The organism is Glycomyces sp. MUSA5-2 (genome assembly GCF_037034145.1).
In the GTDB taxonomy this organism is placed as follows: Bacteria; Actinomycetota; Actinomycetes; order Mycobacteriales; family Micromonosporaceae; genus Glycomyces; species Glycomyces artemisiae.
In genome coordinates this window covers 225,800-339,870 of the sequence record NZ_JBAGKG010000001.1, presented here as the reverse complement: position 1 = coordinate 339,870, position 114,071 = coordinate 225,800, and the positions used below count along the sequence as shown (strand labels likewise).

The following is a 114,071-nucleotide window of genomic DNA, read 5'->3' as shown; positions in this document are numbered from 1 at the left end:
TCGACGTACATCGCGGGCACCTGGATCTCGGAGGTCTCCTGGTCCTCTTCGAGCTCCACGCCCGTCTCGTCGTAGTACGAGAGGGTCTTCTCCAGGGTCACCATCCCGTCGTCGGTGATCGACAGGCGGTCGGCCACCAGGACCCCGCCGTCTTCGAGCACCGCGACCGCCCGGTCCAGCTCCTCGCCTTCGAGCCCGGTGTAGGTCGCCACGATGTGCGGGTCCGTCGAGCCCACCACGCTGTCGAGGCTGCCCCACAGGTCGTTCGGCGTCTCGTCGCAGTTCGGGTCCTCCCGCGCGGCCTCCACGGCCGCCCGGTCCAGCTCCTGGGTGGAGGTGTCCGCGGTCCAGTACGAGCAGACGTTCTCCTCGGGCCTGACCATGTTCCAGTGGCACTCGGTGGACCGCTCGTCGTCAGGGTCGACGGGCAGGCCGCAGTTCATAGGCGTCGAGTACGTGTCCACCGGCACCAGGTCCACGGGCCCGAGCTCCCCTTCCAGGATCGGCTCGGCCTCCGCTTCCGCGGCCTCCCAGTCGACCCTGCTCGCGTCCTGCTCCTCGCTGAAGTCGTACAGCGTCAGGGTCATGGAGTCCTGCGGGAGCAGGTTCTCCTGCGTCTCCAACTGCCGCACCGAGTCCGCGGTCACGATCATCGAGAACGCCATGCCCGCCGCGACCACGCCGAGCACCGCCGCGATGGCCGGGGCCGCGGAGCCGCGGTTGCGCCCCGCCTCCCGCAGCGCCATCCGCGGCGCCAGCGGCAGCCACTTCCCGAGCTTCGACGCCCATGACAGCAGCGCCGGAGTGCACGCGACGAGGCCCAGCTGCGCCAGCACGATCGCGCCCGCCATCAGCGGCATGATCCAGAGGTAGACGCCGGCGATGCCCGCCGCGATGCCCGCGGCCAAGACCGCGAGCCCGCCGAACAGCCACTTCTTCGAGCCCTTGCGGCGGCCCGCCCGCCCCGTCAGCGCCTCCACGACGTTGACGCGGGACGCGCTGATCGCCGCGGCGAGCGCCGACAGCAGCCCCGTGGCGAGCGCGACGCCCACCAGCGCGGCCTGGATCGCCGGGAGCACCCGCAGCCCCGCGCTGCGGTGCCCGACGAACTGCTCCAGCAGCGGCATCCCGGCCCACACCGCGGCCACGCCGAGCGCGATGGCCGCGACCGCCGCGAGCACCCCGAAGAGCACGCCCCCGGCGAGCACGACGGTGCGGATCTGCGCCGGGGTCGCCCCGTTCGCGCTCATGAGCGCGAACTCGCGGGCGCGCCGCCGTGCGCTGATCGCGAACGCGGGCCCGGCCAGGAGCACGACCTCCATGACGACGATGACCACGATGAGCCCGTAGATCGCCAGCTCCGACTCCTCCATCGCGACCTCCATGGTCGCGTAGTCGCCGGTGGCCGGGGTGTCCAGGAGCGACTGGGACCAGACCGTCATCCCCAGCTCGTTCAGCGCGAGCGCGTCGTCCATCGTGAGCGGTTCGGGGGTGTCGACCAGCCAGCCGCTGGCCTGGGGCGCGAACATCCCGCCGATCGCGAAGCGCCCGTTGAGGTCCGACGGGAACTCGACGATGCCGCTCACCTCGTGGTCGCCCGTGCCGGCGCCCTCCTCGACCGTCAGGTCGTCCCCGACCCCCAGGCCGAGGTACTCGGCGGCGGCGGTGCTGAGGACGACCTCGCCGCGGCCCGGCGCCGAGCCCTCGCGGTACACGAGCCCGGCGTCCTCGTAGGTCCCGTCGCCGAGGTTGTAGCCGAAGGTGTAGATCTGCCCGAACCCGTCGGGGGTCGCCACGGTCGCGGACTCGCCCGAGCCGGCGGACACCGAGTACGGCGCGATCCAGGAGCCGACCGGCAGCGACGCCAGGATCTCCTGGTCGGTGACCGCGCGGCCCGGGTCCTCCCAGTCCATCTCGAACGCGGGCCAGGTGTTGTTCCAGCTCTGCTGCTCCAGCGGCACCCCGGGCGTGGCGAACTCGATGTACGCCTCGTTCTCGCCGAGGACCTGCGCGGCGGTCTCCGCGTCGTCGAGGTCCGCGGTGTCGTACGCGCTGGCGGCGAGGGCGGCGCCGAGCAGGGGCAGGCCCAGGAGGGCGATCGACAGGGCCGACCGTCCCTTGTAGCGCCACGCCTCGCGGCGGGCGATGCGGAAGGCGAGTCGCTGGCTCGCGAACATCACTGGGCCCCTTCGAGGAGGGTCTCGGCGTCCGCGAGCGGCGCGGAAGAGTCGACGACGCGGCCGTCGCGCAGGAACACGACGCGGTCGGCCCACCCGGCGTGCCGGGCGTCGTGGGTGACCAGGAGCCCGGCGGCGCCCTCGTCGCAGCGGCGGCGCAGGAGCTTGAGGACCTCCTCGCCGGTGACGGAGTCGAGCGCGCCGGTGGGCTCGTCGGCGAGGACGAGGCGCCGGTCGCCGATGAGGGCGCGGGCGATGGCGACGCGCTGCGCCTGGCCGCCGGAGAGCTCGTCGGGGAACCGGTCGCCCTGCTTGGCGTCGAGGCCGACCTCTTCGAGCGCGGCGTGCGCGAGCGTGCGGGCCCTGCCCGCGGACATGCCGTCGAGTTCGAGCGGCAGGGCCGCGTTCTCGGCGGCGGTGAGGCTCGGCACCAGGTTGTAGTCCTGGAACACGTAGCCGACGCTGCGGCGGCGCAGCGCGGCGAGCTTCTTCTTGTTCAGGGTCGCGAGGACGGTGCCCTCGACGAGGACCGCGCCGGAGGTGGGCGCGTCCAGGCCCCCGGCGAGGTTGAGGAGGGTGGACTTGCCCGAGCCGGAGGGGCCCATGATGGCGACGAGCTCGCCGGCCTCGATGCTGAGGTCGGTGTCGACGAGGGCGTTGACGGCGTTCTCGCTGTCGCCGTGGACGCGGGTGACCCGCTGGAGTTGCAGAACGGACATGGGGTGGGTCACCGCTTCTCTTGGAGGGCTTGGGTCTCGGTCTCGTCGGCGTGCTGGGGGAAGGGGCGGGGCTCGGGCCGGCCGGTGCGGGCCACGACGGCCTCGGTGTGGTCGAGCCACCTGATCTCGGCCTCGGCGCGGAAGATCATCGACTCCAGGACCAGGCGCCACGCCAGCTCGGGCTGCTCCTCGGCGGCCTTGAGCCGGGTGTACTCCTGAAGGAGGCGGAGGGTGGCCGTCCGCTGCCGCTGGATGACGTCGGCGACGTCGACGCCGGGCGTGGTGACGGCCAGGGCGAGCTTGATCGTCAGCTCGTCGCGGGGCCGGTCGGCGGCCTGCACGGGGGAGGCGAACCACCCCGCGAGGTGGCGGCGCCCGGAGTCGGTGATCCGGTAGGGGCGCTGGCCGGAGTCGTTCTCGGGCAGGGCCTCGACGAGCTGGTCGCGTTCGAGCCGGTTGAGGGTGGTGTAGACCTGGCCGATGTTGAGCGGCCAGGTGTTGCCGGTGGCGCTTTCGAACGCGGAGCGGAGCTGGTAGCCGTAGGCCGGTCCGCGTTCGAGCAGCGCCAGGAGGCTGTGCTTGACACTCATGTGCAACCTCGCATCGCTGGGGACACTCTTCACCGTGAAGAGATACTCAGTAGGGTATAGCGGGTATGCAAATAATGGATACGCGGTATGGCTTCTGAGTGTCGCCCCAGGTCAGCGAGTTACTCGGGCCGTCCGGGCCACGGGTCGGCGACGGGCTGGCCCACGGCGAGGCGCCACCGCGCGAGTGCGACGGCCGCGGCCGAGTACATGTCGAGGCACAACTGCCGCTCGCCCGGGTCGGTCGCGGCGAGGCCGGCCCGCCAGGTGGCGGCGACGCTCTCCTCCACGGTGGTCAGCAGGTCCTGCGCGGTTGCCGCGTCGCCGATGACGCCGACGTCGTAGGCCGACTCGGGCGGGGGCGCGTCGGCGCCCGCGGCCGCGTAGTGGTCCAGCAGCACGTCGCGCCGGGACCGGTGCTCCGATTCGAGGGCCTCGGCCTGCGAGCGCGGGTCGCCGTCGAGGTGCACGGCGGCGGCCCCGTAGGCGTAGATCGCGGCGTACTCGGCGGCGAGGCCGGTGTCGATCGCGGTCACGCGATCACCGCCGCGTGGGCCGCGCGGGAGGCGGCGATCTCGCCGAAGAGCACGGCGTAGTCGGACTCGGTCGTCATGCACGCCTCGGCGGCCTCGGCGCTCCCGGCGGTCTCGGCGTCGGCGAGCGCGGCCGCGTCGGCGGGCGCCGCGGTCTCGTCCTCGGCGATCGCGTTCGGGCGCAGCAGCCGCTCCAGCGTCGCCGCGTGGGTGCGGTGGTCCTCGGCGATCTCGTTGTATCCCAGGGCTTCTGCTCCTTGCGCGAGGGCGCGCGCGGTGCGGAGCGCGGCGGTGAGGTCGGCGTCTGCGGTGGTGATCTGGCCGGTCTGACCGGTGCAGCCCGCGGCCGTGAGGACGGCCGCGCCTATCAGGAGTCCGCGTCGGGTCGTGAACACACACCCAGTTTCCCAGGCTGCCTTTCCATTCTGACTCCGGGCGGTTAATCTCGGCGAAATAGGCGATAGGAGAGGAGTGCGCATGGGATCCGAGCAGCGTGCCGAAGTGGAGTCGATCCTGTCCCCGGCGGTGTCCGCCGCGGGCTACGACCTGGAGGGGCTGACGGTGACGAAGGTCGGGCGGCGCCTGCTCGTCAGGGTCCTTGTGGACAAGGACGGCGGAATCAGTCTGGACGATGTGGCCGTTGTCTCGAAAGCGTGCTCGAAGGCCCTGGACGAGGCCGACTCCACGGGAGGACCCTTCGCGGACACCGCATATACCCTGGAAGTGTCGTCGCCGGGGGTCGACCGTCCGCTGACCGAGCCCCGGCACTGGCGGCGTAATATTGGGCGCTTGGTAGCCGTGAACATCGGGGAGGAGCCCGTGAAAGGGCGGATCGCGGATGCCAGCGAGCGGGGGATTGAACTAGAGGCCGACGGCGTGCGCCGCTCGGCCACCTATGCCGAGCTGGGGCCCGGCAAGGTGCAGATCGAGCTGCGATGAGCGTCCGAAGGCGACGCCACCGGCTCGCACGCCTTGAACGGCCGCGGTGAGGACAACTCAAGACTTAAGGAGAACGGGTGCATATCGACCTGGCCGCGCTGCGGTCGCTGGAACGCGAGCGCGACATCCCTTTCGAGACAATCCTCGGCGCTATCGAATCGGCGCTGCTGACCGCCTACAAGCACACCCCCGGGGCCGATGAGCGCGCACGAGTCGTGGTCAACCGCGACAGCGGAATCGCGAATGTCTTGGTGCCAGTGTTGAACGAGGAGGACGAGCTCGTCTCCGAGCGCGACGACACTCCTGAGGGCTTCGGCCGCATCGCCGCCCAGACGGCGAAGCAGGTCATCCTCCAGCGGCTGCGCGAGGCGGCCGACGAGGTCAACTACGGGGAGTACTCCGGCAAGGAGGGCGACATCGTCACCGGTGTCGTCCAGGCCCACGGGGAGCGCAACGAGCGCGGCATCGTCACCGTGGACCTCGGCAAGATCGAGGCGACGCTCCCGTTGAACGAGCAGGTGCCCGGCGAGTCCTACGAGCACGGGAAGCGCATCCGCGCCATCGTGATCCAGGTGAACCGGACGGCCCGCGGACCCCAGATCACCCTCTCCCGCACGCACCCGGCCCTGGTCAAGAAGCTGTTCGCGTTCGAGGTCCCCGAGATCGACGAGGGCGCGGTGGAGATCCCGGCGATCGCACGTGAGGCCGGTCACCGCTCCAAGATCGCGGTGCGCGCCACAACGAAGGACGTCAACGCGAAGGGCGCGTGCATCGGCCCCATGGGCTCGCGGGTGCGCGCGGTCATGAGCGAACTGGGCGGCGAGAAGATCGACATCGTCGACTGGAGCGCCGACCCGGCGCAGTTCGTCGCGAACGCGCTCTCCCCGGCGAAGACCCTGTCGGTGCGGGTCGTGGACGAGTCCACGCGGTCCACTGAGGTGATCGTGCCCGACTATCAGCTTTCGCTGGCGATCGGCCGCGAAGGGCAGAACGCGCGCCTTGCGGCCAGGCTCACCGGTTGGCGGATCGACATCAAGTCGGACGCGCACGTGTCCGGCGGCACGAAGGAGGAGACCGGCCCGGCCGGTGGCGGCCGCCGCTCCGGGAGGTAGACTTATTAACGGATCGCAACGTGACGCAGCGGTAGTCCGCACCTGTGTGGGATGCCGCAAACGTGCTTCCGCTTCCGAGCTGCTGCGCGTCGTCGTCCGACGCTCTGAGGGTTCCCAGAACCGCCTGGTTCCGGACCCGCAGCGCCGCCTCAGCGGCCGCGGAGCCCATGTGCACCACTCTTCGAACTGCCTTGACCAGGCAGTTCGTAAGCGTGCGTTCGCCAGGGCCCTCAGGATAGAAGGAACGGTGGACGTCGCCGCGGTGCGAGCCCTTGTCGAGTCGGAGTCGGCCGAGAGGCCGGCTCCCGCACACGAAAAGCAGGTAGAGACCGAATGAAGACCACGCGATGAAGTTCTCCCGATGAACTGGTTGTCAGTGGAAGGCTGAGGTCGGCGGGCGCTGCCCGTACGGCCTCGAATGTGAGGAGTGCAGTGGCAGCAAAGCCCCGCGTACATGAACTTGCCAAGGAACTGGGCACGACGAGCAAGGAACTGCTCTCGCGCCTGGGCGACATGGGCGAGTTCGTGAAGTCAGCGTCGAGCACGGTCGAAGCGCCGGTGGCGCGTCGGCTGCGGCAGGAGTACGACGCCGCACAGGGCGCCCCGGCAGCGTCGGCCGGGAAGAGTGAATCCCCGACGCCCGAGCCCGCGAAGTCGGCGGCGGCCTCCAAGCCGCGCCCGGCCGCGCCGAGCCCGTCCAAGATCATGCAGGCCAAGGTCGACGCGAAGGTCGAGTCCGTGGCCAAGAAGGCCGCGAAGAAGGCCGCCCCGAAGCCGGGCGCGCCCGCCGCGGCGGCGCCGAAGCCGGGCCCGAAGGCCCCGGCCGCTCCGGCCCAGCCCGAGATCAAGCCCGCGTCCGCCCGCGACATCGAGGTGGCCGCGGAGCAGAAGCGCGCCGAGGAGCTGCTCAAGCGCCAGCAGGAGCAGGCCGAGGCCGCCAAGCGCGCCGCGGCGGCGCCGAAGCCGGGCCCCAAGCCCGCTCCGGCCCCGGCGGCCCGTCCGGGCGCGCCGAAGCCCGGCCCCAAGAACCCGTTCGGCGTCGGCGGCGGCACGCCCGCCGCGAAGCCGCGTCCCGCGGACGGCGGCGGCGAGCGCCCGGGCGGTCCCCGTCCGAGCCCGCGCATGATGCCTCCGCGCCCGAACCCGGGCATGATGCCCGGCCGCCCTGCCGGCGGCGGTCGTGACGGCGGTCCCCGCGGGGGCCGCGGCGGCGGCGGTCGCGGCGCGGGCGCCGGTGCCGGTCGCCCCGGTGGCGGCGGCGGTCGTCCCGGCGGGGGCGGCGGCAACTACCGCGGCAACTTCGGCGGTTCCGGCGGCGGCGGTGCCGCGGGCGGTGCGGGCGGTTCCGGTCCTTCGACCGGCGCGCCGGCTCCGTACCGGGGCGGCGGCGGTCGCGCGGGCGGCGGCGGCAAGGCGCGCGGCGGCGGTGCCGCGGGCGCGTTCGGCCGCGGCGGACCCCGCGGCAAGTCCCGCAAGTCGCGTCGCCAGCGGCGCCAGGAGTTCGACAACCTCGCAGCGCCGAGGATGCAGTCGGGCGCGCCCCGAGGGAACGGCGAGACCATTCGCCTCGCCCGCGGCGCGTCGCTCTCCGACTTCGCCGACAAGATCGGCACCCTGCCGGGCACCCTCGTCCAGGAGCTGTTCTCCTTGGGCGAGATGGTGACCGCGACGCAGTCCGTGTCGGAGGAGACCTTCGAGCTCCTCGGCGCCCACCTCGACTGGGACATCAAGATCGTGTCCCCCGAGGAGGAGGACCGCGAGCTGCTGTCGCAGTTCGGCATCGACCTCGACGCCGAGGACAAGGACGACTTCGTCCCGCGTCCCCCGGTCGTCACGGTCATGGGCCACGTCGACCACGGTAAGACGAAGCTCCTCGACGCGATCCGCCACACGAACGTCGTGGCGGGCGAGGCGGGCGGCATCACCCAGCACATCGGCGCGTACCAGGTGCACGTCGAGCACGAGGGCGAAGACCGCGCGATCACCTTCATCGACACCCCGGGCCACGAGGCGTTCACCGCCATGCGCGCCCGAGGCGCGAACGTCACGGACATCGTGGTGCTCGTGGTCGCGGCCGACGACGGCGTCATGCCGCAGACGATCGAGGCCCTGAACCACGCCAGCGCCGCCGGCGCCCCGGTCGTGGTCGCGGTCAACAAGGTCGACCTGCCCGACGCGAACCCGGCCAAGGTCCGCCAGCAGCTGACCGAGTACGGCCTGGTCGCCGAGGAGTACGGCGGGCAGACCATGTTCGTCGACGTGGCCGCCAAGCCGCGCATCGGCATCTCGGACCTGCTCGAAGCGGTGCTCCTGACCGCCGACGCGTCCCTGGAGCTGGAGGCTTCGGAGACCGGCAACGCGCAGGGCATCGCGATCGAGGCGCACCTCGACAAGGGCCGCGGCCCGGTCGCGACGGTCCTGGTCCAGAAGGGCACGCTGCGGGTCGGCGACTCGATCGTGGCGGGCGGGGCCCACGGCCGCGTCCGTGCGATGCACGACGCCGACGGCACCAAGGTCACCGAGGCGACCCCGTCGTTCCCGGTGCAGGTGCAGGGCCTCGCGTCCGTCCCGATGGCGGGGGACGTGTTCCTCGCCGCCGACGACGACCGCACGGTCCGCCAGATCGCCGAGCAGCGCCAGGCGCGCCGCCGCGCGGCCCAGCAGGCGTCCCGCGTCTCGCGCACCACGCTTGAGAACCTCATGGACAAGATCGCCGAAGGCGAGCGGACCACGCTCTCGCTCATCATCAAGGGCGACGGCGCCGGTTCGGTCGAGGCCCTCGAAGAGGCCCTGGTCGCCCTGGAGATCCCGGAGGAAGTGCACCTCCAGGTCATCCACCGCGGCGTCGGCCCGATCACGGAGTCGGACGTCAACCTCGCCGCGGCGGGCGACGGCGAGTCCGCGACGATCATCGCGTTCAACGTTCGCGCCGAGGGTCGCGTCCGCGACATGGCCGAGCGCGAAGGCGTGGACGTCCGGTACTACACCGTCATCTACCAGGCGATCGAGGAGATCGAGACCGCGCTCAAGGGCATGCTCAAGCCCGAGTACGAGGAAGCGGCGCTCGGTTCGGCCGAGATCCGCGAGGTGTTCCGCTCGTCGAAGCTCGGCAACATCGCCGGTGCGCTCGTCACGAGCGGCTCGATCAAGCGCAACGCGAAGGTCCGCCTCCTGCGCGACGGCGCGGTCGTCACCGAGACGACCATCTCGTCGCTGCGCCGGTTCAAGGACGACGCCAACGAGGTCCGCGAGGGCTTCGAGTGCGGCTTCACCTTGAAGAACTACAACAACATCGAAGAAGGCGACATCATCGAGGCCTTCGAGATGCGCGAGAAGCCGCGCGCGTAAGTGCGGCTGCTCCAGACCGATGCCGCGGCGCGGCTCGGCGAGGCCCTTCGGGGCTTCCGCCGGGCCGCGCTGTCGGCGCACTACGGGCCCGACGCCCTGGCCGCCGCGGACCGCGGCGACTACCGGTCGCTGCTCGCGCAGTGCGGGGACGACCCGCTCGGCGTCCACGCCCGCCTGTGGGTCGCCGGGGTCCCGGTCCCCGCGGAGGCGGCGGCGGACGCCTTGGCGCCCTTCACCCTTGACGAAGCGCTCGCCTGCGGGCTCCTGGTCGGGGACGAAGCGGTGTCCGCGGGCTGGGGCGCCCAGTTCGAGGGCGACCGGCTCCTGTTCTCCGACCAGCTCCCGAACACCACGGGCGGCCGCACCCCCGAGCACGTGCTCGGCATCGGCGGCGCCTCGAAGCTCCTCCTCGACCTGACGCTCCGCGACCCCGTCGCGAGCGCCCTCGACCTCGGCACCGGCTGCGGCGTTCAAGCACTCTCACTGACCGACCACGCCGATGCCGTGGCCGCCACCGACCTGAGCGATCGCGCCCTGGCGTTCGCCGAATTGAACGCCGCCGTCAACGGCGCGGCAGTGGAACTGCTGCAAGGCGACCTGCTCGCGCCCGTCGCGGGCCGCACGTTCGATCTCGTGGTCGCGAACCCGCCGTTCGTGATCGCCACGCCCGGCTCCGGTTGGACCTACCGCGACGGCGGCCGCGAGGCCGACGGCGTCGCCGCCGAACTCGCCGCGGCCTCAGTCGACCTCCTGAACCCCGGCGGGACCATGCAGTTCCTCGCGAACTGGCTGCACCGCAAGGGCGAGGACTGGGCCGAGCGCGTCGCAGGCTGGTTCCCCGACGAGGGCGCGCTCGTGTGGGCGGTCGAGCGCGAGGTGCTCGACCCGCTGGACTACGTGCGGACCTGGCAGCGCGACTCCGGCGAGTCCCACGACGCCGAGCAGGCCGCGGCCTGGCTCGACTGGTTCGAGGCCAACGAGGTCGAGGCCGTCGGCTTCGGCTTCATCGCCGTGCGGAAGGCCTACGGCCCCAGCCGGATCGTCTGCGAGGAGGCCCGCCACGCGGTCCAGGCCCCGTGGAGCGGCCGGATCGCCGACCGGTTCGCGGTCCTGGAGAGCGCGATCGAGCCCGAGGCGCTGTGGGAGTCGCGGCTGCGCGTCGCCGACGGCGTCGTCCTCCAGCAGACCGCCGCGGTCGGCGAGGAGGGCTGGGACGTCGACCGGCAGTGGCTCCAGCAGGCCGAGGGCATGCGGTACGCCGAAGAGGTCGACCCGCTCGTGGTCGCATTTCTAGGCGCGTGCAACGGCGAAGCCGAAGTGCGCCTTCAGGTCCAGCTCCTCGCCGAGACGTACGGGGCGGAGCCGGCGCTGCTGTACGCCCAGCTCTACCCCGTGATCCGCCGGCTCGTCGAGCGCGGTTTCCTCCAGCTCTAAGAACGCAGGTACGCCAGGACCGCCTTCACCCTGCGGTGGTGGTCGCCGTCCTCGCTGCTGAGCGCCAGCTTCGTGAAGATGTTCCTGATGTGCTTCTCGACCGCGCCGTCGGAGATGAAGAGCTTCTTGCCGATCGCCTTGTTCGAGTGGCCCTCGGCCATGAGGCCCAGGACCTCCTTCTCGCGCGGCGTCAGCGTCGCGACCGGGTCGTTCTTGCGGCGCCTGACCATGAGCTGCGAGACCACCTCCGGGTCGAACACGGTGCCGCCCGCGGCGACCCGCTTCAGGGAGTCCATGAAGTCCTCGATGTCGATGACCCGCTCCTTGAGCAGGTACCCGACCGCGCCGCGCGCGTCCGCCAGGAGGTCGTCCGCATAGGACACCTCGACGTACTGGCTGAGGATGAGCACGGGCGCGCCCGGGACGATCTCCCGGGCGCGCGTGGCGGCTCTGAGGCCCTCGTCGGTGAACGACGGGGGCATGCGGACGTCCACGACCGACACGTCCGGCTTGTGCTCGGCGACGGCCTCCACGAGCGCGTCGCCGTCGCCCACTTCGGCGACGACCTCGCACCCGAACTCCTCCAGGAGCTTCACCAGCCCGGAACGGATGAGCACGGCGTCATCGGCGACCACTACACGCACGGAACCTCCACGACGATCACGGTGGGACCGCCGTCGGGGGAGTCGATGGTCCACTGCCCCTCGACGGCCTTGACCCGGTCGGTGAGGCCCGAGAGCCCGTGCCCCTTCGAGACGTGCGCGCCCCCGACGCCGTTGTCGCCGACCGAGAGCACCAGCCTATCGCCCCAGTCCTCGACCGACACGGTCGCTTTGGTCGCGCGGGAGTGCTTGGCCACGTTCGTGAGGCACTCGGCGGTCACGAAGTACACGGTGCTCTCCACCGCCGCCTTGTACCGGCCGTTGAGGTCCGTCTCCAGCTCCACCGGCACGAGCGAGCGCGCCGCGAGGGCCGCGAGGGCCGCCTCCAGGCCCCGGTCGGTGAGGATCGGCGGGGCGATGCCGCGCGAGAGCGACCGCAGCTCGTCGATGGTCTCCCTGGTCTGGGCGATCGCGGCCTCCAGGGTCTCCTGGGCCGCTTCGGGGTTCGTGGCGAGCTGGCGCTTGACGCGGGCGAGCTCCATGCCCAGGCCCACCAGGCGCTGCTGCGGGCCGTCGTGGATGTCCCGCTCGATGCGCCGCAGCGCGTCCGCCTCCGCGGACGTCGCGGCGGCCCGGGACTCCTCCAGCTGGTCGATCCGCTCGTGCAGGCCGCTGATCGAGGTGAGCATGCCGCGGCCGATCGAGGCCTGGGCGAAGGCCAGGCCGCGGATGACCGGGACGATCGTCAGGAGCATCACCGCGGCGGCGATCCAGCACACGGCCGTCATCGCCAGGTACGAGTCGCCCCAGCCGAGCCACTCGGTGGCGTATTCGAGGCCCTGCTCCGACTCCCCGGTGGCCGCGATGATGATCCAGCCCCACGCGGGCCACGTCAGGGTCGCGAGCGTCACCGCCCACCAGACGATCGCGATCGCGAACCCGGCGATGGCGACGGGCAGGACCGTCACGGCCCACAGGATGTTCAGCCACGACTGGCCGTCGGTGAGCGCGGTCAGGAACCGCCGCAGCGCCGACGCGTCCTCGGGCGCGCGCTTGTAGCGCGGCTTCGGGAGTTCCCGGCGCAGCACCGCGGGGAGCATCGAGCGGCCCGCGGCGGCCATGCCGCGCATCGCGAACATCGTGGCAGCGGCGATGGGCACGCCGATCCAGATGACCGCGGTGCCGACCCCGAGGAGGGTGCCGACCACGCCGATGATGAACGAGGGCAGGGCGATGAAGAACATCGACAGGAGGTATCCGGTGTCGGTGCCGAGCTGCCGGAGGGTTGTACGCATGCGTCAACAGTAGAAAAGCGGGCCGCCCGGTACGACCCGGCGGTCCCGCTTGTTCAAGGTAGGGCCTGCCCTACCCTCACAGCATGCCGTCGCCCTGCGTGCGGCCCGCGCGGGTCGCGATCGCCGCGACCGAGTTGAGCAGGCTCATGATGCACAGGCCGATGACCAGGTTGATGGCCGCCGTCGCGATCTGCGACTCCAGCTCCGCCGAGGCGGTGAACGGGATGAGCACGCCCACCGCGATCACCAGCAGCATGATCCAGTTGAAGAACGCCATCGGCCGCGGCATCAGGAGCAGCAGCAGGTGCACGGCCGCGGTCGCCAGGATCGCGACCCCGAACGCCCCGAACGCGTACGTCGTGGTCGTCGCGTCGCCGTACGTCCCCGCGTCGTCGGGCGACAGGATGTGGATGCCCAGCACCCCGCGCACCAGCAGGATCCCCACGAGCGCGACGAGCGCGGCCACGACCGCCGTCCCGAAGCCGCCCGCCCACAGCTTCCCGGCGTCCACGCTCGGCCGGTCCCCCTGCTGCGGCTGGACCGGCGGGTACGGCCGCGTGGGCTGATCCTGGTAGTTCCGGTCCCAGCCGCTCTGCGGTGACGCCATGGCTCCTCCTCGGTCCGCTTCCGGCCTCATCGTGGCAGGTACCCGTGACGGACGTCGCGAAACCGGTGATTTCCGGCAGCTGAAAAGATCTTGGGGATGTCAGAGGCGACGCGTAATCTAGAGCGGTGTTCACCGGATGCGTTGAATTCGACCTCCTCCTGCCCCAGGACTCCCGCTCGCTGAAGGCCAAGCGCTCCTACGTGCGCCCGATCGTCGCCTCCCTGCGGAAGTACGAGGTCGCGGTGGCGGAGGTCGGCGACCAGGAGGTCCACGGCCGCACTACGATCGGCGTCGCCGCCGTCGCGGGGGACCACCGCCACGTCGCGGAGCTCCTCGACGCCTGCGAGCACCACGTCGCGGGCCGCCCCGAAGTGGAGCTCCTCAGCGCCAGGCGGCGCGTCTTCGGTCCCGAGGACGAATGAGCGGCACAGGCGAGTGAGTATCCGCGCCCCGACGACGGGGCGCGGTCGACGAAGGCGCATCCGAACCGAGGTGCGCGCAGCAGTGGAAGGCAGGAAGAGCGATGGCAGACGCAGCGAAGCGGGCCCAGGTGTCCAAGCGGGTCATGGAGCTGACCGCGCAGGCGGTCCGCAAACTCAAGGACCCCCGGGTCGGCATGGTCACCATCACCGACGCGCGCATCACCTCCGACCTGCGCGAGGCCACGGTCTTCTACACCGTCCTCGGCGACGAGGACCAGGTCAAGGCCTCCGCGGCGGGCCTGGAGCGCGCCACCGGGCACCTGCGCACCACCGTCGGCCGGGCCCTGGGGATGCGCCACACGCCGTCCCTCCAGTTCATCGCCGACACCGTTCCCGACCAGGCCAACCGCATCGAGGAGCTCCTCGCGAAGGCCGCCGCGGCCGACGCGGAAGTCCACAAGATCGCCGAAGGCGCCGCCTACGCGGGCGACGCCAACCCCTATATCGAGAAGGACGAGCCGGAGGACGAGGCCGAAGAGCCCGGCCGGTGACCGCCCCCACCCCCGCCGACCCGGCCGCGGCCCCGCCGCGGCCGGCCTCCTACCGGACGATCGCCTCCCTCGCGATCCCGGCCCTCGTCGTCCTCGCCGCCGAACCCATCTACCTCCTCATCGACACCGCCGTGGTCGGCCACCTCGGCGCCGTCCCGCTCGCCGGGCTCGCGCTCGGCGGCGTCATCATGGGCCTCGCGCCGCTCATCGGCGCCGTCCTCGCCTACGGCACCACCGCCCGCGCGGCCCGCCGCTACGGCGCGGGCGACCGCCCCGGCGCCGTCGCCGAAGGCGTCCAGGGAACCTGGATCGCGCTGGCCGCGGGCCTGCTCATGATCGCCGCGATCGAGGTCTTCGCGGGCCCGCTCGCGCGCCTCATGGGCGACGACCCGGCCGTGGAGGCCGCCGCGGCCGAATGGCTGCGCGTGGCGATCCTCGGCGCCCCGTTCCTCCTCGTCGCCGGGGCCGGGCAGGGCTGGATGCGCGCCGTCCAGGACACCCGCCGCCCCATGTGGTTCGTGACGGTCTCGTTCCTCCTCTCGGCCGCGCTCGCCCCGGTCCTCGTCTACCCGGTCGGGCTCGGCCTCGTCGGCTCGGCGTGGGCGAACGCCGTCGCGCAGGCCATCTCCGGCACGCTGTTCCTCCTCGCGCTGCGCCGCGAAGGGGTGAGCCTGCGCGTCGACTGGCCGCTGATGACCAAGCAGCTCACCGCGAACGGCGACCTCATCATCCGCGGCGCCGCGTTCCAGGTGAGCTCCTTCTCGGCCGCGGCCGTGGCCGCCCGCGTCGGCACCGCCGCGCTCGGCGCCCACCAGATCGGCATGCAGCTGTGGTTCTTCGCGGCGCTCGCCCTCGACGCGGTCGCCATCGCCGCCCAGGCCCTCATCGGCGCCGACCTCGGCGCGGGCCGCCCCGAGACCGCGCGGGCCTCCGCGAAGCGCATCACGATCGTCGGCGTCGGCTACGGCACGCTGTTCCTCGTGGTGATCCTCGTGCTCATACCGGTCCTGCCGGGCCTGTTCACTTCCGATGCGGCCGTTCGGGATCAGCTCGGGAGCGTGTGGCCGTGGCTGGTGCTCCTGCTGCCCGTGGCGGGCGTCGTGTTCGCGCTCGACGGGGTCCTCATCGGCGCGGGGGACCTGCGGTTCCTGCGGAACATGACGGTGGCCTCGATCGCGAGCGGCCTGCCGTTCATGTGGCTCACGCCGGTGTTCGACTGGGGCCTCGCGGGCATCTGGGGCGGCATCGCCGTCTACATGCTGGTGCGGCTCGGACTCATCCTGTGGCGCTTGCGATCCGGTGACTGGGCCGTCACCGGCGCCGAGCGGGCCTGACAAAACCTGTCTCACAATGTGAATTCGGCGTAGTGAGGCGCCTGAACCTCCGTTAAGGTTTCCAGGATGAAGACTGATTCATCACCTCGCCGCAGGCGCCGCGTCCGTCCCAATAATTGGGATGAAGAGAAGGCGGAGGCGCTGCGCGCCCTCCAGGAATCGCTCGACCGCCACCAGTAGCGCACCCCGCGCGGGCGGGCGGTTAGCCTCTACGACCGTGACCGCAGCGCAGAACGGCCCGCAGCCGGGCCTCATCGTCGTCGACAAGCCCCAGGGCATCACCTCCCACGGGGTCGTGGCCCGTATGCGCCGCATCTGCGGCACGCGGAAGGTGGGCCACGGCGGCACGCTGGACCCGATGGCCACGGGCGTGCTGATCGTCGCCGTCGGCAAGGCCACGAAGCTGCTGACCTACGTGTCCGGCCTCGACAAGTCCTATGCCGCGACGATCCGCCTCGGCCGGTCCACGGTGACCGACGACGCCGAAGGCGAGGTCACCGCGACCGCCGACGCCTCTGCCGTCGCCGATGAGGCGATCCGCGCCGGGCTCGCGGCGATGACCGGCGAGATCGACCAGGTCCCGAGCGCGGTGAGCGCCGTGAAGATCGACGGGCAGCGCGCGTACAAGCGGGTCCGCGACGGCGAGGCCGTCGAGCTGAAGCCCCGCCGCGTGACGATCGCCGCGATCGAGGTCCTGGCGATCCGCCGCGAAGGCAGTTTTGTGGACGTCGACGTCGACGTCTCCTGCTCCTCGGGCACCTACATCCGCGCCATCGCGCGCGACCTCGGCGCGGCACTCGACGTCGGCGGCCACCTGACCGCCTTGCGCCGCACCAGGATCGGCGGCTTCGGCCTCGACGCCGCCGCCACCTTGGAGACCCTCGCCGAACGATCCGACGCGGGCGACCCGCTCGGCACCCTCACAATGGGCGACGCCGCCGCCCGCCTCATGCCCACCCGCACCGCGACCGATGCGGAGGCGAAGGCCCTCTCCTACGGCAAACCCCTCGCGGCGGCCGGCATCGAGGGCCGCTACGCCGTCCTCGACGCTGGCGGCGACCTCCTCGCCGTCATGACCGAACACGGCGACACGGCAAAACCCGAAACCGTCTTCGCCGCGGCCTCGTAGCCGGCTATCGCGGTGCGAGGATCTCGCTTCTGAAGGCGATCGGAGTGGTGCCGGTGCGCTGGGCGAAGAACTTGTTGAAGTTCGTGGCCGAGGAGAAGCCGAGGCGTTCGCCGATCCTCGCCGCCGGGACCGTGGAGCACGCGAGCATCCGCTTGGCCTCCAACACGACCCGGCGGTCGATGAACTCCTTCGCGGGCATGCCCACCGCGGCGATCGTCGCGCGCGACAGCGTCCTGGGGGAGCACGCCAGGGCCTCGGCGTAGTCGCTCAGGGTCCGGGTGTTCGCGAAGTCGCGTTCGACCGCGTCGCGGAACGACAGGTACACCTCGCCCTGCTCGGTCCCGGGCGAGGCGCTCGGGAGGCTCGCCACGCGCAGCACCAGGACCGCGAGCAGGTGCCGGAGCACCTGCCGCCGCGTGTCCGGGGCGAGGCGGTCGGCCGAGTGCTCCCATTGGAGCTGCGTGGTCGCCGCGCGCAGGAGCGCGTGGTCGTCCGCGGCCGGGACACGAAGCACCGGCGCGTGCGGGTCGTCGGCGCAGACGCCGATAGCGGTGTCGGGGTCGAGGAACCCGGTCGCGAAGCGGATGACCGTGCCTTCGGCGCGGTCGAGCGCGCCCCAGCGCTGCACCTGGCCGGGCCGGGCCCAGAGCCACTGTCCGGGCGCGATCGCGTGCTCCCGGAAGTCCACCGAATGGCGAAGGGCCCCGGAGGAGAGCGTGACGAGGCAGTGCCGGTCGGGCCGGAACGGCCGCGTGGGCGCCCCGCCCGCGCGCAGGCGCGCGAGGGTGAGGATCTCGAACGACGGGGCCGGAGCGGTGCCGAACGGTTCGGCGACGAGCGCGGCGGGGCGCTCGTCGGCGCCCTCCCAGAACCGGCCCGTTATGTCATCTTGTCGCGTATTCACCAGCATCAGCGGCAAGTTTATCCTTTTAATCCGGATTGCGCGGTGGGTTCCGATCATGCGACCGAGCCCTTGAGAACCGGGCCGCCTGGGAACTAGTTCAAATTGAAAGTACTCTAGTCGCATGACACAACCCAAGACCGTCGACTTCTGGTTCGATCCCGCGTGCCCCTGGGCCTGGATGACCTCCCGGTGGATCATCGAGGCGTCGAAGCTGCGCGACCTGGACGTGCGCTGGAACGTCATGAGCCTGTACGTGCTCAACGAGCCCAAGCTCGACGAGCTCCCCGAGCAGTACCGCGCGTTCATGCCCGGGACCCTCCCGGCCGTGCGCGTCGCCACCGCCGTCGCCGAGCAGTACGACAACGAGACCCTCGGCCGCCTCTACACCGCCCTCGGGAACCGCATCCACCTCCGCAAGGACAAGGACCCCGAGAGCTACATCCCGTCCGCGCTCGACGCCGTCGGCCTCCCCGCCGACCTCGCCGGCGCCGCGAAGACCGACGAGTGGGACGAGGCCCTGCGCGCCTCGCACCAGCGCGGCATCGGCCTGGTGGGCACCGACGTCGGCACCCCCGTGGTCGCCGTCGAGAACGACGAGGGCGTCAAGGTCGGCCTGTTCGGCCCGGTCGTGACCCCGGCCCCGCAGGGCGAGGCCGCCGCGAAGCTGTGGGACGGCGTCTACGCCGTGACCACCACGCCGGGCTTCTACGAGCTCAAGCGCTCGCGCACCGACGGCCCGAACTTCGACAACCTCGTCGACGACCTCTAGCGCCTACGAGCGCATACGGGAAGGCCCGCAACGCGATCGCGTTGCGGGCCTTCCTCTCTCGTCTTAACTGACCTGGGAGAGCCAGGACTGCTCGGCGCCGCCGACGGCCTGCCGGTACGGCGCGAGCTCCCGCTCCCACTCCAGGCCCAGGAGCTGGTCCAGCCCGGAGCGCAGCGCTTCGGCGCTGGTGGTGGTCGCCAGGAGCGCGCGGATGCGGTCCTCGGCGATCATGATGTCGCCACTGGCGCTCATCGCGGCGCGGTAGGCGCCGCGGCCGGGGACGTGCATGATGCGCTCGCCGTCGACGCCCGCGCTCGGGTCTTCGGTGACCTCGAAGCGGAGCATCGGCCACTGCACCAGGGCCTTCGCGAACTCGGCGCCCATGCCGGCGTGGCCGGTCCAGGCGCGCTCGGCGCGCATGGTGCCCCGCTCGGCGTCCTGCGGGGACCACCCCAGCTTGACCGTTCCCTGCCGCGAGGAGCTTCCGGAGCTCTCCAGGACACGCCCGATCGCCCACTCGACGTGCGGGCACACGGCCGGCGGGCTGGAGTGGATGTAGATCACGCCGCGTGTCTGCATCGCGCACCTCCTTGGGAATCGGCGTATCTGAGTACTGGCTCACTCCTTGTGGTCATTTGGCTACGACTTGAAGCCGCACAACGGGTATCGACCGGGTCGAAGAAGGGATGGACTCGGACCCGGCACGCTATTCCGCTCTGTTACATACTGACAGCTTCGAAAGCATCGCGCTAGGCTTAAACGGCTCCGGGCACTCACTTTTTCGATCATTCGATGTGTCACACCCGGTGCATGTGCTAGTCGTCGCAGGACACACCTGAGCTACACTTGCGCATGACCGGCATACTGTCGGTTTTCTTTTGTGGTCCAACCCAGGTTCGTGCCAGTCTTCGGGGCTGCTCTTCCTGCGCGAGACCGAAGATCCGTCTACACGACATGGTGAGGAGACCGGCGTGGCAGCCAACACTTCCAAGACAGCACGCGCTTCCGTCAAGGCCGGCCAGGGCAAGGGCGCCGCGGGCCTCAGCGTCCTCGGCGAGTTCAAGTACCTGATCCCGCTCAACGGCGGCAAGCACGTGTACCTGCGCAACCTGACCGACGGCAAGACCCTGCACCTCGCCACCGGCTCCGAGGCGTTCACCGAGGCCGTCAAGGCGCTCGCCGCCGCCGGCCACGGCGAGAAGATCAAGGCCGAGATCGAGGGCCTCGCGTCCTCGCTCCCCGCAGAGCAGGGCTGGGACACCACCCTGAAGTCGCTCGAAGAGGCCGGCGTCTTCTCCGCTGAGGCCGTCGCCGCGTAAGGGTCCGCCCCCGCGACTACCGCGCTCCATGCCCTCCGGGCGTGGGGCGCTTTTTTCATGCGCGCACCAACGCATGCCGAAAATGGTCGATCAAATGTTCGACGGCGCTATTCACGGTCCAATTTCTGCAACTGCGGAATGCGCGCGCGGATTGGCGCGGTTCACCCGATCGGCGGACCCTTATCGGGTATTCGGTCAATCGCCGAGATCGGCGGTGCACGCCGGTTCGGACTTCGGCACCTCGTCGACCGCCCACAGTGCGCTCACCAGGAAGCAGTAGTCCTGGTCCGGGCTGAAGCCGCCGCTGGTGTACGTGGTCTCCAGCGTCCCGTCCTTGTTCAGCGCCTCCGCCTGGTCGTCCCCGACGCGCTGCGCGAACACGATGTACCGCAGGCTGTCCGTGGCGCCCTCCGGGGCGTTCCACACGAGGGTCACCTCGCCCTCGTTCCACGACTCGATCGCCAGGCCCGTCGGGGCCCCGCCGCCGTCCGTGTCCGCCTGGTCGAGGTCGTCGCCGTCCTTGTTCGGGACGATCAGCCACAGCCACAGGGTCATGACCAGGCCCAGGACGACGCTGATGGAGAGCCCGAGGATCACGTAGCCCTTGAGGCTGCGGTTGTCCTTCTCCTTGCGCTGCACCGGTTTCGGCGCCTTGTACGCCTGGGTCTTGCGCTGCTTCGCGCCGTCGCGGCCGATCACCGGCGGCGCGAACACCTGCTGCTCCGGCGGTGCTGCGTGCTGTTGCACCGGAGAAGCAGAGTGCTGAGGAGCGGCCTGCTGCGCCGTCCACGGGGACGGCGGCGGCTGCATGCTCACCGGCGCCTGCGGCGGCGCCGAGTACGGGGCGATCTGCGGCGCAGGGGAAGCGGGGACCCCCGAGAACGGCTGCGCCGACGCGGGCGCGCCGGAGAACGGCTGGGCCGAGACCGGCGGCGCCGCCGGGGCGCCGTTGAGCTGCGCGTACCGCGGGTCGACCGCGTGCCCCAGCTGGGACCCGAACCCGCCGTTCGTGCCGCCGCCGGTCATCCCCCCGGCGGTCGAGCCGAGCGTGCTCCCGTACTCCGAGTGCGGCATCGGCGGCTGCTGCACGGGCGCGAACGGGTCGAGCGGCACCCGCGTGCCCCGCGACGCCACCTCGGGCCGGTACACCGTCTCCTCGTTCGAGACGTCGCCGATCACCGACGGCGCCGCGGCCTTGCCGACCCCGCCGCCGTACATGCCGCGCTGGAGCTCCTCGGCGAACGCCTCGCACGACGCGGGCCGCCGCGCCGGGTCCCGCGAGAGGCTCCGCACGAGCAGCGTCTCCAGCCATTCGGGGACGTCCTCGCGGGGGAGCTTCGGCGGCGGCGCGTCGGAGGTGACCCGCTGGCGGTGCGTGTCCGGGTCGGTGCCGCCCTCGGGGTTCGCGAACGGCGCGAACCCGGCGAGGAGGTGCCACATGCTGGAGGCGAGGCTGAACAGGTCGCTCGCGGGCGTCTGGGCCTGCCGCAGCAGGGCCTCGGGGGACGCGTGGAGCGGCGTGAGCTTGTCGATCGCGGCCGTCGCCGCCAGCGCCGCGGTGCTCCGGGCGATCCCGAAGTCGGCGAGCGCGGGGCCGTACTGGCCGCGGAGGATGTTCTGCGGCTTCACGTCCCGGTGGAGGATGTCCGCGTGGTGGGCGGCCTGGAGGGCCTGGCCGATCTTGACGCCGACGTCGATGACGTCGGTGACCGGGAGGGGCCCGTTCGCTTTGAGGATCGCCGAGTACGAGCCGCCTTCGCAGTACTCCATGACGATGAACGGCTGCCCGGCCTCGGTGTGCCCGGTGTCGATGATCGAGACGATGTGGGGGTGGTTGGAGACCGCCACCGTCGCTTCGAGCTCCTTCTCGACGGAGTCGGCGGTGGTCATGTCGTCGTCGACGAGGAGGACCTTGACGGCCACGGTCCGGTCGAGCCGCTCCTGGACGGCGCGGTAGACGAACGCGGTCGACCCGTGCGCGACCATCTCGAAGTCGCGGAATCCGGGGATGGCCGGAATGGGGAGGCTCAAGGCGGGGGCTCTCTGCCGGGGAACGTGGTCCCGTCCAGATTAGCCCCCGCCCTGAGACTGTCTCAGATGTGTCCGGCGGTGCCGTTCAGGAGGTTCGCGACCCGGATGAGCCCCAGGTGCGAGTACGCCTGCGGGTGGTTGCCCAGGCCGCGCTCGGCGATGGGGTCCCACTGCTCGGGCAGCAGGCCCGTGGGGCCCGCGCACGCGAGGATCTGCTCGAACAGCTCCTCGGCGTCGGTGCGGCGGCCCACCTGGAGGTACGCCTCGGCGAGCCACGCGGCGCAGATGATGAACCCGCCCTCGGTGCCCGGGAGGCCGTCGTCGCGGTGGTAGCGGTACACGGACGGGCCCGAGCGCAGCCCGGCCTCGATCTTGAGGACGGTCTTGAGGTAGCGCGGGTCGTCCGGCGGGAGCAGGCCCGACAGGCCGATCCACAGGGACGCGGCGTCGAGGTCGTCGTGGCCGTACGCGGCCGTGTAGGCCCCGGCCTCGTCGTTCCAGCCCAGTTCGAGGACGTTCTTGGCGATCTGGTCGCGCAGCTCGGGCCAGTCGGGCTTGTACTCCATGCCGAACTGCTCGGCGACCTTGAGCGCCCGGTCCACGGTCACCCAGCACATGACCTTGGAGTAGACGTGGTGCCGCGGGGCCTGGCGGGCCTCCCAGATGCCGTGGTCGGGCTCGTGCCAGCGCTTGGCGACGGCCTCGACCATGTTCGCCATGACGCGCTCCTCGAACTCCGAGAGGTGCCCGCGGCGCTGGGCGACGGCCTCGATGAGCATCGCGACGGGGCCGAACACGTCCAGCTGGACCTGGTTCGACGCGGCGTTGTTGATGCGCACCGGCCGCGCCCCGGCGTACCCGGGGAGCGTGTCGATGATGGCCTCGGGGCTCGGGGCCTGGCCCTCGATGTCGTAGAGGGGCGCGAGCCGCTCGGGGTGCCCGGCGGTGCGCTCCAGGATCCCGGCGACCCACGTGAAGTACGACTCGGCCTCCTGGAGCGAGCCGAGGTCGACGAGCGCGTTCGCGGTCATCGCGGCGTCGCGGATCCAGCAGAACCGGTAGTCCCAGTTGCGGACGCCGCCGAGCTCCTCGGGGAGCGAGGTGGTGCCCGCGGCGAGGATCGCGCCGGTCGGCTGGTAGCAGAGGGCCTTGAGCGTGAGCGCGGAGCGCCCGACGGTCTCGGGTTCGACGCGCGGGAGCTTCAGGGAGTCCGACCAGTTGCGCCATCCGGCCTCGGTGGTGCGGCGGCGCACGTGGACGGGCGGGCGCCATTCGGCGAGGTCGTCGATGCCCGCGCGCATCTCCAGGACGAGGGAGCCGCCGGCCTGCGCGAGGTCGACGGTGGCGACGGCCAGGGAGTGCTGCCCGTCGTACTCGATGTGCCAGTCGACGCCGGGGGAGCGCAGGCTGATGGGCTCGCGGCCGCCGAGGACCTTGAGGCCCTCGTCGCCGACGGGCTGGAGCTGCACGGGGATCTGCCCGAACTCCGGCCGGGGCGCGAACGTGATCTTGACGGGGATCTCGCCGGTGATCTCGCGGACGAGGACGGTGGCGTTGAGGTCCCCGCGGCGCCGCGGGGTCGAGTCGAGCCAGTCGGTGACCGACAGGCCGGACCAGCGGGTCTCGACGGACATGGTCCCGGCGACGTACCGCTGGCCGAGGGGGATGCCGGCGCTGACGGGCTGGACGGTGAAGTGCCCGGCGTGGTCGCCGCCGAGGAGGTCGGCGAAGACCGACCCGGAGTCGGGCTTGGGGTGGCACATCCAGGTGACGCGGCCCTCGGGGGTGAGCAGCGCGTGGTTGGCGCCGTCGGCGATCATCGCGTGCCGCTCGATGAGCTGCGCGGACTCGCCCTGGAGCCAGGCCCGGCGGGTGTCGACCAGGCGGGCGAGGAGGACCGCGACGGCCTCGGGGTCGGCGATCCGGTAGGCGGCGCGGGTCGGACCCGGGCCCACGCGCACGCCCACGTCGGGGCCGTGGAGGTGCGCGAACGCGTTCTCGTCGGTGACGTCGTCGCCCAGGAACAGCACGGCGGAGGCGCCGAGCTGGTGGCGGAGCTTGTCCAATGCGTCGCCCTTGTGGGTGGCGACCACCGACAGGTCGATGACGGCCTTGCCTTCGGTGGTCTGCACGCCGTCCCACGTCGAGGGGCCCTCGCGGACGTCGTCGACCGCGCGGCCCGCGTCGGCCTCGCCGGCCTCGCGCACGTGCAGGGCCGCGCCCGCGGGCTTGGGCTCGACCCGGGCGCCCTCGTAGCGTTCGGCGATCGCGGTGAGCTCGGCGACGAGCTTGTCGCGCAACCGCTGGTCCTCGCTGGAGAGCGCCCGGGTGAAGCCGATGTCGAACTCGGACCCGTGGGATCCGACCAGGTGCACTTCGGAAGGCAGGCGGGACAGGGCCGCCAGGTCGCGCAGGGCGCGACCCGAGATGACCGCGACCTTGGTCTGCGGCAGGTTCGCGAGCGTCCGCAGGGCCGACACCGATTCGGGGATCGGTTTGGCCTGCGAGGGGTCGGTCACAATGGGGGCGAGCGTGCCGTCGTAGTCGCACGCGATCAGCAGCTGCGGAACGCGGGCGAGCAAGGTGAGGGCCGAGCGGAGCTCTTCGGAGGAGCCGGGGCTCTCCGGAGCACGGCCCTCTGGGCTTGGTGCGGTCATCGTGGCGTATCTCTCCAACACCGTCGTTGCGGAATATGTGTGCCTACCGGCCCCTGCCTGCCGTTTTCAGTCGGCGGAGGGCAGGCTGCCCGGATTGTACGCCGCGCTGCGCTCCGGAACACCCAGCGCCGTGAGGAAGCTGCGGGCCCAACGGGAGACGTCGTGCTTGCGCAGGTACCTCCTCATGGCGCGCATTCTCTTCATCCTATCGTCGGCCGACGCGGTCGCCGCTGTCACGAATCCGTCTTTCAGGTCTGTCAGATCGTGCGGATTCACGAGGAACGCCTGCCGCAGATCCCCTGCGGCACCGGCGAACTCGCTGAGGACGAGCGCGCCGCGGTTGTCGGCCTGGCTCGCCACGTACTCCTTCGCGACGAGGTTCATCCCGTCGCGCAGCGGGGTCACCGCCATGATGTCGGCGGCCTGGTAGAGGGCCGCCAGCTCGTACCGGTCGAAGGACTGGTGCAGGTAGTGGACGGCGGGGAGCCCGACCTGCCCGTACTCGCCGTTGATGCGCCCGACCTCGCGCTCGACGCGCTCGCGCAGGGCCCGGTACTGGTCGACGCGCTCGCGGCTGGGGGTCGCGACCTGGATCATGACGGCCTTGGGGACTTCCAGGCGGCCGTCTTCGAGGAGCTCGCGGAACGCCTTGAGGCGCTGCTCGATGCCCTTGGTGTAGTCGAGCCGGTCAACGCCCAGGATGATCGTCTCGGGTTCGCCGAGCTCGGCCCGGATCTCCTTGGCGCGCTGGCGGACCCGTTCGGTGCCGGCGACCTCTTCGTTGGCGGCGGTGTCGATGGAGATGGGGAAGGCGTCGGCCCTGACGAGGCGGTCGTCGACGGTGACGTAGTGCCCCCTCGGCCGGTAGCCGAGCAGGTGCCGGGTGAGCGCGAGGAAGTTCTGCGCCGCCAGGGGCCGCTGGAAGCCGACGAGGTCGGCGCCGAGGAGGCCCTTGAGGATCTCCATGCGGTGGGGGAGCTGCATGAACAGCTCGACGGGCGGGAACGGGATGTGCAGGAAGAACCCGATCCGCAGGTCCGGGCGGCGCTCGCGGAGCATGCCGGGGACGAGCTGGAGCTGGTAGTCCTGGATCCACACGACCGCGCCGGGCGCGGCCTCGCGGGCGCACACCTCGGCGAACCGCTCGTTGACTTCGTAGTAGGACTTCCACCAGGAGCGGCGGAAGACGCGGGGCTCGACCGCGTCGTGGTAGAGCGGCCACAGCGAGGCGTTCGAGAACCCCTCGTAGTAGCGGAAGATCTCGTTCTCGCTGAGTTCGACCGGCAGCAGCGTGACGCCGTCGGACTCGAAGGGCTCGGGGGCGGCGCCGGCGGTGCCGGCCCAGCCGATCCACGTGCCCTGGTTGGCCTGGAGAACGGGTTCGAGGGCGGTGACGAGGCCGCCAGGGGATCGGCGCCAGGTTCGGTTTCCCTCTGCATCGACGACTGCGTCGACGGGGAGGCGGTTGGCCACGACGATGAACTGTGCGTTGCTCAATTCGTTTTCCTCCTTTCTCCAAGCCTAGCCGGGAAGGGCCGTCTTTTCCGCGGTGCGGACCAGGGCGGTGGTGACGTACGCGCACCCGCGCCAGGGCCCGTTGGCGGACCGGCCCCGGGGCTTGACATCATTGGTTCCGGTCAGTTCCGTACAGCTCGTCGCAAAGCGAAGGATCAGCGTGGCGCAGTTCATCTACACCCTGGAAAAGGCGCGCAAGGCGCACGGTGACAAGGTCGTCCTCGACGACGTCACCCTGTACTTCAACCCGGGTGCGAAGATCGGCGTGGTCGGCCCCAACGGCGCCGGCAAGTCCAGCCTGCTGCGCATCATGGCGGGCGAGGACCAGGTCTCCAACGGCGAGGCGAAGCTCGCCGTCGGCGCGACCGTGGGCATGCTCGCGCAGGAGCCGCCGCTGAACGAGTCGAAGACCGTCATGGGCAACGTGATGGAGGCCGTGGCCGACATCCAGGGCAAGCTCGACCGGTTCAACGAGGTCGCCATGGAGATGGCGACCGACTACACCGACGAGCTGATGGCGGAGATGGGCCGCCTCCAGGAGGAGCTCGACGCCGCCAACGCCTGGGAGCTCGACTCGAAGATCGAGCAGGCCATGGACGCGCTGCGCTGCCCGCCCGGCGACTGGCCCGTCACCAACCTCTCCGGGGGCGAGCGCCGCCGCGTGGCGCTGTGCAAGCTGCTGCTCGAAGCGCCCGACCTGCTGCTCCTCGACGAGCCCACCAACCACCTCGACGCCGAGTCCGTGCTCTGGCTGGAGCGCCACCTCGCGTCCTACGCGGGCGCCGTCATCGCGATCACCCACGACCGGTACTTCCTCGACAACGTCGCGGAGTGGATCCTGGAGCTCGACCGCGGCCGCACCTACCCCTACGAGGGCAACTACTCCACGTACCTGGAGAAGAAGGCCGAGCGCATGAAGGTGGAGGGCCGCAAGGACTCCAAGCTCCAGAAGCGCCTCAAGGACGAGCTCGAATGGGTCCGCTCCAACGCCAAGGGCCGCCAGACCAAGTCCAAGGCCCGCCTCGGCCGCTACGAGGAGATGGCCGCCGAAGCCGAGAAGACCCGCAAGCTCGACTTCGAGGAGATCCAGATCCCGCCGGGCCCGCGCCTGGGCTCCACGGTGATCGAAGTGAAGGACCTGCACAAGGGCTTCGACGGCGTCACCCTCATCAACGGCCTCGACTTCAGCCTGCCGCGCAACGGCATCATCGGCATCATCGGCCCCAACGGCGTCGGCAAGACGACCCTGTTCAAGACCATCGTCGGGATCGAGAAGCCCGACTCGGGCACCGTGAACGTCGGCGGCACCGTGCAGCTGTCCTACGTCGACCAGAACCGCGCGGGCCTCTCCGGCGACAAGTCGGTGTGGGAGACCGTCTCCGACGGCCTCGACTACCTCATGGTCGGCAAGGTCGAGATGCCCTCGCGCGCTTACATCGCCGCGTTCGGCTTCAAGGGCCCGGACCAGCAGAAGCCCACGAAGGTCCTCTCCGGCGGCGAGCGCAACCGGCTCAACCTGGCGCTCACCCTGAAGCAGGGCGGCAACGTGCTGCTCCTCGACGAGCCCACCAACGACCTCGACGTCGAGACGCTCTCCAGCCTGGAGAACGCCCTCCTGGAGTTCCCCGGCTGCGCCGTCGTGATCTCCCACGACCGGGCCTTCCTCGACAAGGTCGCCACCCACATCCTCGCCTGGGAGGGCGAGGACGCGGACGGCATGCCGAAGTGGTTCTGGTTCGAGGGCAACTTCGAGTCGTACGAGAAGAACAAGATCGAGCGCCTCGGCCCCGACGCCGCCAACCCGCACCGCGTCACGCACCGCAAGCTCACCCGGGACTAGCCGTGGCCCGCTTCAAGGTCGACGTGGCGCTGCGCTGGTCGGACATGGACGTGTTCGGCCACGTGAACAACAACAAGTTCATGGTGCTGCTCGAAGAGGCCCGCGTGGCGATGATGTTCGACGAGGCCGAGGACGCCGGGCTCTCCGGCTTCCGCGAGGGCGTCGTCGTCGCCCGCCACGAGGTCGACTTCCTGCTGCCCGTGGTCGTGCCCGCCGAGACGCGCGTGGAGCTCTGGGTCGAGCGGATCGGGAACTCCTCGTTCACGTTCGCCTACGAGCTCTTCGCGAACGGCAAGCTCGCGCTCAAGGCCAAGACCGTGATGGTCCCGTTCAACACCGAGAGCCAGCGGCCCCGGCGCGTCACCGACGACGAGCGGGCCTTCCTGGAGCGGTGGACCGAATGACGACCGGCGACGGCCCCGCCTTCGCCGCCCGCGTCGCCCGGCTCGACCCCGAAGCGCCCGTCCTCGCCCGCGACGGGCGCCTGTGGGCGACCCTGCCGATCGGCGTCCTCGCCGTGCGCGCCGCCGAGGGCCTCCCCGACGGCGTCTACCGCGCCGCCGACCTCGCCGCAGGGAGCGCCTCCGCGAAGCCCGAGGCGTCCTGGCGCGGGCGCCTGCCGCAGCGGCCCTGGGCCGTCGTCGAGACCGTGCCCGCCGCCGACGTCGCGGACATCGACCGCAAGGCCGGGGAGGCCCTGCGCGAGCGCCGCGGCAGCGGCGTCGGCGACCGGCGCCTGCGGGACGCGATGCTCGACCACGTCGCCCTCACCGTCGAGCACGGCGGCGCGCGCTACCCGGTCCAGGTGCGACTCGTGGCCGCCTTGTGCCGCATGGGGTTCCTCGGCGACGAGCCGGTGAAGGTGCTCCGCTCCGGCCGCCGTCTCGGCCTGTCCGGCACCTTCGGCGCCGTCTGGGAACGCGACCGCGGTCTGCCCCTCCTCTAGCCCCGAACGGCCGTCACACCGTTCAGTGACCGATTCCCGACGTCCGGAGGATGGGACGCCGCTTCCGTCTCTGATACATATGAAACCCATGACAGTACCCACCGCGGGCCTGCGAACAAACGCTCGACGGTTCATACTTTCAGTCAGGATTGACTGACGGTTGTGCCAAGTCGCACCGAGTCCCTAGTCTGCTCACTGCAACGCGACGTAACTTGGCTGTGCCCGGCGAAGCACAACCAACCACAACCAATGCTTCAGTCCCGGACGAATGCCAACGAATTACCCAAGAACTGCCAGTGATTCGCATTTTGGGTGGGAAGGCGGACAACACCATGGCATGGTGGCGCAGCAGAAAACGCGACGCAGAAGACAACCCGGTGACCGAGGCGGTCGCCGAGGCCGACAGCGAGATCGGCGGCTCGGCCGAGCGCGCCCAGGCCCGCGGCAGCCAGCCGAGCGCGGTGCCGAACCCGCGCGCCGAGCGCGAGCGCGAGGCGGCGGAGTCCCTCGAAATGGAGCTCGCCGGCCGCGAGCTGCGCCATGAGCTGACGGCGGAGCAGCTCCTCCTCGGCCCCGAGGAAGAGCAGATCTCCGAGGTCGAGCGCTGGCACCTCATCAAGCAGGACCTCGCCGAGATCGACCCCGAGTTCATCTCCGACCTGGAGCAGATCGCGGCCGACGCCCGCGACGAGGCCGCCCCGCTCGACGCCGACCGCATCATCGCGGCCCTGAAGAACCTCGACATCCGCTACCTCGTGGACGAGAACGGCGGCATCGTCGCCCTCTGGGAGCGGCACATCGTGCAGGTCCGCGCGGAAGGCCCCGACGCCGACATCCTGGTCCTGCGCGCCCGCGCCTACCAGACCGTCCCCCGCGAGTGGGCCGAGCGCGGCTACGCGGCCATGAACGAGTGGAACCGCACCCGCCGCTTCCTCAAGGCGTACCTCGGCGAACCCACCGAGTCCGGCGCGCTCCCCGTGTTCGGCGAGATCCAGGTCCCCGTCCGCCCCGGCATCACCACCGCGCTCCTCGAAGAGCTCATCGACTGCGGGACGGCCATCTCCGGCACGTTCGTCGAGTGGCTCGAAGGCGAGCTCCTGTAACTCCCGGCGAGACCCGGACGCGGGCCGGAGCGCATCGGCGCTCCGGCCCGCGTTTCGCTCCCCGATTCCCTTTTGCGCAGTCGCTTTTGGTCGGAAATGCCGGATGAGGCAGGGTTGAGCTGGGAAAACTCATCTACCCCACGAGTATCGGGACTGCGCTTTCCAAGCGCCTTCGGTAATCTATAGGTTCCCTTTGCATTCAAATGAATACAGGAGCACCCATGACCCTCCCGATCCCCGCCGCCGAGCCCCCGGCGAACGAGCCCGCAGCGGAGGCCCCGGCGCCGCCGCCGGAGACGCCCTCCCCGGCTCCCGCACCCGAAGCCCCGACCCAGGACGCCGCCGCCCCGGCCCCCGCAGAGCAGCCTGCGGCCGCGCCGTCCCAGCTGCCGCCCGCCATGACCCCGCCCCCGGCCGCCGTACCCGCGCAGTACGCGCCGCCGATGCCCACCGGCCCGATCCCGGTCCAGTCCGTCCCGACCGGCCCGATGCTCGTCCCCCCGCCGCCGCTGCCGCGCAAGCCCTCCAAGGCCGGGACCGTGGTCCTGGTGATCGCGCTCGTCGTGGTCGCCCTCGTCGCCGGGGCCTTCGCGTACGTGTACACGCAGGCCTCCGAGGAGTCCGACGCCCGCGCCGCCGAGATCGAGGAGCTCACCGCCGCCCAGGACGAGCTGGAGGCCGAGAACGGCGAGCTCGTGAACGACCTCGCCGGGCTCCAGCTCACCGCCGACGACTTCGAGGCCTGCCAGACCGCGTTCGACGCGTACAACAGCTTCGAGTTCGAGGGCGAGATCGACCCCAACGCCGAGAACTTCGAGGACCTGTTCACCGACGAGTACATCGAGTACCAGAACCAGGCCGCCGAGCTCTACCAGGACGTCATCGTCAAGTGCTCCCCGTGAGCCGCCCTTGAACGGCGAAGGGCCCGGACGCGATGCGTCCGGGCCCTTCCCCTGTCGTGTCTATGCGTTGCGCATGAAGTCTGCTGCCCGCTCCATGTACTCCCACATCACGCGGTCGTACTCCGGCGACAGGGCCACCTCGTCCATCGCGGTGCGCATGCACTTGAGCCACGCGTCCCGCTCGACCTCGCCGATCGTGAACGGCGCGTGGCGCATCCGCAGGCGCGGGTGGCCCCGCTCCTCCGAGTACGTGTGGGGCCCGCCCCAGTACTGCTCCAGGAACATCTTCAGGCGGCGCGCGGCCGGGCGGAGGTCCTCCTCCGGGTACATCGGGCGCATGACCGGGTCCTCGGCGACCTGCGCGTAGAACGCGGTCACCAGGCGGTCGAACGTGTCCTCGCCGCCCACCGCCTCGTAGAACGACTGCGTGGGCGCGGGCTGTCCTGTCGGCGTGAGGGGCACAACGGCTCGCGGGCTGTCACTAGGCATCTCCCAATCGTGCCAACCGCGGGGCCGACTGGAAAGCCGATCCGGCGCGCGTCACACCGAATGGGCGGCATATCACCTTGTCGGCACTATGCGGGCGCGTTCGGGAGGGTCCGCGGCACGTAGATCCGGCCCGAGCCGGCCGGGTCGATGATCCCCGCCTCGCGCAGCGCCTCGGTCACGCGCCGCCGCAGCTCGCGCCCGGCCGCCCACTGCTGGTCGGAGGTGGTGCGCACGCCCAGGCGCACCTTGATCTCGTCGATCGTCATCTCGATCGGGCCCAGGTACTCCGGCTCCTTGAGGATGTGGTCGCTCCACTCCTCGTCCTCGACGAACCCGGCCGCGACCTCGGCGATGATCTCCCCGGCCCGGTCGATGTCCGCCGTCGGCGGCAGCGGCGTGTCCACCACCACGTACGCCCACGACTGGCTGGAGTTGCCGACCCGCAGGATCTGGCCGTTGCGCACGTACCACAGTGTCCCGTCGAGCGACCGCAGCGTGGTGACGCGCAGGCCCATGTCGACCACGGTGCCCGTGGCGTCGCCGACGTCGACGTTGTCGCCGACGCCGTACTGGTCTTCGAGGAGGATGAAGATGCCCGCCAGGTAGTCCTGCACGAGGTTCTGCGCGCCGAAGCCGATCGCGATGCCCGCGATGCCCGCGCTGGCGAGGATCGGCGCGAGGTTCACGTTGAAGGCGCTGAGGACCAGCATGAACGCGATCGTGTAGATGACGATGCCCGCGACGTGCTGGAGCACGCCGGTCAAGGTGTCGGCCCGTTTCGCGGACCGGTCGCCGAGCAGCTCCTCCCGCCGGGAGTTCGAGGAGCCGAGCTTGTCGGCGAGCTCGGCGATCGACTGCGGGCCCTTGATCGTGGTGACCTGCTTGATGATCCGCGCGATCGCGCGGTTCACCAGCCACCGCAGCGCGAAGGCGGCGATGAGGATCAGCAGGACCTGGCCGATCTTGTCGAGGACCACGCCCGCGTCGACCGAGAACTCCTCGTTCTCGGTGAGCTTGAACAGCAGCGTGCAGGCGTTGAAGCCCGCCTCGCAGGGGGAGGCCGTCTCGGCCGCCGCAACCGTAACCACAGTCATCCTTCTCCGCTTCCGCCCCGGCCGCACGGGCACCGGGACCGCACCGTCCGGCGCCACCGGGGGTTCGATCAGACGATATTCGTTCGTCATTCAAGATCCCACGGAACCAGGGTGCAATTTTCTGAGATATAGGTCAAACTTGACGGGACCGATGGCTTGGAGGTACGTCACCGTGATAGGTCCTCGACATAGGAGCACGCTTGACAGCGATGACCCTTCCCCAGGGGTGCATCCGAATCTCTTCACGCACGGCGTCGGCCTCGGGTCGGCGCTCGTGCTCAACCAGAGTTACGAGCCGCTGTGCGTGATACCAGTGAAGCGAGCGGCGGTGCTGCTGCTCACCCGCAAGGCCGAGACCGTCACTCCTGGTGACGGTTTTCTGCGCTCTGAGACCATGCACATCCCCGTCCCCTCGGTGGTGCGCCTGAACCGCTACGTCGCGATCCCCCGGCAGGTGGGCGCGAGCCCGTCGCGGCGCGGCGTCTTCACGCGCGACGACTGGCGCTGCGTGTACTGCGGCTCCTCGGCCGAGACCATCGACCACGTGGTGCCGCGCTCGCGCGGCGGCACGCACACGTGGGACAACGTGGTGGCGGCGTGCGCCCCGTGCAACCACCGCAAGAGCGACAAGACCCTCGCGGAGCTGGGCTGGCGCCTGCCGCGCGTCCCCCGCCCCCCGTCGGGCTGGCAGCTCCGCGGCTTCCGCGGCCAGCGCCGCCCCGACCCGGCCTGGGAGGCGTGGCTGCCGCGCCACGGGAAGGAGCGCGCCCGCCTCTCATAGCGCTCCCCATCGGACGGGCGGGGCCCGCCGGCCAGGTCTTCGGACCGCCGGCGGGCCCTTCCCGTACCCGATGCCTTTCGCCCCTTCGCGATCGGCCGCGCATGCGACCCGCGGCACCGACTTCCCACCTGCGGCGATGTGAGGGGCGCAATTGGATTAGGCTGACCGGGAGGTCACCCTGTCTCTGCAACTAGGGGAGCAACACAATGACATTCCAGGACTGGCTGATTCTGTTCGGCGCCCCGATCCTGGTCGTGGTCGCGGTCTTCGCCGTGGTCTTCCTGCGCCACCCGCGCCCGCAGTCCCGCTACCGTGCGGGCCAGCCCTACGACTTCAAGCCGGTTTGGTTCGTCGCCCGCAACGGAGCGGTGCCCGGCGACTCCGGTTCGCATGCGGCCGAGCTCGATGCGGCCGCCCACGGCGAGGCCCTCGCCGGCGGCCCCAAGGGAGGCTCCCATGGCAAGTGGTAACCAGGTCGCGGTCGCCGCGAGCGTCGTCGAAGGCGTGGACCGCAGCCCCGAGCTGATGCGCCAGCCGATGCTGGAGGGCCCCTTCGACGTGAAGGAGCTGCTCCACATCGACGAGGCGCTGTCGGTGGCCGAGCGCGACGGCGGCGGCCTGCACTACAGCGTGTACGTCGGCCCGCTGCACGACCCGGTCCGCGGCGCGGCCGAGGAGCTGCACGACCGTCTCGCCGACCCGGACCGCTCCGTGCTGGTCGCCGTCTCGCCCGAGCAGCGGCAGCTGGAGATCGTCACCGGCCGCCTCGCGCAGGAGAAGATCCCGGACCGCTCCGCGGCGCTCGTGGTCTTCTCGATGGAGGCCGCGTTCGGCGCGGGCCAGCTCGCCGGGGGCATCGTCACCGGCCTGCGGATGCTCGCCGAGACCGCCCAAGGACGTTAAGGCGTATAGCGAACGGCGGCCCGGATGCGATGCATCCGGGCCGCCGTTCTTCGCGTCTACTCCTTGGCGTCCTGCGCGTCGGGCTGCTGGCGCTTGAGGAGCTCGTCGGCGTCGGTGAGTTCGAGCTTGGAGACGAACTCGACCCACGAGAGGGTGTCGGCGACGGTCTCGCGGATCGACAGGATGGTCGTGCCGGGGATGCGCATCGTCAGGGTCGCGGGGGTGCCAATCCGCTGCTGCGCCAGGACCGCTTCGGTCGGCTGGCCGTTGAGGCCGCGCGCGAGCTCGAAGACCGCGGACTCGTTCTCGCGGGCCTGGGGCACCCATTCCATGTCGCGCTTGAGCATCAGGGCCGCTCCGACGGGCTTGCCGTCGTGCTCGCCGTTGTAGGTGAGGACGATGCGGTTGGCGTCGCCGCGGGCGCTCGCGAGGCTCCAGGCGGCGTCGGCGACGTCGACGAGCTGGCCTTGGAAGCGGCGCACGGAGGTGCGGACCTGCTTGGCCTGGCGGCGGTCGGCGATGGGCTTGGCGATGACGCGGAAGAACACCACGAGGACGACGAGGACGAGCAGGCCGATCCCGGCGGCGGCGAGCTCGTGGAGGCCCGCGTCGACGGTCCAGATGATCGTCATCGGCACGAGGACGCCGGAGGCGAGGCCCAGGAGCGGCTTGAGCCAGAACGGGCCGGAGCCGCCGGGGAGGCGCAGGGGCGCCATGAGGCCGATGACGGCGGCGACGACGAGGGCGATGCCGGTGAGCTCAGGCGCGGAGACGCCGTAGCGGTCGAGCCAGCCGATGGCCCACCAGGACAGGAACACCGAGCCGATGGCGACGGTGGGGATGAGCAGGACCACGGCGAACAGGAGCTGCTGCGGCTGGGGGCGGGTGCGGGAGGCGAGGACGGGCCCGAGGAGCAGGAGCGGCAGGACCACCCCGAACAACGCGACCAGGGTGGCGCTGAGGACGACCACCGGCAAAAGCGCGGACAAGACTGCTCTCTCCATTCATCCCCGGGCGGGCGCCGCGGCCGCGCCGCGACACGGCGAGCTTACCAACGGGCGTGAGAAGCGCTCGGGGCTCCGGGACCGGTCAGACCGGTCCCGGAGCCCCGCACGGACTTCCTCTTACCGCTGCGCGTCGAGCGCCTGGCCCTTGAGGGCGCGGGCGGTGTCGGCGCGGCCTTCGGCGACGCCGCGGCGGATCGGCGCGGGGCGGTCCTCGGCCAGCCACGCGTCGAGCACGCCGAGGGTGTCCTCGTCGATCAGGTTCGACGGGAACGCGTACTTCGAGTACTCCACGGCCTGCTGGGCGCCGAGCTTCTCCCACAGCTCCGGCACCGCGTCCAGGTACGGGCGCAGGTACGGGCGGACCAGGTCGGCCTGGTCGAGCGGGGCGAACCCGAGCATCGAGGAGCGGCGCACGTAGTTCTCGGTCGACGGGTCGGTGATCCGCTCCCAGGCGCGCTGCTTGGCGTCGGCGGTCGGGACGACGGCGCGGGCGATGAACGAGAGGCGCTTGCCGTCCGCGGTCGAGTCCCGGTCCAGCTCGGCGTCGATGGCGTCCTCGGCGACCGTGCCCGTCGCGACGAGCACGGTCAGCAGCGCCCAGCGCAGGTCCGCGTCCACCGCGAGGCCCTCGGGCACGTCCGCGCCCTCCAGCCACCCGGCGATGCGGGCGAGGTCGGCCTCGGACCGCGACGCCGACGCGTACGCCTTCGCCCAGGACCGCTGCGGGTCCGAGCCGGGCGCGGCGGCCTCCATGGCGGCCTTGGCGGCCTGGGCCCACTGCTCGCGCAGGCCCGCGCGGTGCGCGGGGTCGGCGTAAGCGAGCGCCCCGGCGACCTGGCGCTGCGCGACGGTGACGATGTTGATGTCGTCCTCGGCCGTCAGGCTCTTCACGCCCAGCTCCACGAACTGGGAGGCGCTCAGCTCGGCGTCGCGGAGCATGTCCCAGGCCGCGGCCCAGATCAGCGCCCTGGCGAGGGAGTCCGGCAGCGCCGAGGTGTGCGCGACCGCGGTCGCCAGCGACCGCTCGTCAAGGCGCAGCTTCGCGTAGGTGAGGTCGTCGTCGTTGAGCAGCAGCAGGTCCGGCTGCTTCACGCCCGCCAGCTCGGGGACCTCGGTGGCCGCGCCGGTGACGTCCACTTCGATCCGGTCGCGGCGCACGAGCGCGTCGCCGTCGAGGTCGTACAGGCCGATCGCGATCCGGTGCGTGCGGTGCGTCGGGTGCTCCGCGGGGACCTCCTGGGCCACAGTGACCTTCGCGTAGTTCCCGTCGCCGTCGACGGTGACGTCGGGGCGCAGGGTCGAGACCCCGGCCGTGCGCAGCCACGTGTCCGCGAAGTCCTTCAGCTCCTTGCCCGAAGCCGCTTCCAGCTCACCGAGCAGGTCGGCGAACACCGCGTTCGCGAACTGGTGCTTCGCGAAGTACGCCCGCAACCCCGCCAGGAACGGGTCGATGCCGACATAGGCCACGAGCTGCTTGAGGATCGAGGCGCCCTTGGAGTAGGTGATCCCGTCGAAGTTCGCCTGGATCTCCTCGGTGTCGCCCGCCGCGGTGTACACCGGGTGCGTCGTCGGCTGCTGGTCGGCGCCGTAGCCCCAGTTCTTGCGCGCCGACAGGAACGTCGTCCACGCCCCGTCGAACCGCGTCGCCTCCACGTTCGCCCAGTGCGAGGCCCACTCCGCGAACGACTCGTTCAGCCACAGGTCGTCCCACCAGCGCATCGTCACCAGGTCGCCGAACCACATGTGCGCCATCTCGTGCAGGATGACGTTCGCGCGCTGCTCCAGCTCGAAGTCGGTGACCTGCGAGCGGAACAGGAACGAGGCCTCGGCGATCGTGATGCACCCGAAGTTCTCCATCGCCCCGAAGTTGTACTCCGGCGCGAACACCTGGTCGTACTTCGGCAGCGGGTACCGCACCCCGAAGTTGGCGTGGAAGTGGTCGAAGCCCTGCCGCGTCACCTCGAAGACCCCCTCGGGGTCCAGGTAGTCCTTCATGGACTGGCGGCAGTACAGGCCCATGTCGATGCCGTCGTGCGTCTCGTGGACCCCGAAGTACGGGCCCGCGCAGATCGCGGTGATGTACGGGCTCATCCGCACCGACGTCTCGAACAGCGTCACCTTCGTCTGGATCGCCTCGACCACGGTCTCGGAGGCGGCCGGCATGTTCGAGATCACGGTCCAGTGCTGCGGGGTGCGCACCTGGAACGTGAACGACGCCTTCAGGTCCGGCTGGTCGAAGCACGCGTACACGCGCTGCGCGTCGGCCACCTCGAACTGCGAGTAGAGGTACGTCTCCTTGTCCACCGGGTCGGTCATCCGGTGCAGGCCCTGCCCGTCCGTGGAGTACGTGCAGACCGCGTTCACGATCAGCTCGTTCTCCGCGGCGAGGCCCGTGATCCGCAGGCCCTCCTTCGGGTCGAACCCGGTGAGGTCCACCGGCTCCCCGTTCAGGAACGCCTCCTCGATCCGCTCGGCGGCGATCTCGATGAACGTCTCGGCCCCCGGCTCGGTGCACGAGAACACCACGGCGGTCCGCGAGCCGAAGGTGTCGCCCCGCTCGTGCCCGGTCAGGTCGAGCTCCACGGTGTAGGAGTCGACCGAGAGCAGCGCGGCGCGCCGCTCGGCCTCGTCTCTGGTGAGAATGTGCGTCGACGGCACGATGCCTCCAGCGTCTTGGGTTCGGATATGAAAGAAGTGTGTCACATTCCCGGAGTCCGGTCGGCGGCCATGGTGACCGAACCGCGACCGATTACGCTTCTGGCGTGACTGCTGCACACCCGATCGACCTGGCCTGGCTCTCCACCGGAGGCACGGGCGCGAAGAACTACGACGAGTTCCCCGACGAAACCGAGATCACGCGGATCATCGAGGCCAACCCGGCGTCCATGCTGGGCGTCGAGATGCCCGCGCACACGCCCGAGGCCGTGGCCGCCGGGCTCGACTTCGCAGCCGCGCTGCCCGCGGCCGCCGAGCGCCTCGCCGCGCTCAAGGAGGCCGGCCGGTTCGCCGCGTTCGGCGACGTCGCCGTGGCCTACCGCATCTCCGGCGGCGACGAGCCCACCGCGTACGGCGTGTTCTGCCTGGTCGACACCGCCGAGATCTCCTCCTCCCCGGAGGAGCCCGGCCGGGTCATCCGCAACGAGGACGTCTTCATCGAGAAGGTGAAGCAGCGCAACGAGCTCAACCAGCTCCTGCGCCACCTCCTCAGCCCCGTGCTGCTCCTCCAGTCCTCCAAGGGCGACGAGCTGCACGCCGCCATCGAGGCCGCCATCGCGGACGCGGGCGAGCCCGTGGCCGCCGACACCGACGAGTCCGGCCGCGCCCACGAGATCTGGGCGATCGGCGGCGAGGCCGGGGAGGCCCTGGCCGCGCTGGCCGGGGACGGCGACCTCATCGTCGCCGACGGGAACCACCGCTCCCTCGCCGCGCAGGTCGGCGGGCTGGACCGGTTCCTCGCGGTCATCACGACCCCGCAGTCGGTCGTCATCCGCCCCTACCACCGCCTCGTGAAGGGCCTGCCCGGCTCCGCGGCGCAGCTGGTGGAGCAGATCGGCCAGATCGGCGCGAGCGTCGTCGAGGTCGACGGCCCGCCGGAGACGCCCGCGGGCGGCGGCAGCGTCGTGTTCTACGGCTCCGGCCGCACTTGGGAGGTCTCCTGGGAGCTGCCCGGCGGCGAGAGCACGGTCGTCGACCGGCTCGACCACACCCGCGTCGAGCAGGAGGTGTTCAACGCGCTCCTCGGCTGGGAGGCGGGGGACAAGCGCATCACGTACGTCGGCGGCGACTACCCGGCGTCCTGGCTCAAGGAGCAGGTCGACGCGGGCAGGGCCGACCTGGCGATCCTCATCGCGCCGGTCACCGTCCCCGAGTTCGTGGACGTGAACCTCCAGCGGCTGAAGATGCCGCGCAAGTCCACCTGGTTCGTGCCCAAGGCCCGCGCGGGCCTGGCCATCGCCGAGCTCCCGAAGGGTTAGGGTCTGTCAACGTGCGCATCTATCTCGGCTCCGACCACGCGGGCCTCGAACTCAAGGACCACCTGGTCAAGCACCTGTCCGGCCGCGGCTTCGAGGTCGTCGACGTCGGCCCGCACGCCTACGACCCGGAGGACGACTACCCGCCGTTCTGCCTGAACGCGGCCGCGCAGGTCGTCGCCGACCCCGGGAGCCTCGGCATCGTCGTGGGCGGCTCCGGCAACGGCGAGCAGATCGCCGCGAACAAGGTCCCCGGCTGCCGCGCGGCCCTGGCCTGGAGCGTCGAGACCGCGAAGCTCGGCCGCCAGCACAACGACGCGAACGTCGTCGCGATCGGCGGGCGCATGCACTCGCTCGACGAGGCCACCGCGTTCGCCGACGCGTTCGTCGACGAGCCCTTCTCGGGCGCCGAGCGCCACCAGCGCCGCATCGACATGCTCACCGCGTGGGAGGCCACCCACGAGCTGCCCGAACTCCCTTAGGGCGCAACCGAACCGAGTGCGAAGACCCGGGCCGCGGCCCGGGTCTTCGCGCGTCCCGGGAAAACCAGGAGCATTCGGAACATCGCACCTGGAGTTATTGGACGGGTGTCGGTATCGTCAATCCATGTCCAAGGGTCTCCGTGTACTCCTCCAGATCTTCCAGGTGATCGGCCTTCTCGGCACGCTCCTCTTCCTGGCCTCCTCGCTCGGCTGGTACATCGCCGACTTCGACCTGACCGGCCTCGCTGAGGATTCGGCACCGATCGAACTGTGGGCCGTCGGTTTCGGCGTCCTCACCATCGCGCTGTCCCCGGCCCTGTGGTCCCTCGCCCGCGCCGGGGCGAACGCGCCCGTCGCGTCCGCCTCCGGCTCCTTCGACCGCGCCCCGGCTCCGGCCGCCCCGCAGCAGCCGGGCAAGCCCGGCGGCGTGTTCGAGCCGATGAACCCCGCGAGCGGGCCCGCCGCGCCCGCCTCCTCCTACGGCCAGCCGTCCGCGGGCTTCGGCTCGCAGCCGCAGGGCGAGAGCCCCTGGGGGTCCGGCCGCTGACGCCGGGTTGCCTCCGAAGCGATGCTGAGATGATGCGAACAACCGGCCCTCCGGGGACCGCGAAGGGTGGATACCGGGCGTTACGCTATGGGCTCAAGCCTTATCGTGAAGGACCGATCCATGTCGAACGCCACCGTTGACCTCGTCTGCGGCCCGGCCGACCCCCTTCCGGGGTCAGAGCAGAGCTACCGGCTCACCGGTCTGCTCGGCTCGGGAGGCCAGGCCGACGTGTACCAGGCCGTGCGCGTGTCGGCGGGCATCTCCTCCGCGCCCCTGACGGTGAAGGTCTTCCGCCCGAACCCGCAGGACACCCGCGAGCACCAGTTCCGGTCCTGGGACAAGGGCGACGCGGTCCTCATGGACCTCCACTCGCGGAACGTCGGCTCGATCTGCCGCCGCATCGACGCGTTCTACGGGCGCGCCCCGCACCCCTCGGGCCGCCCGCCGCAGGGCGACCCGATGCCGTTCCAGGTCCTCGAATACCTCCCCGGCCACGACCTGCGCCAGCTCCTGTCGCAGCGCCTCGGCCGCGTCGACGCCGCGCGCACGCTCCGCTCCGTCGTCGAGGTCATGAACGCGATGCACCACCCGCCGGTCGGCGCGCACCCGGTGCTGCACATGGACCTCAAGCCCGCCAACGTGATCATCGGCCCGGACGGGTCCGCGAAGGTCATCGACTTCACCGGCGCCCGCTACTACACGCCCGCGCACCTGACGACCATCGCGTACACGCGCGAGACCGCCGGACCCGAGGCCCACCAGGGCACCGTCGGCCCGGCCTACGACGTGCACGGCTTCGGGTCGATCGCGTTCTACCTCGTGACCGGCGCGACCGCGCGCACGGACTCGCCCGGCCACGAGCAGAGCGTCCCGTGGGCGCGGCTGCGCCGCCACCCCGTGCTCGAATCGAACCCGCGGCTGCGCGAGCTGCTGACCGCGCCGCTCGACGACGACCCGAAGAACCGGCCCCGCACCGAGGAGCTGCCGCGCTGGATCGACGACCTCGCCTCGGTCGTGTCCCGCGCGAACCTCCCCGACCTCGGCGTGGACTGGGGCCGCGGGGCCCCGCCCGCCGACGCGACCCGCCGCCTCGGCGCCCCCGGCGCCGACCGGACCCGCCGCTTGGACGCGCCCGCGGCGATGGGCGTCCCGCCGACCCAGGTCGTCGGCTCCCCGCCGCCCGCCAACGGCACCCGAGTCATGGACGCGGCGGCCCACGGTCCCAAGGACCAGCCCGTCGCGGGCCGCGTGCGCGTCCCCGAGCAGGGCGAATTTATGGCTGGCAAGCTGCGCCAAGAGGGCTCCTACTCGCCGGGCCGGTCCGCCGGGCCCGCCGAGCGGCGCGGCCCGCTGCCGCGGCTGCGCCTCGCCACCGACCCTGAGGAGCCCAGCGAGCGCGAGCTCGCCAAGCAGGACCGGGCCCCGCTGCTCGGCCCGCCCGGCTCCCTCGCGAAGGGCTTCGAGCTGTCGGTCATCGGCGGCCTGTTCTCGCTCATCATGTGGCTGCTCAAGACCATCACCACGGGCATGGAGACCCTCCAGACCCAGGTGCTCGGCTACCTGCTGGTCCTCGCCGTCGCCGTCGGCCTGTTCTTCCTCATCCGCATCTCCGGGGGCATCCTGTGGGGCCGCTGGCTGCGCGCCAAGCGCAAGTCCGCGCGCCTCGCGCACCTCGCGGCCGGAATCTTCCTGTTCATGGTCGGCATCGACTACCTCGGCGAGCTGAGTTGGACCTGGCTCGATTTCGACTTCGGCTGGTTCGACTGGATCACCGGCCTCTTCGGATAGTGCCATTCCGTCCGAATGGCGATGATTCTTGGGATTTATCGCAGTTCTCATGGAACTTCGAGAATTTCTCCAGCGCTCCTGAAGCGGTGCGCCCTACCATTTCCGGTAACCGACACCGTCGAATCCTTGCCTGGGTTTTCCAGATTCGACGGTGCAACCAACCCGGGCGGACGGCGCGTCTAGGTGACGACAGATCCCCCTCGGAAACCGGAAAGGCATTGAGATGACCGCAGTGACATCGGTCGGTGCCGAAGCGCTGACTCCTGAGCAGCGCGAAGCCTTCGACCGCGACGGCTACCTCATGATCCGCGGCGCCCTCGACGCCGACGAGATCAAGCGGTGCTCGGACGCCCTCGACAGGGTCTACGAAGTCGAGCGGGAGGCCGGGCGGCTCAGCCCCGAAGGCGCCATGCACCGCCTCGACGCCGTCACCTCCTGCCCGGAGCTCGCGTTCCTGCTCAACCACCCCCGGACCTTCCACTACGTGTGGTCGATCCTCGGCTGGAACTTCCACGTTTACCACTCGCACGTCGACAAGCACCCGCCCATCCAGGGCAAGCGGCCCTTCCGCTTCGAATGGCACCAGGACGGCGGCCGCCAGAACCGCGAGACCGAGACCGAGCCGCGCCCGCGCCTGTCGGTCAAGCTCGCGTACTTCTTCACCGACCTGTCCGCCGAGGGCCGCGGGAACACCAAGATCATCCCCGGCTCGCACAAGTGGAACACCATTGACGGCCCGCCGCGCCGCGACATGGAGTGGCCCGACCCCGAAGGCGCCATCGAGGTCACCGGCAACGCCGGGGACGTCATGTTCTTCGACCGCCGCATCTGGCACGCGCGCAGCGACAACTACTCGGACCTGACGCGCAAAGTGGCGTTCTTCGGGTTCACGCCGCGCTGGATCCGCGCCCGCGACATCGTCGACCACCTCCCGAACGAGCCGTGGTGGAACGACCTCGACCCGGTGCAGCAGCAGCTCCTCGGCGGGCACGCGCCCACCGGGGACCACGGCTGGGGCCACTGGCCGAAGGAGACGCCGCTGTACAACTGGCTCGCCGAGCGTGACCTCCTCGACCCGTCCTACCCGCCCCTGCGCCCGTAGCGGTCCCGGCGTGGCAGTCTGAACCCATGACCGACACCGACCTCGCCCGCGACATCTTCGACCGCTCGCACCTGACCGGCGAGTTCACGCTCCGGTCCGGGGTGGTCGCGAACGAGTACTTCGACAAGTACCTGTTCGAGTCCGACCCGGTCCTGCTGCGGCGCATCGCGGAGGCCCTCGCGCCCCTGGTGCCCGCCGAAGGCGTGGACGCGCTGGCGGGCCTGGAGACCGGCGGCATCCCGATCGCGGTGATGCTGTCCCAGGTCACCGGGATCCCGGCGCTGTTCGTGCGCAAGGAGGCCAAGACCTACGGCACGTGCCGACTGGCCGAGGGCGGCGAGGTCGACGGGCGGCGGCTGTTCATCGTGGAGGACGTCGTCACCTCCGGGGGCGCGGTCCTCGACGCGGTCGAGGAGCTGCGGAACCGCGGCGCGGTCGTCGAGCAGGGCGTGTGCGTCATCGACCGGGAGTCGGGCGGGCTGAAGAACCTGTCGGACATCGGGATCGAGCTGAAGGCGCTGTTCACGATGACGGAGCTCAAGGCCGCCGGAGCGAACTAGACGGCAAAGCGGAAGGGGCCGGACGCCATCGGCGTCCGGCCCCTTCGCCGTCCTCGCTACCTGGCCCAGAGCCAGATCTCGGAGCCCTTCGGGTGCTCGCTGCCCGGGTCGAGGGACTGCTCGAACACCGTGCCGGTGAACCAGATCTGCGCGGTCTTCACGGTGAACCCGAGCGCTTCGAGGGTGTCCTTGGCCTCCTCGACGTCCATGCCGACGACGTCGGGGACCTCGACCGGCTCGGGCCCGGAGCTGACGACGAGGTCGACCGCGTCGCCCGGACCGGCGGGCGCGTCGGCGCCGGGGGACTGCTCGATGACCGACCCCTCCGGGATCGTGTCGCTGTGCCGCTGCGAGACCGCCCCGACCACGAGGCCCTCGGCCTCCAGCGCCGTCGTCGCGTCGGCCTGCGCGAGGCCGACCACATCCGGGACGTTGAGCGGCGGGATGCCGTCCGAGACGTACACGGTCACCGGCGTCCCGGACTTCACCTCCTCGCCCGCGGGCGGGTCGGTGCGCGTCACGGCGTCCTTCTCGACGTCGGTGGAGTACTCGTGCTCCACGGTGACCTCGGCGTCGAAGGCCGCGAGCGCCGACCGCGCGTCGTCCTCGCTCTGCCCGGCCAGGTCCGGCACCGAGTACCGCTCCGGCCCCAGCGACACGACGACGGTGATCGTCGCGCCCTGCCGGATGCGGTCGCCCACTTCGGGGTCCTGCGAGACCACCCCGCCCGCGGGCACCGACGACGAGTAGCCGTCGACCAGCTCCACCTCGAAGCCCCGCTCCTCGGCGTACGCCTCGACCGACTCGCGGTCCTGGTCCAGCAGCGACGGGGTCGAGGTGTACCGGCCGATGCCGATCCACCATCCGGCCGCCGCCACCGACACGAGCACGGCCGCGATGAGCCCCAGCGTTACCAGGGCCTTCCAGTTCCGCTTCGCCTTCGGGTGGTCCACGACCATCGTCGTCTGCACGGCGCGGGTCGGCCGCGGCACCTGCCCGGTCGTGCCCGGCACGTGCCGCAGGTCCACGGCCTGGAGCCGCCGCAGGAACGCGCCCGCGTCGACCGGCCGCGACCCGGGCCGCCGCGAGGCGGCCGAGACGACCAGCTCCGCGAGGCCCTCGGGGACGTCGGGGGTCTTCAGCTGCGGGGACGGCACGTCCTCCTCGACGTGCCTGCGCGCCACCGCGCCCGAGTCGGGCCCGTCGAACGGGACCTCCCCGGTGAGCAGCTCGTACAGCAGGATCGCCGACGAGTACACGTCGCTCGCTGTCGTCGCGGGCTTCCCGCCGACCAGCTCCGGCGCCACATAGGCGGCGGTCGCCACGAGCGGCCCGCCGGTGTCGCGGTCGCCGTGGACGGCCTCGGCCAGCCCGAAGTCCACCACCTTGACGCGGTCGCCGCGGCCGCCGTTCTTGAGGAGGATGTTCTCGGGCTTGATGTCGCGGTGCACCAGCCCCGCGTCGTGCGCGGCCTGGAGCCCGTCGAGGAGCTGCGAGCACAGCTCCACGGCCTCGTCGATGCGCAGGCGCCGCCGCCGGTTGAGCAGGTCGCGCAGGGTGGTCCCGGGCACGTACTCCATGACCACGTACGGCAGTCCCTCGTGGACGCCCTGGTCGAACACGGCCACGACGTTCGGGTGCGAGAGCCGGGCGATCGTGCGCGCCTCGTGCGTGAACGCCTTGAGGTCGAACCCGTGCGAGTGCCCGGCGGTGATGATCTTCACGGCCACCGTGCGGTCCAGCCGCTCGTCGTGGGACTCGTACACGTCCGCCATGCCGCCCTGGGCGATCAGCCGCTTGAGCCGGTAGCGCCCGTCGACGAGCGCACCGGTCAGGTCCCCGGTCGTCGTTGTCAACCCGCACCTCCTACACCTGGTGACAGTGTATGAGCTTGGGGCTCGGACTACAGGACCTCTGCGCCGGGGAACACCGGTTTGTCCGGTGCCACAACGCCGAGGCGCTTCGTGGCCCGCGTCAGCGCCACGTACAGGTTCCGCAGACCCGTCGCCGCGATCGCGTCCGGGTCGACGACGATGACGCTGTCGAACTCCAGTCCCTTGGCCTGCTTCACCGTGAGCACCGACGCGTCCGCGATCCCGGCCAGGCCCGCGGCCCGCTCCGCGGTCGCCACGACCGCGACGCTCCCGTCCCCGACAAGGGCCTTCTCGGCCGCGACCTGCTCCTCCACGACCCGGTCCACGTGGTCCCCGGCGACCTCCAGCCACGGCTCGTGCCCCGATTCGCGCACCGACCGCGGCCGCGCCGCGTCGACGCCGATCGCTTCGAGCACCCGTACGGCGACGTTCATGATCTCCTTCGGCGTGCGATACGACACCGTCAGCTGCTCGGCCCGCCAGTCGAGGTCCCAGTCACCGAAGACCTCGCCCCAGCTGGTCGGCGCCACCGGGCCCGCGGCCTGCGCGAGGTCCCCGGCCACCGTGAACGACCGCGTCACGCACCGGCGCATGAGCGCCCGCCACTCCATCGGCGACAGCTCCTGCGCCTCGTCGACGATCACGTGCCCGAAGATCCACCGCCGGTCCGCCGCGGCCCGCTCGGCCACGGACACGAACCGCTCGTCGACCTGCCGCTCCCCGAGCCAGAACTCGTCGATCACGTCGGTGGCCTGGAGCAGCTCCGACTCCTCGTCCTCGAAGTCGAACGACGCCGAGCCGGCCGCGATCGTGAGCACGTCCTGCGCGTACGCGATCTGCTCCGCGCTCGGCCCGCTCTGGCGCTGCGCCCGCTCCACGTCCCCGAGGTGCTCCGCCGCCTCGTCGAGCAGCGCCACGTCGGCCTCGCTCCACCCGCCCGGCTCGCGGTACAGCAGCGCCCGCGCCTCCTTCTTCAGCACCGCCGCCGCCGACGCGATCCGCTCGCGGGACGCGAACAGGTCCTCCAGCAGCTCCTCGGCCGTCAGCTCGGGCCACAGCTCCTCGATCTGCCCGCGGATCACCGCGTCAGAGGCGATCTCCACCGCGAACTGCGCCCGGTCCGCGAGCCCCAGCAGGTTCTCCCCGCCGAGCGGGTCCTCCCCGATGATGTCCGCGTACTGCGTCGCCAGATCCGCGATGACCCGCTTGTGGAACGTCTCCCGCGCCTCGTTGTGCGCCAGGCCCGTCTCGCGGGCCGCGTCGCGCGCCGACGTGATCTTCTCGGGCCGCAGCCACAGCTCGTGCCCCTCGAAGTCCACCGGCAGCGGCTCGCGCGGCACGACCTGCCGGTCGGCGACCGCGCTCGCGATCACCCCGGCCATGACGGCCCGGCCCTTCACGGCCGCAACGGCTTCGGTCTCCGGCCGGTCGGCCACGATGCCGGGGAACAGCTGCGAGGGCGTGCGCAGCAGCACGTCGGTCTCGGCCAGGCCCGGCAGCACGTCGGAGATGTACCGCAGGAACTGCTTCCCGGGGCCGATGATGAGCACGCCCTGCCGCTTGAGCCGCTCGCGGTGCTCGTAGAGCAGGTACGCGGCCCGGTGCAGTGCGACGGCGGTCTTCCCGGTGCCCGGGGCGCCGTCGACGATCATGACGCCCTCCAGGGGCGCGCGGATGATCCGGTCCTGCTCGGCCTGGATCGTCGCCACGATGTCCTGCATCGCGCCCGTGCGGGCCGCGTCCAGGGCCGCCAGGAGCGCCCCCTCCGACCCGATCGTCGAATCCGAGTCCGCCGCCGCGTCGAGGTCCAGGACCTCGTCGTTCACCGACCTGATCCGCCGCCCCTTGGTGTGCAGGTGGCGGCGGCGCCGCACGCCTGCCGGGGACGCCGCGGTCGCCAGGTAGAACCGGCGGCCCGCCTCGCTGCGCCAGTCCACGAGCAGCTGCTCCCCGCCCTCGGCGTGGATGCCGATGCGCCCCAGGTACATCGGGGCCTCCGCCGCGTCCGCGTAGTCGAGCCGCCCGAAGCACAGGCCCTCCTCGACCGCGTCGAGCAGCGCGATCCGCCGCCGGTACAGCAGCGTCTCGGCGTCGCGCTGCGACCGCTCCTGGTCGTTCTCCACATGGCGGCGCCCGGCCTCGCCGAGGCGCTCGGCGGCCTCGTCCCTGAGCCGGTCGACCCGGGCGTACAGCCCGTCCAGGCGGGTCTGCTCGGCCTTGACGGCCGGAGTGATGGCAGCGGACACGGCTCTCCTCGGAGACGGAGCGGATGTTGTAAGGGGCGCAGACACTGCGCGGGAGCGGCCCCCGCCGATGGACGGCTCGCCGAATGCGCCGTGCCGATCGCGGTGGAACCGGTCAACCTTAGCCCCGTCCGGGCCGCTCCGTCTCCCTTCCAGGCGCGAAACGAATCTCCATCACGCCCCGGTAACGATCATTTGACCCGCTCTGCACGCCCCATTAGGGTTGGCCCGAAATGTGCCCGGAACACGAGAGACTGGAGCGGACGAACCCATGGTGAGAGAGAACTGGGGGTCGAGGGTGGGCTTCATCCTGGCCGCCATCGGCTCGGCGGTCGGGCTCGGCAACATCTGGCGCTTCCCCGGCGTCGCCTACGAGAACGGCGGCGGCGCCTTCCTCGTGCCCTACCTCGTGGCCCTGACGACCGCGGGCATCCCGCTGCTGGTCATGGAGTTCACGATCGGCCGCCGCTTCAAGGGCTCCGCCCCGGTCGCCTTCCGCCGCATGAACAAGAACGCCGAGGCCATCGGCTGGTGGCAGGTCGCCGTCTCCATCGTCATCGCCGTCTACTACGCGGCCATCATCGCCTGGGCCGGCTGGTACGGCTGGTTCTCCGTCTCCCAGCAGTGGGGCGCCGACCCCGGCACCTTCCTCATGGCCGACTTCCTCCAGGCCAGCGACGGCTTCGGCGAATTCACCACCTGGCTCCCCGGCATCGGCCTCGCCATGGTCGTCGTCTGGGCCTTCACGCTCCTCGTCATCGGCGCGGGCATCAAGAAGGGCATCGAGACCACCAGCAAGGTCTTCATCCCCCTCCTGCTGGTCATGTTCGGCGTCCTCGTCGTCCAGGCCCTCACCCTCGACGGCGCCGTCGAGGGCCTCAACGCCTTCTTCACGCCCGACTGGGAGAAGGTCCGCGAACCAGGCGTGTGGCTCGCCGCCTACGGCCAGATCTTCTTCTCGCTGTCGATCGGCTTCGGCATCATGGTCACCTACGCGTCCTACCTCAAGCGCAAGTCCGACATCACCACCTCGGCGTTCACCGTCGGCTTCGCGAACTCCTCCTTCGAGATCCTCGCGGGCATCGGCGTCTTCGCCGCCCTCGGGTTCATCGCCTACGAGTCCGGCGTGCCCATCGCCGAGCAGACCCACTCGGGCGTGGGCCTCGCGTTCGTCGCGTTCCCCACGATCATCAACACGCTGCCGTACCTCGCGGGCCTCTTCGGCGTCCTGTTCTTCGCCTCCCTCGTGGTCGCCGGATGGACCTCGATGGTGAGCATCGTGCAGGTCCCCGTGGCCGCCATGGAGGACCGCTTCGGCTGGGGCCGCGTCAAGGCCACCGCCGTCGTCGGCGGCGCGATGGCCGTCGTCTCGCTCCTCCTGCTGCCCACCGCGAGCGGCCTGATGTTCCTCGACGTCTCCGACTACTACATCAACCAGTTCGGCATCGTCGTCGCCGCGCTCGTGAGCATCGTCGTGACCGTCTGGGTCATGTGGCGTTGGAAGGAGCTGCGCGACGACGCCAACGCGACCTCGACGTTCAAGGTCGGGCCGATCTGGTTCGTGTGCCTCGGCGTCATCACCCCGGTCATGCTCGCGGGCATCCTGTTCCTCAGCCTCCGCGACCTCTTGGCCGCCGAGCCCGGCCTGGAGGCCTACAACCAGTACCAGGCGTTCGGCTGGGCCCTCGCCGGAGGCGCGCTGGCCTTCGGGATCATCATGGCGCTCATCCTGCGCCGCAAGGAGGTCCCGCCGATCGAGACCGAAGAGGAAGCGCACGAAGTGGAGGCGGCCCTGTGAGTGCCACCGCAATCGCCATGATGGTCATCGCGATCGTCGTCATCGGCGGGGGCCTGATCGTCTCCGCCACCGTGCTCATGACGCACCCGGAGGAGTCCGAAGAGGACTGAGCACCGATCCATGACGGCCGCGCACGTTCTGTGCGCGGCCGCCGTCGTTCCGTGCGAATGCGGTGCAATTCCCCGAAAAACCGGAGAAACCGCGGCCGCTCCCCTTGTGTGCCTTGCGATGAACTGTTAGGTTACTTTTTAATTCATGTCGTCCCAGCTAGATCGGGTTACGACATTGAAGAGAATCGCTGAACCCAACCCCCGATAGGAGACGACGATGCGCAAGTCGCGCAAGATCATCCTGTCCATCGCCGGAGCCGCGACCCTCGCGGTGTCGGCCTCCATGGCGGCCCTCGCATGGGGCCACGGCTACACCTCCGACCCGCCCTCCCGCTCGGCGCTGTGCGCCAGCGGGGAGGTCACCAACTGCGGGGCCATCTCCTACGAGCCCCAGAGCGTCGAGGGCCCCAAGGGCTTCCCGGCGGCCGGACCCGCGGACGGCGAGATCTGCTCCGCGGGCCACGACACCTTCGCCGAACTCGACGACCCGCGCGGCGGCAACTGGCCCACCACCTCGGTGAGCGCCGGCCCGAAGACCTTCACGTGGACGATGACCGCGCGCCACTCCACCGCCACGTTCGACTACTACATCACCAACGCGAACTACGACCCGGCGCAGCCGCTCACCCGCGCGGACCTCGGGCTCACCCCGATCGCGTCGTTCAACATGGGCGGGGCCCAGCCCGACCACACCATGACGCAGACCGTGACGCTCCCGTCCCGCACCGGCCAGCACCTGGTCCTCGCGGTCTGGAACATCGCGGACACCGCGAACGCCTTCTACTCCTGCATCGACGTCGACTTCGGCGGCGGCGGCTCGGGCGACCCGTCCGACCCGCCGACCTCCACCGACCCCGGCACCGGTGAGGGCTGCTCGGCCGCGGCCTGGGCCGCCGCCTCGGTGTACACCGGCGGCAGCAAGGTGACCCACAACGGCATCGCCTACACCGCCTCCTGGTGGACGCAGGGCGAGGAGCCCGGCACCACCGGCGAATGGGGGGTCTGGAAGCAGACCGCCACCTGTTAGCCAACCTCCGCACAAGTCCACGGGCCGCCGGATCCCCCCCCCCCGGTATCAGGCGGCCCGTGGCGCGCGTCTCCCTTGACACGCAGGGGAGGCGCGGATACGGTTGTCCGGTCCTTGTTCCCGACGTTAGGCACTCACTTGAAGCTCTAGGTCGTAGACATCGCGCCGCCACGTCTCTGCGCACGTGCACGGTGTGTCTTCGATCAAGAGGGTGTCCTATTTCCGGGAACGATCCCTTTCCGCCATCAGGCGCGATGTCTCTCATGTGATCCCGTTCGACAACTCACCTGAGAGAGGTCTCCATGGCCACCACCTTCATCAACGTCCAGCAGCTGCGCTTCGCCTGGCCGGACGGCGACCGCGTCTTCGACGGCGTCGACGTCGTGTTCTCCGACGGCCGCACCGCCCTCGTCGGCGACAACGGGACCGGCAAGTCCACGCTCATGCGCCTGGTCGCCGGGCTCCTCACGCCCGAGTCCGGGTCGATCACCGCGTCGGGCCTCATCGAGTACCTGCCGCAGGAACTCCCGCTCCGCTTGGGCGACACCGTCGCCGACCTGCTCGGCATCGCCGACAAGCGCCGCGCGCTCCTGGCGATCGAGGCGGGCGACGCGGGGGAGGAGCACTTCGCCGCCATCGGCGACGACTGGGACTTCCTTGACCGCTCGCGGGTCGCGCTCGACGAGCTCGGCCTCGACCACGTGGGCTTCGAGCGGACCGTCGCGACCCTGTCCGGCGGCGAGTCGATGCTCGTGGGCCTGGCCGGGCGGCTCGTGCGCCGCCCGGACGTGCTCCTGCTCGACGAGCCGTCGAACAACCTCGACGCCTCCGCGCGGCAGCGCCTGTACCAGGCGATCCGCCGATTCGGCGGCACGCTCGTGGTCGTCAGCCACGACCGGGCGCTCCTGGAGCACGTCGACTCCGTCGCCGAGCTCTACAAGGGACGCATCCGCGTGTTCGACGGCAACTACAGCGCCTACGAGGCGGTCATCGCCGCCGAGCAGGAGGCCGCGGCCCGCGCCGTGCGCGACGCCAAGCAGGACTTGACGAGGCAGCGCAAGGAGCTGGTCGCCACCCGCATCCAGAACGACAAGGGCGCGTCGGCGTGGAAGCGCGAGCGCGACCGCGGCGGCACGCCGAAGATCCTCCTCAACGGCAAGAAGAACGCCGGGGAGGTCTCGTCGGCGAAGATCCTGCTCGCCAAGCAGGAGGACGTCGCCGAGGCCCGCGAGCGCCTCGACGCCGCCGAGGAGGCAGTGCGCGACGACGGCGGCATCAGCGTGGACCTGCCCGAGACGCACGTCTCGACGCACCGCGAGATCGCGCTCGTCGAGGGGCTCAAGGCCGGTGAGATCTACGGCGACGGCGTGGGTCTGCACCTGCGCGGGCCCGAACGGGTCGCCCTCACCGGCGACAACGGCTCCGGCAAGACCACGCTGCTGCGCGCGGTCGCCGCGGCCGCGCGGGTCCCGCACGGGTTCCTCACGCAGCGCCTGGAACTGCTCGACGAGGACGCCACGGTGCTCGACAACGTGCGCGCCGCCGCGCCCGAGGCCCCGCAGGCGCTCCTGCGGACCCGCCTGGCGCGCTTCGGGATGCGCGGCGACGCCGTGTTCCAGAAGGTCGGCACGCTCTCGGGCGGCCAGCGGCTGCGCGCAGCCTTGGCGACGGTGCTGTCCTCGCAGCCCGCGCCGCAGCTGCTGCTGCTCGACGAGCCGACGAACAACCTCGACATGTCCTCGACGCGCCAGCTTCAGCAGGCGCTCACCGCGTTCCAGGGCGCGCTGGTCGTGGTCAGCCACGACGAGGCGTTCCTGGACGGCATCGGGGTGACCCGCCGGGTCGGCCTGGTGCGCGGCGAGGGGATCGTCGAGGACGTGCCCGTCGCGGCGGTCTGAGCCCCGGGCCCGTGTCCCTGCGGACACGGGCCCGGAATCCCCGCCTCGGGGCGGCTCCGGGCCGATACTGGTCGGGCCGACCACGAAGGAGCGCCCATGCCGTCCCGCGCCGCCACCGCTTTGACCGCCTTCCTCGCCGCCGCCGCGCTGTCGGGCTGCGGGGGAGGCGAGGACGTCGCCGACGCCCCGGGCGGCACCTGGACCGCCGCGCTCGAACCGACCGCCGCCTGGGCCGACCTGGACCCGCAGGTGACCGGCACCGCCGACGTCAGCTCCACCGGGAGCACCTCGGTGCAGCTCGCGGTCGCCGGGCTGCGCCCGGACACCGCCTACATGGCGCACGTCCACGACGCCGCCTGCGACGAGGACCCGCCCGGCGGCGGCCACTGGCTCGCCGACCCCGACGGCGAGGACGCGGCCGGGAACATCATCGAGCTGTCGTTCACCACCGACGCCACCGGAACGGCCACGACCACCGAGTCCACCGACCTGGTCCCCGACGACCGCGCGAAGAGCATCGTCGTCCACGCCCCCGACGAGCTCGCCGAGGACGAAGGCGCCGACTCGAACCGGGTCCTGTGCGGGGACCTCACGGCAGAGTGAGGGCTGCTCGCGTGCGGGGCGGTGTCGGACCCCGCGGGCAGGATTGAAGTCGGGGGGTCCCCAGGGGTCCGATTTGCCGGGACGCTCCCGAACCGGGCCGCGGGTGCCACACCCGCGCATAATGCATGGCGCGCGGGCGCGCCGCCCAAGTATCCTTGCCTATCGTCATGCCCAGCAGCGTCCCGAAATCCCGTCCCAGCCTGCACGAGCGCGTCTCCGCGCTGCGCACGGCCGATCAGCGCGCCCTCCGGCGGCGCCTCCGGGAGGCCCGCGACCTCGACGGGCAGGCCCGCAGCGACGCGTTCGCGCGGCTCGAAGCCGACGTCGAGTCGAAGGAGGCCGCGCTCGCGGCCCGCGCGGCGGGCGTGCCGAAGATCGTCTACCCCGAAGAGCTGCCCGTCTCGCAGCGCAAGGACGACATCCTCGAAGCGATCCGCGACCACCAGGTCGTCATCATCGCGGGCGAGACCGGCTCGGGCAAGACCACGCAGATCCCGAAGATCTGCCTCGAACTCGGCCGCGGCGTGCGCGGCATGATCGGCCACACGCAGCCGCGGCGCATCGCCGCCCGCGCGGTCGCCGAGCGCATCGCCGAGGAGCTGGGCTCCCCGCTCGGGGAGGCCGTCGGCTGGAAGGTCCGCTTCACCGACCAGGTCTCCGACCACTCGTACGTCAAGCTCATGACCGACGGCATCCTGCTCACCGAGATCCAGCACGACCGGCTCCTGAGCGCCTACGACACGATCATCATCGACGAGGCCCACGAGCGCAGCCTCAACATCGACTTCATCCTGGGCTGCCTCAAGCAGATCCTCCCCAAGCGCCCCGACCTCAAGGTCGTCGTCACCTCCGCGACCATCGACCCCGAGCGGTTCGCCAAGCACTTCGGAAGTGAAGCCAAGCCCGCGCCGATCCTCGAAGTCTCCGGTCGCACCTACCCCGTCGAGGTCCGCTACCGGCCCCTGCGCGACGAGGAGGGCGACGAGGACCGCGACCAGACCGACGGCATCCTCGACGCCGTCAACGAGCTGTCGCGCGCCGGGGACGGCGACATCCTCGTGTTCCTCTCCGGCGAGCAGGAGATCCGCGACACCGCCGACGCCCTCGAAAAGGCCAAGCTGCGCCACACCGAGATCGTCCCGCTCTACGCGCGACTCTCCGCCGAGGAGCAGCACCAGGTCTTCCGGCCCCACACCGGCCGCCGGATCATCCTGTCCACCAACGTCGCCGAGACTTCCCTGACGGTCCCCGGCATCCGCTACGTCGTCGACGCCGGGTACGCGCGCATCTCCCGCTACTCCGCCCGCACGAAGGTCCAGCGCCTCCCCATCGAGCCGATCAGCCAGGCCAGCGCCAACCAGCGCGCCGGGCGCTGCGGCCGCGTCGCCGAGGGCATCTGCATCCGCCTGTACTCCGAAGAGGACTTCAACGCCCGCCCGGAGTTCACCGACGCGGAGATCCTGCGCACCAACCTCGCGTCCGTCATCCTCCAGATGACCGCGGCGAAGCTCGGCCGCGTCGAGACGTTCCCGTTCGTCGACGCCCCCGACTCGCGGAACATCAAGGACGGCATGGACCTCCTGGTGGAGCTGGGCGCGCTCGAAGACGTGCGCTCAGGCGAGCGGCGCCTGACGAAGGCCGGGCGCGACATCGCGCGCCTGCCGATCGACCCGCGCCTGGCCCGCATGATCCTCCAGGCCCGCGAGGAGGGCTGCGTCCACGAGGTCGCCGTCATCACCGCGGCGCTGTCCATCCAGGACCCGAAGGAGCGCCCGGCGGACAAGCGGGCGCAGGCCGACCAGTCGCACGCCCGGTTCAACGACCCGGACTCGGACTTCTCGGCGTTCCTGAACCTGTGGCGGTACCTCGAAGGGGAGCGCCGCTCGCGCTCGTCGAGCTCCTTCCGCCGCATGTGCAAGCAGGAGTACCTGCACTACCTGCGCATCCGCGAGTGGCAGGACCTGGTGCGCCAGATCCAGGGGGTCCTCAAGTCCCTGAAGATCCCGACCCAGCCCACCGAGCCCGTGCCGGACGCGAAGCGCATCCACACCGCGCTCCTCGCCGGGCTCCTCTCGCACATCGGCGTCAAGGAGGCCGACACCCGCGAGTACCTGGGCGGGCGCAACGCGAAGTTCGCGATCTTCCCCGGCTCGGGCCTGGCGAAGAAGCAGCCGCGGTGGGTCGTCGCCGGGGAGCTCGTGGAGACCAGCCGCCTGTGGGGCCGCGTCGTCGCGAAGATCGAGCCCGAATGGGTCGAGCCGCTCGCGCAGCACCTCGTCAAGCGCACGTACTCGGAACCCCACTGGGCCAAGCGCTCCGGCGCGGTCATGGCCTTCGAGCGCGTCACCCTCTACGGCGTGCCGATCGTGGCCCGCCGCAAGGTCAACTTCGGACGGATCGACCCCGAGACGAGCCGCGAGCTGTTCATCCGGCACGCGCTCGTCCAGGGCGAGTGGGAGACCCACCACAAGTTCCTCGCCCGCAACCTCGCGAAGATCACCGAGGTCGAGGAGCTGGAGAGCCGGGTCCGCCAGCGCGGCCTCCTCGCCGACGAGCAGACCCTCTTCGACTTCTACGACGAGCGCGTCCCCGCCGATGTCGTCTCCGGCCGCCACTTCGACACGTGGTGGAAGCGCCAGCAGGACAAGACCCTCCTCGACTTCGACGAGGCGCTGCTGCTCGGCGACCGCGCCGAGGCCGTCGCCGCCGACGACTACCCCGAGGTGTGGACCTCCGAAGGCGCCGACCTCGAACTGGACTACGAGTTCGAGCCCGGCTCGGCCCGCGACGGCGTCACCGTCGCCGTCCCGCTCCCGGCGCTCCAGCAGCTCGACCAGGACGCGTTCACCTGGCAGGTCCCGGGCCTGCGCGCCGAGTTCGCCGAGGCGCTCATCAAGAGCCTCCCGAAGTCCCTGCGCCGCAGCTTCGTCCCGGCCCCCGACTTCGCGAAGGCCGCCGTCGCCCGCATGGCCCCGGCCCCCGGCCGGCCCATGATGGCCGCGCTCGCCGACACGCTCAAGTCGATGACGAACGTGCACGTCCCGTTCGACGCGTTCGACCTCACGAAGGTCCCCGGGCACCTGCTCGTGACCTTCCAGGTCAAGGACGAGGACGGCGCGGTCCTCGCCGAGGGCAAGGAGCTCGGAGCGCTCCAGCGCCAGCTCGCCCCCAAGACCGAGGAAGCGGCCGCCGAGGCGTTCGACCTCGAACGCACCGGACTCACCACCTGGGACTTCGAGGCGCTCCCGAAGCTCCACGAGACCCCGCGCAAGGGCTACACCGCGAAGGCGTACCCCGCGCTCACCGACGAGGGCGCCACCGTCGGCGTCAAGGCCTTCCCCGACGCGGGCTCGCAGGCCGCGAACATGTGGGCCGGGACCCGGCGCCTGCTGCGCCTGAACTGCCCCGACCCGCACCTGAAGGAAGTCCTCACCCGCAACGAGCAGCTCGCGCTCGCCACCGGGCCGTACGCGAACGTCGACGCGCTCCTGGCCGACTGCGTGCGCACCGTCCTCGACAAGGTCCTCATCGAAGGCGGCGGCCCCGCCTGGGACCGGGCCGGGTTCGAGGCGCTCCTCAAGCGCGCCCGCCCCGAGGTCGCCGGGGAGTCCCCGGCAGTGGCCCGCAAGGCCGCCGCGGTCCTCACCGAGGCCCGCAACGCCGCGCGCCTCCTCGAAGGCAAGTTCGACTTCACGATGCTCGCCGCGATGAGCGACATGCGCCGCCAGCTCGAAGGGCTCACCGGCGCCGACGGGTTCGTCGGCGCGACCGGCTGGTGGCGCCTGGACGACCTCCTCCGCTACGTCAAGGGCATCGCCTACCGCGCCACCCGCGTCGTCGCCGACGTCAACGGCGACAAGGGGAAGATGGACGTGATCCACTCCCTGGAAGCCGAGCGCGACGCCCTCGCCCGCTCCCGCCCCGCGGCCCTGCGCACCGGCGAGGGCCGCGAGGTCAGGTGGATGCTCGAAGAGCTCCGCATCTCCTTCTTCGCGCAGCAGCTCGGCACCCGCTACCAGATCTCCGAGAAACGCATCAGGAAACTCCTCCAGACGCTGTAATCGGCCTGCACACGGCCGCGAATCCTGGAATTGTCGTACCCGGGGGACATCATCGACCTCTGAACGCCATCCCAGGAGGAGTCGTGCCGCATTCCACCGACTACGCCATCGAGACCGAGGGCATCACCAAGCACTTCGGCGACCTCGTGGCCGTCGACCACATCGACCTGAACGCCCGCACCGGGACCGTGCTCGGCGTCCTCGGCCCCAACGGCGCCGGGAAGACCACCATGGTCCGCATGCTCGCCACCCTCTCCCAGCCCACCGCCGGGACCGGCCGCGTCGGCGGCTACGACATCGTCGAGCACGCCCCCGAAGTCCGCTCCCTCATCGGGCTCACCGGCCAGTTCGCGGGCATCGACGAACTGCTCACCGGCGAGGAGAACCTCCGCTTCATCGGCCGCCTCCTCGGCATGCACACCAGGGACGCCAAGGCCCGCGCCCGCGAGCTGCTCGCGCAGTTCAACCTCGCCGACGCCGCAGACAAGCCCGCGAAGGCCTACTCCGGCGGCATGCGCCGCCGCCTCGACCTCGCCGCGAGCCTCGTCGGCCGCCCAAAGATCCTGTTCCTCGACGAGCCCACGACCGGGCTCGACCCGCGCGCCCGCGGCGAACTCTGGGGCCTCGTCCGCGACCTCGTCGCCGACGGCACCACCGTCCTCCTCACCACCCAGTACCTCGAAGAGGCCGACCAGCTCGCCCACGAGATCGCCGTCATCGACCACGGCCGCGTCATCGCCACCGGCACCCCCACCCAGCTCAAGGCCAAGATCGGCGGCCAGACCCTCCGCATCCAGCCCGAGGACCACGGCCAGCTCGACGCCCTCCGGAGCCTCGTCGCCGAGCGCTTCCCCGACCTCGAACCCATGGTCGAAGCCGGAGCGATCACCATCGGCGTCAACGACGACGGCGTCATGCCGACCCTCGCCGCCGACCTCCGCGACCGCGGCATCGCGCTCACCGAGTTCCACCTCGGCCTCTCCAGCCTCGACGAGGTCTTCCTGACCCTCACCGGCCGCCGCACCGAAGAGGACACCGACGACAGCGAGGAGGAGGCCAAATGACCGCCGCAACCATCGAGGCCCCCGCGCCCGCGCTCGGCCGCCCCGGCCTCGGCGCCACCATCAGCCAGACCCTCTCGATGGCCTGGCGCCAGATGGTCCGCATCAAGCACAACCCGTTCGAACTCGTCGACCTCAGCCTCAGCCCGATCATGTTCCTGCTGCTGTTCGTCTACGTCTTCGGCGGCCAGATGGCCGGATCCACCTCCGACTACCTGCAGTACGTCCTCGGCGGCCTCATCGCCCAGAACGCCATCTTCCTCACCATGTACACCGGCACCGGCATCAACGCCGACCTCCGCAAGGGCGTCTACGACCGCTTCCGGTCCCTGCCCATCGCCAGGTCCGCGCCCCTCGCCGGGAAGATCTTCGCCGACATGTTCAAGCAGGTCTGGTCCGTGGTCATCATGGTCGGCCTGGGCCTGCTCATGGGCTTCGAGCTGCGCAGCGTCGGCTACGCGTTCCTGGCGACGCTCGTGCTCGTGGTGTTCGCGCTGGCGATCTCGTGGGTCTCGGTGCTCATGGGCGTGGTCGCCGACTCCGAGGAGAAGGTGCAGATCTACGCGTTCGTCATCATCATGCCGCTGACGTTCACGTCGAGCGCGTTCGTCGACATCAACACGATGCCGGGGTTCATGCAGGCGTGGGCGAAGGTCAACCCGGTCACGCACCTCGCCGACGCGATGCGCGGCCTGCTGTCGTACGGCCCGGTCGCCGAGCCGCTCATGTGGACGTTCGTGTGGGCGGTGGTGATCTTCGCGGTGACGGCCCCGCTCGCGATGCGCGCCTACCGCCGCAAGATGGTCTAGCGCAAGGGAAAAGGCCCGGCCGAACGGCCGGGCCCTGCCTGCGTTCAGACCTTCGCGAGGACCTTCGGCGCCACCGGTTCCACCCGCTTCGGCCGGTGCTGGAGCTGGGCCAGGAGGGTCGCGCCGAGCGCCACGGCGAAGCCGAGGGTCTGCCACACGGTGAACGTCTCGCCCGCGAGGAGCCAGCCCACGGTGGCGGCCGTGAGCGGCGAGAGCAGGCCCAGGAAGCTCAAGGGCACCACCGAGAGCCGCCCGATGCCGCGGAACCACAGCCAGTAGCCCAGGGCCGTGTTGACCACGCCGAGGTACAGGTAGCCGAGGACGTTGGTGCCCGTCAGCTCCGGGACGCCGCCTTCGACGAGGAGCGCGAGCGGGGCGAGCAGCAGGCCGCCCGCGGTGAGCTGCCAGCCCGCGAGGGCCGCGGGCCCGGCGCTGCGCGGCAGGCCCCACTTCTTGGTGAGCACCACGGCGGTCGCCATCGAGACCGCGCCGCCGACGCCCGCGAGCGCCCCGGTCAGGTCGAGCCGGGCCTGCGCGGTGAGGACCACCATCGACACGCCCGCGACGCCCGCGATGCCGAGCACCCACGTGCGCAACGGAACCCGCGTGTGGAGCACCAGCATCGTCATCCCCGCGGTCACGAGGGGCCCGACCGCGCCGAGGACGGCCGCGACGCCGCCGGGGAGCCGGTACGTGGCGATGAACAGGAACGCGAAGAACACCGCGATGTTCAGCAGGCCGATGACGGCGGACTTCCACCACCACGACCCGCGCGGCAGCTTTCGTGCCAGGAGTATGAGCAGGAGCCCGGCGGGCAGGGCCCGCAGGAGCGCGGTGAGGAGCGGGCGCTCGGCGGGGAGGAACTCGGTGGTGACGAAGTACGTGGTGCCCCACATGACCGGTGCGAGGGCGGTGAGCAGGAGGTCCTTGGTGCTGCGGTTCATGACGCTTCCTTCGAAGTAGCTTGGCTGAAATTAGCTTACATCAAACTAGCTTAGAGTCAAGATACTTGAGGTAGAGTTGGATCACCGCCAGGGACTTGCCCGGCGCCCGCGCAGGTAGGGGAGAATACGGCCATGACAGACGACGCCGTGGACCGCATCATCGGCCAGTGGCACCGCGAGATGCCCGAGCTCGAACTCGACTCGATGGCGCTGTTCGGCCGCATCCACCGCATCTCCCAGAAGCTCGGCGCGCGCCTCCACGCGCTGCGCTCGGAGCAGGGCCTGGGCCGCAACGAGTTCGACGTCCTCGCCACGATCCGCCGCTCCGGCGAGCCGTTCACGCTCTCGCCCAAGGAGATCAGCGCCGCCATGATGCTCTCCTCAGGCGGCCTCACCGGCCGCCTCGACAAGCTGGAGGCATCCGGGTTCATCGAGCGCCTGCCCGACCCCGGCGACCGCCGCGGCATCAAGGTCCGCATGACGCCGCTGGGCCGCGAGGTCATCGAGGAGTCCGTGCGCATCGGCATCGCCGCCCAGAACGAGGCCCTCGCCCCGCTCACGGCGAAGGAGCGCGACCAGCTCGGCGCGCTCCTCCGCAAACTCCACGCGGGCTTCGAGGACCAGCCCTTCGACTAGCCCGTATCGTCTAGGGCCGCATGTCGATCTGGTAGTCGAAGTCGTAGATGACGACCGGCGCCGGGGGAGTCCGGTCCGGCTCCGGCTGCGGGAGGGGCTCCGGCGCGGGCGGCGTCAGCTCCTTCCAGCGCGCGAGCGCGGTCCGCATCGTCTCGGGCCCGAACGGGCCGTGCTCCGCGGCCTCGTCCTCGGTCAGGAAGCCCTGCGCCGCTTCGGCGCACAGCCGCGCGACCTCGGCGAGGTCCCGCACCTGCGCCCGCGCCCACCAGTAGTCCCCGGGCTCGCCGTGGCCCGGCACCACGACCGGCGGCTTCCAGCCCAGCAGGTGCTCGACGGCCTGCGGCCACTCGATCGGGAAGGCCGACGAGTAGGACGGCGGCGCGCCCTGCTCCAGCAGGTCCCCGGCGAACAGCACGCCCGCGTCGGGCACCTCCACGACCATGTCGTTGTCGCTGTGCGCGGGCCCGACCTGCCGCAGCACCACGGTGCGCCCGCCGAGGTTCAGCCCGACCGCGCCCTGCACGCGGCAGTTCGGCGGCACCAGCCGCGAGGCCCCCATCTGCCGGGCCTCCTCCTCGCGCCCGTCGAGCCGGTACTTCGCGACCCACTTGCGGCGCTGCTCGTCGCCGAACCGCACGTAATGCGCACCGTCGGCCACGGCCCACACCGAGGACTCGCCGAACGCCGACGTCCCGAACCAGTGGTCGAAGTGGTCGTGCGTGTACGCGACCTGCCACGGCAGGTCGGTCAGCTCCCGGATCGCCGTGGCGAACGCGAATCCGGCCTCGGCGCTGATCCCGGTGTCGATCACCAGGCAGCAGTCGTCCCCGACGACCAGTCCCAGGGTCTGGTCCAGTTCCTCCAGCCGCCGCGCCCACACGCGGTCGGCCACTTCGATCCAGCGGTCGCTCATGCCCGCAATGGTATGCGGCGCGCACCCCTCCCGGCGGGGCCGCCGGAGAGCGATCTCCGAGGCCGATCTACCTTCACTGAGGATCATTTCCAATTGGCGCCGAACATGCGTCAAGATCGATACACATGCGAGCCGTAATATGATGCAAGTCCTGATTTATCCCCTGCTCAGGACACGAACGGATCACGGATCGACCCACATGTCTCTTTTCGCGGCCGTGTTAGTTTCGGGGGGAATACGAACCCCCTCCCGTGTACGAAGGAGTACCACCCTTATGCACCTCAGTCGTCGTGGCCTGCTGTACGGATCGGCGGGCGCCGCCGCGGTGTCGCTGGCCGGGTGCGGCGCGGGCGAGGAGTCCGCTTCGCTGACCGGCTTCACCGGCATCTCGATGCCCACCGACACCTCCGAGCGGTGGGTGATCGAGGGCAAGGCGCTGGAGTCCAACCTCAAGGGCCTCGGGTACGACGTCATCCACCAGAACGCCAAGGACGTCGTCGAGGACCAGATCGCGCAGATCCAGTCCATGGTCGACGAGGGCGTGGAGTTCCTCGTCATCGCCGCCATCGACAACACCTCCCTCGGCCAGGTCCTCGCCGACGCGAAGGACAAGGGCGTCACCGTCATCGCCTACGACCGCCTCATCCTCGAAACCCCCGACGTCGACTTCTACGCCTCGTTCGACAACTACCAGGTCGGCGTCCTCCAGGCGACGCACATCATCGACCGGCTCGGCATGCGCGACAACCCGGGCCCCTTCAACATCGAGCTGTTCTCCGGCGACCTCGGCGACAACAACTCGCAGTACTTCTTCATGGGCGGCCTCGACACCCTTGAGAGCTTCATCTACGAAGGCAAGGTCCTCATCCCCTCGGGCCAGACCGAGCAGGAGCCGACCGCGACCGCGGGCTGGAGCGGCGACGTCGCCCAGACCCGCATGAGCGACCTGCTCGGCGAGTTCTACGACGACGACGAGACCGAGCTGCACGCGGTCCTGTCCCCCTACGACGGCATCAGCCGCGGCGTGGTCGCCGCGCTGGTGGACGCCGACTACGAACCCGGCACCGGCGGCTTCCCCGTCGTCACCGGGCAGGACGCCGAGGCCGCCTCGGTCAAGGCCATCAAGGACGGCACCGGCCAGACCGAGACCGTCTTCAAGGACACCCGCCAGCTCGCCCACACCGTCACCGACATGGTCAAGGCGATCGTCGACGGCGGCGACCCGGAGGTCAACGACCTCGGCACCTACGACAACGGCTTCAAGTTCGTGCCCTCGCTCCTCCTGGAGCCCGTGGACGTCACCGCCGACAACTACAAGGAGGTCATCGTCGACAGCGAGTACCTCACCGAAGACCAGATCGACGCCGGAGAGGCGTAGCCTCCCCGTCGCGTTCGGAGCGCGGCCGGACCCCTTCGCGGGTCCGGCCGCTTCCGTTTCGCCCGATCCGCCGGATGTACTCAGGACGATCCGGAACGCCTGCGTCGCACCAGGTGACGGCCGCTCCGTTACGAGATCGTTATGCGACCCTTCTTCGGGTTGCTGCGTGTCTCATTTGGTACGGTGCCCGGACCGGTCGCGCTCAACCCCCGACCGCCGGCGCCCTGACTACCCCCCAACCCAACAGTCATCTACTTAGGAGAGACATGAACCGTACCCTCAAGCGGGTGCTCGGACTGGCCGGCAGCGCCGTCCTGGGCCTCGCCGGAGCGGTCACCTTCGCCTCCGCAGCCCAAGCCCACCACCCTGAGATCACCGGCAACGCCGTCTGCATCGACGGCAGCTGGAACGTGACCTGGGACGTCGCGCTGGTCGGGCCGGTTGACGGCAAGATCACCGACATCAACCCCACCGAGCCCGCGATCGACGGCACCCTTCAGGAGGGCGCCACCGGAAAGAACTTCACCGGCACCCAGATCTACCCCGGCACCGCGACTGAGGCCAGCATCAATGTCTCGGCTGTGTGGTACGAGGGCGAGCGGAACGAGATCAGCGACTCCAGGGACGGGCACGTTGTCTTCCAGGGCACCTGTGCCGAGACGCCTGAAGAGCCCACTCCTGAGGTCAGCGCCAATGCGATGAGCGACTGCTTCGGTCTCTACGTCGTCGTCGGCAACAACACCGAGGCGCTCGCCGAGATCACCATCACCCCGAGTGCCGGGGAAGCCGTCACCGTGACCCCCGAGGTCGGCGAGCCGTACGAGCAATACTTCCCGGTCGAGGACACCGAGGCCGGCCTGACGGTCACCGTCACCACCGAAGAAGGCGAAGTCGGGGTCTTCACCTGGAACACTGAAGAGCTCAATTGCGACTGGGGCTTCGTCTACGACACCTGTGACGGCCTTGAGTTCGAGCTGACCATCCCCGAGAACGGGGAGGAAACCACCTTCACCTTCACCACCAGCAACGGTGGCGAGCCGATCGTCGTGGTCGTCGCCCCGGGCACGACCGAGACCGTGGTAATCCCGGCCGTGGACAACGCCGAGTTCTCGGTCCACTACGTCATCTCGACGCAGAAGGACGAGTATGAGGGCGAGATCCCTTGGGTCCCCTGCGACGAGGAGACCCCCAGCGAGTCGCCTTCGCCGAAGCCCGAACTCCCCAAGACCGGTAGCTCGCTCTCGATCATGATCGGCTCGGCCGCCGCGCTCATCGTGGCCGCCGGCGTGATCTTCTTCCTGATGCGCCGCCGCCGCGCCGCGCAGGACTGGTAGTCACACCCGAAGGGGTACGGACTCCGGTAGAAGCTGAATAGGTCAGGGGCCCCGCAGCGGAAGCTGCGGGGCCCTTGCCGTTCCCTTCGCTAAGCCACGCCCGCGAGCCGCAGCAGCGCCGTCGTCGCGGCCGCCGCGACGACGACCAGCGCGAGCGGCGCCTTCCGCCACGCGAGCACGCCGCCGACGAGCACGCCCGCGGGGAGCGCCCAGCCCGCGAAGCCGCCGTCGACCAGGAGCGCCGCGGTCACCGCGAGCGCCAGCAGCACCACGGTCGCACCGGCGCGGATGACCTGCTCGGCATGGTCGGAGAGGGTCATGCGCCGCCGCAGCAGCGGGCCCGAGAGGCGGATCAGGTAGGTCCCGGCCGCCAGCGCCAGGATCGCGATCATCATCGTCATGCCGCCGCCTCCTCGTTCCGGTTCGCGCCCTTCCACATCACCACGAGCCCGACGAGCGCCAGCAGCACCGGCACGCCCGCGGGCAGGAGGAAGCTGGTGGCGAGGGCGACCGCGGTGCCGAGGACCCCGGCCGCGAGGGTGCGGCGGTCGCGCAGGTTCGGCATGATGATGGCGAGCATGATCGCGGGCAGGGCCGCGTCGAGGCCGAGGGCCTTCGGGTCGGCGATGAACTGCCCCGCGAACGCGCCGAGGACGCTCCCGAGGTTCCAGATGACGAACAGGCTCACGCCGACGGTCCAGTACGCGTGGCGGGCCCGCCGCCGGTCGTCCCCGGCCGCGAGTGCGAACGCCGCGGAGTGGTCCACGAGCAGGTGGGTGCCGATGAGCTTGGCGCGCAGGGAGGTCCAGTAGACGTCGCCGACGGCCATGCCGTAGGGGACGTGCCGCAGGTTGAGGACCAGGCCCGCGGCGACGCCCGCGAGGAGGCCGCCGCCCGCGGTCATGATCCCCATGGTCGCGAACTGGGAGGCGCCCGCGAACACGAAGAGGGACATGGCCGTCGACTGCCACCAGGGGACGCCCTGCGAGGTCGCGATCGCCCCGAAGGACACCCCGACGATGAACAGCCCGGCGTCGAGCGCTGCGATGTCGCGCAGCAGGCCCCGGTCGAGGCGCTTGAGGATTCTGAAGGGCATCGCCGAAGTATGCCCCGGCGCGGGCGCCGTGAACAAACGTTCAAGGGCGCGCCCGGCGATGCCGGACGCGCCCTTGAAACACGTTGTCTAACAACGCTTTAGACCTCGTAGTAGAGATCGAACTCGTGCGGGGTCGGGCGGAGGCGGATCGGGTCGATCTCGTTCTCGCGCTTGTAGCTGATCCAGGTCTCGATCAGGTCGGGGGTGAACACGCCGCCCTCGGTGAGGAAGTCGTGGTCGGCCTCCAGGTTGTCGAGCACCTTGTCGAGCGAGCCGGGGACCTGCTGGATGTCGCCGTACTCCTCCGGGCCGAGCTCGTACAGGTCCTTGTCGACCGGCGCCGGCGGCTCGATCTTGTTCTTGATGCCGTCCAGGCCCGCCATGAGCATGGCGGAGAACGCCAGGTACGGGTTGCTCGACGGGTCCGGCACGCGGAACTCGACGCGCTTGGCCTTGGCGTTGGAGCCGGTGACCGGGATGCGGGTGCACGCGGAGCGGTTGCGCTGCGAGTACACGAGGTTCACGGGGGCCTCGAAGCCCGGCACGAGGCGGCGGTAGGAGTTCACGGACGGGTTCGTGAACGCCAGGAGCGACGGGGCGTGCCGCAGCAGGCCGCCGATGTAGTGGCGGGCGGTGTCCGAGAGGCCCGCGTAGCCGGTCTCGTCGTAGAACAGCGGCTCGCCGTTGGCCCACAGCGACTGGTGGGTGTGCATGCCCGAGCCGTTGTCGCCGAACAGCGGCTTCGGCATGAAGGTCACGGTCTTGCCGGCCTGGGTGGCGGTGTTCTTGATGATGTACTTGAACTTCTGCACGTCGTCGCCGGAGTGCAGCAGCGTGTCGAAGCGGTAGTTGATCTCCGACTGGCCCGCGGTGCCGACCTCGTGGTGGGCGCGCTCGATGGTGAGGCCGCCCTCGATGAGGTTGGTGACCATGCGGTCGCGCAGGTCCGCGAAGTGGTCGACGGGGCCGACCGGGAAGTACCCGCCCTTGTGGCGCGGCTTGTAGCCGAGGTTCCCGCCGGGCTCGTCGGCGCCGGTGTTCCAGGCGCCCTCGACCGAGTCGATCTCGTAGAAGGCCTGGTTCGCGGTCTGGTCGAAGCGGATCGAGTCGAAGATGTAGAACTCGGCCTCGGCCCCGAAGTACGCGGTGTCGGCGATGCCGGAGCCGGCCAGGTACTGCTCGGCCTTCTTCGCGACGTTGCGCGGGTCGCGGCTGTAGGCCTCGCGGGTGAAGGGGTCGTGCACGAAGAAGTTGAGCGCCAGGGTCTTCTGCTCGCGGAACGGGTCGACGAACGCGGTCGCCACGTCCGGCAGGAGCAGCATGTCCGACTCGTGGATCTCTTGGAAGCCGCGGATCGACGAGCCGTCGAACGCGAGGCCCTCTTCGAGGAGGTCGTCGTCGAAGGACTCGGCCGGGATGTTGAAGTGCTGCATGACGCCGGGCAGGTCGCAGAAGCGGACGTCGATGAACTTCACGTCGTTGTCGCGGACGTAGCCGAGGAGCTCTTCAGGGCTGGAGAACACGAAGGTATTCCTCTCGGTAGGTGAGGTGCCGGGAGGACCGTGGCGCGGCCCCGCCCAGCGGGTCCCGGAACGTCGATCACCCGGTCCGGTCGGGCCGACCTCGCTGTCGACGCCTAAGCTTATTAGGCGAAACGCTAACCGCGATCAATTGCCTCACCGTAAATCAATTGTTTCGCGCATGTTACTTGCAAAATGCGGGCCTGTTCACAATCGGTCGAAACCACAGCTCAGACCGGTGCGATCACTGGCAATCGGGGCGAGTCGTAGACTCGCGCCATGACGAGCGAACGCGGTGCGAAGACCCCCGAAACCACCGGCTCCGGACAGGAGCTGGCCTCCATCAGCCTGCGCTTCCTCGCGCTGGTCATCGACTGGGTCGCGTGCCTGATCCTCTCCTACCTCCTCCAGTGGGCCGGCGTCGAGCCGCCGCTCGTCGCCGGGGCCGACCTGCTCCCCTCCGGGCTGTTCCTGCTCTACACCGCGGTCGCGCTGGCGGCCGGGACGCAGACGCTCGGCATGGCGCTCATGCACATCGCGTGCATCGACGCCGACACGGGAGCGCGCCTGCCGCTGTGGCGGTCGATCCTCCGCGCGGTCCTGCTCTCGCTCGTGCTCCCGGCGCTCACGGCGATCGTGCACCCGTACAACCGCGGCCTCCACGACCTCGCGGCCGGGTCGGTGGTCCTCCGCGTCCCGCGCGAGAGCTAGGTCCGCTGCATCCACTTGACGAGCACCGCCGAGGGCACCGGGTAGGCGCCTTCGCGCCGGGCCCGGTCGGCCACCTCCTGGTCGGAGGAGACGACGATGACGGGCCTGCCCTCGGGTTCGACCCGCGCCAGCTCCACCACCACGTCGTCGGCGATCTGCCCCTTGGCGCTGAACAGGACCCGCACGCCGCGCGCGGACGGCTTCGCGCCGAAGATCGCGTCGGCGCCGTCGAAGACCACGGTCACCTCCGCGTTCGTCTGCGCCGCCGCCGCGCCCAGGCCCTGCACGAGCCGGTTGCGCTGCTGCTCCAGCGTGAGCGTCTCGCCCCACGCGGAGATCGTCACGTTGTAGCCGTCGACGATGAGGTGCGGGTTCGGCAGCGACAGGAGGTGGTCGAGGCGCTGCGGGTCGGCCTGGCCGAGCCCGCGCGAGCCCTCGAAGGGCCGCTCCTCGGGGTCGTCGCAGTACTCCTCGGCGATGTAGTCCGCGGGCCGGTCGTCGACCGGTTCGAGCCCGAGCTCGCGCCGCAGGCCCGTGGCCGCACCCGAGAGGGTCTCCATGAGCAGCCACAGGCGCGCCGACGCGAGCCGCTCGGCCTCCTTGTCGGCCTTGCGGACCCGGTCCAGCTGCTCCCGCAGGGACTCCACTTCGGATTCAAGGCGGCGGCGCTCGGAGCGCCGCTCGGTCTCGGCGTGCTTGAGGCGCCCCTTCTCGGCGGCGAGGTCCCCGGCGGCCTTCGCGGCCCGCTCCTCGGCGTCCCGCAGGTCCTTGCGGGCCCGCCGCAGCTCCTCCTGGAGCGTCGCCGCGGCCGTCCGCTGGTCGGCGAGCGCGCCGCGGAGCTTCCCGTTCTCCTTCTCCAGCGACGCGAGCTTCCGCTGCCCCGCCTCGTCCGGCGCCGCTGGCGCCGCCGGGACGTCGGGCGCGTCCGGGATCGCGTCCACCGCCGAGGCGATCAGGTCCCGCCACCCGTCCGGGCGCAGCAGGTACGTCAGCGCCGCGACCTCCACGGGGTCGGCCATCGGCGACACCGCCCCGCCCTCGCCGATCGCCGCCACCAGCGGCGAATCGGTCGACGCGAGCACTTCTGCGAGCCCGGCCCGGAACTCCTCGTCCCGGTCCAGGGCCGCCGCGATCTCGCCGCGGGCCAGCTTGGCGCGCTTGGGAGGACTGAACTTCATGAAGCGCCGCAGCCGGGCGGGCACCCGCCCGGGGACGAGCCCCGGCATCGCGACCGCCGCGATCTCCACGGCCCGGCGCCGCACCGGCTCGGTCAGGAACACGATCGGGCCGGGCTCGGACCGTTCGGCCGGATCCCCCTCGCCCGAGCCGTCGTCGCCGGCCCCCGCGGAGGCCGACGCCTCCGGCAGGCCGGCGTCGGGCCCGGGCCCGCTGGTCTCGTCGCCGCTGCTCATAGGCACCAGTGTGCCATCGCCGTCACAGCCCGGAACTGGCGACCGCGCCTCTTCACCCCCCGCTCATCCGGGATCGCCGCGCCCGACCGCGGGGCGTGGCAGACTGGTCCGATCTTGGCTTCTTCCTCTCCCTGAAGGGAGGGGATTTCCGCCCATTGCTGGGAGGTGTTTCCTGTTTCAGCGACAGTTGCCCGCACGCTAGGAGCGTTTGGGTCTGACACCGTCTCCGCAGGCTGCAACGGCCAGCCCGGCCGCCAGAATGTTCTTCGCCGCGTTCACATCGCGATTCTCGGTATGCCCGCAGTCTTCGCTGGGGCAGGTGAAGGTCCGCGCGGTGAGCGGCATCGCTCGCTTCACAGTCCCGCAGGCGGAGCAGGTCTTGGTGGACGGGAAGAAACGGTCGACGGCGATCAGGTCGCGCCCATACCAGTCGGCCTTGTACTCGATCATGCGGCGGAACGTCGCCCAGGAGGCGTCGGCGATCGCGCGGGCGAGTGCGTGGTTCGACAGCATCCCGCGCACGCTCAGATCCTCGACCGCGATCACTTGGTTTTCGCGAACCAGTCGGGTGGTGAGCTTGTGCAGGACATCGATGCGTCGATCTGCAACTCGCGCGTGCGCGCGGGCCAGACGAATCTGGGCTTTCCGGTAGTTCGCGGAGCCTTTCTGTTTGCGCGACAAATCTTGCTGCCGCTGCTTGATCCTGGCGCGGTCGCGGCGCTCATGCCGCGGGTTGACGATGTGCTCGCCGGTCGAGAGCGTGAACAGGCTGGTGATCCCGGCATCGACGCCGACCGCCTCGGACCGCCTCGGCAGCGTTGGGACGTCTTCTGCGATCAGGAGGGACACGAACCAGCGGCCCGCGCTGTCGCGCGCGACCGTCACCGTGGACGGGTCGGCGCCATGCGGCAGCGGTCGGGACCACTTGATGCGCAGCGGCGTGTCCTGTTTCGCGAGCCGGAGCTCGCCGCCCCTGTATGTGAACGCGGACTTGGTGTACTCGGCCGATCCGGCCAGGACCCGTTTCCGCTTGAAGCACGGGTAGCCGGTGCGGCCCTCGAAGAACCCGGCGAATCCCTTCTGGAGATGCCGCAGCGCCTGCTGCAACGGGACCGAGGACACCTCGTTGAGGAAGTCAAGGTCCCTACGCCGCTTCCACTTCGTCAGCAGCGCCGAAGTCTCGACATACCCGACCCGTTCCTTGCGCCGGTACCAGGCCTTCGTGCGGGCGTCGAGCGCCTTGTTGTACACCAGGCGCACACACCCGAACGTCCGGGCCAGATTCGAGGCCTGCACGGGAGTCGGGTAGCACCGGTACCGGTACGCCCTATGCTTCACCCCGACAGCCATGTCTCACACAGTACAAAATTCAATGTAAGCTTCTGCGCCGAGGTCGCGCCGAACACGCTGTGGCGCTTCCCGATCCCGACCTGCTCAACAGGAGGATGAAGGGGGTCATGATGTGAGCCGGACACTGCTGGTGACCAACGACTTCCCGCCCCGCCGGGGCGGCATCCAGACCTTCGTGCACGGCATGGCGCTCCGGCTGCCCTCCGACGGCCTCGTCGTCTACACCTCGACCTCCCCGGGCTGGGCCGAGTTCGACGCCGCCCAGCCGTTCACCGTCGTCCGCGACCGCACCGCGATGCTCCTGCCCACGCCCCGCGTCGCCCGCGCCGTCACCGACCTCGCCCGCGAGCACCGCTGCGACCGCGTCTGGTTCGGCGCCGCCGCGCCCCTCGGGCTCCTCGCCGCGGACCTCAAGCACCGCACCGGGATCGAACGCGCCATCGCCCTCACCCACGGCCACGAGGTCGGCTGGGCCGCCATGCCCGGCACCCGCGGGCTCCTGCGCCGCATCGCCGCGTCGCTCGACGTCATGACCTACCTCGGCGACTACACGTACCGGCGCCTCGCCCCCGTCGCCGCCCCCTACACGCGCCTCGAACAGCTCACCTTCGGCATCGACACCGAGACGTTCCACCCCGGCGTCGACGGCACCCCGATCCGCGAACGCCACGGCCTCGGCGACCTTCCCGTCATCGTGTGCGTCTCGCGCCTCGTGCCCCGCAAAGGCCAGGACAAGCTCATCGCCGCGCTCCCGCACGTGCGCGAGCAGGTCGGCCGGGACGTCAGGCTCCTCATCGTCGGCCAGGGCCCCTACGAGTCGACGCTCCGCGCCGAGGCCCGCCGCCACGGCGTCGCCGACCAGGTCGTGTTCACCGGCGGGGTCCCCGAGCACGAGCTCGCCGCGCACTTCGCCGCCGGGGACGTCTTCGCGATGCCCTGCCGCACCCGCCGCCGCGGCCTCGACGTCGAAGGGCTCGGCGCGGTGTTCCTCGAAGCCGCCGCCACGGGCCTGCCCGTGATCGCCGGGGACTCCGGGGGCGCGCCCGACACGGTCCTCCACGACCGGTCCGGGTGGGTCGTCGACGGCCGCGACCTCGGCGAGATCGCCTACCGCCTCAGCCAGGTCCTGTCCGACCCGCTGCTCGCGCGCAAGCTCGGCGAGGCCAGCCGCGACTGGGCCCTCGCCGAGTGGACCTGGGAGCGCCAGGCCGGGCGCCTCGAAGGCATGCTCTACGGCGAGACCGTCTGAGCGACCGGCGGAACGGCGTCAGAACTTGGGCTGGTCGGGGGCTTCGAGGAGGCCCAGCTTCAGGGCCGTCATGAGCGCCTGCGCGCGGTTGCCCGCGCCGAGCTTCTCGTAGAGCTTCGAGATGTGGGTCTTCGCGGTGGACTCGGAGACGTACAGCTGCTTCGCGATCCCCGCCACCGACAGGCCGTCGGCGAGGAGCTTGAGCACCTGCGACTCGCGCGGCGACAGCTGGGGCCCGGTGGGGGTCAGGCGCCGCTGCATCGCCTCGGCGAGGTCCGCGGCGCTGAACGCGGTCGGGTTCGACGCGGCGTGCCGCGCCGCCGACACCACGTCGTTCGCGGGGGCCGACTTCGGCACGAACGCCGACGCGCCCGCGTCCAGGGCGCCGAACAGCTGGTCGTCCCCGGCGTACATCGTCAGCACCACGATCCCCATGTTCGGGTGGGCCTTGCGGAGCTTGCGGGTCGCGTCCAGGCCCGACCCGTCGGGCAGGCGCAGGTCCATGATCACCACGGAGGGCATGAGGGACGCCGCCTGCCGGAGGGCGTCGGCGGCGGTGTCGGCCTCGCCGACCACCTCGAACTCGGGGTCGCGGTCGAAGGCATGCCGGAGGCCCTTGCGGATCAGATCGTGGTCGTCGACGATCAGCACCGTCGTCTGACCGGTCGTCTCCAGCGCGTCAGCGTTCATGCGTGTCTCTCCTCATTGGCTGCCACGGCCACCACCGTGGTCTGGCCGTCGGGCCGGCTGTTCAGTTCTGGCGCGGTCGGCGGCCGCCCAGGCCGCGGACCCGGGCCGGGGGGCCTCGGCCCTCGGGGTGGGCCGCGCCCCCGCGTTCAGCACCACCGCCACGGTCGTCCCGTGCGGCTGGTGCGGTCGGATCTCCAGCGAGCCGCGGATGCGCTCGGCCCGCTCGCTCATGATCGCCAGGCCGTACCGCCCCTCGGAGGCCTCACCGGAGAGCCCCTGTCCGTCGTCGGTCACCTCGATGCGGGTGTAAGGCGGGTCCACCTCACACGTCACCCACAGGTTCTCGGCCCTCGCGTGCTTGCGCGCGTTCGTGATCGCCTCCTGGGCGATCCGCAGCAGCTCGGCCTCGGTGCTCGCGGGCAGCCGCGCTCCGCCCTCGTCCAGGGACAGGTGAACCCGCAGTCCGGCGGAGGCGCCCACAGTACGAGCATAGTCCGCGATCGCGGAGGCCAGGCCCCCCTGACGGTCGACGTTCGACCGCAGCTCGAACAGGGAGAACCGCAGCTCCGTGACGAGCCGCGTCACCTCCGAGCGCAAGTCCTCCAGCTCGCCCTTCGCCTCCCCGGCCTCGGGCGGCAGGATCGCCATCGCGTTGTCGATCCCGTACCCGAGCATCGCCAGCTCCTGCGCGATGCCGTCGTGGATCTCGCGGGCCAGGCGCTGGCGCTCCTCGGTGGTCGCCATGGACCTGACGTCCTCGAACAGCAGCGCGGTCTCCAGGCGCAGGGCCGCGCCCTTGGTGCGGTCCTCGGCGGCGGTGATCGCCTCGGGTCCGAACGCGGCCGGGTCGTCGGACTCGATCGCCACGAGCCCCACCGTGCGGCCCTCCGCGACGAGCGGGATCACGAGGGACGCGACGGGCCCCTGCGTGGACCGCGACAGCGGGACCTGCCCGGCCTGCGGCTTCTGGCCCGCCCACGCGTCGGCGAGCAGCGAGTTGAGCTGCGGGGACGTCTCCCAGTCGACGCGCTCGTCGGCGTGCTCGGCGAGGACGACCAGGCGCCGCCCGGAGGCGGCCGACAGGACCGCGGCCCGCTCGACGCCGGGGATGCGCGCGGCGGTGTCGACGATCTCGGTGGCGATCCCGCCCGGGTCGAGCGTGGACCCCGGGAGCTGCCTGGCGACGACCCGCAGCTGCGTGAGCAGGGCCGCAGCCTCGGCGTACGGCAGCTGCGAGTGGTGCATGTCGGAGGTGCGGGAGCGGCGCAGCCACCATGCGCCGACCGCCGACGCGAGCCCGAACGCGAGCGCGATCGCCGCGGTCGTGACGTACGTGCCGCGGTTGAAGTCGGCGACCCGCGGGGCCTGCGCGAGCAGCCCGACCGCGGCGAGCGCGACGAGCGCGGGCGGGCCCCAGGTGCGCAGCCGCGACCAGCGGTCGCCGTCCTCGACGGGCGCGGCCGCGTCGAACGCGGCGGTCGCGAACGGCGCGATCAGGTACGGGAGCATCCACGAGGGCAGGCCGCCGGTGGCGAGCGTCCCGAGGACGACCACGGCGACCTCGGCGAGCCGCCCGGCGGGCGCGAGCAGCCGGTGCCGGGGGAGGACCACCCCGGGGAGCGCGGCGAGCGCGAGGATCCCGCACCAGGTCGCGGCCTCGGCCAGGCCCACTGAGAACCAGCCGAAGACCGCGACGAGCGCGAACAGGGCGCCCCGGAGGGCGACGGCGGGCAGTCGCCACTGGCGTTCCAGCGCCGCCTCTTCGCCCATGGGCCCCTCGCTTACTTGGTCTTGGTCTCCTGCTGCGCCGAGTCGTACAGCGCGTTCACCTCGCCTGAGTATTTTTCCATGACGACGTGACGTTTGACCTTGACTGACGGAGTGATTTCACCGGCGTCTTCGCTCAACTCGACCGGAATGACCCGGAATCGCTTGATCTGCTCCGCGCGGGAGACCGTCGCATTGGCTTCGTCGACCTTCGCCTGGAGCTCCGCGAGCAGCTCCGCGTCGTCCACGAGGTCGGCGATCGGCGTCTTCGGGTCCTTGCCCTGGCGCGAGAGCCAGTCGGGCAGGATGTCGCCGTCGATGGAGATCAGGCACCCGATGTACGGCCGCGCCTCGCCCACGACCAGCGCGTACGCGATCAGCGGGTGCGAGTCGAGGATCTTCTCCAGCGGCCCGGGGGCGACGTTCTTGCCGCCCGCGGTGACGATGATGTCCTTCTTGCGGCCGGTGATCGTCACGTACCCGTCGTCGTCGATCTCGGCGATGTCGCCGGTCTTGAACCAGCCGTCCGCGTCGAGGACCTCCGCGGTCGCGGCGTCGTTGTTCCAGTACCCGGGGAACACCTGCGGGCCCTTGGCCTCCAGCTCGCCGTCGTCGGCGACGCGCAGCGCCGTGCCCGGCGTGGGCCGCCCGATCGAGCCGACCTTGATGGCCGTCTCCAGGTTCAGCGACAGCACCGGGGAGGTCTCGGTGAGCCCGTAGCCCTCGAAGATCGTGATGCCCACGCCGCGGAAGAAGTGCCCCAGCTCCGGGCCGAGCGCCGCCCCGCCCGAGACCGCCGAGTTGCACTCGCCGCCCACGGCCGCGCGGATCTTCTTGTACACCAGCAGGTCCCACAGCTTGTGGCGCAGCTTCAGGCCCAGGCCGGGCCCGCCGGGCTTGTCGAGCGCGCGGCTGTACTCCTTGGCGACCACCGCGGCCTTCTCGAACAGGCCGCCCTTGCCGCCGTCGACGGCCTTCTGGTACGCCCCGGCGTACACCTTCTCGAACACCCGGGGGATCGCCAGCAGCGTCGTCGGCTTGACCACGGGCATGACCGCCGTCAGCTTCGTGCGGTCGGCGTGCGCGATCGTCGTGCGCGACTCCATCCCCGCGATCTGGAGGATGCGGGCCAGCACGTGCGCGAGCGACAGGAACAGCAGCATGCGGGCGCCGTCGTACAGCACGCCCGGGACCTCGGGGATGATGTTGCGGATGTCGTTGAGCAGGTTCCCGTGGGTGAGCATGCAGCCCTTGGGGCGCCCGGTCGTGCCCGAGGTGTACACGATCGTCGCCAGGTCGCCCGAGCGCCGCGACTTCCGGCGCTCCTCGATGTCCACGTCGGCGTCCGCGCCGAGCGCGGTCAGGGCGTCCACGCCGCCCTCGTCGATGGTCCACACGTGCTTCACGTCGGCGCTGAGGCCCTCGACCATCGCGGCCATCTCGGGCGTCTCGGCGACCACCGCGGTCGCGCCGGAGTCCTCCAGGATCCATTTCGCCTGGTCGGCCGAGGACGTCTCGTAGATCGTCACCGTCACCGCCCCGGCCGCCCAGATCGCGTAGTCCAGCAGGGTCCACTCGTAGCGGGTCGCGGACATGAGCGCCACCCGGTCGCCGGGCTGCACGCCCGCCGCGGCCAGGCCCCGCGCCACCGCGACCACCTGGTCCCGGAACTGCACGGAGGTGACGTCCTGCCAGGTCGCGCCCTCGTCGAACGAGCGCATGTAGAGGATCGAGGAGGGGTGGTTCTCGGCCGCGTCCCACAGGGCGGTGAGGGTGTTGTCTTCGTCGGGCACTGTCACCACTGGGGGGACGGCGAACTCGCGCATTATGGCTCCGTTCAACGCGCCGTGGTTACGGCGTTGTAAAGAAGGCGGTCGACACGTGATGGGCATAACTTACCGGTGAGTAAACTCCCTTGGCAAGTCAGGTTGAATTCCGATGCTAGAGCAACGGGAACGAGAGCGAAAGCCACTGCGGTGATACCTTCGCCAAGGGGGATGGAACAGCCGATTTCCTCGGGAATTAATCGTGCCGTAAAGTCTGTCGGTGGCCCGCAGCGTCGCGTGGCAGCCAACGCCTCAATTCCGGGAACCGCTGGAGGGACAGCTGTGAGTCTGACTATCGGAGTCGACATCGGGGGCACGAAAGTCGGCGGCGGACTCGTCGACGAGAACGGCAACGTCCTCGCCACGGCCCGGCGCCCCACCCCCGCCGACGATCAGGCGGGCGTCATCCAGGCGGTCAAGGAAGTCGTCGACGAGCTGCGCGGCGGCCACGAGATCGAGGCGGTCGGCATCGGCGCGGCCGGGTGGATCTCCTCCGACCGGTCCACGGTCATGCTCGCCCCCAACGTCTCCTGGAAGAACGAGCCCCTCCGCGACAAGGTCACCGCGGTCATCGACCTCCCCGTCGTCGTCGAGAACGACGCCAACGTCGCCATCTGGGGCGAGCACCGCTTCGGCGCCGCCAAGGCCCACCGCTCCTCCGTGCTCTACACGATCGGCACCGGTGTCGGCGGCGGCATCGTCGTCAAGGACAACCTCCTGCGCGGCACCCACGGCGTCGCCGCCGAGATCGGCCACATCCGCTCCGTCATGCCCGACGGCCGCCCCTGCGGCTGCGGCCGCGTCGGCTGCCTGGAGCAGTACGCCTCCGGTCGCGCCCTCACCCGCGCCGCCCGCGAGGGCGCCGCGGCCGACCCCGCCAAGGCCGCCGTCCTCCTCAAGCTCGCCGGCGGCGACGCCGAGGCGATCACCGGCCGCCAGGTCACCGACGCCGCCCGCGAGGGCGACGAGGTCGCGCTGGCCGCGTTCGACTCGATCGGCTACTACCTCGGCAACTCGGCCGCGGACATGGTCAACCTCATCGACCCGGGCGTCATCCTCATCGCGGGTGGCGTCGTGGACGCGGGCGACCTGCTCCTCGACCCGATCCGCAAGCACTACGAGCAGGCGCTCGCGAACCGCGCCCAGGTGCCGTTCGCGGAGGTCCGCGCGGCCGAGCTCGGCTCGAAGGCCGGCGTGATCGGCGCGGCCGACCTCGCCCGCCACCGCGACATCGTCCCTTAAGACGACCGGCGGAAAGGCCCGGAGCGGATCGCTCCGGGCCTTTCCCTCACTCCTTATATATGCGCGATCAGCACACGTTCACCGAGGCGTTGCCGCTGATCGTCCAGTTCGTGTTCTCGCCGCACGGCGACTCCCGGACCGAGGTGTTGTTCACCGTCATCGTGATCCAGATGTCCTTGTTGTTGGCGAACTCGGTGCGGGCCGCGAGGCGCACTTCGCCGCCGCCGTTGACCGTGCCGCCGCGGATCGAGACGTTGTAGCAGTTCTCGATGAGGACCGAGTTGTTCCCGTTGCTCGCCAGGTCGACGTTCTTGATGACGACGCCGCCGGACTGTGAGACGCAGAAGATCCCGCGCCCGCCGCCGCGGGAGATGACGTTGTCGACCCAGATGTTGGTCGCGTAGCCGCCGCTCGCGGTCTTGCCGTTGGTGTTCGCCATGCGGAACGTGGCGTAGCCGGTGCCGGTGGCGACGTTGTTGCCGTCGACGGTGCCGACCCAGCCGTTGCGGGAGTTCTGGATGAGCAGGCCCGACTCGCCGACGTTCCGGGCGGTCACCTTGGTGATGTTGAAGCCGTCGATGTTCCACGTCTCGACCGCGTGCGAGCCGGCGCCGGAGACGTAGATGTCGTTCATCGTGACGTTGTAGTTCCACGCGGCGTCGCGGTCGAAGCGGATGCCGAGGCCGCCGCTGAGGGTCAGGTCGATGTCGCCGAGCTTGAGGCCGTTGGTGCCGGAGAAGCGCAGGCCGAAGTAGGGGTTCCCGGCCATCTTCAGGTACGCGATGTTGACGTTCGTGGTGTTGATCGCCTCGATCGCGCCGCGCCCGGAGCGGTTGGCGACGGTGATGGTGCCGCAGCCCTCGAAGGTCTTGCCGCTCTGGATGGTGATGGTGCTGGCGCCGATGTTGCCCGAGGCCATGACGGCCACGCGCTCGCCGCTGGCGATGGTGTCGACCCCGGCCTGGACCGCGGCGCGGTAGTCGGAGCCGGAGTAGACGGTCGTGCCGCCGTCCTTCGTGGTGTAGGCCCCGGAGGAGCCGGTGACGGTGGCGTTCGGCGTGCCGGCGCCGCAGCCCTGGGCGAGCGCGGCCTCGGGGACGGCCACGGCGCCGAGCGCGCCGGTGAACACGACCGCGGCCGCCGCGAGGGCGAGGCGGATTCGTCGTCTGGGATTGCCGGTGGGGGACATCGTTGTGCTCCTTGAGATTCCCATCGATTTGAACGTTTCAACCGATCTATGATCGAGAGATCGAAATGAATCGATTTAATGGGATCATAGCGGGCGGACCCGCGATTGGAAAGCGCTACCCACGCGTAGATCGACACGATCGGGTGACACACCGCCCGCCGCCGGGCGTTGCTGTCGCACCCCTCGGCAAGACTCGCCGCTACGGTCCCCTCTGGGAGGGCGGGGGCTAGGGATGGTCCACTACCTCTAGCCCCCAGTTGCTTCAGTCGCGCTTGTAGCCCACGACCAGCTCGCCCGCGAGCTGCTCGCAGAACAGGCCGATGTCGGTGATGACGCCGATCGCCTGCGCCGAGCCGCGGTCGGCCAGCTTGGTGACCGTGGCGGGGTTGATGTCGACGCTCACCAGCGGCACCTTCGCGGGCAGCAGGTTCCCCGTTGCGATCGAGTGGAGCATCGTGGCGACCATGATCGCGAACCCGACGCCCGGCAGGGCCGCGCGCATGGCGCGCTGGCCCTCGATCACGTCGGTGTGCACGTCGGGCAGGGGCCCGTCGTCGCGCACGGAGCCGACGAGCACGAACTCCTTGCCGTTCTTGACGAGCGCGTGCATGATGCCGCCCTTGAGGACGCCCTGCTCGACCGCGTCGGCGATGGACCCGCAGGTGCGGATCTTGTTGATCGCGCGGATGTGGTGCTCGTGGCCGTGGGGGACGCCGTGGCCCTTGTCGAGGTCGACGCCGAGCGAGGTGCCGAAGAGGTTCGACTCGATGTCGTGCGCGGCGAGGGCGTTCCCGGCGAAGACCACGTCGGCGTAGCCCTCGTTGATGAGCGCCTCCAGGGCCTTCCCGGCTCCGGTGTGGACGATCGCGGGGCCGCCGACCCAGAGGATCTTCTCGCCGCGGGCCTTGACCTCGCGCATGTGCTGGGCGATCTGGCGGACCTGGAGCGCCTGCGGGCGCTCGGAGGAGACGCCGCCGCTCATGAACTCGAAGTTCGACGCCTCGGGGCTCTTGCGCTCGGGCTCGGGCAGCGGGAGGACCTTGACGCCCTCGCCGCCGCAGACGACGAGCTGGCCCTCCTTGACGTCGGAAACCGGGAGGGTCCAGGCGCGGGAGTGGTCGGCGGTGACGATGATTCCGCAGTCCATCTCGGAGTTCTCGACGTCCATCCAGCCGCCGTTGAGGCGGATCTGGGTGTCGAAGTTGGTGGTGGAGTAGAAGTCCTCGGGGAAGACGCCGTCGCGCGGGGCCGGTTTGAGCGTGGCGATGCCGGGTTCGAGGGGGTTCGCGCCGTGGGTCTGGAGGCGCATGACGATGCGCTCCAGCAGCTCCGGCGTCTCCGCGGAGATGGTGAGCTGCGCGTACGACTCGTCGGTGTGGTGGCGCCCCACGTCGAAGCGGTCGATCGAGTAGGCCCCCGAGTACTCCAGCACGTCGTCCATGACGCGGGCGAAGACGCCCTGGTCGATGAGGTGCCCGCGCAGCTCGACGGTCATTGCGTGTTCCACGTTCAGTGCTCCTGTCGTTCCCGGCGCCCCGACCCGGCACGGCGGCGCCGCGTCGAGCCTAACCGGAGAGGAGACCGGGACGCCGCCCGCCGGGTCCGTCGGCGCGCGTTCGCGGCAGTGCGGTCAGGGCGCGGCGGGCTGCGGGGGAGCGGCGGCGGCCTTCGCGGCGTCGACCTCGTCTGCGGTGGGCCAGGCCCGGGTGATGAGGAAGTGGATCGCGAACCCGACGACGCCCCAGGCGCCGACCGCGTACGGGATGGGCACGCCGAGCTCGGCGGCGAGGCCGACCCCGGCGATGGCCAGGCCCTGGCAGAGCTGGAGCCCGGCGTTGACCGCCGAGACGACGCGGCCGCGCCAGCCTTCGGGGATGCACTGCGCGAGCGTCGCGTTCATGGGCGCCATGATCATCGTCGCGGCGCCCGCGCCGAACGCGAGCACGAGGACCCCCGGCAGCGGCGGGTCCAGCAGCGCCGCCGCGAGGGCCAGCGGCGCGAGGAACGCGAGCGGCCGGATGAGCCGGAACCGCACCGAGGGCCGCACGAACCGGGTGAACAGGAGCACCGCGAGGACCGCGCCGACGGCGTCGATCGCCATGATGAGGCCCTGCGTCGCCGACCCGCGGCCGAGGTGCGCGGCCCACAGGACCGCGACGCCCTCGGGGACGGCCGTGAGCGCATAGAGGCCCCAGATGCCCAGCGACACGGTCCGCAGGACCCGGTTGTCGCGGAGCATCCGCAGGCCGTCGGCGGTCTCGGCGAGCACGTGCCGCCGCTCCTCGCGCTTGTTCGCGGAGGGCCGGTACCGGACGAGGCCGAGGACGGCGACGGCGCTGACGGCGAACAGGACCGCGTTCACCGTCAGCGCGGTGTACGGGTCGATGGAGGCGAGGAGGCCGCCCGCGAGGAAGCCGATGATCTGCGCGATCCCGGCGGCGCTCATGGTGAGGGCGATGGCGGTGGTGAGGCGTTCGCCGGTGAGGATCTGCGCGAGGGTCGCGGTGCGGGCGGCGTTGTAGGCGGGCTGGACGGCGGCGACGGCGAAGACGACGGCCATCATCGCGGGCACGGGCATGCCGGGGATGAGGAGCAGGGCGATGAGGCCGGCGCGGAGGACGTCGCAGGCGACCATGACGTTGCGGTACGGGTAGCGGTCGACGACCGCGCCGAGGACCTGCGCGAGGCCGAGGTAGGGGGCGTAGCTGATCGCGAAGGAGGCGACGGCGAGCGCGGAGGACCCGGTGTTCGCCCAGACGAGCGCGGTGACGGCGACGCGGTTGAGCATCGACCCGGCGTTGGAGAGGCAGAATGCGAGGAGGTATGCGGCGGCCTCGCGGTCGCGGACGACGTCCGAGAACCGCGAGCGCCGTTCGGCCTCCGGCGCGCCGGGGGGATCGGCGGCCTTGGGGTTCTGGTCGGACACGGGGCCTTCCCTGCCATTCCACGTTGCCGTGCGCCCGCGGCGGCGACGGTGCTCGGCTCGGCGGGCGGGGCGGGCGGTGCCCGCGCTCCGCGGGCGTCACCGGGGGTGCGATACCTGAAGGGGCGGTAAGCGACAATCCTCCGCGATTGCCGCAAGTGTCACTAGTCTGCCGCTGGCGCAGGAGGTTGTCAAGCATCCCACTGTGTTCAAAGTGTAAAAAGGCGGACGGACCCGGTGGGTCCGGACCGAACCGCGCCCCAGCCTAAGCGTGTCACTTCAGGAGGATCGCGGCGGGTCGCGGCGGCGTAACGGTGGTCGGTCCTCGCAGGGCCATCCCACTGACGGTATCCTCCAACGGTCGTTGTAGGAACCCGCTAAGGAGCCGTGATGTCCGCCAGTGCCTCCTGGATCGCCCGAGACGCCGCCGCCGTCTGGCACCCGTTCACGCAGCACGCCGACTGGACCGGCGACGACCCCACGGTGGTCGCCCGCGCCGAGGGGCCCTGGCTGTGGGACGTCGACGGCCGCCGCTACCTCGACGGCGTCTCCTCACTGTGGACCACGACCCTCGGCCACGGCCACCCCGGCGTCAACGCCGCCATCGCCGACCAGCTCGCGAAGCTCGACCACGCCACGTTCCTCGGCGCCTCCCACACCCCCGGCATCGAGCTCTCCGAGACCCTGATCGCCCTGGCCCCCAAGGGCGACGACCCGGACCTGACGAAGGTCTTCTACGCCGGGGACGGCTCCTCCGCCGTCGAGGCCGCCCTCAAGATCGCCTACCAGTACTCGACCCAGACCGGGCACCCGCGGCCGAAGTTCGTGCGCCTGAACCACGCCTACCACGGCGACACGCTCGGCGCGGTCGCCGTCGGCGGCCACGACCTGTTCCACCAGGCGTACAAGCCCCTGCTGCTGGAGACCGTCGGCATCGAGTCGCCCGGCGACCGCGCCCTCGGCGCCGACCGCCTGACCACGTCGATCTCCCACCTGCGATCGGTCATGCACGAGCACGGCGACCAGGTCTGCGCGATCATCGTCGAGCCCATGATCCAGGGCGCCGCCGGGATGCTCGACTACGACGCCGCGTTCCTGCGCGAGGCAAGGAAACTCGCCTACACCTACGGCGCGCTCCTCATCTTCGACGAGGTCGCCACCGGGATCGGCCGCACCGGCCGCATGTGGGCAGCCGAGCACGCCGGCGTCGTCCCCGACCTCCTCACCTGCGGCAAGGGCGTCACCGGCGGGTACCTGCCGCTGTCGGCGGTCCTCGCCGCCGAGCACGTCTACGAGGCGTTCCTGACCCGCCCCGGCGACTTGGCCCCGCGCACGTTCTTCCACGGCCACACCTACACCGCGAACCCGCTGTGCTGCGCCGCCGCGCTCGCGAACCTCCGCGTCATGGGGGAGCAGGACGTCGTCGCCCGCGCCGACCGCCTCGGCGAGCGCCTCGGGAAGCTCCTCGAACCGGTGGCCGCCAAGGACGCCGTCACCGAGGTGCGCCGCCTCGGCACCATGATCGGCGTCGAGGTCGCCCCCGACGGCGACCGCACCGGCTTCCGCGTCTGCCGCGCCGCCCGCGACCGCGGCGTCTGGCTGCGCCCCCTCGGCGATACGGTCGTCGTCATGCCGCCCTTGACGCTCGGCGACGACGAGGCCGACCTCCTCGTGGAAGCCCTCGACGCCGCGATCGACGAGGTCCTGGGATGAGCGCCGCGCACGGCGAGCCGGCGCGCCCCGAGATCCGGATGCAGCCGCAGGCCGGGCCGTCGCCGGAGGCGCTCGCGGCGGCCGAAGAGCGCCGGGCGCGGCCCGGCGGCGCGCCGCCGCCCCCGTCGTCCGTCGTCCCCGCGCAGCCGCAGCGGGTGCCCGACGCGACGGCCGCCGTCTGGGACCGCTTGGCGCGCAAGGCGGACCTGCGCGCCAAAGCCGGGCTCGCCCGCACCGCGGCGCCCCGCACCGACGCGATCGACCTCGCCGGAAACGACTACCTCGGCCTCTCGCGCCACCCCGACGTGCTCGCCGCCGCGGCCGCGGCCCTCGCCGAACACGGCCTCGGGGCGAGCGGGTCGCGGCTCGTGCGCGGCACCACCGGCGTCCACGAGGCGTTCGAGGCGGACTTCGCGCGGCACACCGGCGCCGCGACCGCGGTCCTCTACTCCTCCGGGTACCTCGCGAACCTCGGCGCGGTCGCCGCGCTCGCGAGCGGCCCGGTCCTGCTCGACGCCCACGCGCACGCCTCGCTCCACGACGCCGCCCGCCTCGCGGGCCGCCGCGCGGAGACGTTCGCGCACAACGACCTCGACGACCTCGAACGGCGGCTCCGCGATCTGAAGCCCGCGCTCGTCGCCGTCGAGTCCGTCTACTCCGTCCTCGGCGACGCCGCGCCCCTGCGCGACCTGCACGCCCTCACTTCGGCGCACGGCGCGCTGCTCCTCGTCGACGAGGCCCACGCGATCGGCACGATCGGCCCGCACGGCGCCGGAGGCGTCGCCGCCGCCGGGCTCGCCGGGGCCCCCGGCATCGTCATCACCGCGACGCTCTCCAAAGCGCTCGGCGCCGCGGGCGGCGTCGTTGCCGGGCCCGCCGTGCTGCGCCGCCACCTCCACGACACCGGCCGCACCTTCATCTACGACACCGCCCCGCCTCCGGCCGTCATCGCCGGAGCCGCCGCCGCACTCTGCATCGCCCGTGAATCCGACGGCGCCCGAACCGAACTCGCCCGCCGCGCCGCCCTCGCCGCGAAGCTCCTCGACGCCCCCGCACCCGCCGCCGGGGTCTGCTCCCCGCCCGCAGGGGACGCCCGCGCCGCCACCGCCTGGGCCGCCCGCTGCGCCGCACAAGGCGTCGCCGTCGGCTGCTTCCGGCCCCCGTCGACCCCCGACCACCGCTCCCGCCTGCGCATCACCGTCAACACCGGCGTGCCCGCGGCCGAGTTCGCGCACGCCCTCGACACCGTCCTGGAGGCACGACCGTGATCCCCTTCGAAGGCCCGGTCCTGGTGACCGGCACCGACACCGGCGTCGGCAAGACCGTCGCCACCGCCGCGATCGCCGCCGCCCTCATCCGGCAGGGCCGCAGCGTCGACGTCATCAAGATCGCCCAGACCGGCGATGACGACGACGCCGCCGAAGTCACCCGCCTCTCCGGCGCCCCCGCCCGCGCCCTCGCCGCCTACCCGGACCCGCTGGCGCCCTTCGCGGCCGCGCGCCGCAGCGGCCTGCCGCTGCTGAAACTCGCGGAAGTCGTCGACGCCGCCCTCGACTCGCCCGCCGAAGTGGTGCTCCTCGAAGGCGCCGGGGGCCTCCTCGTGCAGCTCGGCGAGGACGGCTGGACCGCCCGCGACCTCGCCGTCGAGCTCGGCTGCCCCGCCGTCGTCGTCACCCGCGCCGGGCTGGGCACCCTCAACCACACCGCGCTCACCCTCGAAGCCCTCGCGCGCAGGGGGATCGACGCGGCGATCGTCGTCGGCGCCTGGCCCCACGACCCCGGCATCGCTGAATACGAGAACCTCACCGACCTGCCCGGCGACCGCCTCGGCTGGATCCCCGACGGCGCCGCCGCCCTCGACCCCGAGGCGTTCCGCCTCGCCGCCACCGAATGGCTCGCCCTCCCCGAACGCCCTGACTAGACCTGGCGGTTGCACTACCCCGCTACATTTGGCAGCGATCTGGCCCAATCGGGCCATATCAACGCGATGCGGGCGCCCCTACCCCCGGCGCCCGCATCGCGCGACGGTCATTCAGGGCCCGGGTCCCCTAGGCCGACACCGGATCGGGCTCGGCCCGCCGCGCCAGGTACCGCGGCACCGCGGCCTCCAGGAGCCAGTCCAGCCCCCAGTCGATCCCCGACTCGCCGATCGGACGGAACTCCGCGCGCATCCGCAGCCCGTCGTCGCCGTCCCCGGTGTGCGGGACCGTGTGCTGCCACGCGTCGCGCGGGTCGGTCGTGGTCATCCACGAGTATGTGTTCACCTGGTAGTCGTAGGCGACCCAGTCGACCTTCATCAGCTTGGAGCCCAAGACCTCCCCGAACACGAGGTCCCGGACGCCGGTCTCCTCGGCGGCCTCCCGCATCGCCGTCTCGCCGGGCGTCTCGCCCGGCCGCGCCCCGCCGCCGGGGACCTGCACGCCGGCCTCGGGCCGGTCGACGTGGAGCATCACGAGCACTTCGAGACCGGGCCCGTCGGGCAGGTCCCGCAGGACGTAGGCGGTGCCGCGCTGACGGAACTTCAAGAACTGTTCAGGCATCCCGCCAGTCTGGCAAGCGCATGCACCGCGCTGCAACGCATTACCGCGCAGTGCAGCCCCGTGCCGTTGCGTCACACGTCGTTCAGTCGCGCAGCCGCACCACGAGCGGGCTCGGCATCCGGAACGACAGGTTCGGGTCGCTCACCGGCGCCGCGACCACCGTGCAGCGGGGGAGCAGCGGCGCCAGCTCCGCCACCACGACCTCCGCCTCCAGGCGCGACAGCTGGCTCCCCAGGCACCGGTGCGCGCCAGCCCCGAACGCGAGGTGGCGCCGCGACCCGCGCTGGCCCGGGACCAGGTGCGCCGGGCACGCGGCGACGCCCTCGTCGGCGCCCGCGGCGGCCAGCCACACCAGGACCGAGTCCCCGGCCGCGACCGGCACGTCGCCGATCTCGGTGTCCTGCAATGCGACCCGTCGCCACGACGTGATCGGAGGGAGCAGCCGCAGGCCCTCCTCCACGATCAACGCGGGCTCGTGGGCGAGCAGCGCGGGCTCCTCGACGAGCCGGTGCAGCAGCAGCGTCAGGAACTGCGAGGTCGTCTCCTGGCCCGCCACCAGCAGGAAGAACAGCGCCGCGGTGGCGGCGTCCTCCCCGTACGCCTCGCGCACGTCCCCGGCGGCGCCGCCCGAGACCGCGGCCCAGCCGCGGAGCATCGCGTGGAACGGCCCCACGGCTTCGGCGAGCTCCCGTTGGCGCGCAGGCGAAGGGTCGCCCCAGAACAACTCCAGGGCCGCCCGGCTGAAGCGCTTGACCTCGGCGGTCGCCGACGCCTCGAAGTCCAGCAGGCGCGCGAGCGCGGCGAGCGGAATCTCCGAGGACACGGCCGCGTCGAGGTCCACGTCCTCCCCGGCCCGGAGCCGGTGCGCCGCAACGGCGACGGTGCGCCGCGCGAGGCCGGCGAGCCACGGACGCAGCGCCGCGACGCGCGCGGGCGCGAACACCTCGCCGAAGCGCTCGCGGATCGGGCCGTGCGTCGCGGTGTCGTTGTTGGCGAGGGTGGCGGGGAGCCGGAACCGGTGGGAGGCGAGCTCGCGGAGCGCCCCGGCGGGGACCGGGACCACCGCGTCCAGGGCGTTCGCCGCCGAGAACCGCTCCCGGTCGGCGAGGACCTCGCGGGCGAGGCGGTGCGAGGCGACCACGACCTGCCCGTCGCGCCGGAACACCGGGGCTGCGGGGCGCGGATGTTTCCACAGCTCGAACAGCACGAGCGGAGCCTACCTCCCCCGAAAGTACGAGGCCCGCTCACGGTAATCTGCTTGCAGTCTTTCGGCGCATTTCACCCCGGACGGCCGCCCCCGGGCGCGCCGCGGGGGCGCCGTCCGGCGCAGGACCCGACATGCCCACAGAAGGAGACCGTTCCCTTGCAGGAGTACTCCTCCCAGGCCGCGTACGACCGCGGCGAGGCCGTCTGCGTGATCGGCGCCGGGGCCGCGGGCCTCATCGCCGTCAAGAACCTCCGCGAGAACGGCTTCGAAGTGGACTGCTACGAGCGGGACACCGTCCTCGGCGGCCTGTGGAACCCGCAGAACCAGCACAGCCCGCTGTACCCGAACACGCACCTCGTGACCTCCCGGTCCCAGACCGAGATCCCCGACTTCCCGATGCCCGACGACTGGCCCGACTACCCGTCCTCGGCGCAGATGCTCACCTACCTGACCGCGTACGCCAAGCACTTCGGGCTCTCCGAGCACATCTGGTACGGCTCCGAGATCTCCCACGTCGAGCCCGTCGAGGGCTCCCGCTTCGAGGTCGTCGTCAAGCCCGCCGCGGGCAACGCCGCCCGGCGCCTGCGCTACGCCGCGGTCATCATCGCCACCGGCCACCACTGGTCCCCGAACCTCCCGTCCTATCCGGGCCTCGACCAGTTCCGCGGCACCGTCCTCCACTCCTCGCAGCTGAAGGACCCGTCCCGCCTGCGCGGCAAGCACGTCCTCGTCATCGGCGGCGGGAACTCCGGCACCGACATCGCGTGCGAAGCGGCCGTGAACGCCGCCTCCTGCACCCACTCCGTGCGCCGCGGCTCCTGGCACCTGCCGAAGTACCTCGGCGGCGAGCCCGGCGACTTCGCGCTCGCGCGCGTCGGCGGCCGCCCGAAGTTCCTGCGCCGCTTCCTGACCGACCGCCTCCTCAAGGGCCCCGCGAGCCTCGCCGCCCGCATGGGGATCGTCCCCGAAGGGAAACCGTTCGCGGAGGAGCCGGTGCGCAACGGCCGCTACATGGAGCACGTCGGCGACGGCTCGATCCGCCGCCGCGGCGAGGTCGCCCGCTTCGACGGCTTCGACGTGGCGTTCGCCGACGGCACCGAGATCCGCCCCGACCTGGTCGTCCTCGCCACCGGGTACCGGCCCAAGTTCACGTCGGTCGACCCGAAGCTCCTCGGCATCCAGGACGAGTCGCCATACCCGAACCTGTACGCGCGCATGTTCTCCCCGAAGATGGAGACCCTCGCCGTCGCGGGCCTCGTGGAACCCGGCGTCGGCGTCCTCCCCATCGTCCACTGGCAGACCCACGCCATCGCCCACTGGCTGCTGGTGCGCAAGAGCGACCCCGAGCGCGCCGCGAACTTCCGCGTCCAGGTCCGCACCGAGGCCGAGCAGGACACCGCCCCGGCCGGGACGTCGCCGCGCCACCGGCTCGCCGTCGACGCCGCCACGTACCTGGCCAGCCTCGGCCGCATCATCGACACCCTCGAACAGGAGCCCGCCAAATGAGCCTCGCCGCCTGGGTCCGGCGCGCCCGCACCCCCGCCCCCGCGCCGGTCGCGCGCGAGTACGCCTACCTCGAACCGGCCGACCTCTTCGACATGGAGATCAAGGACGACCCTGAGGCCAGCCCCGTCCTGTGCTGCACCGGCGACCCCGCCGGGGCCGCGGCCTTCCAGGCCCTGTGGCTCAAGCGGATCGCGGGCACCGGCCGGTACGCCGCGTCGGTGAGCGTCCGCGGCCAGGGCGGCACGCCCGCCGCCGACGGCGGCCTCGAAGCGCGCGCCCACGACCTCGTCCAGGCCGCGGTCACCGTGCCCCGCCAGACCGTCCTCATCGGCCACAAGGAGGGCGCGGCCTGGGCCGCGCTCGCCGCGGGCCGCTACCCGGCCGCCGCGCTCGTCCTCGTCTCCCCGCAGAAGGTCCCGAAGGAGCCCCCGACCCCCGTCGGCGGCCCGCCGGTCCTCCTCGTCGTCGCCGAAGCCGAGACCCAGACGAAGGAGGTGCAGGCCGTCGCCGACGCCTACGGCATCGCGCCCCTCACCTTCGCGGGCTCCCCCGACGACGTCTTCAAAGGCGCCGGCGCCGAAGGCCTCCTCGATGCGATCCTCTCCTGGCTCGCCCGAAAGGAATAGCCCCGGCGCACGCCGAGGGCCCGACGGGACGCTGGGGAAGGCTCCCCGTTTTCCAAGCTACTAGCAGGAACCTGAAGGGGAGCTGAAGCGGAGCGGCGCACGCCGATGACGCGACGGGGCGTCGGGAAAGGGCCCCCGGTTTCCAAGCTACCGGGGGAATCCTGAAGGGAACCTGAAGCGCGTCCCCCGAACGGGCTAGACGACCGCGCCGTCGTCGGTGTCGTCGGGGTCCTTGTCCGGGCGCAGGCGGCTGATGAGCAGCCACACGCCGATGAGGAACCCCACGAAGCCGACCAGGCGGCCCGGGGTCGTCCCCAGCGGCGCGATGCCCGGGTTCACCAGCAGCGCCAGACCGGCGATGACGAGCAGCACCCCGCCCACCGCGGGCAGGCTCGGCCACGGGACCGGCGGCGGCTCCGGCGGGTCGTAGTCGTCCTCGTCGTCATCCGGCAGGTCCGCGTCCCACAGCTCCAGCAGGCCCGGCTCCTCATCGGACGACGACATCCGCGACGGCGGCGTCACCGCCTCCGCCGCGACCTCCTCCTCCGGCTCCGGAGACTGCGACAGCGTCGGGTCCTCAAGGCCCGCCACCAGCTCCGCGAACCGGCGGTCCACGTCCTCCGGCAGCAGCTCGCCCTCCCGGCCGTCCTCCTGGCCGCCGGCCTCGGGCTCCTCGCCCCGATCAGTCATGGACCGACCGCGCCTTCGCCAACTGCCGCTCCATGAACGCGACACTCCCCGAGAAGATCGTCTCCGCGTCGTAGTCCAGCGTTGCCACATGGAAGCTCCGCGGCAGCACCGTCGACTCCACGTCCTTCGACCGCACCCCCGCGCGCACCACCGCGCTGTTCCGCGGATTCACCACATGGTCCTGCGCACTCGTGAACAGCCGCAACGGCACCGTCACCCGCGCCAGCTCCGGGCGCGTCACCTTCCACAACCGCCGCAGCGACACGTACGCCGCCACCGGGGTCCGGTCGGTCGTCTTCTCCCGCACGTCGGGCTTGTTCAGGTCCGACCCGATCGCCGCGACGCTCGGCATCACGTACCGCAGCACCGGCGCCAGGAACCCCTCGCGCTTCGAGTCGAAGATCGCCGGGTTCACCAGCACCAGCCCCGCGAGGTCGCCCCCGCGCTGCTCCGCCAGCCGCAGGCACAGCGACCCGCCCATCGACAGGCCCCCCGCGAACACCGGAAGGCCCAGCGCCAGCGCCTCGTCGAGCGCCTCCTCCAGGCGGGCGTACCACTGCTGCCACGTCGACTTCGCCAGCACCTGCCACGTCTCGCCGTGCCCCGGCAGGAGCGGCGCGATCACGTTGAAGCCCGCGTCCCGCAGGTGCTCGCCCCACGGCCGCATCGAGGCCGGGTCCGACGTGAACCCGTGGCACAGCAGCATCGTGGCCTTGGCGTCAGGTCCGAGGTCGAACGCGAACTCCTCGGAATCGATCGTCACGTCGCCTCCCGGATCGCCGAATGTGGGGCGCCGGACCCGCCCGGCCCGGAGCGGCCCGGGGCCGCGGCCGGGGAGGTCCCTTTTCGCGCTGCGTGCCCATTCTCGCACGCGCCCGCCCCGCCCTGCCACCGCTCAAGGCGCGCGACCGGCCCGCCCCGGGCGGACGCCGGTCCGCCGGATTGACCGATGCCGATACGCTTGGACCCGTGATCATGTGGTGGTTTCTGAAGGCGACACTGGGGTCGCTGCTGTGGGTGGTCTACCGCCCGAAGGTCGACGGGCTCGAACACGTCCCCGACGACGGCCCGGCGATCCTGGCCTCCAACCACCTCGCCGTGACCGACTCCTTCTTCATGCCCCTGGTCCTCACGCGCCGGGTCACCTTCATCGCGAAAGAGGAGTACTTCACCGGCACCGGTTTCAAAGGCTGGTTCGTGCGCACCTTCATGAACGCCGTCGGCGCGATCCCCGTCGACCGCGCCGGAGGCGACGCCGCCAACGTCTCCCTCGACACCGGCAAGCGCATCCTCACCGAAGGCCGCCTGTTCGGCATCTACCCCGAGGGCACCCGCTCGCCCGACGGCCGCCTGTACCGGGGCAAGACCGGCGTCGCCCGCCTCGCCCTCCAGACCGGCGCCCCGGTCGTGCCGGTCGCCATGCTCAATACGGGCGAACTCCAGCCCATCGGCCGCCGCATCCCCCGGATCGGCCGCGTGCGCATCAAGTTCGGCCCGCCCCTCGACTTCCACCGCTACAGCGGCCTCGTGGGCGACCGGTTCATCGAGCGCGCCGTCACCGACGAGGTCATGGACGCCCTCCGCGAACTCACCGGCCAGGACTACGTCGACGAGTACGCCGCGAACGTCAAAGCGCGCCAGCAGAAGAAAGAACAGTAAGAACCCCTGTTCGGAAGCCCGCTGCACCTCTTACTCGGGTCCCCCGCTGCACCGCTATTCGGGTCCCCCACTGCACCTCTATTCGGGTCCCCCGAAGCCCGCCCGCCGCCGCAGCGCAGGCAGGTCCACCACCACGATCTTGCGGCCCTCCGTCCGCAGCCAGCCCCGGTTCGCGAAGATCCCGATCGCCTGGTTCACGCTCTGGCGCGACCCGCCCGCCATCTCCGCCAGCTGCGTCTGGTTCAGCTCGATCGTCGTCATCGGCGACGAGTGCTGCTCCGCCAGCCGCACCAGCGTCTTCGCGACCCGGCCCGGCAGGTCCAGGAACACGTGGTCCGAGGACTGCTCCGTCAGGCGCCGCACGATCATGCCCATCGACCGCAGCACCGCGTCGAGCATCTTCGGGTTGCCGTGCACCAGCTCCAGGAACGACGAGCGCGCCAGCGCCAGCGCCGACGTGTCCTCCAGGGCCTCCGCGCTGGCCGAGCGGGGGGAGCCGTCGAGGAGGGAGACCTCGCCGAGGACCTCGGGGGCGCGGGCGACGTGGAGCATGGCCCGCTCGCCGGTGGCCGCGGTGCGGAAGACGCTGACGGCGCCGGAGCGGATCATGATGAGCGACTCGCCCGGCTCGCCCTCGAAGAACAGGAGGTGCCCGCGCCGGTAGTGGCGCTGCACGGCCACGCCCGCGATCTGCCGCCGCGCCTGCGGGTCGAGGCCGGCGAACATGGCGACGCCTGCAAGCGGGTCTTCAGATGGGCTGACACCCATAGTTCTCCCCCTTCGGTGGGTCCCGGGTCGCGGGCTCCCTCCGATGATCGCTGTCTTTTCCGTCGTTGTACAGAGCCCGGTGTCGGAAACTTCACGCTCCGTTGGGTCGTGTGTCCAGACGGTGCACTTGTCGCTCGGCCGCGCGTACGATCGAGTCTACGTGCTTTCGCGTTGATTGTCCGGTATCGCGCTTCTCATATGCAGATTGCGAGGTCAGATTCCGGCTGCCTGATCGTATGGCGTAGCGTCGACTCCAGCCCGGCGACATACGGGCGGGTCCCGATTCGGGCTGAACAGACCGCCCGTGATCATACGAAAGGCCGATGCGTGGCGTACCGCTACTTCTACGACACCGAGTTCATCGAGGACGGTCGCACGATCGACCTGGTCTCGATCGCGGTCGTCGACGAGCACGGCCGCGAGTACTACGCCGTGTCGACCGAGTTCGACCCGTCGCGGGCGATCGAGTGGGTGCGGCGCAACGTCCTCGACAAGCTCCCGGCCCCGTCGAGCCACCTGTGGAAGGACCGGGCGACGATCCGCGACGAGCTGTACGAGTTCCTGGTCGGGCCGGTGCGCCGCAAGACCGGCAGCCACCCGGGGGAGCGGGTGGAGCTGTGGGCGTGGATCGGCGCGTACGACCACGTCGTGCTCGCGCAGCTGTGGGGGACGATGCCGGAACTGCCGCGCGCGCTGCCGCGGATGACGAAGGACCTGCGCCAGCGCTGGGAGGACCTGGGGCGGCCGGACCTGCCGGTGACCCCGGACGCGGACATGCACGACGCGCTGACCGACGCGAAACTGAATCTGGCCCGGTGGAAGGCCATGGAGGCGGTGCGCGGGGACCGCTCGGGCGTCGTCGAGTCCCACCGCTGAACCCCGTCCTGAACCCCTGGTCGCCGCTCCCGGGCCCCGATATATGGTGGGCGAAGTTTCGGCAATGAGGCCGCCCAGTTAACAGTCCTCACTTCTAGGGAGTTAGACGCATGCGCATTGGCGTGCTCACCGGCGGCGGCGACTGCCCCGGTCTCAACGCGGTCATCCGAGCCGCTGTCCGTAAGGGCACCAAGGAATACGGCCACGAGTTCGTGGGCTTCCGCTACGGCTGGAGGGGCCCGATCGAGGGCATCACCCAGGAGCTGAACTGGGACGTTGTCGAGAACATCCTCGACCAGGGCGGCACCATCCTCCACTCCTCGCGGACGAACCCCTACAAGATCGAGGGCGGCGTCGAGGCCATCAAGAAGAACATGGCCGACCTGGGCGTCGACGCGCTCATCGCCATCGGCGGCGAGGACACCCTGGGCGTGGCCACGAAGCTGACCGCCGACGGCGTGAACTGCGTGGGCGTGCCGAAGACCATCGACAACGACCTGTCGGGCACGGACTACACGTTCGGCTTCGACACGGCCGTGAACATCGCGACCGAGGCCATCGACCGCCTGTGGACGACCGCCGACTCGCACGACCGCTGCATCGTCGTGGAGATCATGGGCCGCCACGCGGGCTGGATGACGCTGCACGCGGGCATCGCGGGCGGCGCGAACGTGACCCTCATCCCCGAGGTCGCCTTCGACATCGAGAAGGTCGCGGCGTTCGTCAAAGACCGCAAGGAGGCCGGGAAGGCCACCATCGTCGCGGTGTCCGAGGGCGCGCACGCCCAGGAGGGCATGGTCCTCAAGGACGGCGAGGTCGACGCGTTCGGCCACGTCAAGCTCGGCGGCGTGGGCGACTGGGTCGCGGCGGAGATCAAGGAGCGCGCCGGCATCGAGACCCGCGCGATCATCCTCGGCCACCTCCAGCGCGGCGGCACCCCGACGGCGTTCGACCGCGTCCTGGCGACGCGCCTGGGCCTCGAAGCCGCCGACGCGGTCAACGAGGGCGACTTCGGCAAGATGATGGCGCTCCAGGGCACCAACGTCGTGCGCATCCCGATCCACGAGGGCACCGACGTGCTCAAGACCGTCCCGGTCGAGCGCTACGCCGACGCCGAGGTCTTCTTCGGCGTCTAGCGCACCCCGAAGGCCGGTCCCATCCGCTGGGGTGGGCCCCCGTTTTCAACGCTACCTGCGGGTTCCTGAAGGGGAGCTGAAGACGGACCGGCCACAAAGCACGGCGAATGCGCAACCACGGGCGCGTCCGGTCGTTAGACCGGGCGTGCCCGTCGCTTTCACCGAGTCCATCGCGCAGAGGGAAATCGGCGAGATCCCGCATCTCGCCGATTTCACGTTCCACAAGACCCTTCGAGACGTCGACTTCGAGGGCGTCCCGGTCGAGGGCCTCGACGCCGACTTCTACCGGCGCCCGGTCGGGGACCGGCTGCTCAGCGTCGGGGTCTACCGGTTCGGCGGGAGCGAGACCCACCGGGCCTGGGGCTGGGTCGGCGAGGCGCACTGCTCGTGGCACGCCTACCGGGACCCCGGCACGGGCGGGTTCGACGGGCCGTTCGCGGGATGCCCGCTGCTGCGGGTGATCCTCGACGGCGGGCGGGCCCGCGGGTTCGAACTGGGCCCGAAGGGCCCGGCCCGGCGGTTCCTCGTCGATCCGGAGGATGGAGTTGTGGCGGGCGCGGTCACCGCGCGCCCGGTCTGACCGGCCCCTGCCGGGCCGGGGTCATTCCCCTTCGGCGGCCTGCGCGTCGGCCGCTTTGGCGCGCTCCAGCCGGGTGGCCCGCCGCGTGTAGACGATGGCCGCGGCCGTGATCGCCAGCCCGAAGAACAGGCCGGTGCCCGCGAACAGCGACGACGCGCCCGGCGAGAACCCGAGGATCGCCACCGGCACCTGCACGATGCCGATCAGCCCCACGAGCAGCCACTTGTTCTGGCCCCGCCCCCACAGCAGCGCCGTCCAAACGGGCGCGACCACGATGGCCAGGGTCGCGATGTCGAGCGCCCAGTGCAGCACCGGGTTGTGGACCCGGTCGTGCTGGAACGCCATCGCCGGGCTCGACACCGCCAGGATCATGGCGGCGACGGTCGCCACGAAGGCAAGACGACGTGTCATTCGTGACCTCCTTTGCGTGCGAAGCCTTAACGCTACGTCCAGTAGTCGCCCATGTCTGTCGGGTATCCGCCACTAGCCGTGCCGGGTTCGCCCCGCTTCAGCTCCCCTTCAGGTTCTCCTGTGTAGCTTGGGAAACCGGGGGGCCTTCCCCAAGGCGCCCGGCGGTCTCCGTGGTGCGCGCGAACGGCCGGGAGCCCAGCGGGCTTCCGGCCGTTCGCGTCGCAGTACTGCGGGTCTACGGGTGGGTCTTGGACAGCTCCGCCGCCTCGACCGTGTGGCGCAAGAGGAGCGCCGTGGTCACGGGGCCGACGCCGCCGGGGACCGGGGTGAGGCGGCCCGCGACCGGGGCGACCGCGGCGTAGTCGACGTCGCCGACCAGGCCGCCGTCGTCGGTCGGGTTGGTGCCCACGTCGATGACCGTCGCGCCGGGCTTCACGAAGTCGGCGCCGATCATGCCCGCGCGGCCGACGGCCGCGACCAGGATGTCCGCTTCGCGGCAGACCGCGGCGAGGTCCTTCGTCCGCGAGTGGCACACGGTCACCGTCGCCGACTCGTTGAGCAGCAGCAGCGCCGCGGGCTTGCCGACCACGGTCGAGCGGCCCACGACCACGGCCCGCGCGCCCGACAGCTCCAGGTCCTCGCGCTTGAGCAGCTCCAGGACCGCCGCGGCGGTCGCCGGGGCCCACGTGCGGCGGCCCTGCGCGAGGCGCCCCAGGCCCTCGGAGTTCGCGCCGTCGATGTCCTTGAACGGGCTGATGTACCACCCGACCTCGGGCAGCGTCACCCCCTCGGGCAGCGGCGTCTGGCAGATGATCCCGTGCACGTCGGGGTCCGCGGACAGCTCCTGGAGCTTCGCGATGATCTCGCCCTTGCCGGGCGCGTCGAGCTGCTCGATGCGGCAGTCGACGCCCTCCTTCTCGGCGGCCTTCTTGATCGACCGCACGTACCAGGCGGTGCCCTCGTCGTCGGTCGGCACGACGACCGCGAGCGTCGGCGCCGTCCCCTCCGCGCGCAGCTTCGCCGCCGCCGCGGCCACGTCTGCGCGGATCGCCTTGGCGACCGCGCGCCCGTCGATGTCGCTCATGCGCGGATCCGCTTCGCCACGGCGTGCATGATCGCCTCGGCCTGGACCTTCGCCTGGAGCGCCTCGTTCAGGGCGCCCGCGAGCCGCTCGCGCTCGGCCTGGTCCTTGATCGACACCAGGTTGATGTCCACGTTCAGCGCGGCCGACTCCAGCGCCGACTTCGCCGCCGACGCCGCCACGGCCACATCGGACAGCACGTTCGGGTTGGAGCCCTCCAGGATCCGCCCCGACAGCTTGATGACCTCCGCGGAGACCCGCGCGACCGCCAGCGGCACCGCCGCGGCCTCGACCAGGCCCGCCTGGATCGCCGCGGTCCGCGCGGCCTTCTCCTCGTCGGAGGACTTCGGGAGCTTGTACGCGGCGACCACGCCGGAGAACGCCTCGGCGTCGTCCTCGGCGAGCTGGAGCGCCTCGCCCCGGAGCCGCTCGGCCTCGGCCAGGACCTCCCGCATCACCGCCTCGTGCTCCGCGAACTTCGGCTTCCCGATCGTCAGGTTGCACACCATGGAGACCAGGGCGGCGCCCATGGCCGCGTTCACCCCCGCCGCGGCGCCCCCGCCGGGCGCCGGCTTGTCCGACGCGAGGTCGGACAGCCACTCATCAATCGTCGTCTTACGCACCCGACCAGCCTAGACGCGCCCCCAAAGGTGGGATGTCTCCGCGACGCCGAGTGTGTCGCGGCGGCCGGTGCGGACAGTGGCCCAACCCATGGGATTGGCAAATCGGTGTCACCGCCGCCCGGTCGGCCCGCGTACGATATGCGCGTGAACCGCCAATGGCATGACCTGCGAAACCCCGGCCTCGTCCCCGTCGTCGCCGACGAGGAGGAAGCCGAGCGCTATCAGCTCGACGCCTGGCGGGACCTGCCCCGAGAGCAGGTCCCCCCGTGGCCCGACTACGCCGAGGTCGAGGACGTGACCGGCGTGCTCGCCGCCGTCCCGCCGATCGTCGCGCCCTACGAGGTCGACCACCTGCGCGAGCGACTCGCCGAGGTGTGCGAGGGCCGCGCGTTCCTCATGCAGGGCGGCGACTGCGCCGAGACGTTCATCGACAACACCGAGCACCACGTCCTCGCGAACATGCGCACGCTCCTCCAGATGGCGGTCGTGCTCACCTACGGCGCGTCGCTCCCGGTCGTCAAGGTCGGCCGCATCGCCGGCCAGTACTCCAAGCCGCGCTCGGCCGCGACCGACTCGCTCGGCCTGCCCGTGTACCGCGGCGACATGTTCAACTCGCTCGAAGCGACCGAGGAGGCCCGGGTCGTCGACCCGCAGCGGATGATCCGCGCCTACGCCAACTCCGCCGCGACCATGAACATGCTCCGCGCCTACCTGCGCGGCGGCCTCGCCGACCTCATGGCCGTCCACGACTGGAACAAGGACTTCGTGCGCACCTCCCCGGCCGGGGAGCGGTACGAGGCCATCGGCCGCGAGATCGACCGGGCCGTGCGCTTCATGGCCGCGTGCGGCGTCGAGGACGACAACCTCCACACCGCCGAGGTCTTCGCGTCCCACGAGATGCTCGCCATCGAGTACGACCGGGCGCTCACCCGCATCTTCGACGGCAAGGCGTACGCCCTGTCCGGCCACATGGTCTGGAACGGCGAGCGCACCCGCCAGCTCGGCGGCGCCCACATCGACTTCCTCTCGCGCGTCGCGAACCCGGTGGGCTGCAAGATCGGCCCCACCGCCACGCCCGAGTGGGTCGTGGAGATGTGCCAGAAGCTCAACCCGGAGAACGTCCCCGGGAAGCTCGTCGTCATCACCCGCATGGGGCACAAGAACGTCCGCACCCTCCTCCCGCCGATCGTCGAGAAGGTCGAGGCCGCCGGGTGCAAGGTCGTGTGGCAGTGCGACCCCATGCACGGCAACACCTACGAGTCCGCGTCCGGGTACAAGACCCGCGCGTTCGACCAGGTCGTCGACGAGGTCCTCGGGTTCTTCGAGGTCCACCGCCGCATCGGGTCCCACCCGGGCGGCATCCACATCGAACTCACCGGCGAGGACGTCACCGAATGCGTCGGCGGCGCCCAGGAGATCCGCGACGACCAGCTCTCCGACCGGTACGAGACCGCGTGCGACCCGCGCTTGAACACGCAGCAGTCGCTGGAGCTCGCGTTCCTCGTCGCGGAGATGCTGCGCCACTGATCGCGTTGCACTGACCCATAGAGTGGTGTGCATGAGTGCACACGACGTGTTCCTGCTCGGCGGAGTGTTCCCCGGTACCGCACCGGCGGAGGCGCTCCGCCGAGTCGTCTCCTATGCGCGCCAAGCGGAAGCATCCGGGCTCGACGGCGCCTGGACCGCCGAGCACCACTTCATCGAGTACGGCGCCAGCCCCTCCGCGACCCTCATGGCCGCGCACCTCCTCGCCGCGACCGAGCGCATCCAGATCGGCACGGCCGTCGCCGTCCTCTCCACCCGCCACCCCGTGGCCCTGGGGGAGGAGACCGCGACCCTCGACGCCCTCGCCCCCGGCCGGTTCCGCCTCGGCGTCGGCCGCGGCGGCCCCTGGATCGACCTCGACGTCTTCGACTCCGGCCTCGACCGCTACGAACGCGGCTTCGAAGAGGGCCTGCGGCTCCTCGCCACCTGGCTCTCCGGCGCCACCGAAGTCGCCCACGCGGGCGAGTTCTTCGACGTCCTGCCCGTCCGCGTCATGCCCCCCGGCTCCGGCGCCCAGCTGTGGGTCGCGGCCACCGGCGAAGGCACCGCCCGGCTCGCCGGACGGCTCGGACTGCCGCTCCTCCTCGGAATGCACGCTCCCGACGAAGAGCACCGCTCGCTGATCGGAGCATGGCGCACCGAAGCCGAGGCCGCCGGACACGACCCCGACGCCGCCGAGCACGTCTCGACGCACCTCGCCCAGGTCGCCGACACTCCCGCAGACGTCGACCGCCTCCGCGAATCCCTGACCGAACTGCTCGTCCGCGGCACCGGCCAGTACGTGTCCCTCAAGCCCGGCCGCACCCAGCGCGACCACGGCGCGTACGTGGACTGGATGATCGGCCGCCACGCCGTCGGCACCGCTTCCCATGTAGCCGAACGCCTCGCGGACTCCGCCGATGCCACCGGCGTCTCCCGGCAGCTCCTCCTCGTGGAAGGCTGCGGCGACCCGGACGCGGTGCGCGACAACATCGCCGCCCTCGGAGCGGCGCTGGCGCCTTCGGGGACTAGTACGGCCGGTACTGCGGCGCCTGCGGCGGCAGGCCCTTGAGCGGGTCGCGGCCCTTCTGGCGGAACCACTGGTTCGCCGAGCCCGTGAACAGGCACAGGAGCGTCACGATCGGCATCGACAGACCCAGCAGCGTCCAGACGAGCCGCGACCCGTCGACCACCGAGGCCTCCATGTCGCCGACCCGGAACCCGGCGTACAGGCCGTAGAACCCGGTCACGATCGACCCGAGCATGACCAGGATCGTCGTGACCTGCGCCCAGCGCCGCCCCGCGCCGATCTTCACCGCGAGGATCCCGTACAGGATCACGATCATTATCGTCACCGCGATCACGACGACGAGCAGCGCCGCGAGGTCCTCGAAGCCTTCAGAGAGGTCCTCCTCGAACCCGAAGTCGTCGAAGTCGACGGAGGTCCAGAACAACCCGATCGTCCCCGTCCCCGCCCCGCAGCAGATCAGGAACGAGAACTGAAGCCACATCATCACCTGCGCGGCGGTGACGGTGCCGGGCTTGCGATGCAGCAGCTCCGGCGGCAGCGGCGTGGAAGGCGGGGTCAGCATGGGCGGGTCCTCCGGGTGGGCGGTCCCTGAATTCTAGGGCTCGGGGGCCACCGCGTCCGGACCGGTGAACCAGCGGTCGGCGTCGGGGGTGTGGAGGTTGATGACGGTCATGGCCTGGAAGGCGAGCCAGGGGAGGGCGGTCGCGAAGGTGGTCAGGGGCGCCGGTGAGACGGAGGCGACCGCGCAGGCGGCCACCGCCAATGCGGCGCAGGCGAGCGTCGCCGCGGTCCGCGCCCCGGCGATGCGGTCGCCGAGCATCAGGGTCAGGAGCCCGGCGCCGATGCCGAGCGCCGGAAGGCCCACGAGGAACATGAGCAGCGCGAGCCCGGGCCCGGCGGCGGTGAGCAGGTGCGCGCCGAACGAGTCGTTCGTGACCTGCGAGGTCAGCAGCACGTCGCACAGGAGGTAGCCGTACTGGAGCCACAGCCCCGCCTGGGCGCGGCCGATCGAGCGCGGCTTCACCGGCCGGTCCGAGGTGGGGGTCATGACCCAAGTGTCGCGCATCCGCGGCCGGGCCGGCCGTCTCAGCGGAGGGCGGTTCTCAATGCCTCGAAGACCGTTTCGTCCTGGAACTCGTAGCCCATCGCCTCTAGCTTGCGGGGCTTGATGTTCGCTCCGCGGAGCATTTCCACGGCCGCCTCGCCCGCGACGATCTTGACGGCCCAGCCGGGGATGGGCCAGATGGCGGGGCGGTGGACCGCGGCGCCGAGGGCCTTGGCGAAGTCCTTGTTGCGCACGGCGTTCGGGCCGACCATGTTGACCGGGCCCGCGGTGTCGCCCTCGATGACGAGCTTCGCGGCGGCCGTCCAGTCGCGCAGGGACATCCACGACATGTACTGGCGCCCGCTGCCGAACCGGCCGCCCAGGCCGAACTTCCACGCGGGCTTCAGGCGCGCGATGAGGACGCTGCCGGGGCCGAGCACATGGCCCGTGCGCAGGTAGGCGACCCGCGCGCCCGCCTCGGCCGCGGGGGCGGCGGCCTGCTCCCACGCGAGGCACAGCTGGCCGAGGAAGTCGGCCGCGGCCGGGTAGGTCTCGTCGACTTCGAGGTCGGCGCGGTCGCCGTACCAGCCCATCGCGGAGCCGTTGATGAGCGCCGGGACGCCCGCCTGAGCGACCGCCTTCGCGAGCACGGTCGTCGGGATCACGCGGGAGGTGCGCAGGCGCTGCTTGTACGCGGCGTTCCAGCGCTGGCCGCCGATGGAGGCGCCGCAGAGGTTCACGACCGCGTCGGCACCGTCGAGGATCTGCGGGTCGAGGGCCTCCCGGTAAGGGTCCCAGAGGATCTCGTTCTCCTCGTCGGGGCGGCGCCTGACGAGGCGGACGATGTCGTGGCCTTCGAGGGCCTGCATGAGGGCCGTGCCGAGGTAGCCGCTCGAACCGGCGATGACGATGCGCATGGGCTCAAGCCTAAGTCCTCGGATGCGCGTACCAGTCCAGGACTTGCGTTCGCAGGCCCGGCGCCTGGAGCTCGGCGTTCGCCTGGATCGCGGCGAGGGTCTGGGCGGCGAGGGCCCGGCGCCATTCGAGTTCGGCGGTGCGCATCGCGGTGTCGATCGCGCACGGGGCGCGGAACACCGACGCGGGCTCGTCGGCCCACACGCCGTGCTGCCGGATCTCCGCGCACTGGAACGCCTCGTCGGGCCCCTCGATCGCGGTGAGCACGTCCATGAGCGTGATGTCCGCCAGCCGCTTCGCGAGCCTGAACCCGCCCTTCTTGCCCGCGGTGGAGGTGAGGATCCCGGCCTTGACGAGCGGCTGGAGCTGCTTGTTGAGGTAGGCGGGCGGCAGGCCGTACCCGGCGGCGAGCCGGGCGGTCGAGACCGGCTCGGCCGTCTCGGGGTCGCCGCGGCCCATCCAGTCGAGCAGCAGGCAGCAGTGCGCGGCCCATTCGACGCCTTCGCTGATTCGCATAATCCCGATGATAGTCGTCCCGGTTTCGTGCACACGTGTTCCAGAGCACTGCACTTGCCGATCTTTATCTAGACATGTAATGTCTAGATATCAACTTCGAACCGGAGGAACACCAGATGAGCACCGCCCCCCAGCCCGTCATCGCCCGCGCCGCCGACGCCGAGCGCCTCGCCCACGCGCAGCGGTCGGTCATGACCCTGCTCGCCGACTCCTCCGCGACCGGCGGGGCCCTGTCGGTGACCCGCTCGACCTTCCCCGACGGCGGCGACGGCGCGCCCTCGCACTTCCACACCGCTGCAAGCGAATCGCTGTTCGTCATCGCGGGCCGCCTCCAGGTCCTCACCGGGGACGAGGTCGTGGTCCTCGAAGCGGGGGACTTCGTCTCGATCCCGCCGGGCCTGCCGCACGCCTTCGGCGCCGCGAAGGGCTCCGACGCCGACGTGCTCGCGGTCTTCACGCCCGCCGCCGACCGGTTCGACTACTACCGCCTGCTCGAACGCGTCGTCGCAGGCGAGGCCGACCCGGCCGAGATCCCCGCGTCGGGGCAGCAGTACGACAACCACTACGTCGCCAGCGACGCCTGGGTCCGCGCCCGCGCCTAGGGGACGCGAAACGGCCGCCCCGGGAACGCACCCGGGGCGGCCGTCGCCGTCGTCACTACAAACCCAGCTTCGCGAGGTCGAGTCGCCCGTAGCGGTTGCGCCACACCACGCCCGCCTTCATCCCGGCCATCACGGATCGCTGGAGCGTGTTGTCCTGCGGCAGCTGGTCGACCGGGGTGTCCTCGGGCCGCCCGAACACGAAGCGCCACAGGTCGGTCCGGTTCCCGGCCGGGTCGCCCTCGTTCAGCAGGTCGAACAGCGCCGCGAACCCGGGGATGTTCGACCGCTCCGGCAGCCAGTCCCGCAGCTGCGGGTCGAGCAGCCACGACTCGCACCGGAATTCGAGGTCCTCGGGGCCGGCGTACCGCTCGGGGAACACCGCGGGCAGGAACTCCATGGCCCATTCGACCGAGTCGCGGACGGCGTCGAGCGTGAGCGGCCCGCCCTCGCCGCGGATGTGCATGCCTGCGAACGGCTTCGGATCGGGCCCTTCGACGCAGAACTGGAGCCGTCCGAGCTGGTACAGCGCGCCGCGCACGTGACCGGTGAACCAGTTGCCGACGTCGAGCCCGGGCCGGCCGTAGATCCGCCGGTTCAGCCGCAGCTTCTCGCCGATGTCGGCCAGGACCCGCCGCGACAGGTCCTCGTCGACGCCGCGGTCGCCGTGGAACTTCAGCATGTCCGGGACGGCCGCGAGCAGGGGGAACAGGCTCAGCATCGGCTGCCCGGCGGGGGGCCTTGGCCACCCGAGCCACTTCTTGCCGCCCATGTCGGCCGCGATGCTCTGGTACAGCCGGTCGGCGAGCTCCAGCGCGGCGCCGTCGAGGGAGCCGAGGGCGCGCACCGCGTCGTCGGCGTCGTCCGCGTCGGCGCCGCACCAGTCGAGCAGCAGTTCGCGGACGGCGGCGGCGTCGGGGGCCGGGTAGGCCCGCACGGCGCCCGCCTGGGGGAGGTCGAGAGTCACCGGCCTATGTCACCATGCCCGGCCCCCCGGCGGCAACATCGGGTCGGTCACCCTAGTCTGGGTCCGTGCGACGGCTGCTGACGCCCCCTTGGATCGTCCTCCACTGCTTCGCCGTGGTCCTGACGGTCGCTTTCGGCCTGCTCGGGTGGTGGCAGCTCGGCCGCGCCCAGGGCGGCAACGCCATCAGCTGGGGCTACGCGCTCGAATGGCCGGTGTTCGCGATCTTCACGCTCACGGTGTGGATCAGGCAGATGCGCCTGGAGCTGCGCAAGGACCGCCCCGAAGGCGAAGCGCCGCGCCGCCGTCCCGAGCCGCCGCCGATGGCCTCGCCGTTCGAGGATTCGATCTTGAGCGCCCGGCAGTCCTCGTCCGAATCCTCCCAGGGGAGCCACGCATGAACGCCGCTCTGAAACGCTTCCGGATCGTCGCCTGGATCGTCGGCACGTTCCTCATCGGCCTCGTCTTCGTCGCCATGCCGCTCAAGTACATCGGCCACAACGACGTCCTCGTCACCGTGATCAGCCCGATCCACGGCCTCTGCTACATGGTCTACCTGGTGCTCGGCTTCCACCTGGCGCAGCAGGCCGGCTGGAAGTTCTGGCCGCACACCGTGGGCCTGCTCCTCGGCGGCACGGTCCCGGTCGGCTCCTTCTTCGTGGAGCGCTGGGCGCACCGCCGCATCCTGGAGGAGCACCCGCAGGCCGCCGACCCGAAGATCCGGCAGGAAGAGCGGGTCTGAGACGCGCCGAAGGGCCCGGCGGCCAGGCCGCCGGGCCCTTCGCTCACGCCTTATTCCAGGTACGACCCGGCCTTGAACGTGTCCCAGTCCAGGGACCACCCGGTGAACCCGTCGCCCTGCGGCACGTCGATGCCGGTGTTGGTGACCACGACCGGGTCGCCCCAGCGCACGAAGTTGTAGATCCACTCGCCCATCTCGTCGGAGACGTTGATGCAGCCGTGGGAGCCGTTGGAGCGCCCGAGCCGGTCGGCCGCCCACGGGGCGCCGTGGATGAACTGCCCCGAGAACGTCAGGCGCATCGCCCATTTGACGTCGGTCTCGTAGTCGTACAGGTCGGAGACGAACGTCGAGGACTCCTCGCGGCTCATGATCGTCATGGTGCCGGAGAAGGACCGCGCGTCGTTCCCGTCGATCGGCTCGTCGGAGCCCAGCGAGATCGGGATGGTCTGCACGATCGCGCCGTCCAGGTACGCCCGCATCTGCTTCGTGTCGTTGTCCGCCTCCAGCAGCCGCGCCTCGGAGTCGGTGGCGAACGACGTCTCCTGGTCGAACTCGCCGTACTTCCCGTCGCCGAGCGCCAGCCCGCCGAGGCCGAGCCTGACGGTGACCTGCGTGCCCGGCTGCCAGTACTCCTTGGGCCGGTACTCCAGGGCCCGCCCGGTGATCCAGTGCCAGGAGCCCTCCTGCGCCGGCTCGGAGGTCACGAACAGGCGCCGCTCGACCGAGGCCCGCATGTCCTCGGCGACCTCGTAGTCGGAGAAGCGGAACGCGAGGATCGCGCCCTGCCCGACCGTGGAGTCCTGCCCGGGCAGGTAGTTCTCGATGCTGACGCGGTCGCCGGGGGAGGCGATGACGGTGAACGTCGAGGTCGCCTCGGCGACGAGTCCGGCGGCGTCGGCGGCCTTGACGGTGGCCGTGTAGACGCCCTCCCATTCGAGGGGGCTCGCGGGGACCCAGGTGGTCCCGTCGGGGTGCATGGCGCCGTCGACGGCGTTCCCGGACGCGTCGGTCAGCGCGAACTCCTGGAACTCGCCGTCCTCGACGGTCCAGGCGATCTCGGTGGCGGCGGTGGCGTCGGCCGAGCCGTCGGCGGGGGTGATGGTGACCTTGGCGGCGCTCTGCGGCTCCTCGGAGGACCCGCCGTCCGAGATGGTGCCGTTCTCCTTCGTGCAGGCCGCGGCCAGCCCGAGGGCGGCGGCCGACCCCGCGGCGACGAGGGCGCCGCGCCGGGTCAGAGAGGATCGTCCGAAGCTCATCGCCCAACGGTACACATGTGCGGCCAGCCCGAGTCCCCTGTGAACATGTGAGTTCCGCCGGGTCGGGGGTTACGCGCGGATGCTCAGGTGGACGTGGTTGGTGTGGTCGGAGGACGGGTCGCCGTACGCGCCCGAGTAGGACTTCCAGCCGTTGCCGGGGAACCAGATCTGGCGGTACCAGATGACGTACTGGACGCCGAGGGCGTCGGAGTTCTCGATGAACCAGGCCGCGAGGTTCTGCCCGTAGTCGTAGTCGCCGCCCGTCGCGTCGCCGCCGAAGCCGCCGGGCTCCGAGGAGAAGTCGCAGGCCCGGCCCTTGGGGTGCTCGCCCGAGCCCGAGGGCCGGTAGCAGGAGACGTACCTGGTGAACCCGGCGATCTGGGCCTGCTCCAGCGCGTGGAGGGTCCGCGGGGTGAGGCACCCGTCGGCCGGGGTCGGGTCGTCCTCGGTGCAGCCGCCCCCGCCGCCCTCGTACGGCTCCGCAGCGGGCGCATCGGACGCGGTCGGGCCGTCGGTGGAGGTGCCGCCGGAGCCCGCGAGCTCGCGGGCGGCCTCGTCGCGGGCCGCTTCGAGGTCCTCGGTGACGTCGGCCTGCTCGGCGATGTTGTCGTCGAGGGTCTGCTGGAGCGCCTCGATCTCCTGGAGGCGGGCGATGAGCTCGTTCAGCCGCTGGGCGCGGGACTCGCCGAGGAACTGGAGCATCTCCATGGCCGCGATGGCGTCCTGCGGGTCGCCGGAGGCCAGGAGCGCGGCGGTCGACTGGTAGTCGGAGGTCGTGGACGCGACGTACGCGAACTCCTCCAGCTCGGTCTGGAGCGCGGCCCGCTCCTCGGTCGAGTCCGCCAGCTCCGTTTCGAGGTCCTCCTGCTGCTGCTGCAGCTCGGCCAGCTCGTCCTGGGCGTTCAGGTAGTCCTCGATGGCCTGGCTCAGCGCCGCCGAGGCCCCCTCCTCGCCCTCCTGCGCGCTGGACTGGGACGCGGGCGAGACCAGGAACACGACGGCCGCCACCGCGGCGACGGGGAAGGTGAGCAGGCGCTTGAGCAGCGCTGCGCGTCGTGCGGGGCGTCCGGCGTTCACGGCTTGCGGTCCTCCGGTGGGGAGCCGACCTCTGGGGTCGATTGGTCGGGCCCAACTCTAGAACGGGAGGATTCCTCGGGCCGAACCGGGCCGTCGGGCATAGCCCCAGGCAGCCGCCGCGTCACGGGCTGCGACAGCACTATGGCGTCGCTTACGCGCGACCCTTCCGGGGGAAGGTGAACTGCTAGGATTGTTCGAAATTGAACCAGCCGCGGGCTGGTCCACGGGAGCAGAGAGGAGGAACGGGATGGGCGCGGGCGATTTCGAGAGCCGCTGGCTCCGACCCGACGTGAACGCCGTCTGGACCCGGTTCCTCCAGGTCACCCACCGCCTGGAGCACCACATCGACCGGCGCCTCCAGGACAACCACGGCATCACCCACACCCAGTACGAGATCCTCGTGCGCCTCGCCGACGCCGACGAGCGGGCCCTGCGCATGAGCGACCTCGCCGACCAGATCGTCACCGCCAAGAGCGCCGTCACCTACCAGGTCAACCGGCTCACCGACATGGGCCTGGTCCACCGCCGCAAGTGCGACGCCGACAACCGCGGCACCTGGGTCGCCCTGACCCCCGCCGGGCTGGAGCGCCTGGAGCAGGCCGCGCCGTGCATCCTCTCCCTGGTCCGCGAGCTGTTCCTCGACGACCTCAACTGCACCCAGTCCGCCGAGCTCGACAAGCTCCTCGGCACCTGGTCCGACAACCTCGACGAGCACGAGCGCAACCCCGTCCGCCACCCCGAGCACTGACCCGTACCACCCGTCCGGGGCGCCGGGCGGTGTACGGCCTGCCGACGGTCCGTACCGGTGTAGGGTCAGGCCGTGCCGAGCTTTCCACGTCCCCGTTCGACCGTCCCCTTCCGAGTGGACGGACTCGCCGACCTGCTGCCCGCGGCGGGGGACCTGGACCTCGCCGTCACCGGTGTGAGCCTCGCCGCAGGCGCCGTCGAACCGGGCGACCTCTTCGCGGCCCTCCCCGGCGCGAACCGCCACGGCGCCGAGTTCACCGCTCAAGCCGCCGAACGGGGCGCCGTCGCCGTCCTCACCGACGCCCGCGGCGCCGAACTCGTGGACGGCCTCCTCCCCGTCCTCATCAGCGAGGACCCCCGCGCCCTCACCGGCGAGGTCGCCGCCCGCGTCTGGGGCCGCCCCTCCGAGCGCCTCAACCTCATCGGCATCACCGGCACGAACGGCAAGACCTCCACCGCGTACCTCGTCGAAGCCGCGCTCGCGCACGCCGGGCGCACCACCGGCATCATCGGCACCGTCGAGACCCGCATCGCCGGGGAGCGCATCGAGTCCGAGCGCACCACCCCCGAGGCCCCCGAACTCCAGGCGCTCCTGGCGACCGCCCTCGAACGCGGCGTCACCGACGTCGTCATGGAGGTCTCCAGCCACGCGCTCGTCCTCGGCCGCGTCGAAGGCTGCCGCTTCAAGGCCGCCGGGTTCACCATGTTCGGCACCGACCACCTCGACTTCCACACCGACCTCGACGACTACTTCGCCGCCAAGGCCCGCCTCTTCGACGGCCGCGCGCAGATCGAGGTCCTCAACGCCGACGACGCCCGCGTCGCCACCCTCGCCGACGGAGTCAACCGCACCTTCTCCTTCCGCGACCCCACCGCCGACTACTACGCGCACGACATCGCCGGGGACGGCTTCACCCAGACGTTCCACCTCAGCGGCCCCTTCGGCAAAGGCGACGGCCGCGTCAACATGCCCGGCCGCCACAACGTCGCCAACGCCGTCCTCGCCGTCGCCCTCCTCGAAGCCGTCGGCCTCGACACGGACGCCGCCCTCGCCGGGGTCGCCTCCTGCACCGGCGTGCCCGGCCGCATGGAACTCGTCTCCGGCGACTCGCCCGTGCGCGGCGTCGTCGACTACGCCCACAAGCCCGAGGCCATCACCGCGGTCCTCGCCGCGCTCCGCGAGTCCACGCCCGGCCGGGTCATCGCGATCCTCGGCGCCGGAGGCGACCGCGACCGCTCCAAGCGCCCCCTCATGGGCGCGGCCGCCGCGGCCGCCGCCGACCTGGTCATCGTCACCGACGACAACCCCCGCACCGAGGACCCCGCGCGCATCCGGGACGAGGTGGCCGCCGCCGTCCAGGGCGTGCCCTGCCGTAATATTCCGGGACGGGAAGCCGCCGTCCGGGAGGCCGCCGCACTGGCCGCGCCCGGCGACGCCGTCGCGCTCCTCGGCAAGGGGCACGAGACGTACACCGAGACCGCCGACGGCCCGGTGGCGAGCGACGACCGCGTGCTCCTGGCCCGCGCGCTCGCCGACGCGGGATGGGTGAAACCGGGACCGCACGCTGAAGCGTGATAGTCCGACAAGCATGACCTCACAACAGCAGGAGGAGTCCGCCGCGTGATCCCCATGAGCCTGGCCCAGGTCGCCGCCGTCACGGGCGGCAAGCTCAGCGAGACGGCCGACCCGGAGGCCGTCGTCACCGGCGGCGTCGAGTTCGACTCCCGCAAGGCCGGGCCCGGCGGCCTCTTCCTCGCCATCCCCGGCGCCAAGGTCGACGGCCACGACTTCGCCGCCAAGGCCCATGAGCAGGGCGCCGTCGCGACCATCGCGACCCGCCCCGTCGACGTCCCCGCGGTCTACGTGGACGACGCCGTCGCGGCGCTCACCCGCCTCGCCAAGCACATCGCGGCGAACGCGAGGGCCCGCATCATCGGCGTCACCGGCTCCAACGGCAAGACCTCCACGAAGGACCTCATCGGCCAGCTCTGCGCCCGACTCGGCCCCACCGTCGCCACCGAGGCCAACTTCAACAACGAGCTCGGCCACCCGTACACGGTCTGCCGCACCACCCCCGAGACCGAGTACCTCGTCCTCGAACTCGCCGCCCGCGGCCTCGGCCACATCACGCAGCTGTGCGAGATCGCCCCGCCCTCGATCGGCGTGGTCCTCAACGTCGGCATCTCCCACCTCGACGGCTTCGGGTCCATCGAGACCACCGCCAAGGCCAAGTCCGAACTGCCGCAGGCGCTCGGCCCCGACGGCACCGTCTTCCTCAACGCCGACGACCCGCGCGTCGCCGCGATGGCGGGCCTCACCGACGCCACGGCCTGGAGCTTCGGCGTCCGCGAAAAAGCCGACATCCGCGCCGAGGACGTCGACCCCGGCGACGGCCGCCACGCGTTCACCCTCGTCACCCCCGCCGGGTCCGCCCGCGTGCAGCTCAAGCTGTGGGGCGACCACCACGTCTACAACGCCCTCGCCGCCGCCGGGGTCCTCTGGAAGCTCGGCGCGACCCCCGAGGAGATCGCCGAAGGGCTCGCCGAGTCCGGGCGCCTCTCCGAGCGCCGCATGGACGTCTTCACCCGCCCCGACGGCACGGTCGTCATCGACGACTCCTACAACGCCAACCCCGCCTCGATGGGCGCGGCCGTCCGCGCCCTCGGGCTCCTGCCCACCGAGGGCCGCCGCATCGCCGTCCTCGGACTCATGGCCGACCTCGAAGAGCTCGAAGAGGAATGCCACCGGCGCCTCGGCGAGCAGGCCCGCGACGCCGGCATCGACGAAGTCATCGCCGTCGGCGAAGGCACACAACCCATCATCGACGGTGCCGACGGCGTCACCGCCACCCATGTCCCCGATCAAGCCGCGGCCATCGCGCTGCTCGAAAACCGGCTGCGCCCCGGCGACGCCGTCCTGGTGAAGGGCTCCCGCTACCGCACCTGGGACGTCGCCGACCACTTGCGCGCCAAGGAGGAAACCGACCAGTGAGAGCAGTCATCGTCGCCGCGTTCGTGGCGTTCGCGCTCACCATGGCGCTGACACCCCTCGCCGCCAAGCTGTTCCGCCGCCTCAAGGCCGGACAGCCCATCCGCTCCGACGGCCCCCAGACCCACCTCGCCAAGGCCGGCACGCCCGCGATGGGCGGCGTCGTCTTCATCTTCACGACCGTGCTCGCCTACGTCGCCGGACACCTCGTCCTCATGGCGCTGCCCGAGCAGGTCAACGGCGTCACCTTCAACCGCCCGACCGGCTTCACCGCCACCGGCATCGTCCTCATCGGCCTGTTCGTCGCCTGCGGCTTCGTCGGCTTCATCGACGACTGGATCAAGATCCGCAAGAAGCACTCCGGCGGCATCTCCGGCCGGATGAAGATCCTCGGCCTCTCCATCGCCGCCGCGATCTTCGGCCTCGTCGCCGTCTACTACACCGGCTCGATCCACACCGACGAGATCTCGGAGACCGTCGCCACCCCGTACCTCTCCTTCACGCGAGAAGTCGAGTGGCTCAACGTGACCAAGATCGGCATGGTCATCATCATCATCTTCCTGGTCAACGCCACCGCCAACGGCGTCAACCTCACCGACGGCCTCGACGGCCTCGCCACCGGCGCCTCCATGATGGCGTTCCTGGCGTACATGATCATCGGCTTCTGGGAGTACCGCCACTGGTGCGGCGGCGCGCAGCCCGCCGCGAACCTCTGCTACGACGTGCGCGACCCCCTGGAGATCGCCCTCGTCGCCGGGGCCGCCGCCGGGGCCATGTTCGGCTTCCTGTGGTGGAACACCTCGCCCGCCCAGATCTTCATGGGCGACTCGGGCGCGCTGGGCCTCGGCGGCCTCATCGCCGGGCTCGCCCTGACCTCCAAGACGATCCTGCTCCTGCCGATCGTCGGCGCCCTGTTCGTCATCATCACGTGCTCCTCGATCATCCAGTACACCTCGTTCAAACTCACCGGACGCCGCGTCTTCCGCATGGCGCCCTTGCAGCACCACTTCGAGCTGGCGGGCTGGTCCGAGGTCAACATCGTGGTCCGCTTCTGGATCATCGCGGGCATCGGCGTCGCCATCGCCCTGGGCTTCTTCTTCGCCGACTTCCTGCGGATAGCGGGGTAGGCGGATGCGGATAGGGAACAACGTGCTCGTGGCCGGAGCCCGCGTCGCCGGAGCCGCGTGCGCCGAGGTCCTCCTCGACCGCGGCGCCGCGGTCGTCGTCTACGACCGCGCTGACTCCGAACGGATGCAGGCACTCGCCGCACGCGGTGCCCGCTGCGTCGTCGCCGATGCGTTCGATCCCGCGCTCTTGGACGGTGTCGAGCAGGTCGTGCTCTCCCCGGGCTTCCCGCCCCACCACCCGATCGCCGAAGCCGCCCGCGAACACGGCATCGAAGCCTTCTCCGAACCCGAACTCGCCTGGCGCCTGCGGGAACCGGGGGCCGCGCGCTGGCTCGCCGTCACCGGCACCAACGGCAAGACCACGACCACGACGATGCTCGCCGCGATGCTTGAGACCGCCGGGCTCCGCACCGCGGCGCTCGGCAATATCGGCGTCCCGCTCGTGCACGCGGCGAACGGCCCCTTCGACGTCATCGCCGTCGAGCTCTCCAGCTACCAGCTCCACTGGTCCTCCGAGCTCGCGCCGACCGCCGGAGCCGTCCTCAACCTCGCGCCCGACCACCTCGACTGGCACGGGGACTTCGACGCCTACGCCGAGGCCAAGGCCGCGGTCTGGCGCGGCGGCCGGGCCGTCGTCAACCTCGACGACCCGGCGGTGGTCGCCCTCGCCAAGCACACCGACGCGCACGTCACCGGGTTCACGCTCAACCAGCCCGAGCCCGGCCAGTTCGGCGTCGCCCTCGGCTACCTCGTCGACTACACCGGGGACGGGCCGGTCCAGATCTGCTCGGTCGACGACGTCCGCCCCGCCGGGTGGCACAACGTCGCCAACGCGCTCGCCGCCGCGGCCCTCGCCCGCCAAGTCGGGGTGGGTCACAACGACATCGGCGACGCTCTGCGCAAGTACGTGCCCGAGCCGCACCGCAATGTCACCCTCGTCGAGCACGAGGGCGTCACCTGGGTCGACGACTCCAAGGCCACCAACCCGCACGCCGCTGCGGCCGCGCTCGCCTCCTACGACTCCATCGTGTGGGTCGCGGGCGGCCAGCTCAAAGGCGTCGACGTCGACGGCCTCGTCGCCCAGTACGCCCCGAGGATGCGCGGAGCGGTCCTCATCGGACAGGACCGGGCCCTCATCGCCGACGCGCTCGCGCGACACGCCCCGGACCTCCCCGTCGCCGTCCTCGACGGCGGCGACGATGCGGTGATGACCGAAGTCGCGGCACGCGCCGCCGCCATGGCCGAACCGGGGGACACCGTGCTCCTCTCCCCGGCCGGGGCCTCCTACGACATGTTCCGCTCCTACGCGCACCGCGGCGACGCGTTCGCCGCCGCCGTCCGGGGGCTGATCGGGGGGGACGAGGGGTGAGAAGCGGGTTCACCGAGATGCTCCGCGGCCTGCTCGACCGGCCGCTCGCCTCGTACTACCTGCTGCTCTCCTCCGCGGGCCTGCTGCTCACGATCGGCCTGGTGATGGTCTTCTCCGCCACCATGGTCGAGTCCTACGAGGCCACCGGCAACGCGTTCGCCGTCATCCTCCAGCAGGTCATCTGGGCGGTCGTGGGCCTCGTGTGCTTCTGGATCGCCCAGCGCCTGCCCGCCCGCACCTACCGGGCGGTCTCGCGCCCGCTCCTGGTCGTCGCGATCCTCCTCGGCCTGTTCCTGGTCGTCATGTCCATCAAGCAGAAGCAGGACGAGGCCAGCGGCGACGCCTCCGGCGGCATCGCCACCGACCAGCTGTGGATCCACATCGGCAACGTCCAGTTCCAGCCCGCCGAGATCGCGAAGTTCGCGCTCCTGCTGTGGGCCGCGGACTCGCTGGTGCGCCTGGGCCCGCGCATCGCCTCGTGGCGGGACCTCGCGATCCCCATGTTCCCCATCGCGGGCCTGCTCATGATCATCATCGGCTACGCCGACCTGGGGACGATGCTCATCATCCTCGCGATGTTCGTCGGGCTCCTGTGGGCCTCGGGCGTGCCGCTGCGCATCCTCGGGGTCCTGTTCGCCATCGCCATGGTCGGCTCGGCCCTGCTCATCGCGTTCGAGGGCTACCGCATGGAGCGGATCATCTCGTTCTCGCGCCCCGAGGACTTCGCCGACACCTGGGGCTACCAGGCGATCCAGGGCTACTACGCGATCGCCGACGGCGGCTGGTTCGGCCTCGGCCTCGGCGAGAGCCGCCAGAAGTGGGAGTGGCTCCCCAACGGCCACAACGACTTCATCTTCGCGCTCATCGCCGAGGAGCTCGGCGTCGTCGGCTGCCTGGTGATCCTCGCGCTGTTCGGCGTGCTCGTGTACACGGGCTTCCGGATCGCGCGCCGCTCCGACGACGCGTTCCGGTCCCTGGTGGCCGCGGGCGTGACGATCTGGATCGCGGGCCAGGCGTTCATCAACATCGGCGGCGTCCTCGGCCTCATCCCCATGACCGGCGTCCCGCTCCCGTTCATCTCCGACGGCGGCACCGCGCTCGTCGTCGTCCTCGCGGCCGTCGGGATGCTCGCCGGGTTCGCGCGTGCCGAACCCGACGCCGCGCAGGCGCTCCGGGCGCGCAACCCGTCCCGTCTCGTACGCTTGCTCTGGGCCCCCCTGCCGCCCGCCCCTCGCTCCGAATCCGACTCGGAGACCACCAAGAAGAGTCCTACGACCAGAAAGAAATGACGTTGGCACAGCTTCGATCGGTCGTCCTCGCCGGCGGCGGCACCGGCGGCCACATCTACCCGCTCCTCGCCTACGCCGACTGCCTGCGCCGCCACGACCCCCACGTGCGCGTCACCTGCCTCGGCACCGAGAAGGGCCTGGAGAACGACCTCATCCCCAAGGCCGGGTACGACCTCCGCAACGTGCCCGCGCACCAGCTGCCGCGCAAGGTCAACCTCGACCTCCTCCTGACCGCGCCCCGGATGCTCAAGGCCATGAAGGCCACCCGCGACATCCTCGACGAGGTCCAGGCCGACGTCGTGG

Annotated in this window: 107 protein-coding genes (2 of these 107 running past the window's edge); 60 read left to right on the top strand and 47 right to left on the bottom strand. The window is 71.1% G+C overall.

Annotation, left to right across the window (positions count from 1 at the left end; translation table 11 throughout):
• The 5 genes from WA640_RS01650 to WA640_RS01630 all read right to left on the bottom strand — a co-directional run.
• A protein-coding gene (locus WA640_RS01650; RefSeq protein ID WP_335985774.1) for an FtsX-like permease family protein crosses the window boundary here: on the bottom strand, positions 1-2,177 show its 5' portion. It extends 622 nt beyond the left edge of the window; 2,177 of the gene's 2,799 nt are visible here — the first part of the coding sequence; it begins with the start codon at positions 2,175-2,177; its stop codon lies off the left edge, out of view.
• Positions 2,177-2,896 carry an ABC transporter ATP-binding protein gene (locus tag WA640_RS01645; RefSeq protein WP_335985773.1) on the bottom strand — a complete coding sequence of 240 codons (720 nt, stop codon included), beginning with the start codon at positions 2,894-2,896 and terminating at the stop codon, positions 2,177-2,179. Before WA640_RS01645 ends, WA640_RS01650 begins: the two co-directional genes overlap by 1 nt.
• A gap of 8 nt (positions 2,897-2,904) precedes the next feature.
• Complete coding sequence (locus WA640_RS01640; RefSeq protein WP_335985771.1) at positions 2,905-3,486, bottom strand: PadR family transcriptional regulator; 582 nt, start codon at positions 3,484-3,486, stop codon at positions 2,905-2,907.
• Between the two features lie 119 nt (positions 3,487-3,605).
• Positions 3,606-4,019 (bottom strand): DUF4439 domain-containing protein, encoded by a 414-nt coding sequence (locus WA640_RS01635; protein ID WP_335985770.1) that lies wholly within the window; start codon positions 4,017-4,019, stop codon positions 3,606-3,608.
• On the bottom strand, positions 4,016-4,411 hold the full coding sequence (locus tag WA640_RS01630) for a hypothetical protein (RefSeq protein ID WP_181245604.1): 396 nt from the start codon (positions 4,409-4,411) through the stop codon (positions 4,016-4,018). The genes WA640_RS01635 and WA640_RS01630 overlap by 4 nt, the downstream gene beginning before the upstream one ends.
• Before the next feature lie 82 nt (positions 4,412-4,493).
• Between WA640_RS01630 and rimP the strand changes: the two genes are divergently transcribed.
• The 5 genes from rimP (at position 4,494) to WA640_RS01610 (ending at position 10,849) form a co-directional block, all read left to right on the top strand.
• Positions 4,494-4,955 carry a ribosome maturation factor RimP gene (gene rimP, locus WA640_RS01625; RefSeq protein ID WP_335985769.1) on the top strand — a complete coding sequence of 154 codons (462 nt, stop codon included), beginning with the start codon at positions 4,494-4,496 and terminating at the stop codon, positions 4,953-4,955.
• A gap of 77 nt (positions 4,956-5,032) precedes the next feature.
• Positions 5,033-6,067 (top strand): transcription termination factor NusA, encoded by a 1,035-nt coding sequence (gene nusA, locus WA640_RS01620; protein WP_106362145.1) that lies wholly within the window; start codon positions 5,033-5,035, stop codon positions 6,065-6,067.
• A complete protein-coding gene (locus WA640_RS28725) occupies positions 6,042-6,404 on the top strand; it encodes a YlxR family protein (protein WP_442904648.1) in 363 nt (120 codons plus the stop codon). Before nusA ends, WA640_RS28725 begins: the two co-directional genes overlap by 26 nt.
• A gap of 95 nt (positions 6,405-6,499) precedes the next feature.
• Positions 6,500-9,415: a translation initiation factor IF-2 gene (gene infB, locus WA640_RS01615; RefSeq protein ID WP_335985768.1), complete on the top strand. Its 2,916-nt coding sequence runs from the start codon at positions 6,500-6,502 to the stop codon at positions 9,413-9,415.
• A complete protein-coding gene (locus WA640_RS01610) occupies positions 9,416-10,849 on the top strand; it encodes a class I SAM-dependent methyltransferase (RefSeq protein ID WP_335985767.1) in 1,434 nt (477 codons plus the stop codon).
• Here WA640_RS01610 and WA640_RS01605 read toward each other — a convergent pair.
• The 3 genes from WA640_RS01605 to WA640_RS01595 form a co-directional block, all read right to left on the bottom strand.
• Positions 10,846-11,493 (bottom strand): response regulator transcription factor, encoded by a 648-nt coding sequence (locus WA640_RS01605; protein ID WP_335985766.1) that lies wholly within the window; start codon positions 11,491-11,493, stop codon positions 10,846-10,848. The genes WA640_RS01610 and WA640_RS01605 overlap by 4 nt on opposite strands.
• Positions 11,484-12,746 carry a sensor histidine kinase gene (locus WA640_RS01600; RefSeq protein ID WP_106362149.1) on the bottom strand — a complete coding sequence of 421 codons (1,263 nt, stop codon included), beginning with the start codon at positions 12,744-12,746 and terminating at the stop codon, positions 11,484-11,486. Before WA640_RS01600 ends, WA640_RS01605 begins: the two co-directional genes overlap by 10 nt.
• Before the next feature lie 76 nt (positions 12,747-12,822).
• On the bottom strand, positions 12,823-13,353 hold the full coding sequence (locus tag WA640_RS01595; protein WP_335985765.1) for a DUF6069 family protein: 531 nt from the start codon (positions 13,351-13,353) through the stop codon (positions 12,823-12,825).
• 125 nt (positions 13,354-13,478) lie between these two features.
• On the opposite strand from WA640_RS01595, the gene WA640_RS01590 reads away from it, so the two are divergent.
• The 4 genes from WA640_RS01590 (at position 13,479) to truB (ending at position 16,789) form a co-directional block, all read left to right on the top strand.
• Complete coding sequence (locus WA640_RS01590) at positions 13,479-13,775, top strand: DUF503 domain-containing protein (protein WP_335985764.1); 297 nt, start codon at positions 13,479-13,481, stop codon at positions 13,773-13,775.
• 101 nt (positions 13,776-13,876) lie between these two features.
• Positions 13,877-14,326, top strand: coding sequence for a 30S ribosome-binding factor RbfA (gene rbfA, locus WA640_RS01585; RefSeq protein ID WP_106362151.1), 450 nt, complete (start codon positions 13,877-13,879; stop codon positions 14,324-14,326).
• Positions 14,323-15,660 carry an MATE family efflux transporter gene (locus WA640_RS01580; RefSeq protein ID WP_335985763.1) on the top strand — a complete coding sequence of 446 codons (1,338 nt, stop codon included), beginning with the start codon at positions 14,323-14,325 and terminating at the stop codon, positions 15,658-15,660. Before rbfA ends, WA640_RS01580 begins: the two co-directional genes overlap by 4 nt.
• Positions 15,661-15,877: 217 nt before the next feature.
• The gene (gene truB, locus WA640_RS01575; protein WP_335985762.1) at positions 15,878-16,789 is read left to right on the top strand and encodes a tRNA pseudouridine(55) synthase TruB; all 912 of its coding nucleotides are present in this window, start codon (positions 15,878-15,880) and stop codon (positions 16,787-16,789) included.
• A 4-nt stretch (positions 16,790-16,793) separates the two neighbouring features.
• Here truB and WA640_RS01570 read toward each other — a convergent pair whose 3' ends face one another.
• Positions 16,794-17,699: a helix-turn-helix domain-containing protein gene (locus tag WA640_RS01570; protein ID WP_335985761.1), complete on the bottom strand. Its 906-nt coding sequence runs from the start codon at positions 17,697-17,699 to the stop codon at positions 16,794-16,796.
• A gap of 115 nt (positions 17,700-17,814) precedes the next feature.
• Here WA640_RS01570 and WA640_RS01565 point away from each other — a divergent pair, with 115 nt between their 5' ends.
• Positions 17,815-18,462 carry a mycothiol-dependent nitroreductase Rv2466c family protein gene (locus WA640_RS01565; RefSeq protein WP_335985760.1) on the top strand — a complete coding sequence of 216 codons (648 nt, stop codon included), beginning with the start codon at positions 17,815-17,817 and terminating at the stop codon, positions 18,460-18,462.
• Between the two features lie 63 nt (positions 18,463-18,525).
• Here WA640_RS01565 and WA640_RS01560 read toward each other — a convergent pair whose 3' ends face one another.
• Complete coding sequence (locus WA640_RS01560; protein WP_106362156.1) at positions 18,526-19,041, bottom strand: DUF3145 family protein; 516 nt, start codon at positions 19,039-19,041, stop codon at positions 18,526-18,528.
• Between the two features lie 392 nt (positions 19,042-19,433).
• Between WA640_RS01560 and WA640_RS01555 the strand changes: the two genes are divergently transcribed.
• Complete coding sequence (locus tag WA640_RS01555) at positions 19,434-19,781, top strand: hypothetical protein (RefSeq protein WP_335985758.1); 348 nt, start codon at positions 19,434-19,436, stop codon at positions 19,779-19,781.
• 195 nt (positions 19,782-19,976) lie between these two features.
• Here the strand turns inward: WA640_RS01555 and WA640_RS01550 are convergent, their stop codons facing one another.
• From WA640_RS01550 to WA640_RS01540, 3 genes are all read right to left on the bottom strand, one after another.
• Positions 19,977-21,812 carry a protein kinase domain-containing protein gene (locus tag WA640_RS01550; protein ID WP_335985757.1) on the bottom strand — a complete coding sequence of 612 codons (1,836 nt, stop codon included), beginning with the start codon at positions 21,810-21,812 and terminating at the stop codon, positions 19,977-19,979.
• 62 nt (positions 21,813-21,874) lie between these two features.
• Positions 21,875-24,469 (bottom strand): trehalose-phosphatase, encoded by a 2,595-nt coding sequence (gene otsB, locus WA640_RS01545; RefSeq protein ID WP_335985756.1) that lies wholly within the window; start codon positions 24,467-24,469, stop codon positions 21,875-21,877.
• 66 nt (positions 24,470-24,535) lie between these two features.
• Positions 24,536-25,966, bottom strand: a complete 1,431-nt coding sequence (locus tag WA640_RS01540; RefSeq protein ID WP_335985755.1) for an alpha,alpha-trehalose-phosphate synthase (UDP-forming) — start codon at positions 25,964-25,966, stop codon at positions 24,536-24,538.
• A 178-nt stretch (positions 25,967-26,144) separates the two neighbouring features.
• Here WA640_RS01540 and ettA point away from each other — a divergent pair, with 178 nt between their 5' ends.
• The 5 genes from ettA (at position 26,145) to WA640_RS01515 (ending at position 30,775) form a co-directional block, all read left to right on the top strand.
• Positions 26,145-27,824 carry an energy-dependent translational throttle protein EttA gene (gene ettA, locus WA640_RS01535; RefSeq protein ID WP_106362161.1) on the top strand — a complete coding sequence of 560 codons (1,680 nt, stop codon included), beginning with the start codon at positions 26,145-26,147 and terminating at the stop codon, positions 27,822-27,824.
• Positions 27,825-27,826: 2 nt separating this feature from the next.
• Positions 27,827-28,228 (top strand): acyl-CoA thioesterase, encoded by a 402-nt coding sequence (locus WA640_RS01530; RefSeq protein WP_335985754.1) that lies wholly within the window; start codon positions 27,827-27,829, stop codon positions 28,226-28,228.
• Positions 28,216-28,770 (top strand): hypothetical protein, encoded by a 555-nt coding sequence (locus tag WA640_RS01525; protein ID WP_335985753.1) that lies wholly within the window; start codon positions 28,216-28,218, stop codon positions 28,768-28,770. Before WA640_RS01530 ends, WA640_RS01525 begins: the two co-directional genes overlap by 13 nt.
• 332 nt (positions 28,771-29,102) lie before the next feature.
• Positions 29,103-29,873, top strand: a complete 771-nt coding sequence (locus WA640_RS01520) for a YbjN domain-containing protein (RefSeq protein ID WP_219926503.1) — start codon at positions 29,103-29,105, stop codon at positions 29,871-29,873.
• A gap of 221 nt (positions 29,874-30,094) precedes the next feature.
• On the top strand, positions 30,095-30,775 hold the full coding sequence (locus WA640_RS01515) for a hypothetical protein (protein ID WP_335985751.1): 681 nt from the start codon (positions 30,095-30,097) through the stop codon (positions 30,773-30,775).
• A 60-nt stretch (positions 30,776-30,835) separates the two neighbouring features.
• On the opposite strand, the gene WA640_RS01510 is transcribed toward WA640_RS01515, so the two are convergent.
• Both WA640_RS01510 and WA640_RS01505 read right to left on the bottom strand, forming a co-directional pair.
• Positions 30,836-31,264: a globin gene (locus tag WA640_RS01510; protein ID WP_106362164.1), complete on the bottom strand. Its 429-nt coding sequence runs from the start codon at positions 31,262-31,264 to the stop codon at positions 30,836-30,838.
• Positions 31,265-31,350: 86 nt separating this feature from the next.
• Positions 31,351-32,352 (bottom strand): mechanosensitive ion channel family protein, encoded by a 1,002-nt coding sequence (locus WA640_RS01505; RefSeq protein WP_335985750.1) that lies wholly within the window; start codon positions 32,350-32,352, stop codon positions 31,351-31,353.
• Positions 32,353-32,584: 232 nt separating this feature from the next.
• Here WA640_RS01505 and WA640_RS01500 point away from each other — a divergent pair, with 232 nt between their 5' ends.
• From WA640_RS01500 to WA640_RS01490, 3 genes are all read left to right on the top strand, one after another.
• On the top strand, positions 32,585-33,139 hold the full coding sequence (locus WA640_RS01500) for an HNH endonuclease (RefSeq protein WP_245888852.1): 555 nt from the start codon (positions 32,585-32,587) through the stop codon (positions 33,137-33,139).
• A gap of 206 nt (positions 33,140-33,345) precedes the next feature.
• Positions 33,346-33,609 (top strand): aa3-type cytochrome oxidase subunit CtaJ, encoded by a 264-nt coding sequence (ctaJ, locus tag WA640_RS01495; protein WP_106362167.1) that lies wholly within the window; start codon positions 33,346-33,348, stop codon positions 33,607-33,609.
• Positions 33,610-33,664: 55 nt separating this feature from the next.
• Positions 33,665-34,042, top strand: coding sequence for a DUF5130 family protein (locus WA640_RS01490; protein WP_442904674.1), 378 nt, complete (start codon positions 33,665-33,667; stop codon positions 34,040-34,042).
• A 56-nt stretch (positions 34,043-34,098) separates the two neighbouring features.
• On the opposite strand, the gene WA640_RS01485 is transcribed toward WA640_RS01490, so the two are convergent.
• Positions 34,099-35,031 carry a hypothetical protein gene (locus WA640_RS01485; protein WP_146147941.1) on the bottom strand — a complete coding sequence of 311 codons (933 nt, stop codon included), beginning with the start codon at positions 35,029-35,031 and terminating at the stop codon, positions 34,099-34,101.
• 135 nt (positions 35,032-35,166) lie between these two features.
• Entirely contained in the window at positions 35,167-37,707 is a 2,541-nt protein-coding gene (gene pepN, locus WA640_RS01480) for an aminopeptidase N (RefSeq protein WP_335985748.1), read from the bottom strand.
• Positions 37,708-37,811: 104 nt separating this feature from the next.
• Between pepN and WA640_RS01475 the strand changes: the two genes are divergently transcribed.
• The 6 genes from WA640_RS01475 to pyrE all read left to right on the top strand — a co-directional run bounded on the left by WA640_RS01475 (position 37,812) and on the right by pyrE (position 43,499).
• Positions 37,812-39,023, top strand: a complete 1,212-nt coding sequence (locus WA640_RS01475) for a DUF1015 family protein (protein ID WP_335985747.1) — start codon at positions 37,812-37,814, stop codon at positions 39,021-39,023.
• An 11-nt stretch (positions 39,024-39,034) separates the two neighbouring features.
• Positions 39,035-39,502, top strand: a complete 468-nt coding sequence (locus tag WA640_RS01470) for a ribose-5-phosphate isomerase (protein ID WP_335985746.1) — start codon at positions 39,035-39,037, stop codon at positions 39,500-39,502.
• Between the two features lie 124 nt (positions 39,503-39,626).
• Complete coding sequence (locus WA640_RS01465; protein WP_106362172.1) at positions 39,627-40,049, top strand: hypothetical protein; 423 nt, start codon at positions 39,627-39,629, stop codon at positions 40,047-40,049.
• Positions 40,050-40,169: 120 nt separating this feature from the next.
• Positions 40,170-41,837 carry a protein kinase domain-containing protein gene (locus WA640_RS01460; RefSeq protein ID WP_335985745.1) on the top strand — a complete coding sequence of 556 codons (1,668 nt, stop codon included), beginning with the start codon at positions 40,170-40,172 and terminating at the stop codon, positions 41,835-41,837.
• A 223-nt stretch (positions 41,838-42,060) separates the two neighbouring features.
• A complete protein-coding gene (locus WA640_RS01455) occupies positions 42,061-42,939 on the top strand; it encodes a phytanoyl-CoA dioxygenase family protein (RefSeq protein ID WP_335985744.1) in 879 nt (292 codons plus the stop codon).
• A 26-nt stretch (positions 42,940-42,965) separates the two neighbouring features.
• Positions 42,966-43,499, top strand: coding sequence for an orotate phosphoribosyltransferase (gene pyrE / locus WA640_RS01450; RefSeq protein WP_335985743.1), 534 nt, complete (start codon positions 42,966-42,968; stop codon positions 43,497-43,499).
• Between the two features lie 56 nt (positions 43,500-43,555).
• Here pyrE and WA640_RS01445 read toward each other — a convergent pair whose 3' ends face one another.
• Together WA640_RS01445 and WA640_RS01440 are read right to left on the bottom strand one after the other, a co-directional pair.
• The gene (locus WA640_RS01445) at positions 43,556-45,355 is read right to left on the bottom strand and encodes a Stk1 family PASTA domain-containing Ser/Thr kinase (protein WP_335985742.1); all 1,800 of its coding nucleotides are present in this window, start codon (positions 45,353-45,355) and stop codon (positions 43,556-43,558) included.
• Positions 45,356-45,402: 47 nt separating this feature from the next.
• The gene (locus WA640_RS01440) at positions 45,403-47,619 is read right to left on the bottom strand and encodes a HelD family protein (RefSeq protein WP_335985741.1); all 2,217 of its coding nucleotides are present in this window, start codon (positions 47,617-47,619) and stop codon (positions 45,403-45,405) included.
• Positions 47,620-47,887: 268 nt separating this feature from the next.
• Here WA640_RS01440 and WA640_RS01435 point away from each other — a divergent pair, with 268 nt between their 5' ends.
• The 8 genes from WA640_RS01435 (at position 47,888) to WA640_RS01400 (ending at position 58,983) form a co-directional block, all read left to right on the top strand.
• Positions 47,888-49,414: a sodium-dependent transporter gene (locus WA640_RS01435; RefSeq protein WP_335985740.1), complete on the top strand. Its 1,527-nt coding sequence runs from the start codon at positions 47,888-47,890 to the stop codon at positions 49,412-49,414.
• Entirely contained in the window at positions 49,411-49,524 is a 114-nt protein-coding gene (locus tag WA640_RS01430) for a methionine/alanine import family NSS transporter small subunit (protein WP_146147942.1), read from the top strand. Before WA640_RS01435 ends, WA640_RS01430 begins: the two co-directional genes overlap by 4 nt.
• A 217-nt stretch (positions 49,525-49,741) precedes the next feature.
• Positions 49,742-50,551, top strand: a complete 810-nt coding sequence (locus WA640_RS01425) for a lytic polysaccharide monooxygenase auxiliary activity family 9 protein (RefSeq protein WP_106362178.1) — start codon at positions 49,742-49,744, stop codon at positions 50,549-50,551.
• 302 nt (positions 50,552-50,853) lie between these two features.
• Positions 50,854-52,449, top strand: coding sequence for an ABC-F family ATP-binding cassette domain-containing protein (locus tag WA640_RS01420; RefSeq protein WP_335985739.1), 1,596 nt, complete (start codon positions 50,854-50,856; stop codon positions 52,447-52,449).
• A 96-nt stretch (positions 52,450-52,545) separates the two neighbouring features.
• On the top strand, positions 52,546-53,052 hold the full coding sequence (locus WA640_RS01415; RefSeq protein ID WP_335985738.1) for a hypothetical protein: 507 nt from the start codon (positions 52,546-52,548) through the stop codon (positions 53,050-53,052).
• Between the two features lie 167 nt (positions 53,053-53,219).
• Positions 53,220-57,113, top strand: coding sequence for an ATP-dependent RNA helicase HrpA (hrpA, locus tag WA640_RS01410; protein WP_335985737.1), 3,894 nt, complete (start codon positions 53,220-53,222; stop codon positions 57,111-57,113).
• An 83-nt stretch (positions 57,114-57,196) separates the two neighbouring features.
• On the top strand, positions 57,197-58,177 hold the full coding sequence (locus WA640_RS01405; RefSeq protein WP_335985736.1) for an ATP-binding cassette domain-containing protein: 981 nt from the start codon (positions 57,197-57,199) through the stop codon (positions 58,175-58,177).
• On the top strand, positions 58,174-58,983 hold the full coding sequence (locus WA640_RS01400) for an ABC transporter permease (protein WP_335985735.1): 810 nt from the start codon (positions 58,174-58,176) through the stop codon (positions 58,981-58,983). The genes WA640_RS01405 and WA640_RS01400 overlap by 4 nt, the downstream gene beginning before the upstream one ends.
• 44 nt (positions 58,984-59,027) lie before the next feature.
• Here WA640_RS01400 and WA640_RS01395 read toward each other — a convergent pair whose 3' ends face one another.
• Entirely contained in the window at positions 59,028-59,927 is a 900-nt protein-coding gene (locus WA640_RS01395) for an EamA family transporter (RefSeq protein WP_335985733.1), read from the bottom strand.
• Positions 59,928-60,059: 132 nt separating this feature from the next.
• On the opposite strand from WA640_RS01395, the gene WA640_RS01390 reads away from it, so the two are divergent.
• Positions 60,060-60,563, top strand: coding sequence for a MarR family winged helix-turn-helix transcriptional regulator (locus WA640_RS01390; RefSeq protein ID WP_106362186.1), 504 nt, complete (start codon positions 60,060-60,062; stop codon positions 60,561-60,563).
• Between the two features lie 10 nt (positions 60,564-60,573).
• On the opposite strand, the gene WA640_RS01385 is transcribed toward WA640_RS01390, so the two are convergent.
• A complete protein-coding gene (locus WA640_RS01385) occupies positions 60,574-61,476 on the bottom strand; it encodes an MBL fold metallo-hydrolase (RefSeq protein WP_335985732.1) in 903 nt (300 codons plus the stop codon).
• Positions 61,477-61,750: 274 nt separating this feature from the next.
• Between WA640_RS01385 and WA640_RS01380 the strand changes: the two genes are divergently transcribed.
• Positions 61,751-62,854: a sugar-binding protein gene (locus tag WA640_RS01380; RefSeq protein ID WP_335985731.1), complete on the top strand. Its 1,104-nt coding sequence runs from the start codon at positions 61,751-61,753 to the stop codon at positions 62,852-62,854.
• A 266-nt stretch (positions 62,855-63,120) separates the two neighbouring features.
• Positions 63,121-64,188, top strand: a complete 1,068-nt coding sequence (locus WA640_RS01375) for an LPXTG cell wall anchor domain-containing protein (RefSeq protein ID WP_335985729.1) — start codon at positions 63,121-63,123, stop codon at positions 64,186-64,188.
• Positions 64,189-64,277: 89 nt separating this feature from the next.
• Here WA640_RS01375 and WA640_RS01370 read toward each other — a convergent pair whose 3' ends face one another.
• The 3 genes from WA640_RS01370 to glnA form a co-directional block, all read right to left on the bottom strand.
• On the bottom strand, positions 64,278-64,589 hold the full coding sequence (locus WA640_RS01370; protein WP_106362190.1) for an AzlD domain-containing protein: 312 nt from the start codon (positions 64,587-64,589) through the stop codon (positions 64,278-64,280).
• Positions 64,586-65,284: an AzlC family ABC transporter permease gene (locus WA640_RS01365; RefSeq protein ID WP_335985727.1), complete on the bottom strand. Its 699-nt coding sequence runs from the start codon at positions 65,282-65,284 to the stop codon at positions 64,586-64,588. The genes WA640_RS01370 and WA640_RS01365 overlap by 4 nt, the downstream gene beginning before the upstream one ends.
• Before the next feature lie 98 nt (positions 65,285-65,382).
• Positions 65,383-66,807 (bottom strand): type I glutamate--ammonia ligase, encoded by a 1,425-nt coding sequence (gene glnA / locus WA640_RS01360; protein ID WP_106362192.1) that lies wholly within the window; start codon positions 66,805-66,807, stop codon positions 65,383-65,385.
• A 276-nt stretch (positions 66,808-67,083) separates the two neighbouring features.
• Between glnA and WA640_RS01355 the strand changes: the two genes are divergently transcribed.
• Positions 67,084-67,515, top strand: a complete 432-nt coding sequence (locus tag WA640_RS01355; protein WP_335985726.1) for an RDD family protein — start codon at positions 67,084-67,086, stop codon at positions 67,513-67,515.
• On the opposite strand, the gene WA640_RS01350 is transcribed toward WA640_RS01355, so the two are convergent.
• Both WA640_RS01350 and WA640_RS01345 read right to left on the bottom strand, forming a co-directional pair.
• The gene (locus tag WA640_RS01350; protein ID WP_335985725.1) at positions 67,512-68,927 is read right to left on the bottom strand and encodes an NYN domain-containing protein; all 1,416 of its coding nucleotides are present in this window, start codon (positions 68,925-68,927) and stop codon (positions 67,512-67,514) included. The genes WA640_RS01355 and WA640_RS01350 overlap by 4 nt on opposite strands.
• A 198-nt stretch (positions 68,928-69,125) precedes the next feature.
• On the bottom strand, positions 69,126-70,277 hold the full coding sequence (locus tag WA640_RS01345) for an RNA-guided endonuclease InsQ/TnpB family protein (protein ID WP_335985724.1): 1,152 nt from the start codon (positions 70,275-70,277) through the stop codon (positions 69,126-69,128).
• Positions 70,278-70,389: 112 nt separating this feature from the next.
• Between WA640_RS01345 and WA640_RS01340 the strand changes: the two genes are divergently transcribed.
• Positions 70,390-71,526 (top strand): glycosyltransferase family 4 protein, encoded by a 1,137-nt coding sequence (locus tag WA640_RS01340; protein ID WP_106362195.1) that lies wholly within the window; start codon positions 70,390-70,392, stop codon positions 71,524-71,526.
• 18 nt (positions 71,527-71,544) lie between these two features.
• Here the strand turns inward: WA640_RS01340 and WA640_RS01335 are convergent, their stop codons facing one another.
• From WA640_RS01335 to WA640_RS01325, 3 genes are read right to left on the bottom strand one after another with little or no spacing between them, the layout of a single operon-like run.
• Positions 71,545-72,216, bottom strand: coding sequence for a response regulator transcription factor (locus WA640_RS01335; protein ID WP_106362196.1), 672 nt, complete (start codon positions 72,214-72,216; stop codon positions 71,545-71,547).
• A gap of 12 nt (positions 72,217-72,228) precedes the next feature.
• On the bottom strand, positions 72,229-73,986 hold the full coding sequence (locus tag WA640_RS01330; RefSeq protein ID WP_335985723.1) for a sensor histidine kinase: 1,758 nt from the start codon (positions 73,984-73,986) through the stop codon (positions 72,229-72,231).
• Positions 73,987-73,997: 11 nt separating this feature from the next.
• Entirely contained in the window at positions 73,998-75,809 is a 1,812-nt protein-coding gene (locus tag WA640_RS01325; protein ID WP_442904647.1) for an AMP-dependent synthetase/ligase, read from the bottom strand.
• Between the two features lie 282 nt (positions 75,810-76,091).
• Between WA640_RS01325 and WA640_RS01320 the strand changes: the two genes are divergently transcribed.
• Positions 76,092-77,051, top strand: coding sequence for an ROK family glucokinase (locus WA640_RS01320; protein ID WP_335985721.1), 960 nt, complete (start codon positions 76,092-76,094; stop codon positions 77,049-77,051).
• A 67-nt stretch (positions 77,052-77,118) separates the two neighbouring features.
• Here WA640_RS01320 and WA640_RS01315 read toward each other — a convergent pair whose 3' ends face one another.
• From WA640_RS01315 to WA640_RS01305, 3 genes are all read right to left on the bottom strand, one after another.
• Positions 77,119-78,240, bottom strand: coding sequence for a hypothetical protein (locus tag WA640_RS01315; RefSeq protein WP_335985720.1), 1,122 nt, complete (start codon positions 78,238-78,240; stop codon positions 77,119-77,121).
• Between the two features lie 262 nt (positions 78,241-78,502).
• Positions 78,503-79,747: an ornithine cyclodeaminase gene (locus WA640_RS01310; RefSeq protein WP_335985719.1), complete on the bottom strand. Its 1,245-nt coding sequence runs from the start codon at positions 79,745-79,747 to the stop codon at positions 78,503-78,505.
• 123 nt (positions 79,748-79,870) lie between these two features.
• Positions 79,871-81,166 (bottom strand): MFS transporter, encoded by a 1,296-nt coding sequence (locus tag WA640_RS01305; protein WP_106362202.1) that lies wholly within the window; start codon positions 81,164-81,166, stop codon positions 79,871-79,873.
• A 387-nt stretch (positions 81,167-81,553) separates the two neighbouring features.
• Between WA640_RS01305 and bioA the strand changes: the two genes are divergently transcribed.
• From bioA to bioD, 3 genes are read left to right on the top strand one after another with little or no spacing between them, the layout of a single operon-like run.
• Complete coding sequence (gene bioA / locus WA640_RS01300; RefSeq protein WP_335985718.1) at positions 81,554-82,876, top strand: adenosylmethionine--8-amino-7-oxononanoate transaminase; 1,323 nt, start codon at positions 81,554-81,556, stop codon at positions 82,874-82,876.
• Positions 82,873-84,144: an aminotransferase class I/II-fold pyridoxal phosphate-dependent enzyme gene (locus WA640_RS01295; RefSeq protein WP_335985717.1), complete on the top strand. Its 1,272-nt coding sequence runs from the start codon at positions 82,873-82,875 to the stop codon at positions 84,142-84,144. Before bioA ends, WA640_RS01295 begins: the two co-directional genes overlap by 4 nt.
• The gene (gene bioD, locus WA640_RS01290; RefSeq protein WP_335985716.1) at positions 84,141-84,797 is read left to right on the top strand and encodes a dethiobiotin synthase; all 657 of its coding nucleotides are present in this window, start codon (positions 84,141-84,143) and stop codon (positions 84,795-84,797) included. The genes WA640_RS01295 and bioD overlap by 4 nt, the downstream gene beginning before the upstream one ends.
• A 127-nt stretch (positions 84,798-84,924) precedes the next feature.
• Here bioD and WA640_RS01285 read toward each other — a convergent pair whose 3' ends face one another.
• Positions 84,925-85,416 (bottom strand): NUDIX domain-containing protein, encoded by a 492-nt coding sequence (locus WA640_RS01285; RefSeq protein ID WP_335985715.1) that lies wholly within the window; start codon positions 85,414-85,416, stop codon positions 84,925-84,927.
• Between the two features lie 82 nt (positions 85,417-85,498).
• Positions 85,499-86,623, bottom strand: a complete 1,125-nt coding sequence (locus tag WA640_RS01280) for a cytochrome P450 (protein WP_335985714.1) — start codon at positions 86,621-86,623, stop codon at positions 85,499-85,501.
• Between the two features lie 156 nt (positions 86,624-86,779).
• On the opposite strand from WA640_RS01280, the gene WA640_RS01275 reads away from it, so the two are divergent.
• Both WA640_RS01275 and WA640_RS01270 read left to right on the top strand, forming a co-directional pair.
• Positions 86,780-88,129, top strand: a complete 1,350-nt coding sequence (locus WA640_RS01275; RefSeq protein ID WP_245888855.1) for a flavin-containing monooxygenase — start codon at positions 86,780-86,782, stop codon at positions 88,127-88,129.
• Positions 88,126-88,755: a hypothetical protein gene (locus WA640_RS01270; RefSeq protein WP_106362206.1), complete on the top strand. Its 630-nt coding sequence runs from the start codon at positions 88,126-88,128 to the stop codon at positions 88,753-88,755. The genes WA640_RS01275 and WA640_RS01270 overlap by 4 nt, the downstream gene beginning before the upstream one ends.
• A gap of 195 nt (positions 88,756-88,950) precedes the next feature.
• On the opposite strand, the gene WA640_RS01265 is transcribed toward WA640_RS01270, so the two are convergent.
• Both WA640_RS01265 and WA640_RS01260 read right to left on the bottom strand, forming a co-directional pair.
• Positions 88,951-89,445, bottom strand: a complete 495-nt coding sequence (locus tag WA640_RS01265) for a hypothetical protein (RefSeq protein WP_106362207.1) — start codon at positions 89,443-89,445, stop codon at positions 88,951-88,953.
• A complete protein-coding gene (locus WA640_RS01260; protein WP_219926510.1) occupies positions 89,438-90,208 on the bottom strand; it encodes an alpha/beta hydrolase in 771 nt (256 codons plus the stop codon). The genes WA640_RS01265 and WA640_RS01260 overlap by 8 nt, the downstream gene beginning before the upstream one ends.
• A 212-nt stretch (positions 90,209-90,420) precedes the next feature.
• Between WA640_RS01260 and WA640_RS01255 the strand changes: the two genes are divergently transcribed.
• A complete protein-coding gene (locus WA640_RS01255; RefSeq protein WP_335986531.1) occupies positions 90,421-91,104 on the top strand; it encodes a lysophospholipid acyltransferase family protein in 684 nt (227 codons plus the stop codon).
• Between the two features lie 78 nt (positions 91,105-91,182).
• On the opposite strand, the gene WA640_RS01250 is transcribed toward WA640_RS01255, so the two are convergent.
• Entirely contained in the window at positions 91,183-91,872 is a 690-nt protein-coding gene (locus tag WA640_RS01250; protein ID WP_198667126.1) for a Crp/Fnr family transcriptional regulator, read from the bottom strand.
• A 327-nt stretch (positions 91,873-92,199) separates the two neighbouring features.
• On the opposite strand from WA640_RS01250, the gene WA640_RS01245 reads away from it, so the two are divergent.
• The 3 genes from WA640_RS01245 to WA640_RS01235 all read left to right on the top strand — a co-directional run bounded on the left by WA640_RS01245 (position 92,200) and on the right by WA640_RS01235 (position 94,464).
• Positions 92,200-92,748, top strand: a complete 549-nt coding sequence (locus WA640_RS01245) for a polyadenylate-specific 3'-exoribonuclease AS (RefSeq protein WP_106362208.1) — start codon at positions 92,200-92,202, stop codon at positions 92,746-92,748.
• 110 nt (positions 92,749-92,858) lie between these two features.
• Positions 92,859-93,884, top strand: a complete 1,026-nt coding sequence (locus WA640_RS01240) for a 6-phosphofructokinase (RefSeq protein ID WP_106362209.1) — start codon at positions 92,859-92,861, stop codon at positions 93,882-93,884.
• Positions 93,885-94,029: 145 nt separating this feature from the next.
• Positions 94,030-94,464 (top strand): hypothetical protein, encoded by a 435-nt coding sequence (locus WA640_RS01235; RefSeq protein ID WP_335985713.1) that lies wholly within the window; start codon positions 94,030-94,032, stop codon positions 94,462-94,464.
• A gap of 21 nt (positions 94,465-94,485) precedes the next feature.
• On the opposite strand, the gene WA640_RS01230 is transcribed toward WA640_RS01235, so the two are convergent.
• The 3 genes from WA640_RS01230 to WA640_RS01220 form a co-directional block, all read right to left on the bottom strand.
• Positions 94,486-94,875: a hypothetical protein gene (locus tag WA640_RS01230; protein ID WP_335985712.1), complete on the bottom strand. Its 390-nt coding sequence runs from the start codon at positions 94,873-94,875 to the stop codon at positions 94,486-94,488.
• Positions 94,876-95,110: 235 nt separating this feature from the next.
• Positions 95,111-95,959 carry a bifunctional 5,10-methylenetetrahydrofolate dehydrogenase/5,10-methenyltetrahydrofolate cyclohydrolase gene (locus tag WA640_RS01225; protein ID WP_335985711.1) on the bottom strand — a complete coding sequence of 283 codons (849 nt, stop codon included), beginning with the start codon at positions 95,957-95,959 and terminating at the stop codon, positions 95,111-95,113.
• On the bottom strand, positions 95,956-96,579 hold the full coding sequence (locus tag WA640_RS01220) for a cyclodeaminase/cyclohydrolase family protein (protein ID WP_335985710.1): 624 nt from the start codon (positions 96,577-96,579) through the stop codon (positions 95,956-95,958). Before WA640_RS01220 ends, WA640_RS01225 begins: the two co-directional genes overlap by 4 nt.
• 144 nt (positions 96,580-96,723) lie before the next feature.
• Here WA640_RS01220 and WA640_RS01215 point away from each other — a divergent pair, with 144 nt between their 5' ends.
• Positions 96,724-98,106 (top strand): class II 3-deoxy-7-phosphoheptulonate synthase, encoded by a 1,383-nt coding sequence (locus tag WA640_RS01215; protein WP_219926511.1) that lies wholly within the window; start codon positions 96,724-96,726, stop codon positions 98,104-98,106.
• A 31-nt stretch (positions 98,107-98,137) separates the two neighbouring features.
• A complete protein-coding gene (locus tag WA640_RS01210) occupies positions 98,138-99,175 on the top strand; it encodes an LLM class flavin-dependent oxidoreductase (protein WP_335985709.1) in 1,038 nt (345 codons plus the stop codon).
• Here WA640_RS01210 and WA640_RS01205 read toward each other — a convergent pair.
• Genes WA640_RS01205 through WA640_RS01190 form a run of 4 tightly spaced genes read right to left on the bottom strand, consistent with a single transcriptional unit; the run spans position 99,132 to position 101,609 of the window.
• Positions 99,132-99,695, bottom strand: coding sequence for a hypothetical protein (locus WA640_RS01205; RefSeq protein ID WP_335985708.1), 564 nt, complete (start codon positions 99,693-99,695; stop codon positions 99,132-99,134). The two genes, WA640_RS01210 and WA640_RS01205, sit on opposite strands and share 44 nt — an antisense overlap.
• A gap of 33 nt (positions 99,696-99,728) precedes the next feature.
• On the bottom strand, positions 99,729-100,181 hold the full coding sequence (locus tag WA640_RS01200; protein ID WP_335985707.1) for a hypothetical protein: 453 nt from the start codon (positions 100,179-100,181) through the stop codon (positions 99,729-99,731).
• Between the two features lie 38 nt (positions 100,182-100,219).
• Positions 100,220-101,095 carry a TIGR01777 family oxidoreductase gene (locus WA640_RS01195; protein ID WP_335985706.1) on the bottom strand — a complete coding sequence of 292 codons (876 nt, stop codon included), beginning with the start codon at positions 101,093-101,095 and terminating at the stop codon, positions 100,220-100,222.
• A 10-nt stretch (positions 101,096-101,105) separates the two neighbouring features.
• Positions 101,106-101,609 carry an RrF2 family transcriptional regulator gene (locus WA640_RS01190; RefSeq protein WP_106362219.1) on the bottom strand — a complete coding sequence of 168 codons (504 nt, stop codon included), beginning with the start codon at positions 101,607-101,609 and terminating at the stop codon, positions 101,106-101,108.
• A 116-nt stretch (positions 101,610-101,725) separates the two neighbouring features.
• On the opposite strand from WA640_RS01190, the gene WA640_RS01185 reads away from it, so the two are divergent.
• Entirely contained in the window at positions 101,726-102,211 is a 486-nt protein-coding gene (locus tag WA640_RS01185; RefSeq protein ID WP_335985705.1) for a cupin domain-containing protein, read from the top strand.
• Positions 102,212-102,266: 55 nt separating this feature from the next.
• Here the strand turns inward: WA640_RS01185 and WA640_RS01180 are convergent, their stop codons facing one another.
• Entirely contained in the window at positions 102,267-103,175 is a 909-nt protein-coding gene (locus WA640_RS01180; protein WP_335985704.1) for an acyltransferase domain-containing protein, read from the bottom strand.
• Positions 103,176-103,240: 65 nt separating this feature from the next.
• On the opposite strand from WA640_RS01180, the gene WA640_RS01175 reads away from it, so the two are divergent.
• A complete protein-coding gene (locus WA640_RS01175; protein WP_146147944.1) occupies positions 103,241-103,573 on the top strand; it encodes a hypothetical protein in 333 nt (110 codons plus the stop codon).
• Positions 103,570-103,914: a DUF3817 domain-containing protein gene (locus WA640_RS01170; protein ID WP_335985703.1), complete on the top strand. Its 345-nt coding sequence runs from the start codon at positions 103,570-103,572 to the stop codon at positions 103,912-103,914. The genes WA640_RS01175 and WA640_RS01170 overlap by 4 nt, the downstream gene beginning before the upstream one ends.
• A gap of 50 nt (positions 103,915-103,964) precedes the next feature.
• On the opposite strand, the gene WA640_RS01165 is transcribed toward WA640_RS01170, so the two are convergent.
• Positions 103,965-105,170: a L,D-transpeptidase gene (locus tag WA640_RS01165; RefSeq protein WP_335985702.1), complete on the bottom strand. Its 1,206-nt coding sequence runs from the start codon at positions 105,168-105,170 to the stop codon at positions 103,965-103,967.
• A 69-nt stretch (positions 105,171-105,239) separates the two neighbouring features.
• Positions 105,240-106,247, bottom strand: coding sequence for a hypothetical protein (locus WA640_RS01160; protein WP_335985701.1), 1,008 nt, complete (start codon positions 106,245-106,247; stop codon positions 105,240-105,242).
• 247 nt (positions 106,248-106,494) lie between these two features.
• Here WA640_RS01160 and WA640_RS01155 point away from each other — a divergent pair, with 247 nt between their 5' ends.
• The 7 genes from WA640_RS01155 to WA640_RS01125 form a co-directional block, all read left to right on the top strand.
• Positions 106,495-106,995 (top strand): MarR family winged helix-turn-helix transcriptional regulator, encoded by a 501-nt coding sequence (locus WA640_RS01155; protein ID WP_335985700.1) that lies wholly within the window; start codon positions 106,495-106,497, stop codon positions 106,993-106,995.
• Positions 106,996-107,067: 72 nt separating this feature from the next.
• The gene (locus tag WA640_RS01150; RefSeq protein ID WP_335985699.1) at positions 107,068-108,570 is read left to right on the top strand and encodes a UDP-N-acetylmuramoyl-L-alanyl-D-glutamate--2,6-diaminopimelate ligase; all 1,503 of its coding nucleotides are present in this window, start codon (positions 107,068-107,070) and stop codon (positions 108,568-108,570) included.
• Between the two features lie 45 nt (positions 108,571-108,615).
• A complete protein-coding gene (locus WA640_RS01145; protein WP_442904646.1) occupies positions 108,616-109,986 on the top strand; it encodes a UDP-N-acetylmuramoyl-tripeptide--D-alanyl-D-alanine ligase in 1,371 nt (456 codons plus the stop codon).
• Entirely contained in the window at positions 109,983-111,110 is a 1,128-nt protein-coding gene (mraY, locus tag WA640_RS01140) for a phospho-N-acetylmuramoyl-pentapeptide-transferase (RefSeq protein ID WP_106362229.1), read from the top strand. Before WA640_RS01145 ends, mraY begins: the two co-directional genes overlap by 4 nt.
• A gap of 4 nt (positions 111,111-111,114) precedes the next feature.
• Entirely contained in the window at positions 111,115-112,479 is a 1,365-nt protein-coding gene (gene murD, locus WA640_RS01135; protein WP_335985698.1) for a UDP-N-acetylmuramoyl-L-alanine--D-glutamate ligase, read from the top strand.
• Complete coding sequence (locus WA640_RS01130) at positions 112,476-113,768, top strand: FtsW/RodA/SpoVE family cell cycle protein (RefSeq protein WP_245888858.1); 1,293 nt, start codon at positions 112,476-112,478, stop codon at positions 113,766-113,768. The genes murD and WA640_RS01130 overlap by 4 nt, the downstream gene beginning before the upstream one ends.
• A 2-nt stretch (positions 113,769-113,770) precedes the next feature.
• Positions 113,771-114,071 carry the 5' end (the start) of a UDP-N-acetylglucosamine--N-acetylmuramyl-(pentapeptide) pyrophosphoryl-undecaprenol N-acetylglucosamine transferase gene (locus WA640_RS01125; RefSeq protein ID WP_106362231.1) on the top strand. Its footprint extends 812 nt past the window's final position, so only the first 301 of its 1,113 coding nucleotides appear in the window; the start codon lies at positions 113,771-113,773; the stop codon falls past the right edge of the window.

What these genes read in the sequence shown, in the direction of transcription:
- WA640_RS01645 (WP_335985773.1), bottom strand. Translation starts at nt 2,896, where the DNA reads ATGTCCGTTCTGCAACTCCAGCGGGTCACCCGCGTCCACGGCGACAGC.
- WA640_RS01640 (WP_335985771.1), bottom strand. Translation starts at nt 3,486, where the DNA reads ATGAGTGTCAAGCACAGCCTCCTGGCGCTGCTCGAACGCGGACCGGCC.
- rimP (WP_335985769.1), top strand. Translation starts at nt 4,494, where the DNA reads ATGGGATCCGAGCAGCGTGCCGAAGTGGAGTCGATCCTGTCCCCGGCG.
- WA640_RS01600 (WP_106362149.1), bottom strand. Translation starts at nt 12,746, where the DNA reads ATGCGTACAACCCTCCGGCAGCTCGGCACCGACACCGGATACCTCCTG.
- WA640_RS01595 (WP_335985765.1), bottom strand. Translation starts at nt 13,353, where the DNA reads ATGGCGTCACCGCAGAGCGGCTGGGACCGGAACTACCAGGATCAGCCC.
- rbfA (WP_106362151.1), top strand. Translation starts at nt 13,877, where the DNA reads ATGGCAGACGCAGCGAAGCGGGCCCAGGTGTCCAAGCGGGTCATGGAG.
- WA640_RS01570 (WP_335985761.1), bottom strand. Translation starts at nt 17,699, where the DNA reads ATGCTGGTGAATACGCGACAAGATGACATAACGGGCCGGTTCTGGGAG.
- WA640_RS01565 (WP_335985760.1), top strand. Translation starts at nt 17,815, where the DNA reads ATGACACAACCCAAGACCGTCGACTTCTGGTTCGATCCCGCGTGCCCC.
- WA640_RS01560 (WP_106362156.1), bottom strand. Translation starts at nt 19,041, where the DNA reads ATGCAGACACGCGGCGTGATCTACATCCACTCCAGCCCGCCGGCCGTG.
- otsB (WP_335985756.1), bottom strand. Translation starts at nt 24,469, where the DNA reads ATGACCGCACCAAGCCCAGAGGGCCGTGCTCCGGAGAGCCCCGGCTCC.
- WA640_RS01520 (WP_219926503.1), top strand. Translation starts at nt 29,103, where the DNA reads ATGGCATGGTGGCGCAGCAGAAAACGCGACGCAGAAGACAACCCGGTG.
- WA640_RS01515 (WP_335985751.1), top strand. Translation starts at nt 30,095, where the DNA reads ATGACCCTCCCGATCCCCGCCGCCGAGCCCCCGGCGAACGAGCCCGCA.
- WA640_RS01510 (WP_106362164.1), bottom strand. Translation starts at nt 31,264, where the DNA reads ATGCCTAGTGACAGCCCGCGAGCCGTTGTGCCCCTCACGCCGACAGGA.
- ctaJ (WP_106362167.1), top strand. Translation starts at nt 33,346, where the DNA reads ATGACATTCCAGGACTGGCTGATTCTGTTCGGCGCCCCGATCCTGGTC.
- WA640_RS01490 (WP_442904674.1), top strand. Translation starts at nt 33,665, where the DNA reads ATGCGCCAGCCGATGCTGGAGGGCCCCTTCGACGTGAAGGAGCTGCTC.
- WA640_RS01465 (WP_106362172.1), top strand. Translation starts at nt 39,627, where the DNA reads ATGTCCAAGGGTCTCCGTGTACTCCTCCAGATCTTCCAGGTGATCGGC.
- WA640_RS01460 (WP_335985745.1), top strand. Translation starts at nt 40,170, where the DNA reads ATGTCGAACGCCACCGTTGACCTCGTCTGCGGCCCGGCCGACCCCCTT.
- WA640_RS01455 (WP_335985744.1), top strand. Translation starts at nt 42,061, where the DNA reads ATGACCGCAGTGACATCGGTCGGTGCCGAAGCGCTGACTCCTGAGCAG.
- pyrE (WP_335985743.1), top strand. Translation starts at nt 42,966, where the DNA reads ATGACCGACACCGACCTCGCCCGCGACATCTTCGACCGCTCGCACCTG.
- WA640_RS01435 (WP_335985740.1), top strand. Translation starts at nt 47,888, where the DNA reads ATGGTGAGAGAGAACTGGGGGTCGAGGGTGGGCTTCATCCTGGCCGCC.
- WA640_RS01425 (WP_106362178.1), top strand. Translation starts at nt 49,742, where the DNA reads ATGCGCAAGTCGCGCAAGATCATCCTGTCCATCGCCGGAGCCGCGACC.
- WA640_RS01420 (WP_335985739.1), top strand. Translation starts at nt 50,854, where the DNA reads ATGGCCACCACCTTCATCAACGTCCAGCAGCTGCGCTTCGCCTGGCCG.
- WA640_RS01415 (WP_335985738.1), top strand. Translation starts at nt 52,546, where the DNA reads ATGCCGTCCCGCGCCGCCACCGCTTTGACCGCCTTCCTCGCCGCCGCC.
- hrpA (WP_335985737.1), top strand. Translation starts at nt 53,220, where the DNA reads ATGCCCAGCAGCGTCCCGAAATCCCGTCCCAGCCTGCACGAGCGCGTC.
- WA640_RS01400 (WP_335985735.1), top strand. Translation starts at nt 58,174, where the DNA reads ATGACCGCCGCAACCATCGAGGCCCCCGCGCCCGCGCTCGGCCGCCCC.
- WA640_RS01395 (WP_335985733.1), bottom strand. Translation starts at nt 59,927, where the DNA reads ATGAACCGCAGCACCAAGGACCTCCTGCTCACCGCCCTCGCACCGGTC.
- WA640_RS01390 (WP_106362186.1), top strand. Translation starts at nt 60,060, where the DNA reads ATGACAGACGACGCCGTGGACCGCATCATCGGCCAGTGGCACCGCGAG.
- WA640_RS01385 (WP_335985732.1), bottom strand. Translation starts at nt 61,476, where the DNA reads ATGAGCGACCGCTGGATCGAAGTGGCCGACCGCGTGTGGGCGCGGCGG.
- WA640_RS01380 (WP_335985731.1), top strand. Translation starts at nt 61,751, where the DNA reads ATGCACCTCAGTCGTCGTGGCCTGCTGTACGGATCGGCGGGCGCCGCC.
- WA640_RS01375 (WP_335985729.1), top strand. Translation starts at nt 63,121, where the DNA reads ATGAACCGTACCCTCAAGCGGGTGCTCGGACTGGCCGGCAGCGCCGTC.
- WA640_RS01370 (WP_106362190.1), bottom strand. Translation starts at nt 64,589, where the DNA reads ATGACGATGATGATCGCGATCCTGGCGCTGGCGGCCGGGACCTACCTG.
- WA640_RS01365 (WP_335985727.1), bottom strand. Translation starts at nt 65,284, where the DNA reads ATGCCCTTCAGAATCCTCAAGCGCCTCGACCGGGGCCTGCTGCGCGAC.
- WA640_RS01355 (WP_335985726.1), top strand. Translation starts at nt 67,084, where the DNA reads ATGACGAGCGAACGCGGTGCGAAGACCCCCGAAACCACCGGCTCCGGA.
- WA640_RS01350 (WP_335985725.1), bottom strand. Translation starts at nt 68,927, where the DNA reads ATGAGCAGCGGCGACGAGACCAGCGGGCCCGGGCCCGACGCCGGCCTG.
- WA640_RS01345 (WP_335985724.1), bottom strand. Translation starts at nt 70,277, where the DNA reads ATGGCTGTCGGGGTGAAGCATAGGGCGTACCGGTACCGGTGCTACCCG.
- WA640_RS01335 (WP_106362196.1), bottom strand. Translation starts at nt 72,216, where the DNA reads ATGAACGCTGACGCGCTGGAGACGACCGGTCAGACGACGGTGCTGATC.
- WA640_RS01330 (WP_335985723.1), bottom strand. Translation starts at nt 73,986, where the DNA reads ATGGGCGAAGAGGCGGCGCTGGAACGCCAGTGGCGACTGCCCGCCGTC.
- WA640_RS01325 (WP_442904647.1), bottom strand. Translation starts at nt 75,809, where the DNA reads ATGCGCGAGTTCGCCGTCCCCCCAGTGGTGACAGTGCCCGACGAAGAC.
- WA640_RS01315 (WP_335985720.1), bottom strand. Translation starts at nt 78,240, where the DNA reads ATGTCCCCCACCGGCAATCCCAGACGACGAATCCGCCTCGCCCTCGCG.
- bioA (WP_335985718.1), top strand. Translation starts at nt 81,554, where the DNA reads ATGTCCGCCAGTGCCTCCTGGATCGCCCGAGACGCCGCCGCCGTCTGG.
- WA640_RS01295 (WP_335985717.1), top strand. Translation starts at nt 82,873, where the DNA reads ATGAGCGCCGCGCACGGCGAGCCGGCGCGCCCCGAGATCCGGATGCAG.
- WA640_RS01285 (WP_335985715.1), bottom strand. Translation starts at nt 85,416, where the DNA reads ATGCCTGAACAGTTCTTGAAGTTCCGTCAGCGCGGCACCGCCTACGTC.
- WA640_RS01270 (WP_106362206.1), top strand. Translation starts at nt 88,126, where the DNA reads ATGAGCCTCGCCGCCTGGGTCCGGCGCGCCCGCACCCCCGCCCCCGCG.
- WA640_RS01265 (WP_106362207.1), bottom strand. Translation starts at nt 89,445, where the DNA reads ATGACTGATCGGGGCGAGGAGCCCGAGGCCGGCGGCCAGGAGGACGGC.
- WA640_RS01255 (WP_335986531.1), top strand. Translation starts at nt 90,421, where the DNA reads ATGTGGTGGTTTCTGAAGGCGACACTGGGGTCGCTGCTGTGGGTGGTC.
- WA640_RS01250 (WP_198667126.1), bottom strand. Translation starts at nt 91,872, where the DNA reads ATGGGTGTCAGCCCATCTGAAGACCCGCTTGCAGGCGTCGCCATGTTC.
- WA640_RS01240 (WP_106362209.1), top strand. Translation starts at nt 92,859, where the DNA reads ATGCGCATTGGCGTGCTCACCGGCGGCGGCGACTGCCCCGGTCTCAAC.
- WA640_RS01230 (WP_335985712.1), bottom strand. Translation starts at nt 94,875, where the DNA reads ATGACACGTCGTCTTGCCTTCGTGGCGACCGTCGCCGCCATGATCCTG.
- WA640_RS01225 (WP_335985711.1), bottom strand. Translation starts at nt 95,959, where the DNA reads ATGAGCGACATCGACGGGCGCGCGGTCGCCAAGGCGATCCGCGCAGAC.
- WA640_RS01210 (WP_335985709.1), top strand. Translation starts at nt 98,138, where the DNA reads ATGAGTGCACACGACGTGTTCCTGCTCGGCGGAGTGTTCCCCGGTACC.
- WA640_RS01205 (WP_335985708.1), bottom strand. Translation starts at nt 99,695, where the DNA reads ATGCTGACCCCGCCTTCCACGCCGCTGCCGCCGGAGCTGCTGCATCGC.
- WA640_RS01200 (WP_335985707.1), bottom strand. Translation starts at nt 100,181, where the DNA reads ATGACCCCCACCTCGGACCGGCCGGTGAAGCCGCGCTCGATCGGCCGC.
- WA640_RS01195 (WP_335985706.1), bottom strand. Translation starts at nt 101,095, where the DNA reads ATGCGCATCGTCATCGCCGGTTCGAGCGGCTACCTCGGCACGGCCCTC.
- WA640_RS01190 (WP_106362219.1), bottom strand. Translation starts at nt 101,609, where the DNA reads ATGCGAATCAGCGAAGGCGTCGAATGGGCCGCGCACTGCTGCCTGCTG.
- WA640_RS01185 (WP_335985705.1), top strand. Translation starts at nt 101,726, where the DNA reads ATGAGCACCGCCCCCCAGCCCGTCATCGCCCGCGCCGCCGACGCCGAG.
- WA640_RS01170 (WP_335985703.1), top strand. Translation starts at nt 103,570, where the DNA reads ATGAACGCCGCTCTGAAACGCTTCCGGATCGTCGCCTGGATCGTCGGC.
- WA640_RS01165 (WP_335985702.1), bottom strand. Translation starts at nt 105,170, where the DNA reads ATGAGCTTCGGACGATCCTCTCTGACCCGGCGCGGCGCCCTCGTCGCC.
- WA640_RS01155 (WP_335985700.1), top strand. Translation starts at nt 106,495, where the DNA reads ATGGGCGCGGGCGATTTCGAGAGCCGCTGGCTCCGACCCGACGTGAAC.
- murD (WP_335985698.1), top strand. Translation starts at nt 111,115, where the DNA reads ATGCGGATAGGGAACAACGTGCTCGTGGCCGGAGCCCGCGTCGCCGGA.